Source organism: Micromonospora globbae (assembly GCF_003610785.1).
Taxonomy (GTDB): Bacteria; Actinomycetota; Actinomycetes; order Mycobacteriales; family Micromonosporaceae; genus Micromonospora; species Micromonospora globbae.
Genome location: NZ_RAQQ01000002.1, coordinates 343,450 through 447,937 on the forward strand (window position 1 = coordinate 343,450; position 104,488 = coordinate 447,937).

Here is a 104,488-nt window from a genome sequence, read left to right on the forward strand (position 1 = left end):
TCCCGGGCCGGTGCTGCCGGGCCAGCGAGCGGGCCGCGGCGTCGAGCACGGCGCACGCCTCGTCGACCCGCGTCCCGAGCACCGCGAGGTTGCGGCCGGGCGCCCGCGGCAGCCGCAGGGCCGCCGAGCGGGCCTGCACGTCGATGATCTCGCCGAGGAGCGCGACCGGCCCGCGGGCGGTGCCCTCGTCGGGCCGCAGCGCCCGGAAGTCCGGGGCGTCGGCCAGCCGGGGGATCGCGTCGCCGTCGAAGAGCCGGGCGGGCGCGGCGTCCTGCGGGCGCATCCGCCACAACCGGTGCTGCAGGCCGCTCCAGGTCTCCCAGTCGCTGGCCGACGGGATGCGGGCCACCTCGTTGCCCTCCGGCAGCCCCGACTCGGCGTTGACCACCGCGTGCCAGCGGGGCAGCGACTGTGCGGCGTCGTTGCGCTCGGCGAGGATCCGCAGCGCCTTCGGCAGGGCGATCCGCAGCGTGAACTGGGCGACCAGGGCCGGGCGCCCCCACAGCGCCTCGATGCCCCGCACGTCCTGCGAGGCCAGCACGAGGTGGATGCCCTGCGAGCGGCCCCGGCGGGCCAGGTCCTCCAGGAGGTCGGCGGCCTCGCGGGCGACCACGTCCCGGCCGGCGAGCAGCATCTGGAACTCGTCGACGACCGCCACGATGCGCGGCCACCGCCCGGTCGGGTCCACCGCCCGCAGCTCGGCGAGCTTGGTGACCTCGTGCTTCTTGGCGGCGTCGGCCCGCCGGCGCAGCTCCTCGGCGAGGAAGCGCAGCAGGGCCAGCCCGAACTCCCGGTCGGTGTTGACGTTGATCCCCACCAGGCGCATGTGCGGCAGCCAGCTCGGGTCGCGCCGGCCCTGCGCGAACCGGGCGAAGGACACGCCCTCCTTGAAGTCCAGCAGGTAGAACTCCAGCTCGGCGGGGGAGTAGCGCGCGGCGAGCGACCCGATCCACGCGAAGATCAGGTTGGTCTTGCCGGTGCCGGACGGGCCGCCGATCAGCGCGTGCGGCGGGTAGTCGCCGAGCGTCAGCAGCACCTGCCGGCCGTGCGCTCCCTCGCCGATCGGCGCGGTGAGGCCGGTGGCCGAGTCCTCCCGCCACATCCGCTCCGGCGGCGGCAGCAGGTCGGTGAACGGGGCCGGCGGCGGGCCGGCGTTGACCCGGGTCGCCACGTCCCGGCAGGTCCGCGTCACGAGCGCCGCCGGTGGCGGCGGGTCGAGCCGGACCGGCACGCCGGCGACGCGTACGCCGTCGGGGTCGGCCACCACGCGGGTGACCGTCGGGTCGTCGGGCAGCCGCACGCCCCGCGCCACGAGGTGCACGCCGCAGGCCGCGCCGGTACGGACGATCCGGTCGAGCTGGCCGCGTTCGTGCCGGGACAGCTCGTCGCCGCCGAGCAGCACCGCCACCCGCCACGGCTCGGGCCGGCGGCCCGTGTCGGCGGCCAGGTCCCGCAGCGAGCCGTGCTCACCGGCGAGGACGGTCTCGTTGATCCGGCGGACCTGCTCGACCAGGTCGTCGAGGAGCCGGCCCAGCCCGCCGGGGCCGACGAAGGTGAGCAGCCCCGCGGTGCCGAGCGGGGCGAACCCGGCCAGGCCGCCGCCGAGGTGCTCCGGGTCGTACCCGACCAGCCGGACGCCGCCCGGTTCGGCCCGCCCGAGGGAACGCAGCAGCAGCGCGGAGACCACGGCGTCGCAGCCGTCCCGGTCGCTTCCCGCCAGCTCGACGTGCCCGGCGTCGAGCAGCGGCACGAGCGCCGGCACCGGCTCGGCGCCCGCGATGGCGAGGGCGCCGACCCGCAGCGGGCCGGGAGCCTCGCCCCGCCCGGCGGGCGTGGCCTCCCACCGCGGCCACTCCTCGGAGGCCGCGCCGGGCGCCTCCCGCCGGGCGGCGTCCGTGGCCCGCCGGGCCAGTTCGGCGATGCGGGCCGCGTGCCGGTCGTCGATCTCGGCGAGCCGGCGGTCCCGCTCCGCGCCCACGCGCGCCGGCACCTCCGCCGCGGCGCGGCGGACCCGGGCGAGGCGTTCCCGTCCGGCGGTCAGGTCGGCCTGGGCGGCGAAGAGCCGGGTACGGGCCGCGCCGAGCGCGTCGGCGAGCGTGTCCCGGACGCGGCTGACCAGCTGTGTACGCCGGTCAGCCATCGCCACCCCGGCGGGAGACGCGGTGCGGCGCGCCGGTCCACGGGCCGGGGCGCGGAACGCCCGCCGGTGGGCCGCCCGTGGCCGCCCGGGCCGGATCCGGCGCTGCCGGACGCCCGGCGGTCGCCGTGGAGTCGCGGGGCCCGGTGGTGCCGGCCCGCCCCGCGCGGGCCGCCGGCGAGCCGTCCCCGGGACGGCCCGCGCCCGGCCGGTCGCCGCCGGCCCGATCCGCGCCCGCCCCGCCCGTGCCGCCGGCCGCCGGCCCGAGGTCGGGCGGCAGGTCCCGGCCGAGGCGGGCGAGGAGCACGCCGGTCAGCACGCCGCCCGCGACGGCCGAGTCGGCCGCGTGGGGCGGCTCGCCGGAACGCCGGGGCGGGGGCATCCGGCACACCCGGGTCAGCAGCGTCTCCAGCACCGGCGCCGGCAGCCCGGGCAGCAGGTCGCGCACGGGACCGCCCAGCGCCCCGCGGAGACGGTCGAGGTCCTCGGCGCGCGGCGGGTGCCGGAGCAGGTCGGTGGCGAGGTCGCGCAGCAGGGGCGGCGCGAGCGCGGCCAGCCCCAGACCGACGTCGGCGTGCGCTCGGCGCAGCTCGGTACGCAGCCGGTCCCGGTCGCCCGCGCGGACGCCGCGCACCACCCGCCGCAGCAGCTCCGTGGAGTCGCTGATCCGCTCGTCCGGCTCGTCGGCGCCCTCCGGCCCCCCGGTCAGCTCCGCCACCCGCACCGACCACCAGCGCCGCATCCGCACCTGCTCGGCCGGCTCGGCCGGTACGACGACCGGGGCTGCCTCGCGGGGCGCGTCGTGCCGGGGCTCGGGGCGGGGCGCACGGGCCGGCGGCTCACCGCCCACGCCGAGGCCGATGGCGGCGAGGTACGCCGCCAACTGCTCCTGGGCGAGCCGCAGCGCGTACCCGGCGGTCTCGGCGTGTTCGGTGGCGGCGGACAGCTCCGGCACCCCCATCGGGTTGGCCGACTCCTGCCGCACCCACCTCAGCCGCTCGCTGGCCAGGCCGAACTTCTCCAGCGCCTGGCTGACCAGGCCGAGCGGCAGCTCCTCGGCGGCGGCGCGCACCTGCGCACCGATGTCCTCGACGATGGACACGGGTACGCCTCACAGAGCCGCGACGTACAGCTGTGCCTGCTCGACGGCGACGAGGGTGGCCGCGAGGCACTCCTCCAGCTCCTGGCTGGCCTGTGTCAGCGACGCCTGGGCCGCCTCGACCGTCTCGTGCCCGCTGCCCTCCAGCGCGCCGGCCAGGGTCTGCTGCGCCTCGGCCAGCTTCTCGCCGGCGGCCTGCACGGCGCTCTGGCCGTCGCCGATCTGTTGCAGTGCAACGTCGATGGCTGCCTTGAGCTCGGCGACGCTCGCCACGGGGGTACCTCCTGGGGGCGGGGAGGCCTTCATTAGAGCCTACGCGTGCGGAGCGACGACATCCGCCCTGTCAGTGTTCCTGCCCCGGTGACCGCTTGTCACCAGGAAGCGCCGGGAGTCCGATTGGTGGGACCGTGCCGCAAACCGCCACCCGCCCCCGGCTCACCCCACCGGCGCCCCGTCCGGGCCCTGGGCGCCGTCGCGCAGCCAGCGCGGCCCGTACACCTCGGCGCCCCGCGCCGTGACGCGTTCCCGCAGCTCACGGTCGGCGGTGACGACGACCCGGCGGCGCCGCGGCGTCGCGCTCACCAGGTCGACGACGGCGTCGTCACCGGAGCCGGACGCGGCGACCACCCCGACTCCCGGCACGGCCGGCACGTCCCGCGCGCGGCCCTCCACGACGAGCACGACCTCCACGGGAGGCGGCAGGTGCGGGGGCAGTCCGGCCTCGGCCACGCCGGCCAACGAGTCACGCAGCCGGGCGGTGGCGCCGGCCCGGTCCCGCCACCACCCGTCGGGCCGCGACCCGACGACGTTGGCGGCGTCCACGATCAGCAGCGGAGGTCCCTCCATGCCCCCAGCCTGCCACCCGACCCCCCGGCCGGCCCGGCGACGCGCGCCGCCCCGCGCGTGGCGGCGTTTGTCGCGCCGACCGCCGGGTAGCCCCTGCCGACCGTGCCGCGCGCTACTGCGGAGGAAAAGCGATGATGGGACCCGGCGACTTCGGCACCGACCCCTGGGACGAGTTCCTGGCCCGGTACTTCGGCCGGGGCGAGGGTGGGCGCCGGCCGGCGCACCGGGTCGACATCACCCGGCTCATGACCGCCGACGCGCGGGAGATGCTGGCCGACGCGGCCCGCCGCGCGGCGCAGAAGCACAGCACCGACCTCGACACCGACCATCTGCTCTGGGCGGCGCTGCAACGGGAGCCGCTGCGCGACCTGGTCCGCAGGGCCGGCGCCGACCCGGACACGCTGCTCAACGCCCTCGGGGGGCGCGGCGACGGCGCGCCCCGCGGCGAGGTGCCGCCGAACCTGTCGCTCACCCCGGCGGCGAAGCGGGCGCTGCTCGACGCGCACCAGCTCTCCCGCGCGATGGGCGCCAACTACATCGGCCCCGAGCACATCCTGATGGCCCTGCCGCTGAACCCGGAGTCGCCGGCCGGGCGGATGCTGGCCGCCGGACGGATCCAACCCGAGTCGTTGCAGGCCGCCAACGCCGAGCGCGGCCCGATGACCGGGCCGCGGCCGGACCGCGGCACGCCGACCCTCGACCAGTACGGCCAGGACCTCACCGACCTGGCCCACAACGACCAGATCGACCCGGTGATCGGCCGCGCCGACGAGATCGAGCAGGCCGTGGAGATCCTCTCCCGGCGTACGAAGAACAACCCGGTGCTGATCGGTGAGGCGGGCGTGGGCAAGACCGCCATCGTCGAGGGCCTCGCCGAGCGGATCTGCGACGGGGACGTGCCGCAGACGCTGCTCGGCAAGCGGGTGGTCCAGCTCGACCTGGCCGGTCTGGTGGCCGGCACCCGCTACCGGGGCGACTTCGAGGAACGGCTGAAGAAGGTCATCGACGAGATCCGGGCGCACCGCGACGAGCTGATCATCTTCCTGGACGAGATCCACACCCTGGTCGGCGCGGGTGGCGCCGGCAGCGAGGGCGGCATGGACGCCAGCAACATGCTCAAGCCGGCGCTGGCCCGCGGCGAACTGCGGGTGATCGGTGCGACGACGCTGGACGAGTACCGCAAGAGCATCGAGAAGGACGCCGCGCTGGCCCGCCGGTTCCAGCCGGTGCTGGTGCCCGAGCCGAGCGTGGACGACACGGTGGCCATCCTGCGCGGGCTGCGCGACCGGTACGAGGCGCACCACCAGGTCCGCTTCACCGACGAGGCGCTCATCGCCGCCGCCGAGCTGTCCGACCGGTACGTCACCGACCGCTACCTGCCCGACAAGGCCATCGACCTCATCGACCAGGCCGGCGCGCGGGTCCGCCTGCGGACCCGGACACCCGCCGCGGACGTCCGCGAGCTGGAACGGCAGCTGGAGGAGGTGCGTCGGGACAAGGAGCAGGCGGTCGCGGACGAGAAGTACGAGCGGGCCTCGACCCTGCGGGACCGGATCGCCGAGCTGGAGGAGCAGGTCCGGCGGGCGCACGGCGAGGACGGCAACACCTCGCAGGTCCCCGAGGTCGGGCCGCAGGAGATCGCCGAGGTCGTGTCGCGGGCCACCGGCATCCCGGTCGCCCAGCTCACGGAGGAGGAGCGGGACCGGCTGCTGCGCCTGGAGGGGCACCTGCACGAGCGGGTGGTGGGGCAGGACGACGCCGTCGCCGCGGTGGCCGAGGCGGTCCGCCGCTCCCGTACGGGCCTGGCCGACCCGGAGCGGCCGATGGGCAGCTTCCTGTTCCTCGGCCCGACCGGCGTCGGGAAGACCGAACTGGCCCGGGCCCTCGCCGAGGCGCTCTTCGGCGAGTCCGACCGGATGGTCCGGGTGGACATGAGCGAGTTCCAGGAGCGGCACACCGTGAGCCGGCTCGTCGGCGCGCCGCCCGGCTACGTCGGCTACGAGGAGGCCGGGCAGCTCACCGAGGCGGTGCGCCGCCGCCCGTACGCGGTGATCCTGCTCGACGAGATCGAGAAGGCCCACCCGGACGTGTTCAACATCCTGCTCCAGGTGCTCGACGACGGGCGGCTCACCGACGGGCAGGGCCGGACGGTGAACTTCAAGAACACCGTACTGATCATGACGAGCAACCTCGGCTCGGAGCTGATCACTGGCACGCAGCGGGCCGTCGGGTTCGGCGCGGGGGAGCCGGGCAGCGCGCAGGAGAGCGACGAGCTGCGGGAGCGGCTGATGCGACGGCTCCAGGAGAACTTCCGGCCGGAGTTCCTCAACCGCATCGACGAGGTGATCATCTTCCGCCGGCTGGAGGCCGCGCAGCTGCGCCAGATCACCGAGCTGCTGCTCGAGGAGACCCGCCGCCGGCTGCACGCCCAGGACATCGAGGTCGACTTCACGACCGCCGGCATCGACTGGCTCGCCGAGCACGGCTACCAGCCGGAGTTCGGCGCGCGGCCGCTGCGCCGGGTGATTCAGCGCGAGGTGGACAACCAGCTGTCCCGGATGCTGCTGGAATCGGCCATCTCACCGGGGCAGAAGGTCACCGTGGACGCCCGTGACGGCGCCCTCACCTTCGACGTGGGTGCCGGCGAGCGGGGCTACACCGCCGCCAGCACGTCGCACCCCCGATGAGCCGGCGGCGGGCGCCCGAGCCGGAGGAGCCCCGGGAGGAGGGGGCAGACCGGGAGGAGGCCGCGTCCCGGGAGGACGCCGAGCACGTCGAGCGGATCCGGACGGGGCCGACGGCGAACCCGGCGCGGGTGCGGGTACCGAAGGAGGGCCTGAGCCGCAGGAAGGACGAGGGCGACCCGGAGGCGTCCGGGCCGCCACCCGGAGAGGAGGCCTGATGGTACGCGAACAGCGGCTCGATCCCGAGGTGGAGGAGCTCTGGGACGACTTCCACGCCCAGGTCAACGTCCCGTCGGAGAAGCTGCGCCAGTGGCTGCTGACCCGGGGCTCCGGCGAGGAGTCCTTCGGCGCGGACCCGGACCTCGGCCTGCCCGAGCCGGGCCGGCACATCCTCCGGGTGCTGACCAAGCGGAAGGTGGACCTCACCCCGGAGGACATCGAGGTGATGCGGGAGGCCGTCGACCGCATCCAGTCCCTCGTGGACGCCCGGCCGCCGCGCGGCAACGCCGACGACGAGTGGCGGCACTCCCTGCTGGACCTCGGCCACGACGTCCTCGTCGAACGGTGACCCGCCCGCGGGCGGGTCACCGTCCGGTCGCGGTCCGCTGTCCGGTCGCGGTCCGGTCGCGGTCCACTGTCCGGTCGCGTCGCCGTCGCGCAGCCGGCCCGCGGCGGCCTCAGGTGCCCTGGTCGGATTCGAGGCTGCCGATGACCAGGCCGGCGGCGTCCGCGGCGGCCTCCCGGTCGGCGCGCAGCCGCTCCTCCCGCGTGACGAGGTTCGCGTACTCGGTGATCTCGGCGGCGCCGGGCACCTCCGGCAGCCGGCGCAGGAACGCCTCGATGTCCGCCGCCGCGCTCGCGTGCGCGGCGGCGGCACGGCGCAGCAGGTCGCGGTCGTCGGCGGTGGTAGCGGGTTCGGTCATGAGGGCCGTGATACCCAGCGCTACGCGGTTCGCACCCCGCCGGCGCCGGCCGCCGGCCCGGCCACCGTCGAACGGCGCAGGCCGAACTCCGGATTCCGCACGAGCCAGGCCAGGTACGCCGGGTGCGGTGCCAGGGAGTCGGTGTACGCGGCCTGCGCCGTCTCGAGCACCATCTCGGCGACCCGGGCGGCGGGGGAGTCCGGGTGCCACCCGAACATCAGGCGCCAGCGCAGCGGCACCCCCGCCAGCCGCCGGGTGACGAGCCCGGGGATCGGACGGAACGTGGCCTGGCACAGCGCCACGGCCTCCCCGGCGTCGACCAGGTCCACGCAGCCACGGATGTCGGTCTCGTACAGCTTCCGGGGCGTGAAGCCGGCGCGGGCGCAGGCGGCGGCGAAGCAGTCGCCGAAGCAGCCGTCGCCCGGCGCGGCCACCCACTGCTCGTGCCGCAGGTCCACCAGGTCGATCTCCTCCCGCGCGGCGAGCGGGTGGGTCTCGGGCAGCAGCACCAGCACGGGGTCGACCGACACCTCCCGCCAGCTGAGCCCGAACTCGGCCGACGGGCTCGAGTCGCCGCACACGCCGGTCAGCACGAAGTCCAACCGTCCGCCGACGACGAGCTGGGCCAGCTCGTCCACCGACCAGGACGCGTACGTGCTGATCTGCGCCTGCGGCTGCTCGGCCGCGAGCCGGTGCACCAGCCGGCCGAGGATGGGGCTGTTCACCCCGCCGAACCGGTAGCGCCGCGGCGCGTCGGCGGCGCCGGCCAGCCGCGCCGCCTCGTCCTGCAACCCCTTCATGGCCGGCAGCAGCACCCGGGCCCGGGCGAGCACCAGCTCGCCGAGCGCGGTGGGTCGGGCGCCGCGGCGGTCCCGCTCGAACAGCGGCCCGCCCAGTGTCCGTTCGATGCGTTGGAGCTGGGCGGTGAGAGCCGGCTGGGCCAGGCCGAGGGTCGAGGCGGCCTTCGTGACGCTGCCCGTCTCGGCGATCGCGCACACCACCCGCAGGTGTCGCAGCTCCAGATTCATACCGTGACGGTATGACCCCGTTCCGGCCCGGGGAAGGGCCCGGACGGATCGGTGATGATGGATGAACGTCGCGGGCTGGGACGGCCACCGCCGGGGCCCGGGCGCGGCGTCAGGCGCGCGGCGGCTCGGGCAGGTCGGCCGGGTACGTCGGCCGGCCGGTCACGGCGTCGCGGACCTTGTCGACCACGCCCAGCGCCGGCTCGACGATCCGGTTCCACGGGGGCGTGGCCGGGGTGTCGGGGTGCGGCCTGGTGGGCGCCGCCTCCTCGGCGATCTCCAGCCGGTTGCCGAGGCGGATCAGCTCCTCCTCGGTGGCCACCTCGCGCAGCGCCGCGACCAGCGCGTCCACCTCGGCCACGTGCCGGCGGACCCGCGCGGCGACCTCGCCGGCGTCGCCGTCGGCGAGCCCCTTCAGGGCGGTCAGCAGCGAGGCGTCCGCGTCGAGCGTCCGGTCGACCCGCTCGGCCGTCCCGGGGACCGCCGCCCGCACGGCCGGCAGCAGGTACTGCTCCTCGGCCGACAGGTGCCGGGACAGCACGGCCGTCAGCACCGCCAGGTGCTCCGCGGGCACGTCCGGCTCGTCCAGCCGGTCCACGAGCTCCCGCAGCTGGCGGTGCTCCTGCGCCACCACGTCGGCGACGCTGCGTCCACCGGGCCGGTAGCCCTCGTCGGGGGCGGGCGGCAGCGGCGGCAGGGGGACGGTCATGGTGCCCTCCTCGTCTGGCGGGCGGTGCGGGGGACGTGCGGTCGCGGGCGGCGGTACCCGGGGCGGCCCGCCGCCAAACCGCGGCCCGGCGCGGCGCGGACCGTCGGGGGCGGACCGCGTTCCGGCGCCGGGGCGCGGCGCGGGCCGACTCGGGGCCCGGGGCGACCTGGGCGGGCGCCGTGGCTGGTATGAAGAAGCGATGACGAGCGACGCCACCCGACCCGCACCCACCGACGAGGTCGTCGACCTCTGCCGCGACCTGCTCCGGATCGACACCACCAACACCGGCGACAACGACACCAGCGTGGGCGAGCGCCGCGCCGCCGAGTACGTGGCGGAGAAGCTCACCGAGGTGGGGCTCGCCGCCGAGATCCACGAGTCCGCGCCCGGCCGGGCCAACGTCGTCGCCCGCATCGCCGGCACCGACCCGGGACGCCCCGCGCTGCTGGTCCACGGCCACCTCGACGTCGTGCCGGCGGACCCGGACGAGTGGTCGGTGCACCCGTTCTCCGGTGAGATCCGCGACGGCTACCTCTGGGGCCGAGGCGCCATCGACATGAAGGACTTCGACGCCATGGTCCTCGCCGTGGTGCGGCACTGGCAGCGCACCGGCGTACGCCCGGCCCGCGACATCGTGCTGGCCTACACCGCCGACGAGGAGGCGGGCAGCGACTACGGCGCGCACTTCCTGGTCGAGCGGCACCGCGACCTCTTCGACGGCTGCACCGAGGCGATCGGCGAGGTGGGCGGCTTCTCGTACTCGGTGAACGACAGCCAGCGCCTCTACCTCATCGAGACCGCCGAGAAGGGCCTCGACTGGCTGCGGCTGCACGCCAAGGGCCGGCCCGGGCACGGCTCGATGGTGCACGACGACAACGCGGTCACCGCCCTCGCCGAGGCGGTCGCCCGCGTGGGCCGGCACCGCTTCCCGGTGGTGGTCACCCCCACCGTGCGGGCGTTCCTCGAACAGGTCAGCGAGCTGCTGGGTATCGAACTCGACCCGGAGGACCCGGAGACCGCCATCGCCAAGCTCGGCCCGATCGCCAACATCATCGGCGCCACCGTCCGCAACACCGCGAACCCGACCCGGCTCGCGGCCGGCTACAAGGACAACGTGATCCCCGGCCGGGCCACCGCCACCATCGACTGCCGCAGCCTGCCCGGGCAGTCGGAGCTGCTGGAGGCGCAGCTGCGTGAGCTGGTCGGGCCGGACATCGCCATCGAGTACATCCAGCGGCAGCCGGCCCTGGAGACGACCTTCGACGGCGACCTGGTCGACGCGATGTCGGCCGCCCTGCGCGCCGAGGACCCGGGCGCCCACCCGGTGCCGTACATGCTCTCCGGCGGCACGGACGCCAAGGCGTTCTCGAAGCTCGGCATCCGCTGCTTCGGGTTCGCGCCGCTGCGGCTTCCGCCCGACCTGAACTTCTCCGCGTTGTTCCACGGCATCGACGAGCGGGTCCCGGTCGAGGGACTACAGTTCGGCGTGCGGGTTCTCGACCGGTTCCTCCGCACCTGCTAGCCCGTGTCCGGTGGCAGCCGACGCGGAACCTCCCATCGTGAAGGGACAACCTCGCATGACCGACCAGCATGGTGAGCTGGACGCCGCCCTCGAGCGGGTGATCGACGCGGCCCGCCGCCACCTGGCCGCCGTACGGGCCGCCCAGGGCCGCATCGACGACGACGCCGTCTGGCAGGCGTACGTGGAGCTGAACAACGCCTCCTACGCCTACGACGAGCAACTCCTGGACGCCTTCGGCGAGGTCACCCCGTGGGACGTCGAGTCCATCGACCCGGACGAGGCGGACGAGCGCTTCGGCGGTGGCGTGGAGGGCCTGGAGGCCACCGACCCGCACCCGCGGGTGATCTCCGTACGGCAGCGCCGGGACTACCGGGTGCCCAGCGTCTCGGCGCTGATGCGGGTGGCTGAGATCGCCCGCCGGGAGGGCACGCCGGAGGACGACGAGCCCGCGCCGGTGGAGGGTGTCGGCGAGGCGGTGCTGGAGCTGCTGCAGAGCGGCGACGGGTCGCTCGGCGCCCTGGACATCCCGGAGCTGGAACCGCTCGACGGGGTGGTGATGGTCAGCGAGGTCGGCACCCCGGTCGACCTGGAGTCGTTCGAGGACGACGACCCGGTCGGCCCGTTCCAGCCGGCCGCGGACGACCGGCTGATCGGCCGCCTCGACGAGCACCCGTTCCTCGACCTCGAGGACGAGCACGACCACGTGCACTAGGCGGCCCCGCTGCGGGGCCCGCACGCGACGGCGTGGGGCCCCGCAGCGGCCGGCAACGGTCGCCCGTTCAGTACGACAGGCCCGGCTGCGGCTGGTTGACCCGCCGACGGCGCAGCATCACCTGCCGCGTACCGTCCCGGAACAGCCGCACCCGGGCCAGCTCCCATCCGGAGAACTCCGCCTGGATCGCCAGCTGCGCCGCGGCGGTCACCCGGTCGACGTTCGGCGGCAACCGCAGCGGCGCGTATTCGTAGTCCATGGGCCCTATGCTGCCCAGCCCGGGCACCGTCCGCCACCCCCCGGGGCGTGACCGGCGCCGCTGCCCGGGCGTTTCGTGCCGCCCGGCCCTCAGCTGTCCCGCTCGGGATACCCGACGGGCACCGCCGACACGTCGTCGAGCGCCGTGGTGATCTCCTCCGGCAGCGTCATCCGCTCCACCTGGAGGGCGCCGAGCAACTGGCCCACCGTGCGGGCCCCGAGGATCGGCGCGGTCACCCCGGGCCGGTCCCGCACCCAGGCCAGCGCCACCTCCAGCGGCGAGACGCCCAGCCCGCTGGCGGCCGTCGCCACCGCCTCGACGATGCTCGAACAGCGCGGCTCCAGGTACGTGGCGACGAACCGCTCGAAGTGCGGCGAGGCGGCCCGGGAGTCGGCCGGCCGGCCGTGCCGGTACTTGCCGGTCAGCACCCCCCGGCCCAGCGGCGACCAGGGCAGCACGCCGAGGCCGAGCGCCTCGCAGGCGGGCAGCACCTCCCGCTCCACGCCCCGCTCCAGCAGCGAGTACTCGACCTGGGCGGCCACCACCGGCGCCCGCCCCGGCCAGGCCGCCTGCCAGGCCGCGGCCCGCGCGGTCTGCCAGCCGGAGAAGTTCGACACCCCGACGTAGCGCACCCGGCCGCTGGCCACCGCGTGGTCGAGCGCCGCGAGGGTCTCCTCCAGGGGGGTGTCCGGGTCGTAGCCGTGGACCTGGAACAGGTCGACGTGATCCGTGCCGAGGCGGCGCAGCGACGCGTCGAGCGTACGCAGCAGGTGCCCGCGGGAGTTGTCGCGGCGCCGGCCGTGCCCGGGCCGCAGCCCCGCCTTGGTGGCGATCAGCAGCTCGTCACGGGGGACCAGGGTGCCGAGCAGAGACCCGATCACCGACTCGGCGTCGCCGTCGCCGTAGACGTCGGCCGTGTCGATCAGGTTGCCGCCCGCGTCGAGGTAGCTCTTCAGCTGGGCGGCCGCGTCATCGGCGTCGGTGTCCCGACCCCAGGTCATGGTGCCGAGGGCGAGCCGCGAAACCGCCAGCCCGCTTCGGCCGAGCGGTCGCTGTTGCATGGGTGAACCTTATTTCGAACCCGGCGCAACCGATATCCTCGCTCCCGTCATGTCTGGCGTGTTCTGCCGGTGATCCTGCCGGCGCGACGCCCCGACACCGCCCCGACCGCCTCCCGGTGAGCCGGTGATCGAACCCGCCGCCGGCATTGCGTAACCTGGTGCGACCTGTGGTGCGGATGGGGGAGGACGATTGCGACTCGGGCTGAGCCTCGGATACCAGACGGCGTGGACCACGCCGGCCGACCACCTGGCCCTGGCCCAGGAGGCGGACCGGCTCGGCTATTCGGTGGTGTGGGCGGCGGAGGCGTACGGCTCCGACGCGCCCAGCATCCTCGCGTGGATCGCCGGGCAGACCGACCGGATCGACGTGGGCAGCGCGGTGATGCAGATCCCCGCCCGCACACCCGCCGCGACCGCGATGACCGCGGCGACCATCGACACGCTCTCCGGCGGCCGGTTCCGGCTGGGCCTGGGCGTGTCCGGGCCGCAGGTCTCGGAGGGCTGGCACGGCGTACGCTTCGGCAAGCCCCTCGCCCGGACCCGCGAGTTCGTGGAGATCGTCAAGCTGGCGGTCGGCCGCAAGGAGGTGGCGTACGACGGTGAGCACTACACGCTGCCCCTGCCCGACGGCCCCGGCAAGGCCCTGCGGCTGAGCTTCCACCCGCCGCGCGAGCACATCCCGATCTACCTCGCCGCCGTCGGCCCGAAGAACCTCGAACTCGCCGGCGAGATCGCCGACGGGTGGCTGGCCGTGTTCTACTCCCCGGAGTTCGCCGAGGAGCACCTCCGCGCGGTGCGGGCCGGCCGCGAGAAGGTCGGCAAGGACCTGACGGGCTTCGACGTGGTCCCGTCGGTGCCCGTGGTGGTCGGCGACGACGTCGCGTCCTGCGCCGAGCTGGTCCGCTGGTACGCGGCCCTCTACGTGGGCGGCATGGGCAGCCGGAAGCAGAACTTCTACAACCAACTGGCCACCCGGATGGGCTACGGCGACGCCGCGCGCGAGGTGCAGGACCTCTACCTGGCCAAGCGGCACCGCGACGCCGCGGCCGCCGTGCCGATGGAGTTCATCGACCGTACGTCGCTGCTCGGGCCGAAGGAGCGCATCGCCGAGCGGATGCGGGAGTACGCCGCCTCCGGCGTGACCACCCTGTCGGTGACGCTGTTCGGGGCCGACCGGGAGAGCGGCGTGCAGACCCTGCGTACCGTCGCCGAGGCGCTCGATCTCGCCGGAGTCGGCGAGTGACCTGGATCGAGGCCATCGTCCTGGGCGTCGTCCAGGGGCTCACGGAATTCCTGCCGGTCAGCTCGTCGGGGCACCTGCGGATCACCTCGGCGATCTTCTTCGGGCGTGACGCGGGCGCGTCGTTCACGGCGGTGACGCAGCTCGGCACCGAGGCGGCCGTGCTCATCTACTTCGCCAAGGACATCTGGCGGATCGCCCGCACCTGGATCGTCGGCCTGTGGGACCGGTCGGTGCGGTCGAGCATGGACTACCGGATGGGCTGGTACGTCATCGTCGGCTCGATCCCGATCGGGCTGTTCGGATTCGTGTTCAAGGACCAGATCCGCACCGCGGGGCGCAACCTGTGGCTGGTCTCCACCACGCTGATCGTGTTCGCCTTCGTGCTCGCGTTCGCCGAGTACTGGGGCCGGCAGACCCGCACGCTGGAGAACTTCCGGATGCGCGACGGCGTGGTCATGGGCTTCGCCCAGGCCATGGCGCTGGTGCCCGGGGTGTCCCGCTCCGGCGGCACGCTCACCGCCGGCCTGCTGCTGAACCTGACCCGGGAGGCCGCGGCCCGGTACTCGTTCCTGCTGGCCATCCCGGCCGTCGTCATGTCCGGGGTGTTCAGCCTCGGCGACGTGTTCGAACCGGCCGCGGCCGGCACGGCCGCACCGACCGTCGCCCAGATGATCGTCGCCACGATCATCGCGTTCGGCATCGGGTACGCGGCCATCGCCTGGCTGCTGCGCTACGTCGCCCACCACACCCTGTACGTGTTCGTGCTCTACCGGGTGGCGCTCGGCACGCTGGTGCTGGCGCTGCTCCTGACGGGCCAGATCAGCGCGACCTGATCCGCCCGTGACACGCCGCTGGCCGGCACCCGAACGGGTGCCGGCCAGCGTGTTTCCCCCTGTGTGTCAGGTCTGTGTGGTGGTCAGCTGTGGGGGTGTCAGCTGTTCCAGTGCTGGGCGACCAGGTCGGCGGCCTGCTGCTCCCACTGGGCGTAGGCGTCCGGGTAGGCCGACACCTGCACGGTCTGGGCGGCGTCGGTCAGGGGCATGTCCTGCCAGCCGTCGACCTGCTTGAGGCCCTTGAGGAAGGCGGTGGTGGAGTACTCGGGGTCGGTGATCTGCTCCGGCGTGCCCCAACCCGAGCTCGGGCGCTGCTGGAACAGGCCCAGCGAGTCGTGGTCGTTGCGGTCGCCGAGGTGGCCCAGGTTCTCCAGCTTGGATTCCTGAAGGCTCGTGGCGATGGAGATGACCGCCGCCCGCTCGGGCAGGCCGTTCTTCTTCGTCGCCGCGATGATCGCCTTCGCGTTCGCGGTCTGCTCGTCGTTCAGGGCGATCCGGGACTGGGCGCCCTGGGTGCCGTGCGGGATCAGCTTCGCCGTGTCCGGCTTGTCGGTCTGGACGACCGCGACGGGCTTCGCTTCATGCACCGGGGCGGCGTGGGCGGTCACGGGGCCGGCGGCCACACCGGTGGCGAACGCCAGACCAGCGACACTGAGCATGCTCTTCCGCAGAATCGTGTTCATGATGAAAGCTCCTCAGGGGGTGAAGGTCCACACCCGTTCGGGGGACCGGGGCGTGGATGTCAGGGGACGAACACACGGGGGTGCTCGAAAGGGGGGAAAGTCTCGGGGGTTCCACGGCGCGTGGTGGGCGGGGTGCCGCACCGGGCCGGGTCCGTGTCCAACGACCCGCGGCCGGGCGTCATTCCCCGGCGCCAGGCCGGGGGGGCGGCGGCGGGGCGGTGCCCTACCGGGGCCGTGGATCGGTGTGCAACGACCGGCGGCCGGCCATCATTCCCGGGACCTCACCTGTGCCGGCGGGCCACCGGGGCCGGGGGCCTGCTGCCTCGGCCGTCAGGGGTGTTCAACGACCCCGGCCCGCCCACGATTCCGGCCCCAGGGTGCCACCGGCCACACCCCAGACCACCCCATACCGGACACATCCCCAGGAGGCCACCTCCCAGGAACCGGACACCGGCCCCGGACGGGTCGAGCCGGGCCGTCCGCGGACATCGGCCTCAGTCCCAGCGGAACAGGATGGTGGCCACGACCGCCCCGACGACCGCCGACAGCGCCAGGCCGACGAGGTGCGACGCGCCGACGGGCGATCCGGCCCAGGCCGCGGACAACGCCTCGACCGTCGCGCCGAACGGCAGCCAGGAGCCGAGCCGCGCAACCGGCTCCGGCAGGACGGCGGTGCCGCCGAACATCCCGCCCACCGCCCCGAGCGCGAAGAAGCCGATCAGACCGATGGCCACGGCGGAGTTCGGCGTGGGCGCCACGGACGCCACGACCATGCCCCACCCGTACATGGCGGCGACCGCGAGCCCCACGACGGCGAGGGCCACCCCGGTGTCGACGGGCGGCAGCGCGCCGAAGGCGAGCACGGCCACCGCGTAGGCCGCGCCGATGCCGACCACGGCCTGCGCGAGGCTCACCACGAACTGCGCCACGAGGACCATCGCCGGCGAGGCCGGGGTGACCGCGAGCCGGCGCAGCACGCCGGCGCGGCGGTAGTACGCCAGGAAGCTCGGCATGTTGATGATGCCGATCGAGGCGAGGACGATCGTGAAGACCAACGGCAGGACGTGGACGTCCAACGCCGAGCGGCCGTTGACGACCATCTCCTCACCGGCGGCCGAGGCGTTCATCGCCATGATCAGGAGTGGCAGGGCGATCGGCACGACCAGCCCGGCGGTGTCCCGGACGACCATCTTCGCCTCGCACCGGATCAGGGTCGCCCAGGCCCGTGGACCCGGCCGCCGCACCGTCACCTCGGACACCCGTCCTCCTCCGGGGCGAGTTCCCTGCCGGTGAGGGCAACGAACGCCTCCTCCAGGTCCGTCGTGCCGGCCCGGGCGACCAGCCCGGCGGGCGTGTCGAGGGCGACGAGCCGGCCGCCGTCGAGGACGGCCACCCGGTCGCAGAGCCGCTCGACCTCGTCCATCGAGTGGCTCACCAGCAGCACGGTCTCCGCGCGCAGTTCCTCGACGCCCGCCCACACCCGGCGCCGGGCCCGCGGGTCCAGCCCGGTCGTGAGCTCGTCGAGGATCACCACGCGCGGCCGGCCGACCAGGGCCAGGGCGATGGACAGTCGCTGTTGCTGGCCCCCGGAGAGCTTCTCGAAGCGGGTCCGGGCGTGCCCGCCCAGCTCGACCAGGTCCAGCAGGTCGGCCGCGGGGCGCGGGTCCGGGTAGAAGGCCCGGTAGAGGTCGACGAGTTCGGCGACGGTGAGGGCGTGGTGCAGGTGCGTCTGCTGCAACTGCACACCGAGCACCTGGCGCAGGGCGCCGCGGTCCCGGCGCGGGTCGAGGCCCAGCACCCGGATCCGGCCCTCATCGGGCGTACGCAGGCCGGCGATCAGCTCGACCGTCGTCGTCTTGCCCGCCCCGTTGACGCCGAGCAGGCCCAGCACCTCGCCGGCGGCCACCTCGAAGCTCACGTCCTCGACCGCGACGACGTCGCCGTACCGCTTGTGCAGATGTTCGACCTGGATCGCGGGAACGCTCATGCCCTCGATCGTGGGCGCCGCACCCGCTCGGCCGCCTGTGCCGCAGGTCAGCGACGTCGGTCGTGACTTCCGGCACCCCTGGCCGGGGTGGCCCCGTCGCTACAGTGGACCCATGCGTCGCGTGGGGCTCGACGAGTGGGCCGGCCTCGTGATGCTCGCCGTGTGCCTGGGCGCCGCGTCGCCCGTCGTGGTCGGTCTGGTCGAGCCGGACGTTCCGCCACCGGTGTGGGTCGCGCTGCTCCTCACGACACTGGTCGCGGCCCTCGTCGCCGTCGCCGGGGCGGGGCGTCTCCTCCCGCGACGTGCCGCCTTCGGCGTCGCCGTGGCGGCCAGTTGGGGCACCGTGCTCTCCGCCCCGCAGGCCGGGCTGCTGCCGATCCTGCTGGTCGTGGTCGCCGCACTCGGGCCGGAGGTCGTCCGACTGCCGGCCAACCTCGTGGTGGTCGCGTTGAACACCGCCGTGGTGGCGGTGTCCGTGAGCCGGGTGCACGACGACGGGTTCCAGCTCGCGGCCGCCCCGGTGTTCTACGCGCTGATCCAGCTCGCGACGGTGTTCAGCCTCACGGCGATCGGGCGGGAGCGGCGCCTGCGCCACGAACTCGCCCGGGCGCACGTCGACCTGCAGGCCGCGAGCGTGCTGCTGGCCGGGTCCGCGCGTACGGCGGAACGCCTGCGCATCTCCCGCGAGCTGCACGACCTCATCGGCCACCAGCTCACCGTCCTCACGCTGGAACTGGAGGCGGCCCGCCACCGCACGGGGGAGTCCGCGCGGGAGCACGTCGAGCGGGCGAACCAGGTGGCCCGCGACGTGCTCGCGGACGTGCGCGTCACGGTCGGCGCGCTGCGCGCCGCGCCGGCCACCGACCTTGCGCAGGCGCTGCGTGACGTCGGCCGCGACGTTCCCGGCCTGGACGTCGCGGTCGAGGTGAGCGACGACGTCGAGGCCGACGAGGAGCAGACGGCCGCCCTCGTCCGGGCCGTGCAGGAGATCGTGACGAACACGCTGCGTCACGCCGCGGCGCGGGAGCTGTGGATTAGCGTGGCGCGCGACGGCGACACGATCCGGCTCACGGCGTCCGACGACGGGAAGGGCGCCGCCGAGGTGGTCCCGGGCAACGGGCTGCGCGGGATCGCGGAGCGGTTCGCGGCGCTCGGCGGTGACATCGCGTACGACGGCGCGTCCGGCTTCCGGGTCACCGCGTGGGCGCCGGTCCGATGACCCGGGTCGTGGTGGTGGACGACCAGACGCTGGTCCGTCAGGGCATCCGCCGCCTGCTCGACCTCGCGGGCATCGAGGTCGTGGGGGAGGCGGACGACGGCGCGACGGCGCTGGACGTCATCGTGGCGCACCGCCCGGACGTCGCCCTGCTCGACCTGCGCATGCCGCACCGCGACGGCATCTGGACGCTGCGGCAGCTGAGCGACCGTGCGGTGGACGTACCCGTGCTCGTGCTCACCACCTTCGACGACGACGCTCTCCTCCTCGACGCCGTACGCGCCGGCGCGCGCGGCTACCTGCTCAAGGACGTCACGCTCGAGCAACTGACCCGGGCCGTCGAGACCCTCGCCTCGGGCGGGACGCTCATCGCCGCGTCGATCACCGACCGGCTGCTGCGCGCCATCCGGTCGGCGCCCGCCCCCGTCGGCGTGGCCGGGTCCACCCCGCAGGAGCTGACCGGACGCGAATTGGAGGTGCTGCGGCTGGTGGCCGAGGGGTACACCAACCGGGAGATCGCCGGCGCCCTGTTCCTCGCCGAGGGGACCGTGAAGAACCACGTCTCGACGATCCTGCTCAAGCTCGGCGCTCGGGACCGCACCAACGCGGTGCTGCGGGCCCTGCACGAGGGCATCCTGCGCTGAGCCGGGTCGCACCCGTCCGGACGCCGGTGCCGCGGCGCGTGCCGACCCGGGGCGCGCGGCGGGCCGGGGCGGCGGGGCAGGCCCTAGGGTGGTCACCGTGGCGACCCTTCTGCTTCTGCGACACGGCCGGACCACCGCGAACGCCGACGGCGGCCTGGCCGGCCGGCAACCGGTCGAGCTGGACGAGACCGGCCGGGGGCAGGCGGCCGCCGTCGGTGAACGGCTGCGCGGGCTGCCCCTCGCCGCCGTGGTGACCAGCCCCCTCGTCCGCTGCCGGCAGACCCTCGAACTGGCGCTGCCGGACGTCGCCCCGGTCGTGGAGGAGCGGCTCATCGAGTGCGGGTACGGCACATGGGAGGGGCAGCCGCTCAAGAAGCTGGCCAAGGACCCGCTCTGGCCGGTGGTGCAGCAGCACCCGAGCGCGGCCGTCTTCCCGGAGGGGGAGGCGATGGCCGAGATGGCGGCCCGCGCCGTCGCGGCGGTGCGGTCGTGGGACGCCCGCGTCAACGCCGAGCACGGCCCCGAGGCGCTCTGGCTGGCCTGCAGCCACGGCGATGTGATCAAGGCCATCGTGGCGGACGCGCTCGGCGTACACCTGGATCTGTTCCAGCGGATCGTGGCCGACCCGGCGTCGGTGACCGTGATCCGCTACACCCCGCTGCGGCCGTTCCTCGTACGCCTGAACGACACCGGCGGCGACCTCGCGGGCCTGGTCCCGCCGCCGCGCAAGCGGCGCCGGCGGGCGCCCCGGCGGACCGACTCGGACGCGGCGGTGGGCGGCGGCGCCGGCGCGACCCGGTGACCGGCGCCCGGGGCCGGGCCACCCGGGGCGGCCGGGTGGGCTGCGCCGGGTGTGGCGCGAGGCGGCGATTCGGGTCGGTGGGGTGCGCGACGCCGTGACGGGCCGGATAGGGTCGTGGGTATGACCCACCAGGTGCACGCCTTCGAGCCGCCGGAGCGGTTCGTCGCCGGGACCGTCGGGCCTCCGGGGGAGCGGACGTTCTTCCTCCAGGCCCGCGGCGGAGGCCGGCTGGTCAGCGTCGCGCTGGAGAAGGTCCAGGTGTCCCTGCTCGCCGAGAAGCTCGAGGAACTGCTCACCGAGGCCCACCGCCGGTTCGGGGTGGAGCTGCCCGAGGCGCCCACGACGCTCGGCGACAACGACCCGCTGGACACGCCCGTCGACGAGGAGTTCCGCGTCGGCACCCTCGGCCTGGCCTTCGACGTCGACACCGCGACCGTCGTGATCGAGGCGATCGCCGCCGGCGAGGCGGAGGCCGAGGTCGAGCTGGGCGGTTCCGACGACGACGAGGACGAGGACGACGACGAGCCGGACGACGACCTCGACCGGCTGCGGGTCCGGCTGACCCCGCAGGCGACCCGCGAGTTCATCGAGCGGGCCCGCCGCGTGGTCAACGCCGGCCGCCCGCCCTGCCCGCTCTGCGGCCAGCCGCTGGACCCCGCCGGGCACCTCTGCCCGCGGCACAACGGTTACCACCGGTGACGTCGTCCGGCATCCAGCCCCGGCAGGACGGCGACGCCGCGCTCCGCTTGCTGCGCGACGGCGAGCTCACCCTCGAAGGACGGCTCGTCGACGCGTCGAACGCCACGCTGCGCGGGGTGCTGACCCTCGACGGGGTCAGCGCCCACTGCGTCTACAAGCCGGTACGCGGTGAACGGCCGCTGTGGGACTTCCCGGACGGCACCCTGGCCGGCCGGGAGGTCTCGGCCTACCTGGTCTCCCGGGCCACCGGCTGGGACCTGGTCCCCCCGACGGTCCTGCGCGACGGCCCGTTCGGCCCGGGATCGTGCCAGCTCTGGATCGACGAGCCGGCCGACGCCGAGCCGCTGGTCGGGTTCGTGCCGGCCGACGCGCTGCCGCCCCGCTGGTTCGCGATCGCCGCGGCCCGCGACGACGACGGCACCCCGTACGCCCTGGCGCACGCCGACGATCCCCGCCTGGCGCGGCTCGCGGTGCTCGACGCCGTGATCAACAACGCGGACCGCAAGGGCGGGCACGTGCTCGTCGGGCCGGACGACCGGATCTACGGCGTCGACCACGGGGTGAGCTTCCACGTCGAGGGGAAGCTGCGCACGGTGCTCTGGGGCTGGGCCGGTCGGCAGTTGCCGCCGGACGCCGTGCAGGTCCTCGACACGCTCGCCGGCCAGGTCGCCGGGCCGCTCGGCGAGGAACTGGCCGAGCACCTCACGATCAGCGAGATCGCCGAGCTGGCCGCCCGCATCGACCGGCTGCGCGACACCGGCCGGTTCCCGCTGCCGTCCGAGGACTGGCCGGCGGTCCCCTGGCCGCCGATCTGACCGGCGGGGTCCGCCCGGGGCCTTCGGGGCCGCGGCCCGGCAGCCCGCCCGGCCGCGTCCCGCCCGGCGCTGTCATGTTGATCACCCGTGGCCGTGCCCACCCGCTGTCGTACGGCTCGTTAGGCTGGCAATCATGGAAGCGTGGGCGGGACACGAGGTGCCGCGGCTGCCGGGCAGGGGCCAGCCGCTGAGGTTGTACGACTCGGCGCGACAGGGCATCCACCCGAGTGACCCGGCCGACGTGGCGCGGATGTACGTCTGCGGCATCACCCCGTACGACGCCACGCACCTCGGCCACGCCGCCACCATGATCACGTTCGACCTGGTGCAGCGCATGTGGCGGGACGCCGGCCTGACGGTGCGGTACGTGCAGAACGTCACCGACATCGACGACCCGCTGCTGGAACGCGCCGAGCGCGACGGCGAGGACTGGGTGGTCCTCGCGATGCGGGAGACGGCGCTGTTCCGGGAGGACATGGAGACGCTGCGGATCATCCCGCCGGAGCACTACGTGGGCGCCGTCGAGTCGATCCCGGACATCGCCGACAAGGTGCTGCTCCTGCTCAAGGACGGCGCCGCGTACCGGCTCGACGACGGCACCGGCGACATCTACTTCGACGTCTCCGCCGCGCCCCGCTTCGGCTACGAGTCCAACCTCAGCCGGGACGAGATGCTGGAGATCTTCCCCGAGCGCGGCGGCGACCCCGACCGGGCCGGCAAGCGCGACCCGCTCGACCCGCTGCTGTGGCGCGGCGCCCGCGAGGGCGAGCCGTCCTGGCCGGGCGGCGAGCTGGGCGCCGGGCGGCCCGGCTGGCACATCGAGTGCGCCGTCATCGCGCTCAACCTGCTCGGTGACCGGATCGACGTGCAGGGCGGCGGCAACGACCTGCTCTTCCCGCACCACGAGGCGTCCGCGGCGCACGCCGAGCGGCTCACCGGCGAGGCGCCGTTCGCCCGCCACTACGTGCACGCCGGCATGATCGGGCTGGACGGCGAGAAGATGTCCAAGTCCAAGGGCAACCTCGTGTTCGTGTCCCGGCTGCGCGCCGACAAGGTGGACCCGATGGCGGTCCGGCTGGCGCTGCTGGCCGGGCACTACCGCAGCGACCGGGCCTGGACCGGGGAGCTGCTGGCCGCCGCGCAGGAGCGGCTGGCCCGCTGGCGCCGGGCCGCCGCCGCGCCCGCCGGGCCGTCGGGGGCCGAGTTCCTCGAGGGCGTACGCGCACGGCTCGCCGACGACCTCGACAGCCCCGGCGCGCTGGCGCTGGCCGACGCGTGGGCGGAGCAGGCGCTGGCCGGCGTGGGCGACAATGCGGGCGCGCCGGCGCTGTTCGCGAAGACGGTCGACGCCCTCCTCGGCGTAGCCCTCTAGTCCCCGCCCCCCGCGCACCAAGCCCACAGGGCCCCGGCGCCGCGCGCTCCGTGCACGCCGCGCGCGCGCCGTGCGCGCCGTGCGCGCCCGCGGCCCCCACCCCCGCGATCTTGCACTTTGTGCCCGGGCGAATCGGGGCGTTAGCCGCGAATCGAGGGCCGAAAGTGCAAGATCGCTGGGGCTGGGGCTGGGGCTGGGGCTGGGGCTGGGGCTGGGGCTGGGGCTGGGGCTGGGGCTGGGGCGGTCAGCCCAGGACCACGCCCCTCCCCGCCCGCCCCGGTCAGCCCAGGACCAGGCCGGGGTCGGGGTCCGGTTCTGCGGCCGGGGCCGGGATCTTGTACTCCTCGGTGAGGGTGGTCATCGGTCCGGGCCAGGTCGCCTGGGCGACCTCGATCGGCTTGCGGGCGCCGTCGTAGGCGACGTGCAGCAGGTGCAGCACCGGTGTGTCGGGCCTGATCTGCAGGGTTTCCGCCTCCTCCCGGCTGGGCTGGCGGGCGCTGATCGTGTCGGTGGCGGTGACGTACCGGCGCCCGGTCGCCTCCTCGGCCTCCTGGTAGAGCGGCCGGCCGAACGCCTCGGCCCGTTCGAGGGACGTGCCGGCGGCGTCGGCCGGCAGGAACCAGGACGCGCCCACCTCGACGGGGGAGTCGTCGGTGCGGACGAGGTGCCGACGGCAGATCAGTTCGGTGCCGTCGGCCACGCCGAAGGCGTCGGCGACCTCGGGCGGCGCGGGGGCGCGCCCGACGGAGACGAGCTGCTGCCGGTATCGGGCGGCGAGATCGGTGTGGTAGCCGCGGAAGCCGCCGTAGCGACCGCGGGAGAGGCGGTTGAGTCGCCGCCGGGTGCCTCGGACGTACGTGCCCGAGCCGGGCTTGGTGATCAGGACGCCCTCGACGCGGAGCTGGTCGACGGCACGCTGGACGGTCTGCTTGGCCACGCCGAACATCTCCGCCATGGCCGGGATCGACGGCAGGCGCTCGCCGGGTGCCCAGTCACCGCGACGCACCCGAGCCTTGAGCTGCGCGGCGATCTGCCGGTGCGGGAACTCGGCGGCGCCCGGATTGATCTGCATGCCCTCCTCCTCGTCCACGGCTAGGTTCCTAGGATGCCGTAGGGAGGGTGTGGCGCGCGACCCCGACACGCCGACGGCAGCAGATGCCGAGCGACCGGCTCGGCGGGCATCCCCGCCGTGCGGCGCGGCGACCCGCAGAAAGAGGCTCGGCAGCGCAACATCCAGGAAGTAGTGGGCTCACCCAGCGGCAGACCCCCCACATCCAGGAAGTAGTGGCCTCAACGGGCACCGGACCCGACAACATCCAGGAAGTAGTGGCCTCAGCCCGCGGCGGAAGCCACAACATCCAGGAAGTAGTGGCCTCGCCCGGCGGGGGACCTTCACAACCAGGGCGGGGTGGCGTCGGCCGGGCACCCCGGCAACATCCCGGAAGTAGGGGCATCAACCCCGCGACGATCCGACAACATCCGGGCAGTAGTCGCCTCAAGCCGGCGGCGACCGAGGGGACTCCGGCACGACGGAGCCCGGGCAGGCGCGCGAGCACGACCAACGGACGGGGCTCGGGGCAGGCCCGGTGGAGCGGGCACGACGGGGCGCGGGACGGGCATGGGGGAGCGGGCACGGGGGGCGGGCACGACAAAGCTCAGACGGTCACGGAGGAGCCGACACGACGGTGCCCGGGCCGCGAGCGGCCCGGGCACCGTACGTCAGACGCGCGTTACCAGGAACCGGCGGTCGGGCCGGCGGAGCCGCCCCGGCGGCGCAGGTACTTCTCGAACTCCTGGGCGATCTCGTCGCCGGTCAGCGGGGTGATGCCCGCGTCGCCGACGCGTTCCTCGAGCTCGCGGACGTACTCACCGAGTTCGGCGTCCTGCTCGGCGGCGTTGCGGACCCGCTGTTCCCACTCGGCGGCCTCCTCGGCCAGGTCGGCCATGGGCACCGGCAGGTCGAGCACCTCCTCGACGCGGTGCAGCAGGGCGAGGGTGGCCTTGGGGCAGGGCGGGTTGTTGGCGTAGTGCGGCACGTGCACCCAGAACGACACGGCGTCCACCTCGGCCCGGGTGCACGCGTCGTGCAGCACGCCCACGATGCCGGTGGGGCCGTCGTAGCGGGTGGGGGTCAGCTGGTAGCGCTGGGCGGCCCGGGTGTCGGAGGCGCTGCCGCTGATCGGCAGCGGCCGCGTGTACGGCACGTCGGCCAGCAGCGCCCCGAGGAGCACCACCCGTTCGACCTCCAGGCTGTGGCAGACCTCCAGCACCTGTTCGCAGAAGGTGCGCCAGCGCATGCTCGGCTCGATGCCGCGGATGAGCACCACGTCCCGCTCGGTGCCCTCGGGGCTGGCGACCATGAACCGGGTGGTGGGCCACTCGACGCGGCGTGTCTCGCCCTCCGCCATGGTGATCGTCGGCCGGCTCACCTGGAAGTCGTAGAAGTCCTCCGGGTCCAGCTCGGTAATCGGTCGGGCCTCCCAGACCTGCTCGAGGTGCTCGACCGCGGCGGTGGAGGCGTCGGCGGCGTCGTTCCAGCCTTCGAACGCGGCGATGGCCACCGGGGAGCGCAGCACCGGCAGTCCGTCGAACTCGGTCACGCCGTCACCTCACCCTGCTCGTGACGCCGACCCGGGCGGGGCGCGGTCGGTCGTCCTCGGCGCGCCGGGCGGGGCCCGGCCGACCGCCCCTGGCGCGTGGTGGCGTCCCTGTACTCCTTCACGTCCGTCAGCCTACGTCCCGGGCCGGGATGCGGCCCGCCGGCCGCGCCGGTCGGGCCGGGCGGACGACCCGGCGGACCACCGAACACGCGGCCGGGGGACAACCGTGCGCACAACCCGGCGGGACCGGTCGAACCGGACAGCGTGATCCAGCCGACAGAATGTGGGACGGCGCGCCGGGGAGGGTCGGTGACGTCTCCGCCGCATTAGCCTGAAGCCGTGCAGACTTCGTTTCTCGACGCGCTGGCCGACCGGATCCTCGTCGCCGACGGGGCGATGGGCACGATGCTGCAGGCCGCCGAGCTGACGCTGGACGACTTCGAGGGGCACGAGGGCTGCAACGAGATCCTCAACGTCAGCCGCCCGGATGTCGTGCGGGGCGTGCACGAGGCGTACCTGGCCGCGGGCGCGGACTGCATCGAGACGAACACCTTCGGGGCGAACCTGCCGAACCTCGCCGAGTACGGCATCGCCGACCGCATCCGGGAACTCTCCGAGGCGGGGGCGCGGTTGGCCCGGGAGGCCGCGGACGCGTACGCGACCGCGGAGCGGCCGCGGTTCGTGCTCGGCTCGATGGGGCCCGGCACCAAGCTGCCCACCCTGGGTCACGCGGCGTACGCGACCCTCCGCGACGCCTACCAGGAGAACGCCGCGGGCCTCATCGCCGGCGGCGCCGACGCGCTCATCATCGAGACGTGCCAGGACCTGCTCCAGGTCAAGGCCGCGGTGGTGGGGTCCAAGCGGGCGCGGGCCGAGCTGGGGCGGGACGTGCCGATCATCTGCCAGGTCGCCGTGGAGACGACGGGCACCATGCTGCTCGGCAGCGAGATCGGCGCGGCGCTGACCGCCATCGAACCGCTCGGCGTCGACCTGATCGGCCTCAACTGCTCGACGGGCCCGGCGGAGATGGGCGAGCACCTGCGCTACCTGTCGCAGCACTCGCGGATCCCGGTCTCGGTGATGCCGAACGCGGGCCTGCCAGTGCTCACCGCCGACGGGGCGTACTTCCCGCTCAGCCCCGTGGAGCTGGCCGACGCCCTGGAGCAGTTCATCACCGACTACGGGGTGGCGCTGGTCGGCGGCTGCTGCGGCACGACGCCCGAGCACATCCGGGTCCTCGTGGAGCGGGTGGGCGGGCTCCGGCCGGTCGACCGGCGGCCGGCGCCGGAGGCGGGGGTGTCGTCGATCTACCACCACGTGCCGTTCGCGCAGGACGCCAGCGTGTTGATGGTGGGGGAGCGCACCAACGCCAACGGTTCGAAGGCGTTCCGGGAGGCGATGCTCGCCGGGGACTGGCAGGCGTGCGTCGAGATCGCCCGCGGGCAGGCCCGGGACGGCTCGCACCTGCTGGATCTCTGCGTCGACTACGTGGGCCGCGACGGCACCCAGGACATGCGGGAGCTGGCTGGCCGGTTCGCCACCGCGTCCACGCTGCCGATCATGCTGGACTCGACCGAGCCGGCGGTGATCGAGGCGGGGCTGGAGATGCTCGGCGGCCGGTGCGTGGTCAACTCGGTGAACTTCGAGGACGGCGACGGCCCGACCTCCCGCTACGCCCGGGTGATGCCGGTGGTCCGGGAGCACGGCGCGGCCGTCGTGGCGCTGCTCATCGACGAGGAGGGCCAGGCGCGTACGCGGGAGTGGAAGGTCCGCGTCGCGGAGCGGCTCATCGAGGACCTCACCGGGCGGTGGGGGATGCGCCGGTCGGACATCCTGATCGACGCGCTGACCTTCCCGATCGCCACGGGGCAGGAGGAGACCCGCCGCGACGGCGTCGAGACGATCGAGGCGATCCGGGAGATCGCCCGCCGCTGGCCGGGTGTCAACTTCACGCTCGGCATCTCCAACGTGTCGTTCGGTCTGAACCCGGCGGCCCGGCAGGTGCTCAACTCGGTCTTCCTGCACGAGTGCGTGCAGGCCGGGCTGACCTCGGCCATCGTGCACGCCAGCAAGATCCTGCCGATGTCGAAGATCCCGGAGGAGCAGCGCGAGGTCGCGCTCGACCTGATCTACGACCGGCGCCGCGAGGGGTACGACCCGGTGCAGCGCTTCATCGAGCTGTTCGAGGGGGTCGACGCGGCGTCGGCGCGGATCAGCCGGGCCGAGGAACTGGCCGCGTTGCCGCTGGGGGAGCGGCTCAAGCGGCGGATCATCGACGGCGAGCGCAACGGCCTGGAGGCCGACCTGGACGCGGCGATGGCCGAGGGCCGTACGCCCCTGTCGATCATCAACGACACGCTGCTGGACGGCATGAAGGTCGTCGGCGAGCTGTTCGGGTCCGGCCAGATGCAGCTGCCGTTCGTGCTCCAGTCGGCCGAGGTGATGAAGGCCGCGGTCGCGTACCTCGAACCGCACATGGAGAAGGCCGACGACGGCGGCAAGGGCCGGATCGTGCTGGCCACCGTCAAGGGCGACGTGCACGACATCGGCAAGAACCTCGTCGACATCATCCTGTCCAACAACGGCTACGAGGTCGTGAACATCGGCATCAAGCAGCCGATCAGCGCGATCCTCGACGCCGCCGAGGAGCACCGGGCCGACGCGATCGGCATGTCCGGGCTGCTCGTGAAGAGCACGGTCGTCATGAAGGAGAACCTGGCCGAGATGGCCAGTCGCGGGGTCGCGGAGCGCTGGCCGGTGCTGCTGGGTGGTGCGGCGCTCACCCGGGCGTACGTCGAGGACGACCTGCGGTCGATGTTCCCCGGGCAGGTGCACTACGCGCGGGACGCGTTCGAGGGCCTGTCGCTCATGGACCGGGTGATGGCCGCCAAGCGGGGCGGCACGCCGGTGGTCGACCCGGAACGGGAGGCGGCGCTCGCGGCGCGGCGTGCTCGGCGGGAGCGGCAGCGGGCCGTGGTCCACGAGTCGCTGCCGGCGCTGGACGACGCCTCGGTCCGCTCCGACGTGGCGGTGGACGTGGAGATCCCCACGCCGCCGTTCTTCGGTACGCGGGTGGTCAAGGGTGTGCCGCTCGCGGACTACGCGGCGCTGCTCGACGAGCGGGCCACGTTCCTGGGCCAGTGGGGGCTGCGCGGGGCGCGCGGCGGCCAGGGCCCGTCGTACGAGGAACTGGTGGAGACCGAGGGCCGGCCGCGGCTGCGCTACTGGCTGGACCGGCTCATCGCCGACCAGGTGCTCGAGGCGGCGGTGGTGTACGGGTACTTCCCGGCGTACTCGGAGGGCAACGACCTCGTGGTGCTCGACGAGAACGGGCACGCGGAGCGGGCCCGGTTCTCGTTCCCCCGGCAGCGGCAGGAGCGCCGGCTGTGTCTCGCCGACTTCTTCCGCCCGCGGGGGGACGAGCTGGACGTCGTGGCGTTGCAGCTGGTCACGGTGGGCCAGCCGATCAGCGAGTACACGGCGAAGCTGTTCGCCCGCAACGAGTACCGCGACTACCTGGAGGTGCACGGCCTGTCCGTGCAGCTCACCGAGGCGCTGGCCGAGTACTGGCACAAGCGGGTGCGCGCCGAGCTGACGCTGCCCGACGGGCGTACGGTCGCCGACGACGACCCCGCGGACCTGGCGGGTCTGCTGCGCACCGACTACCGGGGCTGCCGGTACGCGTTCGGCTACCCGGCCTGCCCCGACCTGGAGGACCGGGCCAAGATCGTGGAGCTGCTCGGGGCCGAGCGGATCGGTGTGCAGCTGTCGGAGGAGTTCCAGCTCATGCCGGAGCAGGCCACCGACGCGATCGTGGTGCACCACCCGGAGGCGAGCTACTTCAACGCCAAGTGACGAGGGGAGGCCCGCGACTTTCGCTCGCTCGGTCGACGGCGTCGCACCGGGCAGAGCCGCGTAGCCGGTGTCGCGGGCCTCGGCCCTCCGTCACCAGGTCGTGGGCTTGCCCTTCTGGAACAGCCACACGTCGAAGAAGGCGGTGAGGTCCCGTCCGGACTCCCGCTCGGCGAGGGCGATGAAGTCGGCCGTTCCGGCGTGGTGGTACCGGTGGCTGGCCGCCCAGCCGCGCAGGATGCGGAAGAACGTGTCGTCGCCGACCTTGCCGCGCAGCGCGTGCAGGGTCATCGCGCCCCGGTTGTACGGGATGTTGCTGAACATCTCCTCGGGGCCCGGGTCGGCGAGGACGATCTGCCAGAACGGCGACGACGCGGCGCGACCGTAGTTGCTGCCGCTGTTGAAGGTCTGGCTGACCGACGCGCCGCCGTTGTACTCGGTGTACATCCACTGGGCGTAGGTGGCGAAGCCCTCGTTGAGCCAGATGTCCGACCAGCGTTCCGGGGAGACGCTGTCGCCGTACCACTGGTGGGCCAGTTCGTGGGCCATCGTGCCGACGCTTGCCGGGCTGGAGAAGATGGGCTTGGTCTGGGTCTCCAGGGCGTAGCCCACCTCGGGTGCCCGGTCGATGATCGCCCCGGTCGAGGCGAAGGGGTACGGGCCGAACAGCGTGGAGAAGAAGTCGATCATCCTGGGGATCTGTGCCACCGCCGCGGCGGACCCGGAGACCTGCCGCGGGTCGGTCGCCACGTAGACGGGGATCCCGCCGGAGGTGGTCGACTCAGTGACCACGAAGGTGCCGATGGTGATCGTCGCCAGGTAGGTGGCCATCGGCTCGGTCGAGTCCCACACGAAGGTGGTCCAGCCGTTCCGGGTCTTCTGGGACAGGAGCTGGCCGTTGCCGACGGCGGTGAGCCCCGCCGGCACCGTCGCGGTGAACCGGAAGGTGGCCTTGTCGGTCGGGTGGTCGTTGGTGGGCAGCCACGCGGGCGTGCCCTGGGGTTCCCCGACGACGAAGGCGCCGTCGTCGGTGGGCACCCAGCCCTCGATCGACCCGTCCGGGTCGGTGACCGGGCCCGGTACGCCGGCGTACTTCACCACCACGGTGAACCTGTGTCCGGTCTTGAGCTTCGGCCGCGGCGTGACGACCAGCTCCTGGCCGTGTCGGCTGAAGCCGTGCGCATGCCCGTCGACCGTCACGGCGGAGACCTCCGGGCCGCGGAAGTCCAGGTCGAACCGGTCGAGGTCCTGCGTGGCGACCGCGGTGATGGTGGCGGTGGCATCCATGAACCGGTTGGCCGGGTCGTAGGAGAAGGTGAGGTCGTAGTGCTGGACGTCGTACCCGCCGTTGCCCTGGTCCGGGAAGTACGGGTCCCCGGCGCTCGCCGCGCCGGCCGAGTACCGGGGGGCTCCCGGGGCGCCGGGTGCCGCGCCGGCCGCGGTCGGCGCCACCGCCGACCCGGCAGCCACGAGGACGACCGTGGCCAGTGCGGCGCTGCGCAGGCGTGGGACTGTCATGTGGTTCCTCTCCATTGGACTGCCAGCGCGGTGCCGGGCAGCGTGTGTCTGCCCCATCCACGCGCACGGGGCGCCCCCGCGTCAAGGTCTGGAGGCCACCTCACCGTCGCGGCGCGTGTCGAGGGTGGCGGGATGACGCGGCCCGCGACCGGGTGGAGGGCTCCCGGCACGGCCGGGGAGCCCTCCACGTTCGCCGGTCGGGTCAGTAGACGGTCACGCCGTACGCGTTGGCCGCTTCGCGTACCGGCTGGTAGAAGGTGGTGCCACCGCTGCGGCAGTCACCGCTTCCGCCGGAGGTGATGCCCAGCGCCCGGGTGCCGTCGTAGAGGGGGCCACCGGAGTCGCCGGGCTCGGCGCAGACGTTGGTCTGGATCATGCCCCGTACGGTGCCGCCGCCCTTGCCGACGTAGCGGACCGAGACGTCCAGCGCGGTCACGGTGCCCCGGTGGGTGCCGGTTGTCGAGCCGGTGCGCGTGACGGACTCACCGACGAAGGCGTCCGCGACGGTGAAGCCGCCGGGGTGGGTGAGCGAGGTGTTGTCGTAGCGGACCAGCGCGTAGTCGTTGCCCGGGAAGCTGGAGCCGACGGTCGGGCCGACGAGCGTGGTCTGGCTGGAGTTCGTGTACCAGGTGTTGGCGACGTTTCCGCAGTGTCCGGCCGTCAGGAAGTAGTAGGTGCCGCCGCTGACCACGTTGAAGCCGAGCGAGCAGCGGTATCCACCGCCGTAGATGGCGTCGCCGGCGCCCAGGAGCGGGGCGAACACACCCTTCGCCCGCTCGACCCGGATGGCGCCGGCCTTCGCCCCGGCGCTCTTCGTGATCCTCGCGAGCTCGGCGCGGGAGACGCTGTCGTCGGCGGTCACGACGACCCGTCCGGACGCGGCGTCCACGTGCCAGGCGATGCCCTCGACGCCGGAGCGTTGGACGGCGTCGCTGACCTCGGCCAGTTGGCTCGCGCTGTAGTCCCGGGGTGACGACGCGGCGGCCGCCGACGGCGCGAAGGCGGCGGTGGCGACCAGGCCGACGCTTACGGCGACCAGCTTGGACCAGACGGTGTGGCGGCGGGTGGGAGAGGGTGTGAGGCTCACTGTCTCCTCCTTGGAGGCGAGTCGGATGGTGGCCTCGTGGGTCGGCGTCGGGGTGACGCATCGCTGCGGTTGGTCGATGTGCCCGCCTGACACACGCTCCCGTCAGTATTTGCGTCTGTCGATCGCTGCGCAAGCCGTCAGTTGCCGGTCAGCCGGTCGGCGCGGGCGTGCAGGTGGCGCTGCTGGGCGAGGTTCGTCGACCGGCCGGCCGCCTCCCGGTAGGCGTCCCGGGCGGCGTCCCGGTCGCCGACCAGCTCCAGCAGGTGCGCCCGGGCCGCGGGCAGCCGGGGGTCGCGCGCGAGCCGGCCGTCGGCGGCCAGGTCGTCGAGCAGGGCCAGGCCGGCCGGAGCGCCGCGGCTCATGGCGACCGCCACCGCGTGGTTGAGCGCCACCACCGGGTTGTCGTTCATCCCGCGCAGCACCTCGTAGAGGGCGGTGATCTGCGCCCAGTCCGTCTCCGCCGCGCTCGGCGCCTCGTCGTGCAGGGCCGCGATGGCCGCCTGCACCTGGTACGGGCCGACGGGCCCGCGGGGCAGGGCCGCGCTGACCAGCGCGACGCCCTCGGCGATCTGCGCGGCCTTCCACCGGCTCCGGTCCTGCTCGGCCATCGGCACCAGCTCGCCGTGCGGACCGACCCGGGCCGGCGCCCGCGCGTCGGTGAGCAGCATGAGGGCGAGCAGCCCGGCCACCTCGGCGTCGTCGGGCAGCAGCCGGTGCACCAGGCGGGTCAGCCGGATCGCCTCGGCCGCGAGGTCGGCGCGGAACAGGCCGGGCCCGCTCGTGCGGGCGTACCCCTCGTTGAAGATCAGGTAGAGGACGTGCAGCACGGCGGCGAGCCGCTCGCGTCGTTCCGCGCCGGTGGGCATCCGGAACGGCACGCCGCTGGCGCGGATCCGCTGCTTGCCCCGGCTGATGCGCCGGGTCATGGTCTCCTCCGGCACCAGGAACGCGCGCGCCACCTCCGCCGTGCTGAGCCCGCCCACGGCCCGCAGGGTGAGCGCGATCTGCGAGGCCGGGGAGAGCGCCGGGTGGCAGCACAGGAAGAGCAGGATGAGGCTGTCGTCGCCGTCGTCGGGCGCCTCGTCGGCGGGCGGCGCCACCCGGTCGGCGGGGCGCACCCACCGGGCCACCGTGTCCTCCCGCCGGGTCCGCGCCTGCTCCCGGCGGAGCAGGTCGGTGAGGCGGCGGGCGGCCACCGCGATCAGCCAGGCCCGGGGATCGTCGGGTACGCCGCCGCGGGGCCAGGCGGTGGCGGCGGCGATGAGCGCCTCCTGGGTGGCGTCCTCGGCGGTGTCGAAGTGGCCGTAGCGGCGGACGAGCGCGCCGAGGACCTGCGGCGCCAGGTCGCGCAGCAGGTCCTCGACGGTCGTGCCGGGCACCGGTCAGCCGGCCAGGTCCTCGACGCCGTCGAGCACCGGCCGCACGTCGACGTACTCGCCGGGGGCGTCCGGGTTCACGTACCCGGCGGCGATCTCGGTGGCCCGGTCGAAGCTGGCGCACTCCACGATGGTGTAGCCGGCGAGCACCTCCTGCGTCTCCGGGTACGGCCCGTCGGTCACCACCGGCAGTCCGTCCCTGACCTGGACGCGGCGCGCGTGCACCGGCGCGGTCAGGCCGCGGGCGTCGACGAACTCCCCGGACTCGACGAGCGCCTGGTGGACCTTCTCCATGTGCGCGTGCATGGCCGCCACCTGCTCCGGGGACATGGCCGGCTTGTCGCCCGGCCGCCCGGACAGGACGTCGTAGTCCTGTTGCGAGCCGTACAGCATGATCATGTACTTCACGTCTGCTCCTTCCGCCGGCGCGGCGCGCCGCTCACCGGGGACGTCGAGGCCGACACCCCGTTCCGGACACGCCGCCGGCGGTCCGTCACCGCGCCCGACCCCGCCACGCCCGGACCCCGGGCGGCCGGCGCGTAGCGGCGCCGCGCGGGACGTCCAGGACAGCGTCTCGCACCGGACCGCGTCCAGTCCCCGCGCCACGCCCCGGCGCGGCGAGCCCGGCGACGCGACGTGCCGGGTGGCCGGGCGGCGGCGGCCCGTCCTGACCGCGGCGGGCGGCGGGGATCCGGCCGGTGGTGAACCGGCGGGGCCCGCCGGCCGTGAGCACTGACGCATGGTCGACGCGCCGCCGGGGTATGGCTGTGCGGCAGCACGGACGCCGGGGAGGGCAATGGTGGAGGCAGGCTCGGCACGTCGTTCCCGGGTCCGGCTGGCCGGCCTCGTGGCGGCGGTGCTCGCCGCGGCCGGATGTTTCGTGGGCGGAGTCTCCGACCCGCAGGGCGGGGAGCCGGCGCCGCCGGCCCCGACGGTGGAGCCCGAGGCGACCACGACCCGCGCCGACAGCACCACGAGCATCGAGGAGTTCGCCGAGGACGTCGCCAGCGCGCAGGCCGTCGCCGAGCGCTACTGGGCCGCGCGGTTCCGGGAGTCCGGCGAGAGGTTCCAGCCGATCCGGCGGATCATCCCGTACCAGCGGGCGGGGGAGGTGTCCTGCGGCGGGCAGCCGCTGCCCCGCAACAACGCCGTCTACTGCTCCCAGGGCGACTTCATCGCCTACGACGTGACCTGGTCGGTCGCCGCGTTCCGCCAGGTCGGCGACGCGTTCGTGTTCTACCTGCTCGGCCACGAGTACGCGCACGGCGTCCAGGTGCGCCTCGGCGTCCGCTACGACTTCACGATCCAGCAGGAGCTGCAGGCCGACTGCATGGCCGGGGCGTACCTCGGCGACTCGGTGCGGGCGGGCGACCTCACCCTGGCCGAGGGCGACCTGGAGGAGTTCCGGGAGGGCCTCGCGGCCGTCGGCGACGACCCCGGCCAACCGTGGTTCGCCGAGGGCTCGCACGGCACCGCCGAGCAGCGCACCGAGTCGTTCTTCCGCGGCTACGAGAACTCCCTGTCGGCCTGCGGCCTGGGCTGAAACACGTTGGCCCAGGTCACCCGACCGGGTACCGCCGGGGTGGGCGGCGCGCGACCCTGAGAGGATCCCGGGATGCCGCACGATCCGCTCACCAGCCGTCACCCCGCCGCCGTGCTCTTCGACATGGACGGCACCCTGGTCGACAGCGAGAAGCTGTGGGACATCGCGCTGCAGGAGCTTGCCGAGTCGTACGGCGGCACCCTCTCCGACGCGGCCCGCCGGGCGATCACCGGGACCAGCATGGCCGAGTCGATGCGCATCGTCCACGACGACCTCGGCCAGCCCGAACGGGACCCGGCCGCCAGCGCCGCGTGGATCGACGCCCGGATCCTGGAGCTGTTCCGCAGCGGGCTGCGCTGGCGGCCCGGCGCGATGGCCCTGCTGCGGGCCGTCCGCGCGGCCGGCATCCCGACCGCCCTCGTGACGTCCAGCGGCCGGCCGCTGGTCGAGGTGGCGCTGGAGACGCTGGGGCGGGACAGCTTCGACGCGGTGGTCTGCGGCGACGAGGTGGCCGCGCCCAAGCCGGACCCGGAGCCGTACCTGACGGCGGCCCGGCTGCTCGGTGTGCCCATCGAGCGGTGCGTGGCGATCGAGGACTCGCGGACCGGCGTGGCGAGCGCGCTCGCGGCGGGCGCCGCCGTGCTGGCCGTGCCGGCCGAGGTGCCGCTGCCGCCGACGGACGGCGTACACCAGCTCGACAGCCTGGCCGGCGCGGACCTGGACCTGCTCGCCACGCTGCTCGAGCGGCGCGCCCCCGCCGGCCGCCGAGGCTGAGCGGCGAGGCTCCTCGCCGCGCGGAACACGGACGAGGGGCCCATCGGCCGCCACCGTTGAGCGACGCGGGCCCCTCGCCGCGCGGAACGCGGACGAGGGGCCCCGCCGGACGGTCAGTCGTGGGCGATCGCGCCCAGGACGTTGATCCGGGCGGCCCGGATCGCGGGCAGCACCGCCGCGACGACGCCGACGATCGCGGCGAGGCCGAGGAAGACGCCCATCTGCGACCAGGGCAGGATCAGGTCGGTGATGCCCTCGTCCTTGAGGGCCTCGACCACGGCCGCGCCGAGACCGGCGCCGACGACGACGCCGAGCAGCGCCCCGAACACCGAGATCACCACGGCCTCCACGGTGATCATCCGCATGGTCTGGGCCCGGCGCAGGCCGATGGCCCGCAGCAGCCCCAGCTCGCGGGTGCGTTCCAGCACCGACAGGGCGAGGGTGTTCACGATGCCGAGGACGGCGATCACGATGGCCAGCGCCAGCAGGATCTGGATCATCGTGAGCAGCCCGTCGAGCTGGCTGGCCTGCTGCTCGATGAACGCGTCCCGGTCCGCCACCGACACCTCGGGCGAGTCCGCGAGCAGCGCCTCGACCTGCGGCTGCACGTCCGCCACACGGGTGCCCGGGGCGAGCTGGATGAAGCCCTGGATCGGCTGCGGGATCGCGAAGTCGCGGGCCGCCTGCGGCGGCAGCACGACCGGGTTGGTGAGCTGGCTCGCCGTGTAGATGCCGCTGACCGTGTAGGTGCGGGCGTCGCCCCGGGCCAGCTGCACCGGCACCGTCGAGCCGACCGACAGCCCGCGGTTCTTCGCGACGTCCGAACTGACGAGCATCTCGTCCGGCGCGAGCCGGTCGATGTCACCCGCCGTGGGGGTCGCCCCGAAGATCTGCCGCAGCGCGCCGACCTCGCTGCTCGCGGCCACCCACGTCCGCTCGCCGCCGACCACGGCCATGTCGCCGTACTCGCCGTCGACCAGCCGGACACCGGGGATCGCGGCGACCTTCTCCAGCACCGCCGGGTCGAACGTCGGCGGCCGGGGGCCGCTCTGCACCCCGGAGATCACCAGCTCGGCCTTGATGCTGTCCTGGGCGAGGCCGCTGATGCTGCTCTTGGCCGAGTCCAGGATCACCGTCACGCCGGTGACCAGGGCGATGCCGACCATGAGCGCGGCCGCCGTGATGGCGGTGCGGCGCGGGTTGCGCCCCGAGTTGAGCCGGCCCAGCTTGCCCGGCACCGACCAGGCGAAGATCGTGCCGAGCAGGTTCACCACGGGCCGGCTGATGAGCGGCGTCAGCAGCGCGACGCCGATGAAGGCGAACAGCACCCCGCCGAGGATCGTCACCAGCGTGTTGTCGCCGGCGTTGCCGCCGAGCCCCAGGAAGAGCAGCACGGCGCCGACGGCCGTGACCAGCCCACCGGCCACCGTGATCTTCGTGAGCGGCCGGTCCGGGGTGGCCACGTCCTGCATGGCGGCGATCGGCGGGATCCGCGAGGCCCGCAACGCCGGCAGCAGCGCCGCCACCACGGTGATCACGATGCCGACGGCGAACGCGCTGATCACGGCGCTCGCAGGCACGCCCAGCCCGGCCAGGGTGAGCCCGCCGGCCAGGTTCCCGAACGCCCACGCCAGCAGCGCGCCGATGCCGATGCCGGCGGCCAGGCCGAGCACCGAGGCGATCAGACCCACGGCGACGGCCTCCAGCACCACCGAGCTGACGATCTGCCGCCGGCCCGCGCCGATGGCCCGCATGAGCGCCAGCTCCCGGGTCCGCTGCGCCACGATGATCGAGAACGTGTTGAGGATCAGGAACGTGCCCACCAGCAGCGCCACCGCCGCGAAGCCGAGCAGGATCCGGTTGAAGAAGGACAGCGCCTCCTTGAAGCCGGCCGCCGCCTCGTCGGAGAGCTGCTTGCCGGTCTTCACCTCGTACGCGTCGCCCACGGCCGTGGCCACCGCGTCACGCAGCGACTCGGCCGACACGCCGTCCGCGGCCTTCACCGACACGCTGTTGACGGTGCCCGCCTCGCCGAGCATCAGCCGCTGCGCCACCGGCGTGGTGAACATGATCTCGTTGGCCCCGCCGATGGAGTCCCGGCCGCCGCTGTAACCGAAGATCCCGACGATCGTGAACTCCTGCTTCGGGCCCAGGGGGGTGAGCACACCCACCCGGTCGCCGACGGCCACCTTTCCTGCCGTCGCGAGCCCCTTGTTGATCACGATCTCGCCGTCGGCGTTCGGGCCGCGACCCTCGCGCAGCCGGATCAGGTCCGACTCGCCGGTCCAGTTCTCACCCAACTGGGGCGGCCCGAACGAGGCCACCGCCTTGCCGTTGCTGCCGATCAGCCGCGCCCCGTCGGCGGCGATCACACCCGTGGCCTCGGCCACCCCCGGCACCGCGCGGACCTTCTCGACCGTCGCCGCCGGGAACGGCGGCGGCGTCTGCTCGCCCTCCATCTCCGACAGGGCGATCTTCGGCTTGGCCGCGACGTTGACGTCGATGCCCTCGTACGCGTCGGCGAAGATCGCGTCGAAGGTGCGGCCGAGGGTGTCGGTCAGCACGAACGCGCCGGAGACGAACATCACGCCCAGCACGACCGCCAGGCCGGACAGCACGAGCCGCAGCTTGCGCGCCAGCAGGCTCTTGAGCGTCGCCCGCAGCATCAGCCGTTCACCTCGGTCGGGGCGTCCAGCTTCTTCATCGTGTCCAGCACGGTCTCGGCGGTCGGCTCGATCAGCTCGGAGACGATCTGCCCGTCGGCGAGGAAGACCACCCGGTCGGCGTACGCGGCGGCCGTCGGGTCGTGGGTGACCATGACGATCGTCTGGCCGTGCTCCCGCACCGAGTTGCGCAGGAAGTTCAGCACCTCCGCGCCGGCGCGCGAGTCCAGGTTGCCCGTCGGCTCGTCCGCGAAGATCACCTCGGGGCGGGAGACCAGCGCGCGGGCGCACGCCACCCGCTGCTGCTGCCCGCCGGAGAGCTGCGCCGGGCGGTGGTCGAGCCGGTCCCGCAGACCGACCGTGTCGATCACGGTGTCGTACCAGGCCGGGTCCGGCTTGCGCCCCGCGATCGACAGGGGCAGCAGGATGTTCTCCTTCGCGCTGAGCGTGGGCAGCAGGTTGAACTGCTGGAAGATGAAGCCCACCTTGTCCCGGCGCAGCTTCGTCAGCCCCGCGTCGCCGAGGCCGGTGACCGTGGTGTCGCCGATCGACACCGTCCCCCGGGTCACCGTGTCCAGGCCCGCCAGGCAGTGCATGAGCGTCGACTTGCCGGACCCGGACGGGCCCATGATCGCGGTGAAGCGCCCCCGCTCGAACTCCGCGCTGACCCCCCGCAGCGCGATGACCTGCGCCTCACCGCTGCCGTACACCTTCCACACGTCGCTCGCCCGGGCCGCGGCCTGCGCCTGCCGGCCTACCGTCGCGGTCACGTCGTCTCCCTCTTGTCGTCAGGTTGGTCCGCGCCGCCCCCGCTGGTTTCGACGCGGCAGTCCCATCGTCCGTGCTGGCCACCCCGGATCCGTCCGCCTACGGGCGGAGCCGGCGCGGATTTCCGCGCTGCGGGTGCCCCCCATCCCGGCTCAGGGTTGACCCTGACCGGGCGTGCCGTCGCCGCGTCCTCGTCGCCGCCGGCAACGGCACCCGGCCGACGCTAGGAGCTCACGCCGCGTGAGAGTCAACCGCGCCGGACCGTCTGCGGTCACGGTAGGTGACGGCGGCAACCGGGCCGTCGCACCACGGAGGGATCTTCGGGTACGCCCATCGACGTAGCCGGCCGGCCCGCCCTACCCCCGAGGGCGGACCAGACCCGTCTCGTACGCGAGCACGACGGCCTGCACCCGGTCCCGCAGTCCCAGTTTCGTGAGCACGTGCCCGACGTGGGTCTTGATCGTGGTCTCGCTCACCGACAGCTCGGCGGCGATCTCGGCGTTGGACAGCCCGCGCGCCACCTGCACGAGCACCTCCCGCTCACGGTCGGTCAGCGCCGCCAGGGAACGCGGCGGCGCCGCCGACGGGTCCGGCAGCACGTCGGCGAAGCGGTCCAGCAGCCGCTTGAGGATCCGCGGCGCCACGACCGCCTCACCGGCGGCCACGGTGCGGATGGCCGTGACGAGGTCCTCGGCCGGCACGTCCTTGGCCAGGAAGCCGCTCGCCCCGGCGCGCAGCGCCCCCACCACGTACTCGTCCAGGTCGAACGTGGTGAGGATCAGCACGCGCACCGGCAGCCGGGCGTCGACGATGGCCCGCGTGGCGGCCACCCCGTCCATCCGCGGCATCCGGATGTCCATGAGCACCACGTCGGGCAGCAGCCGGCGCGCCAGGTCCACCGCCTCCACGCCGTCCCCGGCCTCGGCGACGACGTCCAGGTCGTCCTCGGTGCCCAGCACCATCCGGAACCCGGTGCGCAGCAGCGGCTGGTCGTCGGCGAGCAGGACGCGTACCGGCCGTGCCGTCCCGTCGGTCATCGTGCCCCCTGTCCCGCCCCGCCGCGCCGGCTCACGCCGCGACCTGGCCCTCTCGCTCCACCGGAATTCTCGCGTACACCCGGAAACCGCCGCCCGGGCGGGCGCCGGCCCGCAGCACCCCACCGTAGAGGCCGACCCGCTCCCGCATGCCCACCAGGCCGTGCCCCACCCGGGAGGTGTCGGGCGCCGGACCGCGCCCGGTGTCGGTCACCTCCACCTCGACGGCCGCCTCGCCGTAGGCGATGCGCACCTCGGCCGTCGCCGCGCCGGCGTGCTTGAGCACGTTGGTGAGCGCCTCCTGCACGATCCGGTAGACCGCCAGCGCCACCCCGTCCTCGACCACCCGCGGGCCGCCCTCCACCCGGACGGTCACGGGCAGGCCGGCCTCGCGGACCTGCTCGGCCAGGGCCTCGATGCCGGCCAGGCCGGGCTGCGGGGCGAGGTCGGCGGCCGGCTCCGCCTCGGTGCGCAGCACGTCCAGCAGCCGGCGCAGCTCCCGCAGCGTGGCGCGGCCCGTCTCCTCGATCGTGCCGATCACCTCGTCGGCGGCGTCCGGATCCCGGCGCAGCACCCGCCGCGCACCGGTGGCCAGCACCCCCATGACGCTCACGTGGTGCGCCACCACGTCGTGCAGCTCCCGGGCGATGCGCCGGCGCTCGTCGGCGACCGCCTGCGCCGCCAGCGCCCGCTGCTGCTCCTCGGCCACCCGGGCCCGCTCCCGCAGCGCGAGCGTCGCCGCCCGCCGGGCGTGCACCACCCGCCCCACCGCGTACGACAGCAGCCCGACTAGCAGGTTGTTCAGCACCAGCAGGACCGGCCCCACGTCCTGCGCGCTGCTCGGCGGGGCCACGACGGTGACCACCACCACCGGCACCCACAGCACGGCCGCGGCCAGCGCCGCCGAGCGGGCCGGTCGCCGCGCCGCCAGGGTGTACGTGAGTATGGCGAACGCCAGACCCTGCGCGCCGGGACCGCCGCCGGTGAGCGCCGGCAGCGCCAGCGTCGGCAGCGCCGCGGCGACCGCCGCCCGGGGCGCGACCCGGCGCAGCGCGACGGGGAACGCGCACAGCACGCTCCAGAGCAGCGCGAGCGGCAGCGGATGCGGCGTGCTCCGCGGCGCCGCGATCACGGCGAACAGCGCGTCCAGCGCCACCAGGGCGGCGGCGAGGAGGGCGTCGACGGCCAGCGGGTGCCGGCGCAGCACCACCCACGGGCGCTCGGTCATACCGCGACGCTAGCCGCCGCCCGGCCGCGATGATCGTCGCCGAAGGTGAGCCTGCCCTCCTCCCCAGGGATGAGGGTCACTCGTCCGCGCCGGGGGGCGCCGGCCGCGACCGGGCGTCGCGCAGCGGGTCGGCGTCGGCCGCCCCCAGCGGGAACGGCGGCGGCGTGCCGCCGAAGCTCGGGCACCGCGCCTGGTGGCTGCACCAGTCGCACAGCCTGCTCGGTCGGGGCCGGAAGTCCTGCTGGGCGGTGGCCTGCTCGATCGCCCGCCACAGCGCCACCACCGTTCGTTCGAAGCGGACCAGTTCCTCGGCGTCGGGCGTGTAGTCGCAGACCTCCGCGTCGCGCAGGTAGAGCAGGCGCAGCACCCGGGGCACGACCCCCCGGGTGCGCCAGAGCACCAGCGCGTAGAACTTCAGCTGGAACAGGGCGCGCGCCTCGAACGCCTCCCGCGGCGCCCCGCCGGTCTTGTAGTCGACCACGCGCAGCGCCCCGTCCGGCGCCACGTCGAGCCGGTCGAGGTAGCCGCGGATCAGCAGCTCGTCGTCGACCACCGCGGAGATGAGGCTCTCCCGCTCGGCCGGCTCCAGCCGGCGCGGGTCCTCCACCGCGAAGTAGCCCTCCAGCAGCGCCGCGGCGGACCGGAGGAACTCGCCCACGGCCGCCGGGTCCGCGTCGGCACCGAACAGCTCCGCCAGCTCCGGCTGCTCGGTGACGAGCCGGTCCCACTGGGGGGCCACCAGGTCGGCCGCCGCCGCCGGGGTGCGACCCCCGGCCGGCAGGTCGAACAGACGCTCCAGCACCGCGTGCACCAGCGTGCCCCGGGCCTGCTCGACGGTGGGCCGCTCGGGCAGCCGGTCGATGCTGCGGAAGCGGTAGAGCAGGGGGCAGGTCTTGAAATCCGCCGCCCGCGACGGCGACAGCGACGCCCGCACTGTCGGCGGCACCTCCGCCGCGGCCGTGGGCTGTCGCGTCGTCACCGGTTCCGCCGTCATGCCCGGAAGGTTAGGGCACCGGTCTGACACCGCCCGCGCCCCCGCCGCCCGCGCGGCGCCGCGGGCGCAGTCCGTAGCATCGACCCGATGGAGCAGACCTCCCGGCCGCGGCGCCGGCCCCGCCCCGGCCCCGGCGTGAGCGTGGGGCGGGTGTTCGGGGTGCCGCTGTACCTCAACGGCTCGATGCTCCTGCTCGCCCTGCTGGTCACCGTCCTGTACGCCGAGTTCGCCCGCCACCAGCTCGCGCTGTCGCAGCTCGCCGGGTACGTGATCGGGGTCGGGTTCGTGGTGTCGCTGCTCGGCTCGGTGCTCCTGCACGAACTCGGGCACGCGCTCACCGCCCGCCGGTACGGCATCGGCGTGCGGGGGATCACCCTCGAACTGCTCGGCGGGTACACCGAGATGGACCGCGACGCCCCGTCACCCCGCGTCGACCTGCTCGTGTCCCTCGCCGGGCCGGCGGTGTCCGCGGTGCTCGGCGCGCTCTCCGTCGCGGCCACCCTCGCCCTGCCCGACCGGACCGTCGCCAACCAGCTCGCCTTCCAGCTCGCCGTGAGCAACGTGATCGTCGCGGTCTTCAACATCCTGCCCGGGCTGCCGCTGGACGGCGGGCGGGCCCTGCGTGCCGCCGTCTGGGCGCTGACCCGCGACCGGCACCGCGGCACCGAGGTGGCCGGCTGGGTCGGGCGCGTCGTCGCCGCGGGCACCGCCCTGCTCGTCGCCGCGCTCACCCTCACCCGCCACCTGGCGCCGCTCGCGCTGCCGCTCATGCTGCTCGTCGCGTTCACCCTGTGGCGCGGCGCCGGCCAGTCGATCCGCTACGCCCGGATCAGCCGCCGGTTCCCGCTCATCGACCTGACCCGCCTCGCCCGGCCCGTCTGGCCCGTGCCCACCGGCACCCCCCTCGCCGAGGCGCAGCGCCGCCACGCCGAGGGCGGCCCGCCCGGTGCCGCGCTGCTGGTCACCGACAACGCCGGCCGCCCCGTCGGCCTGGTCGACCCGGCCGCCGCCGCCGCGGTGCCCCCCGAGCGCCGCCCCTGGCTCGCCGTGGACGCCGTCACCCGCTCGCTGTCCGCCCTGCCCGCCCTCCCGGTCGGGCTGGACGGGGAACGCGTGATGGAGGCCGTGCAGACCCACCCGGGCGCGCAGTACGTCGTGACGGCAGGCGAAGATGTCGTCGGCGTTCTGCACATCGCGGATCTCGCCCAGCTCCTCGAACCCGACCGGAAGATGAACACGTGAGCGCAACTCCCTCCGCCGTGCCGGCCGACTCGGGCGCCCCCGTCCGCCCGGAGCTGCCGCCGGCGCGCCGAGGCCCCTTCACACCCGGCGACCGGGTGCAGCTGACCGACCCGAAGGGGCGGATGCACACCATCACCCTGGAGCCCGGCAAGGCGTTCCACACCCACCGCGGCATCCTGGAGCACGACGCGCTCATCGGCCTGCCCGACGGCAGCGTCGTCACCACCAGCGGCGGCGGCACCGCGTTCCTCGCCCTGCGGCCCCTGCTCGCCGACTACGTGCTGTCCATGCCCCGCGGCGCCCAGGTCATCTACCCGAAGGACTCCGCGCAGATCGTCGCGATGGGCGACATCTTCCCCGGCGCGAAGGTCCTGGAGGCCGGCGCGGGCTCCGGCGCGCTCAGCTGCTCCCTGCTGCGCGCCGTCGGCACCGAGGGCGAACTGCACTCCTACGAGGTCCGCGAGGACTTCGCCCAGATCGCCCGCCGCAACGTCGAGGCCTTCTTCAACGGCCCGCACCCCGCCTGGCACCTGCACGTCGGCGACGTGGCCGGCTGCACCGAGACCGGCTTCGACCGGATCATCCTCGACATGCTCACTCCGTGGGAGATGCTCGACATGGTCGAACGGGCGCTGCTGCCCGGCGGGGTGCTCATCGGCTACGTGGCCACCACCCCGCAGCTCTCCGAGCTCGTCGAGGCGCTGCGCGAGCGGGGCGGCTGGACCGAGCCGCGCGCCTGGGAGTCCCTGGTGCGCGACTGGCACGCCGAGGGGCTCGCCGTCCGCCCCGACCACCGGATGGTCGCGCACACCGCCTTCCTGGTCTCCGCCCGCAAGCTCGCCCCGGGCGTCACCGCGCCGCCGCGGCGCCGCAAGCCCAGCAAGGGCGCCGAGGCGTACGTCCAGCGCCGGCAGGTGCTGCGCGAGGCCGAGGCGGCCCGCCAGGCCGCCGCGGCGGCGGACGGCGTACGGGCCGAGGCCGCGGAGGAGACGGACCGGCCGTGACCGGCACGGGTGACGTGGCATGAGCGGACGGGGCGTCCGCGGACGAGGGTGTCGACCGGTGGGAGGCGGCGGCATGAGCGAGCGCAGCGAGCGAGTCATCGGGCACTGTGCGGTGGAGTCTCATGGTGGCGCCGACCGGAGGGAGGCGGCGGCATGAGCGAGCGCAGCGAGCGAGTCATCGGGCACTGTGCGGTGGGGTCTCATGGTGGCGCCGACCGGTGGGAGGCGGCGGCATGAGCAGCCCGGGTTACGGCGGTGGGGACCTGCCCGCGGTGTTCCCGGACTGGTCGCCCTACCAGGACCTGGAGTCGGCGGCGCGGGCCTACCTGCGCGACCCCGACATCGCCCTGGAGGCGCTCGGCGGCGTGCTGCGCGGGGCGTCCGTGCTGGGCTTCACGCTGGAACGCTTCGTCAACGAGGTCAACGGGGTGTGGCAGGAGGTCGTCGTCTGCGACGGCAGCCGGCTCATCCTCTGGCACGGCGAGGACGTGCCGCCGGGGGAGGGGCCGCCCGGGTCGATGACCTCTTCCCTGCGGGTGGTGCCGGTCTCCACGGTCACCGAGGTGGGCTGCCGGCGCCGGCTCACCCGCTCCGAGAGCGGCGCCATCCGGGTCGACAGCATCGACGTCTACCTGCTGCTCAGCTCGCTCGACGAGGCGTCCGCGCCGGAGGAGATGGTCGGCGCGCCGCGGCACGACGCGCTGCGCTTCGGCAAGACCCTCGACGACGGCGGGGCCGGGCAGATCGCCCGGTTGGAGGAGTTCGCCCGGCTCGTCGCCTCGGTGGTCGGCCGTCCGCTCCTGTAGCGCGCAGTCCCCGGGCGGCGTCCCTCCCTCTACCAGGCGCTCCCTCCCCGGCGCGGTGCCCGCTCCGCGGAGCGCTCAGTCGCCGGCGTCGGGGCCGGCCACCTCCAGGCCGTCGCCCGCGCGCACCACGTGGATGCACTCGCCGGGGCACTCCCGCGCCGAGTCGATCACCTCGAGACGCAGGTGCTCCGGCACGTCCACCCGGCTGCCGGGAGCCTGCCGCAGCTCGCCGTCGGCGCCCTTCACGTACGCCAGGCCGTCGACGTCGAACTCGAACACCTCCGGGGCGTACTGCACACAGAGACCGTCACCCGTGCAGAGATCCTGGTCCACCCAGACCTGGAGGTGGTCCGTCGCGACCTCCGCCACCGGCGCACCCCCCATGTTCTCCCGTCCCACGCCCCGACGGTACCGGAACGGCCGCACCGGCCCGGTCGGCCCACCCTTCGCGATCAAGGTTCGGTGACAGGGGCGTTGCGCGGGACCGAATCGCGCTCATAGCGGCTAGTGTTAGGGCAGAACGTTCAAGCCCCCCGGGGAGGTGGGACGTGGCACGCAGTGACGACGCGGACTCGCGCGCCGCACGGTGGGAGAAGGAGGCCCACGATCTCTCCACGCAGGTCGCGTTCCTGCAAGAGGAACTCGCTCTGGTGCGGCGCAAGTTGACCGAAGGCCCCCGACACGTCCGGCAGCTCGAGGAGCGGCTGGCGGCCACCCAGGCACAGTTGGCGCGGCTGACCGAGAACAACGAGCGGCTCGTGAGCACCCTCAAGGAGGCTCGCGCGCAGATCGTGACGCTCAAGGAGGAGATCGACCGCCTCGCCCAGCCACCGAGTGGCTACGGCGTCTTCCTCGCCCGGCACGACGACGGCACCGTCGACGTCTTCACCGGCGGCCGCAAGCTGCGCGTCGCGGTGTCGCCGTCACTCGACGTCGCCGAGCTTCGGCGCGGGCAGGAGGTCCTGCTCAACGACGCGCTCAACATCGTCGACGCGTTCGGCTACGAGCGGGTCGGCGAGGTGGTGATGCTCAAGGAGGTGCTGGAGAGCCCCGGCGGGACGCCCGGCGACCGGGCGCTGGTGGTCTCCCACTCCGACGAGGAGCGGGTGGTGCACCTCGCCGACACCCTGGTCGGCGCCCCGCTGCGCGCGGGCGACTCGCTCATGATCGAGCCCCGCTCGGCGTACGCCTACGAGCGGATCCCGAAGAGCGAGGTGGAGGAGCTGGTCCTGGAGGAGGTGCCCGACGTCGACTACACCGACATCGGCGGCCTCCAGGCGCAGATCGAGCAGATCCGCGACGCCGTGGAACTGCCCTTCCTGCACGCCGACCTGTTCCGCGAGCACCACCTCCGCCCGCCGAAGGGCATACTGCTCTACGGGCCGCCCGGCTGCGGCAAGACGCTCATCGCCAAGGCGGTGGCCAACTCGCTGGCCAAGAAGATCGCCGAGCGGCGGGGCGAGGAGAAGCACACCAGCTACTTCCTCAACATCAAGGGCCCCGAGCTGCTCAACAAGTACGTCGGCGAGACCGAGCGGCACATCCGGCTGATCTTCCAGCGGGCACGGGAGAAGGCCGGCGAGGGCACGCCGGTGATCGTGTTCTTCGACGAGATGGACTCCGTCTTCCGCACCCGCGGCTCCGGCGTCTCCTCCGATGTGGAGAACACCATCGTCCCGCAGCTGCTCAGCGAGATCGACGGCGTGGAGGGGCTGGAGAACGTCATCGTCATCGGCGCCTCCAACCGCGAGGACATGATCGACCCGGCGATCCTGCGCCCCGGCCGGCTCGACGTGAAGATCAAGATCGAGCGGCCGGACGCCGAGGCGGCCAAGGACATCTTCTCCAAGTACATCCTTCCCGACCTGCCGCTGCACCCGGACGACCTGGCCGAGCACGGCGGCGACCCGCAGGCCACCGTGGCGGCGATGATCGACGCGGTCGTGCTGCGCATGTACTCGGAGACCGAGGAGAACCGCTTCCTCGAGGTCACCTACGCCAACGGTGACAAGGAGGTCCTCTACTTCAAGGACTTCAACTCCGGCGCGATGATCCAGAACATCGTCGACCGGGGCAAGAAGATGGCCATCAAGGAGTTCCTCACCTCCGGCCGCAAGGGGCTGCGCCTGCAGCACCTGCTCGACGCCTGCGTCGACGAGTTCCGGGAGAACGAGGACCTGCCCAACACCACCAACCCGGACGACTGGGCCCGCATCTCCGGCAAGAAGGGCGAGCGGATCGTCTACATCCGCACGCTCGTCTCCGGCGGCAAGGGGGCCGAGGCCGGCCGGTCCATCGAGACGGCCAGCAACACCGGCCAGTACCTCTGACCGGCACCGTGCGGTGACGGGGGCCCGGGGTGGGCGCCACCCCGGGCCCCCGTCGTACGCCGCACCCACCACCCGCCGCGGACCGCGCGCCCACGTCGCCCGGCCGGCGGCGGCGACCGCCGCGCCCGCGCGGCGGACCCTCCACACCCCGTGCGGACGGCGCGGCCCCCGCCACGCCCCCGCCCGCCGCACGGACGACTACGCTCGACGGGACGGGGGACCGGACGGGCGAGCGGAGCGAGCAGGTCGATGAGCGTACGACGGATCATGGGCACCGAGGTCGAGTACGGCATCTCCGTGCCCGGTCAGGCCGGTGCCAACCCGATGGTCACCTCCTCCCAGGTGGTGAACGCCTACGGGGCCCGCCCGGAACTCAACCGCGGCGGCCGGGCCCGGTGGGACTACGAGGAGGAGTCGCCGCTGCGCGACGCCCGCGGCTTCACCTACTCCGGCGCCGCGTACGACCCGGCCGAGGCGCTGGCCGACGAGGACCTGGGGCTCGCCAACGTCATACTCACCAACGGCGCCCGGCTCTACGTCGACCACGCGCACCCCGAGTACTCGACGCCCGAGGTGACCAACCCGCTGGACCTGGTGCGCTGGGACAAGGCCGGCGAACGGGTGATGGCCGAGGCGTCCCGCCGGGCCGCCACCATCCCCGGCACCCAGCCGATCCACCTCTACAAGAACAACACCGACAACAAGGGCGCCAGCTACGGCGCCCACGAGAACTACCTCATGCGGCGGCAGACCCCGTTCGCCGACATCGTGGCGTACCTGACGCCGTTCTTCGTCACCCGGCAGATCGTCTGCGGCGCCGGCCGGGTCGGCATCGGCCAGGACGGCGGCCAGAACGGCTTCCAGATCTCCCAGCGGGCCGACTTCTTCGAGGTCGAGGTCGGCCTCGAGACGACCCTCAAGCGTCCGATCATCAACACCCGCGACGAGCCGCACGCCGACGCGGACAAGTACCGGCGCCTGCACGTCATCATCGGCGACGCGAACCTGTCGGAGATCTCCACCTACCTGAAGGTGGGGACCACCGCGCTCATCCTCACCATGATCGAGGAGAAGGCGCTCGGGCCCGACCTCGGCATCGCCGACCCGGTCAACGAGCTGCGCGCGGTCAGCCACGACCCCTCCCTGACCCACCTCATGCGGATGCGCGACGGGCGCCGGCTCACCGCCCTCGACGTGCAGTGGGCGTACTACGAGCGGGTGCGGTCCTTCGTGGACGAGCGCTACGGCAGCGACGCCGACGAGCAGACCGTGGACGTGCTCGACCGGTGGGAGAGCGTGCTGGACCGCCTCGGCCGCGACGTGATGCTCTGCGCCGACGAGCTGGACTGGGTGGCGAAGCTGCGGCTGCTCGAGGGCTACCGGGAGCGGGAGAAGCTCGGCTGGGGCTCGCACAAGCTCCAACTCGTCGACCTGCAGTACGCCGACGTACGCCCCGAGAAGGGCCTCTACCACCGGCTGGTGTCGCGCGGCGCCATGAAGACGTTGCTCAGCGACGAGGAGACCCGCACGGCGATGACGGAGCCGCCCGAGGACACCCGGGCGTACTTCCGCGGCCGGTGCCTCGCCCAGTACGCGTCCGAGGTCGTCGCGGCGAGTTGGGACTCGGTCATCTTCGACGTGGGACGCGAGTCGCTCGTGCGGGTGCCGATGATGGAGCCCGAGCGGGGCACCCGCAAGCACGTCGGGGCGCTCTTCGACCGGTGCGCCAGCGCGAAGGATCTGCTGGAGACGCTCACCGGCGGCTGACCCGTCCCGCATCCACGGGCCCGTCGCGCGACCACAACGGCGCGCGGCGGGCCTTTCGTCGCCCCCGCGAGGTAAGTTTCTCGGAAGAGATCGTTGGAGGAGGCACAGATGGCCACTCGTGACAGCGGCGGTCAGTCGCAGACGGGCAAGTCCCGCCAGAGCGAGGAGATCGAGGACGTCACCACCGAGGCGAACCCGGAGGTCGCCGAGCGGCACGCCGAGATCACCGAGGACGTCGACGACCTGCTCGACGAGATCGACTCGGTCCTCGAAGAGAACGCAGAGGAGTTCGTGAGGGGATACGTGCAAAAGGGAGGTCAGTGATTATACCCGGTCAAAGCGGACATGTCGCTTTGACCGGATGATCAAGGCGGCCCGCCGCCGTTGCCGCGACTGTGGGGAATGGAAGCGGCGCGGCGAGGTCTGTGCGAGCAGCACGCGCCCTGCCACGACCGACGGACGAGGGAGACCAGGCAGCGGCGGTACGGCGGCGATCGCGAGTACCACCCGCGGCGGCCGTACGGCATCGGGCGGAAGGAGTTCGACGAGCTCCTCGCCGAGCAGGGCGGCGTGTGCGCGGTCTGCGGCGTCCCCGATCCGGAACATCTGGACCACGATCATCGCACCGGATGGGTGCGCGGGATACTCTGCTTCAACTGCAACGGTGGTCCTGGCCGGTTCCGTGACAGTCCCGAACGGCTGGCCAGGGCGATCACGTATCTGAGAGGAACCACGTGGCAGCGGGTTTTGATCCATCCGGGCGTCTACCAGATGTGTTCACCAACGCGGGGACGTCCTCCTTCACCTCGTTCCTGAGCAAGGTGGCACCCGAGATGCTGCCCGGCCGACGGCCCCTGCCTCCGGGCATGGCGGCCGACATGGCCCCCCACGCCACCACGATCGTGGCGATCTCCGCCGAGGGCGGCGTGGTCATGGCGGGCGACCGCCGGGCCACGATGGGCAACCTGATCGCGCAGCGGGACATCGAGAAGGTGCACCCGGCCGACGCGTACTCGCTGGTCGGCATCGCGGGCACCGCCGGCATCGGCATCGAGCTGATGCGACTGTTCCAGGTGGAGCTGGAGCACTACGAGAAGATCGAGGGCGCGATGCTCTCGCTCGACGGCAAGGCCAACCGGCTCGCCTCGATGATCCGCGGCAACCTCGGCGCCGCGATGCAGGGCCTCGCGGTGATCCCGCTGTTCGCGGGCTTCGACCTGGCCGCGACGGACCCGGCGAGGGCCGGGCGCATCTTCAGCTTCGACGTGACGGGCGGCCCGTACGAGGAGACCGGCTACGACGCCATCGGCTCCGGTTCGCTCTTCGCGAAGTCGGCGCTCAAGAAGCGGTTCCGGCCCGGGCTGTCGATCGACGACGCGGTCCGGCTGGCCGTGGAGGCGCTCTACGACGCCGCCGACGACGACACGGCGACCGGCGGTCCCGACCTGACCCGTCGCATCTACCCGGTGGTGATGACCGCGACCGCGGAGGGCACCCACCGGCTCACCGACGCCGAGACGGCGGCGATCGCGGAGGCCGTGGTCTCCGCCCGGATGGAGAACCCGGGCGGCTGAGCCCGTCCGCACCGTCAGCAGTCGTCCGCACAGCGCTAAGGAGAACCAGCCGCCGTGGCCATGCAGTTCTACGCCTCGCCCGAGCAGATCATGCGCGACCGTTCCGAGCTGGCCCGCAAGGGCATCGCCCGGGGGCGCAGCGCCGTGGTCCTGAGCTACGAGGGCGGGGTGCTCTTCGTCGCCGAGAACCTCTCCAGCGCCCTGCACAAGGTCAGTGAGATCTACGACCGGATCGGGTTCGCCGCCGTCGGCCGGTACAACGAGTTCGAGAACCTGCGCCGCGCCGGCGTGCGGATGGCCGACCTGAACGGCCTGTCGTACGACCGGCGGGACGTCACGGGGCGGGCCCTCGCGAACGCGTTCGCGCAGACCCTGGGCGCCATCTTCACCGAGCAGTCGAAGCCGTTCGAGGTGGAGATCTGCGTGGCGGAGGTGGGTGCCACGCCCGACGACGACGAGCTCTACCGGCTGACCTACGACGGCTCGGTCAACGACGAGCCGGGCCGGATGGCGATGGGTGGGCAGGCCGAGGCGATCACCGGGGTGCTCAAGTCGGAGCACCGGCCGGACATGTCGCTCGGTGAGGCGGTGCAGGTGGCCGTGCGGGCGCTGGGCAGCGTCGGCGGCGAGGGCGGCGCGGCCCGCACGATAGCGGCGAACCAGCTGGAGGTGGCGGTCCTCGACCGGCGCCGGATCGGGCGGACGTTCCGGCGGATCACCGGGGCGGCGTTGACGTCGCTGCTGGACGGCGGCGCGGGTACGGGGGAGGAGCCGGCCGGCGGTCCGCAGACGCCGACCGTGCCGACGGAGGAGGCGCACAAGCCGACCACGTCGGCCGCCTCGGCCGACCTGGAGCGCCGCGACTCCGACGAGGCCGGTTCCTGACGGGTCCGGCCGGCGGGCGAGCGAGCCGGGCCGCCTGAGCGGGGAGTTTCTCCTCCCGCCGGGCGGTCCGGTTTTCTGCGTCGGCGGGTGTCGGTGATCGTCTCGTCCAACTGGGACGGCCGCGTACGCCGGGTCGATGGACCGCCGGTGACCAGGATCTTCACGGGTGGCGACGTGCCCGGCGGGGCGGCGGCGCCGGGCCGGCGGGCACGGTCGGGCCGCGCCGTCGTGGGTCCGCGGACATGAGCGCTGCCCAATCGGGCTTCCGGGCGGCTAATGTCACACCATGGAGCGGCGAATCTTCGGCCTCGAGACCGAGTACGGCGTCACCTGTACCTACCGCGGGCAGCGGCGGCTCTCTCCCGACGAGGTCGCCCGCTACCTCTTCCGCCGTGTGGTGTCCTGGGGCCGGTCCAGCAACGTGTTCCTGCGCAACGGTGCCCGGCTCTACCTGGACGTCGGGTCCCACCCCGAGTACGCCACGCCCGAGTGCGACTCGGTGGTCGACCTGGTGGCCCACGACCGGGCCGGCGAGCGGATCCTCGAAGGGCTGCTCGTCGACGCCGAGAAGCGGCTGCACGACGAGGGCATCGCGGGTGAGATCTACCTGTTCAAGAACAACACCGACTCGGCCGGGAACTCGTACGGCTGCCACGAGAACTACCTGGTGTCGCGGCACGGGGAGTTCGGCCGGTTGGCGGACGTGCTGATCCCGTTCCTGGTCACCCGGCAGTTGATCTGCGGGGCGGGCAAGGTGCTGCAGACGCCGCGCGGGGCGGTGTACTGCCTGTCCCAGCGGGCCGAGCACATCTGGGAGGGCGTCTCCTCGGCGACCACCCGGAGCCGGCCGATCATCAACACCCGCGACGAGCCGCACGCGGACGCCGAGCGGTACCGCCGGCTGCACGTGATCGTCGGTGACTCCAACATGAACGAGGTCACGACGCTGCTCAAGGTCGGCACGGCCGACATCGTGCTGCGGATGATCGAGTCGGGGGTGGTGATGCGGGACCTGTCGCTGGAGAACCCGATCCGGGCGATCCGCGAGGTGTCGCACGACATCACCGGCCGGCGCAAGGTGCGGCTCGCGTCCGGCAAGGAGATCAGCGCGCTGGAGATCCAGCAGGAGTACCTGGCCAAGGCGACCGAGTTCGTGGAGCGGCGGGGCGGCGACCAGACGGCCAAGCGGGTGGTCGAGCTGTGGGGCCGGGTGCTGCGGGCCGTGGAGACGGGTGACCTGGAGCCGGTGGCCCGGGAGATCGACTGGGTGACGAAGCTGCGGCTCATCGAGCGGTACCAGCGCAAGCACGACCTGCCGCTGTCGCATCCGCGGGTGGCGCAGATGGACCTGGCGTACCACGACCTGCGCCGGGGCCGCGGCCTGTACGCGTTGCTGGAGCGGCGCGGCGAGGTGGACCGGGTGGCCACCGACCCGGAGATCTTCGAGGCGAAGGAGACGCCGCCGCAGACGACCCGTGCGCGGCTGCGGGGCGAGTTCATCCGGCACGCCCAGGAGAAGCGGCGGGACTTCACCGTCGACTGGGTGCACCTGAAGCTCAACGACCAGGCGCAGCGGACCGTGCTGTGCAAGGACCCGTTCCGGGCGTACGACGAGCGGGTCGAGCGGCTGATCGCCAGCATGTGACCGGTGGGCGGTCGGCTCGGCGGTGGCGCGCGCCGTCGAGCCGACCGGCCCGGTAGGCTGGCCGGGCCATGACGACATCCTCGAGTCCCGAGCCTCCCGAGGGCGGCAAGCAGCGCCTGAACTGGGTCGAGCGCCGCCGGGAGAAGATCCGTGCCGAGATCGAGCGCAACCGGCGCGGCGAGTACACGGTGCCGACCTGGGTGCTGGCGCTCGCGTTGGTGCTGATCGTGGGCGGCTGGCTCGCCCTGATCTTCCTAGTCTGACCGCCCCCGCGCGCCCCGCCCCGCGCGCCCCGCCCCCGTCTCCCCGGCGATCTTGCACTTTCGGCCCCTGTTTCGCGGCCTTCGCCCCAAATGCCGGGGCCGAAAGTGCAAGATCGCGGAGAGGGGCGGGGAGCGGCGGGGAGGGAGGGGGAGGGGTGGGCGTGACCCGGGTGGGCCAGGGGTTGGCCCGGGCGGGTCGCCCCGGCGGGTAACCGGCCGGCGTCGCCGCCGCGCGGTCAGCGCCACGTACGACCCCGCGCCGGCGGCCACCGGGACGCCACGACGCGGGAGGCGACGCATGGCCGATGAGACGACGACGGTGCCCCAGCCGCAGTGGGACGGCAGGGGTTGGCTCGACACGGGTCCACGGGACGTGCTGCGGGACCAGCAGAACCCGGATCTGCTGACCCCGCCGCCGACGGACGCGGGCACGCTGCCGAACCTGCGGTTCTCGTTCTCCGACGCGCACACCCGCATCGAGCGGGGCGGGTGGACCCGTGAGGTCACCCAGCGGGAGCTGCCGATCGCCACCGAGCTGGCCGGTGTCGACATGGCGCTGGAGCCGGGCGCGTACCGGGAGCTGCACTGGCACAAGCAGTCCGAGTGGGCGTACGTGCTGCGGGGCAGCTGCCGGATCAGCGCCGTCGACCAGGAGGGGCGCACGTTCCTGGACGACGTGCGGGCGGGGGACCTGTGGTTCTTCCCGCAGGGGGTGCCGCACCACATCCAGGCCCTCGACGAGGGGGTGGAGTTCCTGCTGGTGTTCGACGACGGGGCGTTCTCGGAGAACGGCACGTTCCTCATCAGCGACTTCTTCGCGCACACGCCCCGCGAGGTGCTGGCGAAGAACTTCGGTTGGACGCCGGAGCAGTTGGAGCGCCTGCCGGAGCGGGAGAAGTACATCTTCGCGGGGCAGGTGCCGCCGCCGCTGGAGCAGGACCGGGTGATCAGCCCGACCGGTGACGTGCCGCGGACGTTCAGCCACCGGATGCTGGCGCAGGAGCCGCAGCGTTTCCCCGGCGGCCGGGTCCGGGTCGCGGACGTGTCGAACTTCGCCGCGTCGACGACGATCTGCGCGGCGCTCGTGGAGATCGACCCCGGGGGTCTGCGGGAACTGCACTGGCATCCGACGGACGACGAGTGGCAGTACTACATCTCGGGGCAGGGCCGGATGGGGGTCTTCGCGAGCAGCGGGCTGGCGCGGACGTTCGACTTCCGGGCCGGCGACGTGGGGTACGTGCCGTTCGCGTACGGCCACTACATCGAGAACCTCGGCTCCGAGCCGCTGGTGTTCCTGGAGATGTTCCGCAAGCCGCGCTTCGAGGACATCTCGCTGGCCCAGTGGATGGCGCTCACGCCGGCGCAGGTGGTGGCGGACACGCTCAACCTGCCCCGGGAGATGGTCGAGGCGTTGCCGAAGGTGAAACGGTCGGTCGTGGGCTGAGTCAGGCGAGCAGCGCGGCCGCGTGGCGGCCCGCGGCCGCGGCGGCGAGGAAGTACGCGTGGTCGGCGTCGAGGCCGCGCCCCATGGTGGACAGCGGCACGGTGCTGGCCCGCAGCGCGGCGTCGAGCCCGTCGGTGCGTACCCGCACGATCCGGTGGCGCGCGGCCAGCGGCGCCAGCGCCGCGTCCACCTCGGCGGCGAGCGCCGGGTCGAGGTCGTCGGGCACCACCAGGTCGGCGGGGGCGAGGGCCACCCGGCCGTACGCGGTGAGGCTGTGGTGGGAGACGCCGCGGTGCCGGGGGCGGGGGTCGGCGGCGGAGATGCGCAGCGAGCCGACGGGGCGGCCGCCGAGCGTGGCCACGGCGTTGACGGCCTCGCCGACGGCGACCCCGGAGAAGCCCCAGCGGGTGCCGGTGCCCAGGTTCCCCGGGCCCTGGGCGACGACGGCCACGTCGGCGTGGAGCACGTGGCGGGCGGCGAGCAGCCCGCTGTGCAGGGTGCCCGCCTCCAGGTCGCCGCCGAACGCCTGTCCCACGCTGACGGTGCCCGCCAGCTCGTCACGCAGCCCGGCGAGGGTGCGGGAGAACCAGGCGGGCAGGGCGCCGCCGTCGGTGAGCACGTACGCCACGCGGGCGTGCGGCGCGTCGGCCCGGACGCCGGCGAGGATCGCCGGCAGGGCCGAGTGCAGGTCGGCGGTGACCACCGGCAGGCCGGCGAGGTCCTCGGCGGCCTCCAGCACGGCCCGGTGGGGCGAGGCCTCCTCGTCGACCCCGAGCAGGATCGGTTGCAGCGGGGTGTAGCGGGCCTTCACGAGGTGCCCCGCGTCGCGGGTGTCGGCGGCCTGCGGCGGGTCCGGCGGCAGCCGGTCGGGCAGGGCCACCACGAGGGCGTACCCGCCGGTGCCGAGGCCCATGAGCAGCGCGCCGGCGTTGAGCAGCACCCGGTCGCCCGGCTGCGGCTCGCCGACGAGGTGCGGGTAGGCGAGCGCCCGCATGGTCGTGCCGTCGGGCAGGGCCACGTCCAGTTCCACCGCGCCGGCCCACCGCCGCCGCAGCGCCGACACCGTCCCGGACCGCCATCGCACCATGACGGGCACGCTAGCGGCGCGGCCCGCCGGGGCCGGGCGCGGGGGGTCGCCCCGCGGGTCGCCGCCCGCGGTCAGCGCAGCCCGGGAGGTCGCCCGCCCGCGGTCAGCGCAGCCCGGGAGGGTTGCCGGCCCGCGGTCGGCGCGGCCCGGAACCCCGCCATGCTCCAGTCAGCGCAGCCCGGGGTCCATCGGGCCGTCCTGCAGGGGCGGCTCCGGTCCGCGCTCGCCGCGGCCGGGAAGCGACCCGGTCGGGTCGAGGAACAGGTAGCGGATCTCCGGGTAGCGTTCCCGCAGCCGCCGCTCCGCCTCGTCGGCGGTGGCCTCGATGGCCGCGCCGGTGGCCTCGTCCCGGAAGTCGACCTTGGCGGCGACCAGCATGTCCATCGGGCCGAGCTGCATGGTGAGCAGGGTGTCGATCCGCTGCACCTCCGGCAGGCCGGCCAGGGCGTGTTCGATCTCGCGCCGCAGCCGTTCCGGGACGGCGCGGCCGACCAGCAGCGACAGGTTGCTGTAGGCGAGGGTGGCGGCGACGGTCAGGAGCAGCAGACCGATGAGGACGGACGCGATGCCGTCCCACAGTTCGTCCCCGGTGAGTTCGGACAGGCCGACGCCGGCCCCGGCCAGGAGCAGGCCGATGAGGGCGGCGCTGTCCTCCAGGAACACCGCCTTGAGGGTGGTGTCGGCCGTGAGCCGCAGGTAGCGGCGCGGTGTGGTCCGCCAGCGCCGGGACTCGCGGCGCACCTGGCGTACGGCCCGGGTCAACGAGACCGACTCGATGGCGAACGAGACGGCGAGCACCACGTACGAGACGAGGAAGTTCCCGCTGTGCTCGTGCACGAGGATCGTGGTGACGCCGTGCGTGATCGCGAAGCCGGCGCCCGCCACGAAGGTGAACAGGGCGGCGAAGAACGCCCAGACGTAGCTCTCCTTGCCGTAGCCGAACGGGTGCCGGGCGTCGGCCGGGCGGGCGCCGCGGCGCAGGGCCATGAACAGCAGCACCTCGGTGGTGGTGTCGGCCACCGAGTGCGCGGCCTCGGACAGCATGGCGGCCGACCCGGAGATCAGGCCCGCGACCAGCTTCGCCCCGGCGATGGCGAGGTTGGCGGCGCCCGCGACGACGACGGTGCCGACGCTCTCGCTCTTGACCTCCGGCTGGGCCATGGGGCCACCCTATGGCCAGCGGCGGGCGGTCCGCGCGGCGAGCGGGGGACCGCCCCGCACCCGGTTGGAGATCGGCCGCCGTGGCGGCGGCCTTCGCGTCCACCACACGCCGACCGTGCGGGTGCACGGTTCCGCCGTGGCGGCTGCTAGCGTCTATGCGTGTCCCGTACCCGTACCGAACGCCTGGTCAACCTGGTGATCTGCCTGCTCTCCACGCGGCGCTTCCTGACCGCCGCGCAGATCGCCGCGACCGTGCCCGGCTACGAGCATGATCCGAACGACGCGCGTGACCACGAGGCGTTCCAGCGCAAGTTCGAGCGGGACAAGGCCGAGCTGCGCGAGCTGGGCGTCCCGCTGGAGACCGGCACGACCAGCGTCTTCGACAGCGAGCCCGGCTACCGGATCGCCCGCCGGGAGTACGCGCTGCCCGACATCCCCCTCGAACCGGACGAGGCCGCCGCCGTGGGCATCGCCGCGCGGTTGTGGCAGCACGCCGGGCTGGCCGCCGCGGCCTCGTCGGGGCTCGCGAAGCTGCGTGCCGCCGGGGTGGACGTCGACCCGCAGGCCACGCTCGGTCTCGAGCCGATGGTGACCGTCGACCCGGCGTTCGCGCCGCTGACCGCCGCCGCCCGCGACCGCCGGGAGGTGGCCTTCGACTACCGGGTGCCCGACCGGGACGCTCCGACGCACCGCCGTCTCCAGCCGTGGGGCGTCGTGTGCTGGCGCGGCCGGTGGTACGTGGTGGGGCACGACCTGGACCGGGAGGCGACCCGCTGCTTCCGGCTCTCCCGCGTGGTGGGCCCGGTACGGGTCACCGGCGAGCCGGGCGGCTACGAGCCGCCGGCGGGGGTCGACCTCATCAGCCACGTCGCCCGCTGGTCGGGGCCGGTGGAGCGGACGGGGCGGGCCACCGTGCTGGCCGCGCCGGGCCGGGCCGCCGGGCTGCGCCGCTGGGCGGTGGAGGTCGCCGCCGGGCCCGACGGAGACCGGCTGGCGCTGCCGTACGCGGACCCGGACTCGCTCGCCGCGCACCTGGTCGGCTACGGGCCGGACGTGCGGGTGCTCGACCCGCCGGAGGTGCGTGAGGCGGTCATCCAGCGGCTCAAGGAGTTCGCCGCGCGGCACGACGACCTGGCGGCCGCGGGAGGCCCCCGATGACGCGCCCCGCCGCCCGCGGCGGCTCCCGCACCTCCGCCGACCGGCTGGCCCGGCTGCTCAACCTCGTGCCCTACCTGCTGGCCCGGCCCGGCATCGAGCTCGCCGAGGCCGCGCGGGACCTGGGCGTGACCGAGCGGCAGCTGCGCGAGGACCTGGAGCTGCTCTGGGTGTGCGGGCTGCCCGGCTACGGCCCCGGTGACCTCATCGACATGGCGTTCGACGGCGACCGGGTGACGATCACGTACGACGCCGGCATCGACCGGCCGCTGCGGCTCACGCCGGACGAGGCGCTCGCGCTCGTGGTGGCGCTGCGGATGCTCGCCGAGACGCCGGGGGTCACCAACCGGGAGGCCGTGGAGCGCGCCCTCGCCAAGATCGAGAACGCGGCCGACCTGGTGGGCGCGCCGGTGGAGGTGCGGCTGCCGGCGGACACCCGGCGGGTGGAGGAGCTGCGGGCGGCCGTGGAGGGCGGCCGGGCGCTGCGGATCACGTACTACACGGCGGCGCGCGACGAGACGACCGAACGCACCATCGACCCGCTGCGGATGCTGATGGTCGGCGGCCGGGCGTACGTGGAGGCGTGGTGCCGCCGGGCCGAGGCGGTCCGGCTGTTCCGGGCCGACCGGATCGACGCGGTCACCGAGCTGGACGAGCCGGCCGTCGTGCCGCCGCAGGCCCGCCCCCACGACCTCAGCGAGGGGGTGTTCCGTCCCTCGCCCGACCTGCCGCTCATCACGCTGCGGATCGGCCGCGGCGAGCGCTGGATCACCGAGTACTACCCGTGCGAGCGGGTGGAGGCCGGTGACGGCGACGAGTGGCTGGTCTCCCTGCGGGTCACCGACCTGGCCTGGGCGCGCCGCTTCGTGCTCGGGCTGGGCCCGGACGTGGCCGTGGTCGCCCCCGCCGAGCTGGCCGAGCAGGTCCGGGCGGCGGCGACCGCCGCGCTGGACGCGTACGCCCGACCGGCGCCCACGGCCCGGCGCGACCCGGAACCCGCGGCCGCCGACCCGGCGGTCGCCGCCGGCCCCCGGTAGGCTGACCGCCGTGCTGTGGTGGATCGTGCTCGCGGTGGTGCTCGCCACCCTCGTCGTGCTGGCCGTGGCCGTCCGGGGCGTGCTGAGCCGGCTGCCCGGCCTGCGCCGCGCGGCGGTGGCGTTGCAGCGCCGGCAGGCGGAGGCGCAGGAGCTGGCCGGTGCGGCCACGGCGCTGCAGGAGCGGGCCGAGGCGCTCCAGGACCAGCTGGCCACCGCCCAGCGGCGCATCGAGCTGATCAAGGCGAAGCGAGGCGGGTGACCGGGACCGGTCGCACGGTCCACTCGGGGGTGACGCCCCGACCCGATGATCTTCGCGTGGCGGCGCGGTTCTGCCCCGTTTCGCGCGGAAACGATCGGTGACTGCCTGTTGACGGGACATCCCGGGTTGGTCAAGACTTCACCGGCCGGGACGAACCACCGTCGCCCCGGTGGGTGGCATCGAGCCGATACGCACGTACGATGGGCTCCGACACACCCCTTGCTGTCTCACAGAGCGACTGGAGCTTCCCATGGGTGCCCTCAAGCCGTGGCACATCGCCGTACTCGTGGTCGTGCTGATCCTCCTCTTCGGCGCGAAGCGGCTCCCCGACGCGGCCCGCTCGCTGGGCCGCTCGCTGCGGATCATCAAGGCCGAGACCAAGAGCCTGCACGACGACGACCGCGACCTGGCCGAGAAGGCCGACGCCCAGGCGGGCTACCAGCCGCTGCCGCCGAACGCCGCGCAGCAGCACCCGCAGGCCGCGCCGTACCAGGCCCCGCCGCAGCAGCCGGTCGCCGACCCGGTGCAGCGCGTCCGCGACAACTGATCGAGGGGCCCGAGACCCGTGGCCTTCGCGCTGCGCAAGCGCGGCCCCAGCAACTTCCAGCGGGCCGCCGACGGCTCGATGACGCTCATCGAGCACATCCGGGAGTTGCGCACCCGCCTGTTCCGCGCCTCGCTGGGAATCCTGGTCGGCTTCGGTGTCGGGGTCGCGGTGGCCGGTCGGGTGCTGCACGTGCTGCAGATGCCGTACTGCGACCTGCCGAAGGCGCGGCTGGCCAACGGCGACTGCAACTTCGTCCAGCTCGGCCCGGCCGACCTGTTCCTCCTCCAGCTCAAGGTGGCGCTCTGGGTCGGCCTGATCATCGCGGCACCGATCTGGCTCTACCAACTGTGGGCGTTCATCGCGCCCGGTCTGCACCGGCACGAGCGGCGCTACGCGTACATATTCACCGGGCTGGCGGCGCCGCTGTTCGCGGCGGGCGCGGTGCTGGCCTTCTTCGTCACCTCCAAGGGCCTGGAGTTCCTGCTCAACGTCTCCGGCGGCGGGGACGTCACCACGACACTGGACATCACCCGCTACATCTCCTTCGTCACGAACCTGATCCTGCTGTTCGGGGTGGCGTTCGAGTTCCCGCTGATCGTGCTCATGCTCAACTTCGTGGGGCTGGCCAGCGGGAAGCGACTGCTGGGGTGGTGGCGGATCGCGGTGTTCGTGTTCTTCGCGTTCTCCGCGGTCGTCACGCCGACGCCGGACCCGTTCGGGATGACCGCCCTCGCCGTCTGCCTCTGCGCGCTCTACTTCGCGGCGGTGGGCGTCGCGTTCCTCAACGACAGGCGGCGCGGGCGGGGCAAGGAGATGTACGCGGGGATCGCCGACGACGAGGTGTCGCCGCTGGACCTCGACGCCGAACCGGTCGAGGCCGGGCAGCGGGTCGACGCGTCCGGCCCGATCGAGCCACCGGAGCCGGTCGCGGCTCCCGCGCCGATCGAGCGCCGTTACGACGACATGACCTGACCCTGGGTCACCACACCGGCACCGGCGGACACGCCGGCGCGACACGTGCGAACAGCGGAGGCCGCCCGGATGGGGCGGCCTCCGCCGTACCGGTAGGTTGCTCGCCGTGACCGCGGACGATCACCCCACCGTCGACCCCGACGGGCCCGTCGCCGTGCTGGCCAACCCGAGCGCCGGCCGGGGCCGCCACCGCGGCCTGCTCGCGCCGCTGCTGTCCCGGCTGGCCGGCGCGGGCCGGGAGGTGCGGCTACTGGAGGCGCGCAGCGCCGAGCAGGCCGAGGCGGTCTGCCACGCGGCGGTCGCCGGCGGCGTGGCCGCCCTCGTGGCGGTCGGCGGGGACGGCACCGTGCACCGCGCGGTGCAGGCGGTGGCCGGCACGTCGATCCCGTTCGCGCCGGTGCCGGCGGGCACCGGCAACGACTTCGCCACCGACACCGGATACCCGCCGGATCCCCTCGCGGCCGCCGAGGTGATCGCCGGGGCGCTGCGCGCCGGTCGCACCGGCCCCGTGGACCTCGCCCGCCTCACCGGCCCGACCGGTCCGCCACGCTGGTACGGGGCGGTGCTCGCGGCGGGCTTCGACGCCATCGTCAACGAGCGGGCCAACCGGATGCGCTGGCCGCGCGGGCCCCGCCGGTACGACCTGGCGATCCTCGTCGAGCTGGCGCGGCTGCGCCCCCGCCGCTACAAGCTGCGCCTCGACGGCGAGGCGCACGAACTGGACGCCGTGCTGGTGGCCGTGGGCAACTGCCCGAGCTACGGCGGCGGGATGCGGATCTGCCCCGACGCGGACCCGGCGGACGGCCTGCTCGACGTGGTGGTGGGCGGCCGGTTCGACCGGCGCACCCTGGTCCGGGTGAAGCCGAGCATCTACCAGGGCACCCACGTGCGGCACCCGCTGGTGACCAGTTACCGGGTCCGCACCGTCGAGCTGGCTGCCGAGGGCATCACCACGTACGCCGACGGGGAGCGGGCGCTGGACCTGCCCGTGACCGTCACGGCCGTGCCCGGCGCCCTGCGGCTGCTGCGCTGATCCGCGCCGCCGCCCGGGCCCAGGCCACCGTGCGTGGCCGGCGGCCGGGCGGCGTGCCCGGCGAACCGGCCCGCCCGGGGCGGCGGGACCAGGGCGCCGGGATCAGGGCTCAGGACGGCAGGGCGAGGTCGAGCACCGCGCCCAGGCCGTTGGGGCGGCCGGCGTCGGCGCAGGGGAGCACCAGCACCGCGCAGCCCGCGGCGGCGGCCCCGGCGTCGGCCGGCGTGTCGCCCACCATCAGCGTCTCCTCCGGGTCGACGCCGAGCATGCCGCAGGCGCGCAGGAAGATGCCCGGGTCGGGCTTGCAGCGCCCCACCTCGTACGACAGGACGAACGCGTCGACCAGGCCGGTGAGCTGCCACGCGTCGAACAGCGGGCGCAGGTCGAAGCCGATGTTGCTCACCACGGCGACGCGGACGCCCGCATCGCGCAGCGCGGCCAGCGTGGGCGCCGTGTCCGGGTAGGGAACCCAGCCGTCGGGGATGAGCACACGCTCGTAGAGCGCCTCGGCGAAGCCCTCGATGCCGGCGTCGACCGTCTCGGCCAACCCCGTGTAGGCCCCCCGGTGGGCGTGCGGGTAGAGGTCGCGCGCCGACCACAGCTCGGCCAGCCGGGGCGGCACGCGGGCCGGCAGCGGCCCGCCGGCGCGGCCGGCGGTGAGCAGCCGGTCGGCGAGGGCGGTGGCCCGGGCGCGGTCGAGGGTGACGCCGCAGGCCGCGGCGGCCTTCAGCACCCACTCGCGGGGCTCCTCCACCTGGGCGAGCGTGCCGTGGAAGTCGAAGAGCACCGCCTTGACCGGGCGGCGGGACGGCTCATGGCGGGCGGACGCGTCGGCGCCGCCCGGCGCGGGGGTCTGGGGCGGTTCGGGTTGCTCCGGCACGTGGTGCACCCTACCGACCGCCCCTGACGGCCCGTCCGGTCGGCCTTGCCGGGTGCCGCGCCCCGGCACGCATTAATCTTGGTGCCATGTCGAGCCCCGCCGAGCGGTACGCCGCGGCGCGCCGCCGGGCCGCGCAGGCCTCCATGTTCCCGGCGTTGGAAGAGTTCGCTCTCGACCTGGGATTCGACCTCGACGACTTCCAGCGCGAGGCGTGTCAGGCGTTGGAGCGGGGCAGCGGCGTGCTCGTCTGCGCCCCCACCGGCGCCGGAAAGACGGTGGTCGGCGAGTTCGCCGTCCACCTGGCGCTGCGCGGCGGAGCCCCGCGCGGTGGCGCGGAGGGCACGCCCGGCGGCGCGGAGAGCACGGTGGGCGGTGCGGAGGGCACGCCCGCGGGCGCGACCCGGCGCAAGTGCTTCTACACCACGCCCATCAAGGCGCTGTCGAACCAGAAGTACCACGACCTGGTCGACCGCTACGGCGCCGAGCAGGTCGGCCTGCTCACCGGCGACAACGCGATCAACGGCGACGCGCCGGTGGTGGTCATGACCACCGAGGTGCTGCGCAACATGCTCTACGCCGGCTCCAGCACCCTGGAAGGGCTCGCGTACGTGGTGATGGACGAGGTGCACTACCTCGCCGACCGGTTCCGCGGCGGCGTGTGGGAAGAGGTGATCATCCACCTGCCGGCCTCGGTGACCCTGGTCTCGCTGTCGGCCACCGTGTCCAACGCCGAGGAGTTCGCCGACTGGCTGGTCACCGTGCGCGGTGAGACCGCCGTGGTGGTCAGCGAGCACCGGCCGGTGCCGCTGTGGCAGCACATGCTCGTCGGCAAGCGGATGTTCGACCTGTTCCACGACGCCGACGCCGCCCGTAAGCACGACGTGCACCCGGAGCTGCTGCGCTACACGCGGGACACCATGCGCCGCCTCGAACTGGGCGAGGGGCGCAGCGCGGGACCGGGCGGCGGGCGGCGCGGGCCGCGCTGGCGCGGGCCCATGCGCCCGGACATCGTCGACCGGCTGGACCGGGAGGGGCTGCTTCCCGCGATCCTGTTCATCTTCAGTCGCGCCGGCTGCGACGCGGCCGTGCAGCAGTGCCTCGCCGCCGGGCTGCGGCTCACCAACCCCGAGGAGCGGGCGGAGATCCGCCGGGTGGTCGAGTCGCGGGTCACGGCGATCCCCGGCGAGGACCTCTCCGTGCTCGGCTACTGGGAGTGGCTGGACGGGCTGGAGCGCGGCCTGGCCGCCCACCACGCCGGGATGCTGCCCGCGTTCAAGGAGGTCGTCGAGGAGCTGTTCGTCCGGGGCCTGGTGAAGGCGGTCTTCGCCACCGAGACGCTCGCCCTGGGCATCAACATGCCGGCCCGCTGCGTGGTGCTGGAGCGGCTGGTCAAGTACAACGGCGAGGCCCACGTCGAGCTGACCCCCGGCGAGTACACGCAGCTCACCGGCCGGGCCGGCCGTCGGGGCATCGACGTCGAGGGGCACGCCGTGGTGGTGTGGTCGCCCGAGACCGACCCGCGGCACGTGGCCGGCCTCGCGTCGACCCGCACGTACCCGCTGCGGTCCAGCTTCCGGCCCTCGTACAACATGGCCGTCAACCTGGTCGGCAGCGTCGGCGCGGAACCCGCCCGGGCCCTGCTCGAGTCGTCGTTCGCCCAGTTCCAGGCGGACCGGTCGGTGGTCGGGCTGGCCCGCCAGGTGCAGCGCAACACCGAGACCATCGAGGCGTACGGGGCGGAGGCCGCCTGCCACCACGGCGACTTCGACGAGTACTTCGCGCTGCGGGTGGCGATCGCCGACCGGGAACGGGCGCTCGCCCGCCAGGGGCAGAGCCAGCGCAAGGCGGCCGCCGTGGCCTCACTGGAACGGCTGCGCGTCGGCGACGTCATCCGGGTGCCCTCGGGCCGCCGCGCCGGGCTCGCGGTCGTGCTCGACCCGGCCGCCGGCGGGTTCGGCGAGCCCCGCCCGCTGGTCCTCACCCAGGACCGCTGGGCGGGACGGGTGGGCCCGAGCGACTTCACGAGCCCCGCCGAGGTGCTGGCCCGCATCCGGGTGCCCAAGCACTTCAACCACCGTTCGCCGGCCGCCCGGCGGGACCTGGCGGCCGCGGTGAGCGGCACCGGGCTGGACCGGCACGGCGGCCGCCGGGGCGGGCGGTCCCGGCAGCCGGTCGGCGAGGACCACCGGCTCAGCCAGCTCCGTTCCGAGCTGCGCCGGCATCCCTGCCACGCCTGCCCGGACCGGGAGGAGCACGCCCGGTGGGCCGAGCGGCGTCGCCGGCTGGAGCGGGACACCGAGGAGCTGCGGCAGCGGGTGGCCGGGCGGACCGGTTCGCTGGCCCGTACGTTCGACCGGATCGTCGCGCTGCTCACCGCCCGCGGCTACCTGACGCCCGACGGCGCGGTCACCGACGCCGGCCGCATGCTCGGCCGGATCTGGACCGAGGCGGACCTGCTGGTCGCCGAGTGCCTGCGCCGGGGCGTCTGGGACGGCCTGTCCCCGGCCGAGCTGGCCGCCGCCGTGTCGGTGGTGGTCTTCGAGGCGCGCCGGGACGTCGACGAGCGGGCGTCGCTGCCGCGCGGCCCGGTCGCCGACGCGGTCGACGAGACGCTGAAGCTGTGGAGCGACATCGAGGCGGACGAGTCGTCCCGGGGCCTCGCGGTGACGCGGGAGCCGGATCTGGGCTTCGCGTGGCCGATCTACCGGTGGGCGCGGGGTGAGGCCCTCGCGAAGGTGCTCGCCAGCGGCCACGAGATCGACGGGGAGATGCCGGCCGGCGACTTCGTGCGCTGGGCGCGGCAGGTCGTGGACCTGCTCGGGCAGCTCGCCGACTCGTCGGGGGCGTCGGCCGACCTGCGGTCCACCGCCCGGCAGGCCATCGCCGCGGTCAACCGCGGTGTGCTGGCCTACCACGCGGCGGCCTGACGCGCCGGCCGAGCCCGGCACGCCCTGCCAGGGCGACGTCGCGGGCGGCGTCAGCCGCGGTCGGCCAGCGCGTCGACGAGGCGTCGCGTGGAGCCGGCGAGGTTCCACCGGCGGGCCAGCTCCAGCAGGCCGTCCGGGTCGACCGGGGCGCTCGGCAGCGCGGTGGGCAGCTCCGGGAGCGGCACGTCGAGGGCCACCCGGACCACCTTCGGGGCGACGGCCAGGTAGTCCCGGGCGGCGGCCAGCTTGGCGCGCAGCCCCGGCGCGAAGCCCGACCGGGGATCGTCGAGCGCCGCGAGGATGCCGGCGAGGTCGCCGTAGCGCGTGATGAGGCGCGCCGCCGTCTTCTCGCCGACGCCCGGCACGCCGGGCAGCCCGTCGCTGGGGTCGCCCCGCAGGGCCGCGAAGTCGGCGTAGCGGGCGGCGGGCACCCCGTAACGGCCCTGGACGGCCGCGTCGTCGCAGTCCTCCAGCTTGGCCACCCCGCGGCCCACGTAGAGCAGCCGCACCGGTCGCGCGTCGTCGACGAGCTGGAACAGGTCCCGGTCGCCGGACACGACCTCCACCGGGGCCGGCTGGGTCACCGAGAGGGTGCCCAGCACGTCGTCGGCCTCGTAGCCGGCGGCGCCGACGGTGGTGATGCCGACCGCGGCGAGCACGTCGAGGATCACCGGCACCTGCGGGGTGAGCGTGTCGGGCACCACCTCGCCGCCCTCGGGCGCGAGCCGGTGGGCCTTGTACGACGGCAGCAGCGCCACCCGCCACTCGGGCCGCCAGTCGTGGTCGAGAGCGCACACCATCCGGTCGGGCCGGCGCGTGCGGATCAGGGTGGCGAGCATGTCGAGGAAACCGCGCACCGCGTTGACCGGGGTGCCGTCCTCGGCCCGGGCGGCGGACTCGGGGACGCCGAAGTAGGCCCGGAAGTAGAGGCTCGGGGAGTCGATCAGCAGGATCGGGGGTCGGTGTGCCACGCCGGACAGCCTGGCACAGCCCACCGACGAACGACAGCACCGCGTCGGGTCGGCGGCCCGGGGCGTTCGCTCAGCGCCGGTCCTCCCGGCGGTACGCGGTCTGCCGCCGGGCGGCGGCCTGGACCAGGTAGCTGGTGAGCAGGAGCACGGCGGCGACGACCACCTCGACCCAGGCGGCCACCCCGTCGGCCGCGGTCAGCCCGACGACCAGCAGGATCAGGCCCACGAGGGCGAGCACGCCGGCCCAGAGGTTGCGTCGCCGGCGTACCACGTGGGGGTTCCGGGCGTTCCCTGCCACCGTCGGTCCCTCCGGTCCCGGCGCCCGTACGGCGCCCGTCCCCAGGCTATCGACCGGCGGGTCGGGGCAGGCGCGGAACGGGGATGCGCGGCGGGCGGTCCGGGGACGAACCGGGAGACGGTGCCGGCGGGGGAGGAGACGCGGCCCGCCGGAGCCGTCAGCGGCCGGCCACCGGCTGCGGGACCGGCGCGGCCTCGGCGTCGCGGTCGTGGTCGGTGAGGTCGCGCAGCCGGCGGACCGGGGAGAGCAGCAGCGCCAGCGGCGCGCACACCAGGGAGGCGGCGAAGAGCAGCAGCGTGGCCCGCGCCCCGATGGGCCCGGCGAGCGCGCCGGCGACGAGGCCGCCCACCGGGATCGCGCCCCAGGAGACGAACCGGACCGTGGCCATCACCCGGGAGAGCAGGTCGGGTGGGCTGGCGATCTGCCGGTACGTCCGGGTGGTCACGCTGAGCACCACCGTGCCGCAGGAGAAGACGACGTTGCCCGCGGCGAACGCCGCGTACGCCGGCCAGCCGGTGCCCAGGGGAACGAGGAACGCCCCGACGACGGTGACGAGAGCGGCGACGACGAGCGCGCGGGCCGTGCCGAGCCGGGCGGTGATCCGGTTGGTGAGCGCGGCCCCGACGAGCGCGCCGACGCCCTCGACGGCGAGCAGCACGCCGACGAGGCCGGCCGGGGCGTGCAGCTCGCGGACGAGGTAGAGGGGGTAGAGCGCGAGCTGGGCGCCGCAGACGAAGTTGATGGCGGTCGCCGCCCACATCCCGGGTCCCATGACGGGGTGGTGCGCCACGAAGCGCCAGCCCTGGCGGATCAGCGCGCCCATGGGCGGCCAGCGGTCCGGCGCGTCGACGCGGCGGGCGGGAAGGGTGCGCAGCAGTGCCGCGGAGACCAGGTAGCTGATCGCGTCGACCAGCAGGGTCGGCACGGCGCCGAGCACCTGCACGGCGAGGCCGCCGAGCGAGGGGCCGCTGAGCTGGGACGCGGCGTGGGTGGCGGAGGTGAGGCTGTTGCGCGACTGGAGCTGGTCCCGCTCGACGATGCTCGGCAGGAACGTCGAGTTGGCGACGTCGAAGAGCACGTTGGCGAAGCTGACGACGAGCGCGGTGACGACCAGGTGGGCGACGGTGAGCTGCCCCCACCACCAGGCCAGCGGGATCGACGCGACGGCGGCGGCGCGCGCCAGGTCGGCGCCCACCTGCGTGCCGCGCAGCGGCAGGCGTTGCGTGATGACCCCGGCCGGCAGCCCGATGACGATCCACGCCACGTAGCTGGCCGCGGCGATCAGGCCCATCTCGAAGGGGGACGCGTCGAGCACGGTCAGCGCGGTCAGCGGCAGGGCCACGGCGCCGACCGCCGACCCGACCAGGCTGGTCGTGCCGGCCGTCCACCAGCGCCAGAACGTTCCGGCTCCCGCACCGACGCCCATGCCGTCGCCCCCCCGTTCCGCGAGCCAGTCAGTTCCAATCTGAAACGGACTATAGTCGAGGCGGCACGACCCGTGGAGGTGGGAGGTGCGGCGAACCGATCTCGCCGACGCGGACTGCGGCATCGCGCAGGCGCTCGGCGTCCTGGGCGACTGGTGGACGTTCCTCATCGTGCGCGATGTCGCCGGCGGGACGACCCGATTCGACGCGCTGCAGCGGGCGCTCGGCGTCAGCCGGCGGGCGCTCACCGAACGGCTGGCCGCGCTCGTCGGGCACGGGGTCCTGGAACGGCGTCCGTACTCCCAGCACCCGCCCCGCTACGACTACGTGCTCACCCGCAAGGGCGAGGGACTGCTGCCGGCCCTCGTCGCGTTGCAGGACTGGGGCACCCGGCACGTCATGGGCGACGGCGAACTCACCGCGACGGCGCAGGCCGGGTCCGCCGAGGCCCGCCGGGCGCACGACCTGGTGGGACGGCGGCTGCCCGCGCTCACGCTGCCCGGGCCGGACGGGCGGCACGTCGCGCCGGCCGCCCAAGGCGAGTGGACCGTCCTGTACGTCTTCCCCGGGGCGTACGCGCCGGGCGCCGGGGACTACCCGCCCGGGTGGGCGGAGATCCCCGGCGCCCGGGGGTGCACGCTGGAGTCGGCGACGTACGCCGAGCGGTACGCGCACTTCCGGGCCGCCGGGGCGCAGGTGCGCGGGATCAGCACCCAGCGCCCCGACCAGCTCGCCGACTTCGCCGCGTACGCCCGGCTGCCGTTCCCGCTCCTGTCCGACCAGGACGGACGGCTCGCCGCGGGGCTGCTGCTGCCGACGTTCCGGGCCGGCGGGGTCGCGCGCCTCAAGCGGCTGACGCTGCTCGTCGACCCGGCCACGGTGGTCCGTGCCGTCCAGTTCCCGGTGACCGACCCGGCCGGCTCGGTGGACGAGATGCTCGACCTGGTCCAACGGGCCACCGCCGGCCGGTGAGGGGCCCCCTCGCGGGCGGGGCCCCACACCGTGCGCCTCACGGCAGGCGCCACACCTGGTTCGCGCCGCCGAAGCAGTCCCAGATCTGCAGCCGGGTGCCGTCGGCCGAGCTGTTGTCGGTGGCGTCCAGGCACTTGTTCGACTGCGGGTTGCGCAGCGTGCCGTTGGACTGGGCCTGCCACACCTGGGCGCCGGTGCCGTTGCAGTCCCAGAGCTGGACCTTCGTGCCGTTGGCGGTGCCGCCGCCGGCCACGTCGGCGCACTTGCCCAGCGCCCGCAGGGTGCCGTCGCCGCCGACCGTCCAGCGCTGCGCGGCGGTGCCGTTGCAGCTCCAGAGCTGGATGGCGGTGCCGTTGGCGGTGCCGGCCGCGGCCACGTCCACGCACTTTCCGGCGATGCCGGTGATCGGGCCGGTGCGCCCCGTGGGCGGGGTGCCGCCCATGACGGTGTCGTAGATGGCGCCGACCAGCGACGTCGAGTCGTTGCGGTCCTGGGACAGCTCCCAGTTCATCATCCCGCCGGCGTTGGCCATGGCCCACTGGGTCTTCCGCTTCACCGTCGGTACGCCGTTGTAGCACTGCTGGACCCCGCCGACGGTCGTGCAGTCCCGGTTGGCGTTGGCCGGGTCCATGCCCACGAGGGCGGAGTACGTGTAGTAGCCGGGGCGGCTGTAGAAGGGCACCCCGAGCACCGCCTTGGCGGCCGGCAGGCCGCGCGACTTCCAGCCGTTCACGCTGGCGATCGACCAGTCGTAGTTGGCGTGCGGGCTGCCGCCGTCGTACGCCATGATGTTCAGCCAGTCGACCTGCCCGAAGACCGACGTCGGCACGCCCTGGACGTAGTAGCCCTCGGAGACGACGGCGGCGGTGAGGAGCTTGCCGCGGCTGTGCAGGGCGCTGCTGAGCTGCTGCATCAGCAGGCCGTAGTTGGTCGCGGAGGCGCCCGGGTCGGGGTACTCCCAGTCCATGTCGACGCCGTCGAGGTGGTACTGGTCGACGAAGGTGACCACGCTGTTGACGAAGGTGGTGCGGGTGCTGGCGTTGGCGGCCAGCGCCTCGAAGGCCGAGTCGTCGCCGTTGTTCCACCCCCCGATGGCGATCGACACCTTGACGTTGTTCGCGTGGCCGAGCGACACCAGCTGGGAGAGCTTGCCGGGGTTCTCCACGGGGCGGAGGGTGCCGTTGCTGTTGGGCAGCACGAAGGCGTAGTTGACGTGGGTGAGCTTGCCGTACTGGACGGCGGTGACGTCGCCGCTCCAGGAGGGCAGGTAGCCGACGCTCTTGAAGTTGTTCGGCAGCACCGCGGCCTCGGCGGTCGCGGGGGAGAGGGCGAGGGTGGCGCCGGCGGTGGCCAGCGCCAGCAGGCCGGCCGCGAGGGCGGAGCGGCGGGGTGGTGAGGACATCGAGGGCCTTCCCGTGGAGGGTCGCGGTGCGCCGCGGCCGGGGCGGTCGGAGCCGCCGGGCCGGGCGTACGGGTGCGGACAGGGGTTCCTCGAGGCAGCCAAATCTTAAAGAGTGTTAACTATCAGAGTCAACGATGTTGCTCGATGGATCGGAGAGCGCTTCCCGACGCGCCGGCTGCTAGGTCAGCGCCCAAACGACCGTTAAGCTGACGGGCGTGGGAACCGATGCCCTCTATCCGCCGGAGCGGTTGGCCGCCGCGCGCCGGGCCACCGCCGCCGCGGGCCTTTCCGCGCTGCTGCTCACGCCCGGCTCCGACCTGCGCTACCTGACCGGCTACGACGCGCGCGTGAGCGAGCGGCTGACGTGCCTCGTGCTGCCCGTGGAGGGCGAGCCGACGCTCATCGTGCCGACGCTGGAACGGCCCGCCGCGGAGGCGTCCCCCGCGCCCGACACCGGCGTGCGCATCGTCGACCACGCCGACGGCACCGACCCGTACCCGCTGGTCACCGCCGCCCTCGGCGGGCCCGTGGCCGCCGTCGGGCTGGCCGACCGGATGTGGGCCGAGCAGGTCCTCGCCCTGCGCGCGGCCCTGCCCGGCGCCCGGCAGCGGCTCGCCGGCGACGTGCTGCGGGAGCTGCGCGTGCGCAAGTCCCCGGCCGAGGTGGCGGCGCTGGCCGAGGCCGGCGCGGCGATCGACGCCGTGCACCGGCGGATGGGGGAGTGGCTGCGCCCGGGCCGCACCGAGGCCGAGGTGGCCGCCGACATCGCGGCCGCGATCCGGGCCGCCGGCCACGTGAGCGTCGACTTCGTCATCGTCGCGGCCGGGCCCAACGGGGCGAGCCCCCACCACAGCACCTCCGACCGCCCCATCGGCGCCGGCGAGCCGGTCGTCGTCGACATCGGCGGCACCATGCCGTCGGGCTACCGCTCGGACTGCACCCGCACGTACGTGACCGGCGGGCCGGCCCCGGCCGAGTTCAGCGACTACTACGACGTGCTGTGGGAGGCGCAGCGCGCGGCCGTGGCGGCCGTACGCCCGGGGGTGAGCGCCGAGGCGGTCGACGCCGTCGCCCGGGACATCATCACGGTCGCCGGCTACGGTCCCGCCTTCCTGCACCGCACGGGGCACGGTATCGGGCTGGACGGGCACGAGGAGCCCTACGTCGTGGCCGGCAACGCCCGGCCGCTGGAGGCCGGGATGGCCTTCTCCATCGAACCCGGCATCTACCTCGCGGGGCGGCACGGCGCCCGGATCGAGGACATCGTCGTCTGCACGACGGACGGCGGGCAACGGCTCAACACCACCCCCACGGAGCTCATCGCGCTATGACTGTCGATCGGATCCTGCCCACCGACGAGGCCCGCGACCTGCTGGACCTCGCCACCGAGCTCGCCGACCGGGAACTCGCGCCGAAGGTCACCGCCTACGAGGAGCGCGCCGAGTTCCCCCGCGAGGTGCTGCGCACCCTGGGCCGCGCCGGGCTGCTCGGCCTGCCCTACCCCGAGCAGTACGGCGGCGCGGCCCAGCCGTACGAGGTGTACCTGCAGGTGCTGGAGATCCTCGCCAGCCGCTGGCTCGCGGTCGCCGAGGCGGTCAGCGTGCACACCCTCTCCTGCTACCCCCTCGCCCAGTTCGGCACGGACGAGCAGCGCAAGCTCCTGCCCGACATGATCGGCGGGGAACTGCTCGGCGCGTACTGCCTCACGGAGCCGCAGGGCGGCTCGGACGCCGCGGCGTTGACCACGAGGGCGGCGCGCGACGGCGACGGGTACGTGCTCACCGGCACCAAGGCGTGGATCACCCACGCCCGGGTGGCCGACTTCTACACCGTCTTCTGCCGCACCGGCGGGCCCGGCCCGAAGGGGATCTCCTGCCTGCTCGCCGACCGGGCGACGCCGGGCATCGTGCCCCAGGCCGCCGAGCGCACCATGGGGCTGCGGTCCTCGCCGGTCGCGCAGATCGCGTTCGACGGCGCCCGGGTGCCGGCGGAGCGGCTCATCGGCGCCGAGGGGACGGGCTTCACCATCGCCATGTCGGCGCTGGACTCCGGACGGCTGGGCATCGCGGCCTGCGCGGTGGGCCTCGCCCAGGCGGCGCTGGACTACGCGGTCGACTACGCCCGGCAGCGGCGGCAGTTCGGCCGGGCGATCATCGACTTCCAGGGCCTCGGCTTCATCCTGGCCGACCACGCCACCCAGATCTCCGCGGCGCGGGCGCTGACGCTCGCGGCCGCCCGCCTGCGCGACGCCGGCCGGCCGTACGCCACCGAGGCGGCCAAGGCGAAGCTGTTCGCCACCGACGTGGCGATGCGGGTGACCACCGACGCGGTCCAGGTGCTGGGGGGCGCCGGCTACGTGGCGGACCACCCGGTCGAGCGGTACATGCGCGAGGCGAAGGTGCTCCAGATCGTCGAGGGCACCAACCAGATCCAGCGCGTGGTGATCTCCCGGGCGCTCGCGAAGGGCTGACTGACCGACGGTGGCGAGGCCGGTGCGGTCGGTCGATCGCGGCCCCGCCGGCCCGCCCCGGCCGCCCTGCCTCGTCGCCGTGGCGCGTTTTTCCCGGTAGGTTGCACGCCGTGGAGGAGACCGACCGTGCCATCGTCGCCGCGCTGACCGCTGACGGGCGGCTGTCGTACACCGATCTGGCCGAGAAGGTGGGCCTGTCGGTCTCGGCGGTGCACCAGCGGGTGCGCCGGCTGGAGCAGCGGGGCGTCATCAAGGGGTACGCGGCGCGGGTCTCGTTCGAGGCGCTGGACCTGCCGCTGACCGCGTTCGTGGCGATCCGGCCGTTCGACCCGTCCCAGCCCGACGACGCGCCCGAGCGGCTGGCCCACCTGCCGGAGATCGACTCGTGCTACTCGGTGGCGGGGGAGGACTTCTACCTCCTGCTGGTGCGCGTGGCCGGCCCGGCGGACCTGGAGCGGGTGCTCCAGGAGATCCGCACGGCGGCGAACGTCACGACCCGCACGACGGTCGTGCTCTCCACCCCGTACGAGAACCGGCCGCCGAAGATCAGTGCCGAGCAGCCGAATCGGGCGCGGTCCCGGGCGCCGGAGGAGCGGGCTGGTTCCAGCGCAGGATGACGCGCCGCCCGTGCTCGTGGCCGAGCACGCTCACGGTGGCGGTGTCCAGCCGCAGCAGCCCGCCCGCCGACGGGGGCAGGCCGATCCACCGCGCGCCGAGCACCCGCAGGCTGTGCGCGTGGCCGACCAGCGCGACGGTGCCCCGGTCGAGCAGGGGGGTCACCCGCGCGAGCACCCGGTCGAGGCGCTCACCGACCTGACCCGGGGACTCCCCGCCGGGGCAGCCGTCGGTCCAGATGTTCCAGTGCGGGTCGTGCTCGTGGATGTCGACGGTGGTGCGGCCCTCGTACTTGCCGTAGTTCCACTCGGCGAGGTCCTCGTCGACGGCGTCGACGGTGAGCCCGGCGAGCTGGGCGGTGCGCAGCGCCCGGATCCGGGGGCTGGCCAGCACGGTGACGAAGCGCCGGCCGGCCAGGAAGGCGGCCAGCGTGCGGGCCTGCCGCTCGCCGTCGGGGGTGAGCTCCAGGTCGGTGTACGACGTGTGCCGGCGACTGGCGCTCCAGGTCGTCTCGCCGTGCCGGATCAGCAGGATCTCACCCATGCGCCCAGTTAACCATCGTGGTCGTGAGCGTCGGGCGGTGGTGCCGAGGGGCGGTCACCCGGCCAGGGACTGGGTGCCGAGGACGGTCAGCAGGGCGAGCCGTTCGGCGTCCTCGGTGCCCGGCGCCGCGGTGTAGACCATGATCCGCAGGTCGCTGCCGGCGACGGTGAGCACGTCGCAGTCGAGTGTCAGCGTGCCGACGTGCGGATGGTCGATGGTCTTGCGGGCGGACTCGTGCCGGCCCACGACACCCGAGTCCCACAGCTCGGCGAAGCGGTCGCTGCGCGCCCGCAGCTCGGTGACGAGCCGTCGCAGGCGCGGGTCGTCGGGGTAGCGTGCGACGGCGGAGCGCAGGTCGCCGACCAGCGCGGTCTGGAGGCCCAGGCGCTCCTCGGGGGTGAGTCGGGTGCGGGAGTCGGAGCCGAGGAACTGCCGCCACACGCCGTTGTTCTCCTCGGCCCGCCGCGCGGAGGGGTCACCCATGAGCGCCGCGTACGGCGGGTTGGCCACGAGCAGCGTCCACGACGCGTCGTAGACCGCGACGGGGGTGCCGGCCAGCCGGTCGAGCAGCCGCTGGACGCTCGCGGTGATCTCGGTGGGCATGGTGTGCGGGCCGGGTGGCGCCAGCCCGGCCAGCCGGTGGAGGTGGGCGCGCTCGGCTCCGGAGAGCCGCAGCGCCCGGGCCAGGGCCGCGACGACCTGCGCCGAGGGATGGGACGCGCGGCCCTGTTCGAGGCGGGTGAGGTAGTCGACGGAGATGCCCGCCAGCAGGGCCAGCTCCTCCCGGCGCAGGCCGGCGGCGCGCCGTGGTCCGCCAGCCGGCAGTCCGGCGGCCTCGGGGGGCACCCGGTCGCGCCAGCGGCGCACCGTCCGCCCGAACTCCGTGGTCGTCACGCCTCCAGTCTGCCGCGACGGCGGCGGCCCGGGGTGGCCCTGACGGTCCCAGGAAGACCGGGCGCCTGGCTGGTCGCCCGGCGCGGGCGCAGCGTGGGGGCATGACGACGACACTGATCACCGGAGCGAACAAGGGACTCGGGTTCGAGACCGCCCGGCGGCTGGTGGCCGCGGGGCACACCGTCTGGGTCGGCAGCCGGGACGCGGAACGTGGCCGCCGGGCCGCCGAGCGGCTCGGCGCCCGGTTCGTCCTGCTGGACGTCACCGACGACGCCTCGGTGGCGGCGGCGGTGCGGGCGGTCGAGGCCGAGGGCGGGTTGGACGTGCTGGTCAACAACGCCGGTATCGAGGGGCGCACGGCGGACAACGGGATCGTCGGCGCGGGGGAGGTGACCGCCGAGCACATGCGGACGCTGTTCGAGACGAACGTGTTCGGGCTGGTCCGGGTCACCCACGCCTTCCTGCCGCTGTTGCGGCGCTCGGCCGCGCCCGTCGTGGTGAACGTGAGCAGCGGCCTGGCGTCCCTCACCGCGCTCACCGACCCGACGACGCCGGCGTACGGCTATCCCGGTGTCGCGTACCCGGCGTCGAAGGCGGCGGTCAACGCGGTCACCGTGCAGTACGCGAAGGCCTTCCCGCGGATGCGGATCAACGCGGTGGAGCCCGGTTTCACCAGGACGGACCTCAACGGGCGGACCGGCACGCAGACCGTCGAGGAGGGCGCCGAGATCATCGTCCGGATGGCCCAGGTGGCTCCGGACGGCCCCACCGGCACGTACGTGGCCGCGTCCGGGCCGCTGCCCTGGTGACGTTACCTATCTTCCTAGGACGCCATACGCGGTGGGCGGCCACGCACACATGCGCGGAGGCACCCACGGGGGTTTGCGGACGAGCACGCCGGGCAGGCGACGGAACGGATCGGCGGCACACCGAGGAGGCGAGATGAGCTTCACCGACCGGGCGAAGGAGCGCATCCAGGAGTTGGCCGGCGCCGTGAAGGAGCGGATCGGCGACGCCACCGACAACGAGCGGCTGCGGGCCGAGGGCGCGAGCCAGCAGAGCACGGCGCGGGCTCAGCGTACGGAGGCCGGGCGGGACGTCCGCGACGCGTTCGACAGGTGAGGCGCGTACGCGGGCATGCGAAGGGGCCCGTCACCCCGCGAGGGTGACGGGCCCCTTCGTGGCGCGGTCAGTCGTCGCGGTGGGCCGCCCACCAGGCCTGCCCGGACTCGGGCAGGGTGTCGATCGGGTCGTAGTAGGCGTAGCGCTTGTTGAGCGCTTCGAGGTCGGCGGACTCGATCGAGGTGCGGTAGTTCTTGGTCCAGTAGGAGATGCCGCGCTCGCGGTCGTACTCGGTGAGCATGTGCACCCAGCGCTTGCCGACGAAGGGCACGTCGCAGACGATCCGCGGGGTCGCGTACCCGGGCAGGTAGCCCATGATGTCGTGCTGGAGCTGCTGGGCGTGCCAGACCGGGACGCGCCAGTGCTCGGCGTTGGGGATCATGTCGCACATGTAGAAGTAGTACGGCAGGATGCCGGCCTCGCCCTGGAGCGCGAAGCAGAGGTCGAGCAGGTCCTTCGATGTGGCGTTGACGCCGCGCATGAGGACGCCCTGGTTGCGGACGTCGCGGACGCCGACGTCGAGCGCGGTCTGGGCGGCGCGGGCGACCAGCGGGGTGAGCGACTGGGCGTGGTTGACGTGCGTGTGGATCGCGAGGTTGACGCCGCGGCGGGCGGCCGTGCGGGCGACGCGTTCGAGGCCCTCGACGACGTCGGGCTGGAGCCAGTGCTGCGGCAGGCCCATGAGCGCCTTGGTGGCGAGCCGGATGTCGCGGATGGTCTCGATCTCGAGCAGCCGCATGAGGTAGCTCTCGAGGTTCTTCCAGGGCACGTTGGCGACGTCTCCGCCGGAGACGACGACGTCGCGGACCCCGGGGTGGGCCTTGAGGTAGGTGATGTGGGCGTCGTAGCGGTCGACCGGTTTGAGGGTGAGCTTGAGCTTGTCGACGGTGGGGGTGGAGTTGCCGACGAGGTCCATGCGGGTGCAGTGGCCGCAGTACTGCGGGCAGGTGGAGAGCAGCTCGGCGAGGACCTTGGTGGGGTAGCGGTGGGTGAGGCCCTCGGCGACCCACATGTCGTGCTCGTGCAGTGAGTCGCGGGTGGCGTACGGGTGGGAGGGCCAGTCGGTGCGCCGGTCGGAGGCGACGGGGATCATGTAGCGCCGGACGGGGTCGGCGTAGAAGGCGTCGGTGGTGACGGGCGCGAACGGCACCATGGTGTTGAGCATCTGCGGCGGCACGAGCATCGACATGGTGGCGTGCGTGGCCTGGTCGGCGGCGAGGTCGTCGTAGAAGGTGTCGTCGACGAGGTCGCCGAGGACGGCGCGCAGCTGCTTGATGTTCTTGACGCAGTTGACCCGCTGCCACTGGGCGGATTCCCACTGCTCGCGGGTGACGTGGCGCCAGCCGGGGAAGCGGGTCCAGTCGGGTTCGACGAGTGGGGCCCGCCGGTACTCGTAGGGCTGTCCGGTGGTGGGGACCGCTGCCGGGGTGGGGCGGGCAGTGGGGATGGTCTCCACCGGTTGTGTCTGGGTCACGGCCCCTCCTCAGTGTGGTGCGGGTGATCAGCGGCCCGAAGGCTACTGGAAAATATCCGGTGAAGAAATTAGTCTGCCGGAAGTTTTCCCGCGATGCGAGTCCTGGCCGGGGCTTCGGGCGGTTGTACAGGGGAGGTCGGCGTGACGTCGCTGGTGGGTCTGCACCGTGTCCTGGAACCGGCGGGCGTGCTGCCGCAGGCCGCCTGGCGGCTCGACGCGCGCCCCGAGATCGCGGCGAACGAGGTGCGGATCCGGGTGGAGCGGCTGAATCTGGACGCGGCGAGCTTCCGGCAGCTGTGGGAGAAGCACGGCGGTGACGGGGACGCGGTCCGCGCCGAGGTGCTGGAGATCATCGCCACGCGGGGCAAGATGCAGAACCCGGTGACGGGCTCGGGCGGGATGCTCATCGGCACGGTGGAGGAGGCCGGCCCGCGGTCGCCGTTGGGCCTGCGGCCGGGGCAGCGGGTGGCGACGCTGGTGTCGTTGACGCTGACGCCGCTGGTGGTCACCGACGGGCTGGCGCGGTGGGACGGACGGAGCGAGCAGGTGCCGTGCGAGGGGCACGCGATCCTGTTCGCCCGGTCGATCGCCGCCGTGCTGCCCGAGGACGAGGATCCGCAGCTGTCGCTCGCGGTGCTGGACGTGTGCGGGGCGCCGGCGTTGACGGCCCGGGTCGTGTCGCGGTACGTGGCCGACCGGGCGCGCGAGGGGGACGCCCGGCCGGTGACGGTGGCGGTGATCGGCGGTGCGGGCAAGAGCGGCTCGTTGTCGCTGGCGGCGGCGCGGCGGGCGGGTGCCGCGCGTACGGTCGGGGTGGTGCCGGTGGCGGCGGAGCGGGACGCGCTGACGGCGGCGGGCCTGGCCGACGCGGTGGCGTTGGCCGACGCCCGGGACCCGGTGGCGGTGTCGACGGCGGTGACGACGGCGCTGGGGGTGCCGGCGGACGTGACGGTGGTGTGCGTGGACGTGCCCGGGTGTGAGCACGGGGCGATCCTGGCCACGGCCGACGGCGGCACGGTGGTCTTCTTCTCGATGGCGACGAGTTTCGCGGGTGCGGCGCTGGGCGCGGAGGGTCTGGCGGCGGACGTGACGATGCTGGTGGGCAACGGGTACGTGCCGGGTCACGCGGAGCTGGCGTTGGGGTTGCTGCGGGCCGAGCCGGGGGTCCGCCGGCTCTTCGAGTCGCGGTTGGCGGCAGACTGACGCCATGACGAACCCCTCGACGTTGTACCGCGGCGGAGTGCTGCACTGCCCCGCCGATCCGCAGGCGACCGCGTTGCTGGTGTCCGGTGGGCGGATCACCTGGTTGGGGGTGGACGCGGACGCGCCCGCCGCCGACCGGGTGGTGGATCTGGACGGGGCGCTGGTGACGCCGGCGTTCGTGGACGCGCACGTGCACGCGACGGACACCGGGTTGGCGTTGTCGGGGCTGGACCTGTCGGGGGTGCGGTCGGCGGGGGAGCTGCTGGACGCGGTGGCGGCGTTCGCGGCCGGGTTGCCGGCGGACGCCGTGGTGCTCGGGCACGGGTGGGACGAGTCGACGTGGGCGGTGCGGGAGCTGCCGGACGCGGAGGCGTTGGACCGGGCCGGCGGCGGGCGGCGGGTGTACCTGTCGCAGGCGTCGATCCATTCGGCGCTGGTGTCGCGGGCGTTGCTGGCGGCGGTGCCGGAGGTGGTGTCGGCGGCGGGGTACGACGCGTCGGGTTGGGTGCGTCGGGACGCGCACCACGTGGTGCGGGCGGCGGCGTTCGGGTCGGTGACGCGGGCGCAGCGGGTGGCGGCGCAGCGGGTGGCGTTGACGCACGCGGCGTCGCTGGGCATCGCGGCGGTGCACGAGTGCGGTGGGCCGGACATCTCCGACGAGGAGGACTTCACGGGTCTGCTGGCCGTCTCGGGTGCGGGTGTGCCGGAGGTGTACGGGTACTGGGGTGAGCTGGGCGGGGCCGCGCGGGCGCGGGAGCTGGGCGCGGTGGGCGCCGGTGGTGACCTGTTCGCCGACGGGGCGTTGGGGTCGCGGACGGCGCACCTGTCGCAGCCGTACCGGGACGGTGACGGTTGCGGGCACGGGTACCTGACGGCGGAGCAGGTGCGCGACCACCTGGTGGACTGCGCGGCGCACGGGCTGCAGGGCGGGTTCCACGCGATCGGTGACGCGGCGATCGGCACGGTGCTCGACGGGTTCGCGGCGGCGGCGCGGGAGCTGGGTGTGGAGCGGGTGCGGGCGGCCCGGCACCGGGTGGAGCACGCGGAGATCATGGACAAGCGGCTGATCGCCGGGTTCGTGGAGTACGGGGTGGTGGCGAGCATGCAGCCGGCGTTCGACCGGCTGTGGGGTGGCGCCGGGCGGATGTACGAGGCGCGGCTGGGGTTGGAGCGGTCGTTGGCGTCGAATCCGATGGGCGCGATGCACGGGGTGGGTGTGGCGTTGGCGTTCGGGTCGGATTCGCCGGTGACGCCGCTGGACCCGTGGGGTTCGGTGCGGGCGGCGGTGTCGCACCACAACCCGGTGCAGCGGATGAGCGTGCGGGCGGCGTTCGCGGCGCACACCCGGGGTGGGTGGCGGGCGGTGCACCTGGACAACGAGGGGGTGCTGGCGTTGGGGGCGCCGGCGACGTTCGCGGTGTGGGAGACGCCGGCGGGTGTGGACCGGGGTCTGCCGGTGTTGGTGGCGGAGGACCCGGAGGCGCGGGGGCCGGAGGATCCGACGCCGCTGCCGGTGTGCCGGCGCACGGTGTTGCGCGGGGACGTGATCTACGAGGAAGGCCGTTCGTGACAGGAAAGCTTGACCTGGATCCGGCGCTGGTGGCGCGGGCGCGGGAGTTGGCGCGGCGCGCCGGGCAGCCGGTGGTGGATCTGGCCCGCAGCCACACGACGGTGTCGGTGGAGCGGGCGGTGCTGCGGCTGGCGGGGGTGACCGGGGCCGACCCGGATGGGATCCCGTGGGTGAACCGGCTGGTGGACGCGGTGGTGGCGGACGTCGGTCTGGGGCACGGGGTGGCGGCGGCGGTGTTCGACGCCCTGGCGCGGGAGCAGATCACCGATGTGACGTTGCTGGCGCAGAAGGCGGCGGCGGGGTCGGTGCGGTTCCGGCAGCCGGTGGGGAAGGAGGCCACGGCGGCGCGGCGGGCGGCGCGGCGGGCGGTGGCGGCGGGGATCCGGCGCATCGACCGGCGGCGGGCCGAGCGGGAGCGGCTCATCAAGCGGTACGGGGATCCGGCGCAGCGGCCGTGGATCTACCTGATCGTGGCGACGGGTGACATCTACGAGGACATCCCGCAGGCGCAGGCGGCGGCGCGGGCCGGCGCGGACGTGATCGCGGTGATCCGGTCGACGGGGCAGTCGTTGCTGGACTATGTGCCGGAGGGGGCGACCCGGGAGGGGTTCGCGGGCACGTACGCGACGCAGGAGAACTTCCGGTTGATGCGGGAGGCGTTGGACGCCTCGTCGCGGGAGTTGGGCCGGTACGTGCGGTTGACGAACTACGCGTCGGGGCTGTGCATGCCGGAGATGGCGACCCTGGCCGGCCTGGAGCGGCTGGACATGATGTTGAACGACTCGATGTACGGGATCCTGTTCCGTGACATCAACCCGATCCGTACGTTCGTGGACCAGCGGTTCTCGCGGCAGGTGCACGCGCGGGCGGGGATCATCATCAACACGGGGGAGGACAACTACCTCACCACCGCGGACGCGGTGGAGGAGGCGCACACGGTGACGGTGTCGCAGCTGCTCAACGAGTTCTTCGCGCACGAGGCGGGGTTGGCGGACTGGCAGTTGGGGCTGGGGCACGCGTTCGAGATCAACCCGGATGTGCCGGAGTCGTTGCGGTTGGAGTTGGCGCACGCGTTGCTGGCGCGGGAGTTGTTCCCGGACGCGCCGTTGAAGTGGATGCCGCCGACGAAGCACATGACCGGGGACGTGTTCCGGGGGAACCTGCTGGACGGGTTCTTCAACCTGGTGGGCACGATGACGGGGCAGGGCATCCTGCTGGTGGGGATGATGACCGAGGCGGTGGTGACGCCGTGGTTGTCGGACCGGGACATCGCGCTGCAGAACGTGCGGTACGTGCTGGGCGCCGCGGGTGGGTTGCACGAGGACTTCGTGCCGGCGCCGGGCGGGTTCATCCAGCAGCGGGCGCACCGGGTGCTGGCGGAGGCGGTGCGGCTGTTGGAGCGGATCGGTGAGCAGTCGCTGTTGACGGCGATCGCCGAGGGGGCGTTCGGGATCATGAAGCGGCCGCCGGACCGGGGCAAGGGTCTGGACGGGGTGGCCCGGCACGAGGACGACTACTGGAACCCGGCCACGGAGATCCTGGAAGGGGCGCGGGCGTGACCGGGGCGGTGGAGAAGAAGATCGTCCGGCCGTACGGGGACACGACCGGCGACGGGATGGTGCAGCTGTCGTTCACGTTGCCGGTGCCGCACGACAAGCGGGCCGAGGGCGCGGCGATCCAGTTGGCCGGGAAGATGGGCATCGACCCGGCGATGCTGGTGCACGCGAAGCAGATCGGCGACGGGTACACGTTCTTCGTGGTGTACGGGCGGGTGAACCACCTGGTGGACGTGTCGGCGGTGCAGGTGGTGGAGCGTGACTACCCGCTGCTGTCGGCCAAGGAGGTCAACGCCCTGGTCAAGCAGAAGCTGCGGCGGAAGCTGTCGGTGGTGGGGGCGTGCATCGGCACGGACGCGCACACGGTGGGCATCGACGCGATCCTGAACGTGAAGGGCATCGCGGGGGAGAAGGGCCTGGAGTACTACCGGGAGTTGAAGGTCACCAACCTGGGTGCGCAGGTGAGCGTGCCGGAGCTGGTGGAGGCGGCCCGGGTGGAGAAGGCCGACGCGGTGCTGGTGTCGCAGGTGGTGACGCAGCGGGACGCGCACCTGCACAACACGCGGGAGATGTCGGCGGCGTTCCGGGAGGCGATGCCGGCGGGGAAGCGTCCGCTGCTGATCGTGGGTGGGCCGCGGTTCGACGAGACGATGGCCGAGGAGTTGGGGGTGGACCGCATCTTCGGGCGGGGCACCACCCCTGGTGAGGTGGCCAGTTACCTGGTGCACGCGTTGATCACGAACAGGAGGGCGAGGGCATGACCGCGGCGAGGCCCGGGTTGACGGTGACGCATCGGCGGTATGTGCCGTACGCGCACGCGCACTACGGGGGGAACCTGGTCGACGGGGCGTACGCCCTGGGGTTGTTCGGTGACGTGGCCACGGAGGTGTGCATCCGGGCCGACGGCGACGAGGGGTTGTTCGCGTCCTATTCGGACGTGCAGTTCCGGGCGCCGATCCGGGCGGGTGACGTGGTGGAGGTGTCGGCGACGGTGACCCGGGTGGGCACCCGCAGCCGCACGTTGGAGTTCGAGGCGCGGGTGGTGTGCCGGGGGCGGCCGGACCGGTCGGAGTCGGCCGCGGAGGTGCTCGACCCGCCGGTGGTGGCGGTCACGGCGACCGGCACCGTGGTCGTTCCCGCGCCGGCGTGACGGTCGCGGTCTGCGCCGACGTCGGGTCGACGTACACGAAGGTGGCGGTGGTCGACCTCGACGGCGGTGAGCTGGTCGCGGCGGCCGCGGCGCCGACGACGGTGGCCACGGACGTGCTGCACGGCCTGGACGCGGCGGTGGCGGCGGCGACCGCGGGGCTCAGGGTGCGGGACGCGCCGTGGTACGTGTGCTCGTCGGCCGGTGGTGGGCTGCGGCTGGCGGTGGTCGGCTACGAGCAGTTGGTGACCGCGCAGGCGGGCCGCCGGGTGGGGCTGTCGGCGGGGGCGAACGTGGTGCACGTGGCCGCGGGGCGGCTGGGCGCGGCGGACCTGTCGGCGTTGCGGGCGGCCCGCCCGGACGTGGTGCTGCTGGTGGGTGGCACCGACGGCGGGGACGCGGACACGTTGACGCACAACGCGACCCGGTTGGCGCGGGCGCGGTGGCGGGTGCCGGTGGTCCTCGCGGGCAACGTGGACGTGCGGGACGAGCTGGCCGGGTTGCTGGCGGCGGCGCGGGTGCCGGTGACGGTGGCCGACAACGTGCTGCCCCGTATCGGTGTGCTGGCGCCGGGGTCGGCGCGGGCGGCGATCCGGGAGGTGTTCCTGCGGCACGTCATCGGCGGGAAGCGGTTGTCGCGGGGGAGCCGGTTCGCGCGGCTGGTGCGGGCGGCGACGCCGGACGCGGTGCTGACCGGTGTGGAGGTGCTCGCCGACCGGGTCGGCGGTGACCTGGCGGTGGTGGACGTGGGTGGGGCGACCACCGACGTGTACTCGGTGCTCGTCCCCGACGAGCGGGCCGGCGGGCCGGGCCGGGAGGTGGCCGGGACGCTGTGGCGGGCCCGCACCGTGGAGGGGGACCTGGGCATGCGGTGGAGCGCGCCGGGTGTGGTGCGGGCGGCGGCGGAGGAGCGGCTGCTCGCGCCGGGGGAGCAGGAGGACCTGGCGCGGGCCGCGGCGGTGCGGGCGGCCGATCCGGGGTTCCTGCCCGCCGGGGAGGCGGAGCGGGCGGTGGACCGGCGGATCGCGCAGTTGGCGGCGACCGTGGCGGTGCGCCGCCACGCCCGTGGTGGGGCGACCGGTGAGCGGGGCGGCCGGGACCTGCGGGACGTGCGGCTGCTGGTCGGGTCCGGTGGGGTGCTGCGGCACGCCCCGGCGGGGCACGCGGCGCAGGTGCTCGCGGCGGTGCTGGCCGACCACGCCGGCGGGTGGGCGCTGCCGCGGGCGGCGCGGGCGGTGGTCGACGTGGAGTACGTGTTGGCGGCCGGTGGGCTGCTCGCGGCGGAGCATCCGCAGGTGGCGGGGGCGTTGCTGGGCCGGTACCTGGCGGTGGACGGAGGACGGTCGGGCGCGACACGCCGAGGCGCGACACGCGACAGGCCGGGGGCGGGTTGACAGGGCCCGGGGGGCAGCACGTACCGTCTTTGAGTCCTACTACGGGAAGCGGCTGTTGTTCGCTTCGTCCCTTCGTCCGCTGGCCGAGCGGCACGGTATCGGTGTCGCGGCGGCCAGGTCCAGCGGGCGGGGGTCGGCGGGGCGGCGCGAACCGGCCGCGGTTACCGGTGTACGGGCAGGGTGAGGCGCACGGCCAGTAGACAACGGCCCGGCGGGGGCAGCCAGTCCGCGTCTGGTCGGTCCGAAGGTCGGCGTGCCGCATCCTCGCCCCACCGGCCGGGAAGGGCCTGGGAGCATCGGGGCGCGGCGCGAGCCGCGCCCCGATTTTCGTTGCCCGGGAGCGCGTCGTGCCCGGGCGGTTCGCTGCGCGACCGCTGCCCGCCTGGCCGTGGCGGTGGCGTGCCCCGACCGGGCACGCCGCGCGGCCCCGGGGTGGTCAGTCGTGGCGGGAGCGGGCGCGGACGTGCAGGCGTTCCCCCTGCGGGCCGAAGAGGCTGATGAGTTCCGTGGTGCCGGGGCCGGGGTTCTGCAGGCCGTGCGGCACGCGCGTGTCGAACTCGGCGACCTCACCGGGCGTGAGGGTCAGGTCGTGGTCGCCGAGGAACAGCCGCAGCCGGCCGGACAGCACGTAGAGCCACTCGTAACCCTCGTGGGTCTTCAGACCGGGATCGCCGCTGGGGGCGCCGGGCGGGATGATCTGCTTGAAGGCCTGCAGCCCGCCCGGTCGGCGGGTCAGCGGCAGGAACGTCATGCCGTGCCGCACGATGGGCCGGGCCCGCACCCGCGGGTCGCCGACCTGGGGGGCGCCGACCAGTTCGTCCAGGGGCACCTGGTGGGCGCGGGCCAGCGGCAGCAGCAGCTCCAGGGTGGGGCGGCGGCCGCCGGACTCCAGCCGGGACAGGGTGCTCACGGAGATGCCGGTAGCGTCGGCGAGCTGGCTCAGGGTGGTGCCGCGCTGTTTGCGCAGCGCCCGCAGCCGCGGGCCCACCGCGGCCAGCACCGCCTCCTCGTCGTTTGCCATAACAGCAACAATACTTGTCGTCTCCGCCGGGTCGGGTGCACCGTGGGCGGCGACGGACACGACCAGGAGGTGGCAGGTGGACGACAGGTACGACGTGGTGGTGGTCGGGGGCGGCGCGGCCGGGCTGTCCGGTGCGCTCGCGCTGGCCCGGGCCCGCCGCTCCGTGCTGGTGGTGGACGCCGGCGAACCCCGCAACGCGCCGGCCGGGCACGTGCACAACTATCTGGCCCGGGAGGGCACCCCGCCGGGCGAGCTGCTGGCCGCCGGGCGGGCGGAGGTCACCGGGTACGGGGGGCGGATCGTCGACGGCCGCGTCGAGACCGCCGTCCGCGACGGCGACGGGTTCGCCGTCACCCTCGACGACGGCTGCACCGTGCGGGCGCGGCGGCTGCTGGTGACCACCGGGCTGGTCGACGAGCTGCCCGACGTGCCCGGCCTGGCCGACCGGTGGGGACGCGACGTGCTGCACTGCCCGTACTGCCACGGCTGGGAGGCGCGGGACCGGCGGATCGGGGTGCTCGCCACCTCGCCGTTCGGGGTGCACCAGGCGCAGCTGTGGCGGCAGTGGAGCCCGCACGTGCTCCTGCTGCTGCACGGCGCGCCGCAGCCGAGCGCCGAGGAGGTCGAGCAGCTCGCGGCCCGGGAGATCCCCGTCGTGGACGGCCCGGTCGCCGAGCTGGTGGTCGACGGTGACGCGCTCACCGGCGTGCGCCTGGCCGACGGCGAGGTGGTGGAGCTGGACACGGTGGTGGTGGCGCCGCGGTTCACCGCCCGCGCCGGCCTGCTCGCCGGGCTGGGCCTGACCCCGGTGCCCGTCGAGATGGGCGGGCACGTGTTCGGCAGCCAGATCCCCGCCGACCAGAGCGGCGCCACCGAGGTGCCCGGCGTGTGGGTGGCCGGCAACGTCGCCGACGTCCGCGCCCAGGTGATCGGTTCGGCGGCCGCCGGCCTGAACGCCGCCGCGGCGATCAACGCCGACCTGGTGACCGAGGACACCCGGGCGGCGGTGGAGGAACGCCGGCAGGGGCTGGCGACCATGTTCACCGAGGAGGCGTGGGAGGAGCGGTACACGTCGCGGCCGAACGTGTGGAGCGGCAGGCCCAACCCGCAGCTCGTCGCCGAGGCCAGCGGGCTCGCCCCGGGCCGGGCCCTGGACGTGGGCAGCGGGGAGGGGGCCGACGCGGTCTGGCTCGCGCAGCGGGGCTGGCGGGTCACCGGCGCCGACATCTCCGGCACCGCGCTGAAGCGGGCCGCCGCGCACGCCGACGCCGCCGGCGCCGACGTGGCCGCCCGCATCGAGTGGGTCCACGCCGACCTGCGCGAGCAGCCGCCCGCCGAGTCCGCGTACGACCTGGTGAGCGCCCAGTTCATGCACCTGCCGGCCGACGAGCGGCGGGCGCTGTTCGCGCGGCTGGCCGCCGCCGTGGCGCCCGGCGGCACGCTGCTGATCGTGGGGCACCACCCGCGGGACCTGCGCACCACGGCCCACCGGCTGCACATGCCGGAGATGATGTACACGGCCGAGGAGATCGCGGCGGAACTCGATCCGGCCGTCTGGGAGGTGCGGGCGGAGACGAGGTCGCGGGCCGCCGTCGACCCGGACGGCCGGGACGTCACGGTGCACGACGCCGTGCTGGTGGGCCGCCGCCGCTCCTGACCGGCGGGGGTGTCCGGCGGCGCCGGGGCGGGGCCGGACACGGGGCCGGAGGTCCACCCGGCGGCACGACCGCACGGGGGAGCGCCGGCCGCCCCGGCCCCGGGTGCCGGGGAGGGCGGCCGGGCAGCCCGGGCGGGTAGCCTTCACGTCCGTGATCGTGGTGAGGCACCGGTGACCGCCGTCGAGCGGGACGAGACGCGCGCCGAGGCGGCCCCGCCGCCCCCGGCCACCCCGCCGCGCCCGCTGCCGCTCGCCGTGGCGGTGCCGGCGGCGGTGCTGGCCGGGCTGGCGCTGCTGGTGGCGTTCCCCCCGTACGGGGTGTGGCCGCTCGCGCCGGTCGGTGTGGCGCTGCTGGCCGCGGCCGCGCACCGGCGGCGGCTGCGCGCCGGCGCCGGGCTGGGCTTCCTGACCGGGGTGGCGTTCTTCGCCCCGCTGCTGGCCTGGACGAACCTGCACACCGGCTACCTGCCGTGGGTGCTGCTGTCGCTGCTGCAGGCCGCCTACCTGGCGCTGCTCGGCGCCGCCACCGCCTGGGTGTCGCCGCTGGCCGACCGGGCCCGGTGGTGCTGGGCGCCGCTGACCGGTGTGCTGTGGGTGGGGCAGGAGGCGCTGCGCGACCGCACCCCGTTCGGCGGGTTCCCGTGGGGGCGGCTCGCGTTCAGCCAGGGCGACGCGCCGCTGCTGCGGCTGGCCGCGTTCGGCGGCGCCCCTCTGGTGACGTTCGCCGTGGCCGTGGCCGGTGGGCTGCTGCTGGCCGCCGGGTGGCGGCGGTGGGACGCCGCCGGGCTGCGCAGCGCCCGGTGGTGGCGGCCGGTGGCCGGGCTGACGGTCGGGGCGGTGCTGGTGTGCGCGGCGGGACTCCTGGTGCCGGTGGGACCGGCCGGCGGCGGCGCCACGGTCACCGTGGCGATCGTGCAGGGCAACGTGCCCCGGCTGGGCCTGGACTTCAACGCCCAGCGGCAGGCGGTGCTCGACAACCACGCCGACGCCACCCTCGAACTGGCCGCCCGCGTGGCCGACGGGACGCAGCCCCGACCCGACCTGGTGGTGTGGCCGGAGAACGCCAGCGACATCGACCCGCTGCGCAACCGGGCCGCCGGGGCGCGGATCGCGCAGGCCGCCGACACGATCGGCGCGCCGATCCTCGTCGGCGCCGTGCTGCTCGGGCCCGGCGACGGGCAGGTCCGCAACGCCGGGATCCTGTGGCGGCCCGGCGCCGGCCCCGACCTGGACCAGCTGTACGTCAAACGGCACCCCGTGCCGTTCGCCGAGTACGTGCCGCTGCGCGACATCGCCCGCATGGTCAGCAAGCAGGTCGACCGGGTGCGGGCGGACTTCGTGCCCGGCAGTGCCCCGGGCGTGGTGCGCGCCGGCCCGGTGGTGCTCGGCGACGTGATCTGCTTCGAGGTGGCGTACGACGAGGTGGTCCGCGACACCGTCACCGGCGGCGCGCAGCTGCTCGTCGTGCAGACCAACAACGCCACGTTCAACGTGGCCGAGGCCCGCCAGCAACTGGCCATGGTGCGGCTGCGGGCGGTCGAGCACGGCCGGCCGGCGTTGATGGCCTCCACGGTCGGGGTGTCCGGGTTCGTGGCCCCGGACGGGCGGGTAAGCGACGCCACCGGGTTCAACACCCGCGAGGTGGTGGTGCGGCAGCTGCGCCTGGCCGACGGGCGCACCGTGGCCACCCGTGTCGGGCTGTGGCCCGAGGTGGTGCTGGCCGGCCTGGCGGTGGCCGCCCTGGCCGGCGCGGCGGTGCTACGCCGGAGGCAGCGCGTCGGGTCCGCGTAGACGACCAGCCGGTACGCCGGCGGGAGCGGAGGGGACCGTGCACGAGGAGGCGACCGGCGTCGACGGCGTCGGGCGGGTGCTGGTGGTGATCCCCACCTACAACGAGGCCGCCAACGTCAGCGACATTGTGGCGCGGGTACGCCGCGCCGCCCCGGCGGTGGACGTCCTCGTCGCCGACGACAACAGCCCCGACGGCACCGGGGCCATCGCCGACGCGATGGCCGGGACCGACCCCCGCGTGCACGTGCTGCACCGGGAGGGCAAGCAGGGCCTCGGCGCCGCGTACCTGGCCGGGTTCGCGTGGGCGCGGGAACGCGGCTACGACGCGGTGGTGGAGATGGACGCCGACGGCTCCCACGCCCCGGAGGACCTGCCGGCGCTGCTGGCCGCCGCCCGCGACGCCGACGTGGTCATCGGGTCGCGGTGGACCCGTGGGGCGCGGGTGGTGAACTGGCCGTTGCGGCGGCACGCCCTGTCCCGCTGCGGCAACCTGTACGCGCGGCTGGCGCTGGGCGTGCCGGTCACCGACGCCACCGGCGGTTACCGCGTCTACCGGCGCGGCGCGCTCGAGGCGATGGACCTCGCGACGGTGTGCTCGCAGGGCTACTCGTTCCAGGTGGAGCTGTCCCGGCTCGCGCACCGCGCCGGGATGCGCATCGTCGAGGTGCCGATCACCTTCGCCGAGCGGGAACGCGGCGACAGCAAGATGAGCCCCCTCATCGTGGCGGAGGCCCTGTGGCGGATCACCACCTGGGCCGTGCAGGACCGGCGGCAGGCCGTGCGGCGCGGCCTGCACGGCACCCCCACCGGGCAGGTGCGGTGGCCGTGAGCCCCACCGTGTCATGCTTGACGCGGGGCCACGCCGGCGCCACCGGCGCCACGACGACCGATGAGGTGAGATGCGCCGAGGACTGAGGTTCGTACCGCTGGCCATGCTGGCCGCGCTCGTGCTGGAGCTGGCCGTTTTCGTCCTGGTGGGGCGGGCCGTCGGGTTCGGCGTCGCGTTGCTGCTGGTGCTGGCCGCGTCGCTGCTGGGGATGGTGCTGCTGCGGCGCGAGGGGATGCGCGCCTGGCGGGGCTTCCGGACGGCCGCGCAGGCCGGCCAGCCGCCGGGACGGCAGGTGACCGACGGGCTCGTGGGGCTGCTGGGTGCCCTGTTGCTGGCGGTGCCGGGGCTGGTCAGCGGCCTGGTCGGGCTTCTGCTGCTGGTGCCGCCCGTGCGGGCCGTGGCCCGCGTCGGCGTGCAACGGGCCACGGAGCGGCGGGTGTCGTCGATGGTTGCCGGTGACCTGTTCGGGCCGCGCCGGGTACGGGTGCGCCGCGGCGCGCCACGGCCGGCGCCGCAGCCGGACACGGAGCCGCCCGTCGTGGTCGACGGGGGCCGGGCCATCGAGGGTGAGATCGTCGAGCGGTGACACCGGACACGACGGCGCCCCCGGGAGGAACCTCCCGGGGGCGCCGTCGTGTCGTGCCTCGTCAGGCCCGGCCGCGGCGGGCCCGGACCTCCTGGAGCCGCTCGGCGAGGATGTCCTCCAGCTCGGCGATCGAGCGGCGCTCCAGCAGCATGTCCCAGTGAGTGCGCGGCGGCTTCGCCTTCTTCTGCTCGGGCTCACTGCCGTCGACCAGCCGGGCGACGCTGCCGTCGAACTTGCACTCCCAGGTCGTGGGGACCTCGGCGTCGACGGCGAACGGCACCTCGAACTGGTGGCCCTTGGCGCAGAGGTACTCGCGGGTCTGCCGTGGCGCGAGCTCCGTGTTGCGGTCGGACTCGTAGCTGACCGCGCCCAGGCGGCTTCCGCGCAGCATACGCTCGCCCATGATCGACTTCCCCTCGTTCGTGGTGCTGGTCTTATCGTGTAACGGCCGGTGCCCGCCAGGCCATTCCCGCCCGAGGGCGCGTGACGCCCACGGCCGGGCCCGACCAAGGGTAGCCGGCCGTCACAGGGGCCCGACGGGCTCGTGCCCGGCCGGGTCGCGACGGTGGAGTGGCATCGACTGTCACCGGCGATGTTAACCGCCCCGGCCGGGGGCAGGTTGCGGCCGCCGAGTGGTCCGGTCGCCGGCCCCGGTCAGGCCGCCGGGGTGGGCGGCAGCGGCAACGGCAGTCCGGGCAGGCCGTCGATGCTCGTCGCCACGTGCTCCTTGCCGGCGAAGTAGGCGCTCAGCGACGCGTCGTCCTCCCGCGCGAACCGCCGGCCGTGCAGGTCGCGGTCAGCCTCGTAGGTCATGAACGGCACCGCGTACCCGCAGGTGTCGCGGATCAGGTCGGCGCGCACCACGATGATCGCCCGCAGGCCGTGCACGCTCGGGTCGATGTCGGGGAAGTGGCCGATCAGCTCCCGCCAGCGGGGATCGTCGCGGAACACCGGCTCGCCGCGGCCGTGCACCCGCACGATGTTCGGCGGCCCCTGGAACGCGCACCACATGAGCGTGATGCGGCCGTTCTCCCGCAGGTGGGCGATCGTCTCGGCGTTGCTGCCGGCGAAGTCGAGGTACGCCACGGTGCGCTCGTCGAGCACCGCCCACGACCCGCGCAGGCCCTTCGGGGAGAGGTTGATGGTGCCGTCACCGGCCAGCGGCGCGGTGGCGGTGAAGAACATCGGCTGCTCTTCGATGAAGGACCGCAGCCGGCCCTCGATGCGCTCGTGTGTCTTGCCCACCCGGCCATCCTCCCGCGCCGAGGTCACCGGCGCCGCCCGCCGGGGCGCCGTCCCAGCACGCGGATCACCCCGGCCCGGGCGGCACCCTCCGGCGGTTCAGCCGGCCGTGGGGCTCGCGTCCGGAGTGGACGGGGGCGGCACACCGAGGCGGGCCAGCGCCGCGGCCAGGTCGCCGACCTGACCGGCGAGCTGGGCCACCCGCTGCTGGGCGGCGTCCCGGTCGGACTCGGCGGCGCGCAGCCGTGCGGTCAACTCGGTGAGCCGGCCCTCGGCGGTGGCCGCCGACCGGCGGGCGGCGACCAGTTCGGCGGCCGCCGCGTCGCGCTGCGCGGCGGCGGCCGTCAGCTCGCTGCGCAGGTGACCGGCCTCGGCGACCGCCTCCAGCAGGGCCGCCTCGGCCTGCCGGGCGGCCGCCTCCGCGCGGGCGCGGGCCCGGTCGGCCTCCTCGCGGCCGCGGACGGCGTCGGCGGCGGCGGCCCGCGTCCGGGCCGTCTCGGTGCGGGCCTGGTCGATCTGGCGGCGGACGTCCTCCACCTCGGCCCGCCACCGCTCGGCGCGCTCCGCGACCGCGGCGGCCTCGCGGGCCGCCCGCTCGGCGTCGGCGCGGGCGGTGTCACGCTCGGCGGTGAGGTCGGCGACGCGGCGCCGCTCGGCGTCGCGCTCCGCGCGTACGGTGCGCAGTTCCTGCCGGGCGGCATCCCGGTCCCGTTCGGCCTGTACGCGCAGCGCCTCCGCGGCGGTGGCCGCCCGGCGCGCCTCGTCGCGGGCCTCGTCGGCCTCCCCGGCCCGCCGCGCGTCCCGCTCGGCCTGCTCGGCGGCGCGCGCGGCGTCGGCGCGGGCCGCGTCGGCGGCCTCGCGGGCGGTCCGGGCCTCGTCGCGGGCCCGCGCGGCGGCCGCCTCGGCGTCCTCGGCGTCCCGGCGGGCCTCGTCGCGTTCGGCCTGCGCCGCGGCGACCTCGGCGGCCGCGTCCGCGCGCGCCTGGGCGAGCTGCCGCTCCACCCCGACCGGGGACAGTTCGGCGTGCAACGCCTCGGTCAGGGTCTCCACGACCTGTTCGAGCCGGTCCACGGCCTCCCACGTGCGGGCCACCTGCCCGGGCAGACCCGGCGCGTTGCGGTGCCGCATGCGGCTGTTGCGGGAGGCCCGCTGGCAGGCGCCGTCGTTGTCGCGGCAGTAGCGGAACGGCCGGCCCGCGCCGGCGCGCTGCGGCACCGGCCGTCCACAGTGGGCACAGGGCCGGGTGTCGGCGGCGGTGGGCTGGGCGTCCATCGAGGCGGAGTCTAGGCGGCGCCGCCGCGGCGGCCACCGTCGCCCTTCGACCGCTCGGGCGGCGACGCGGGCGCGGCGTCGAGCGCGTAGGACCGGTCGATCAGGTCCGTCATCGCCTGCTGGAAGTCGCGGCGTCGCTGCTCGCTCCAGCCCTCCGTGAGCCGGTCGAAGACCTGTTCCTGCCAGTCGTGGGGGTCGGGCCGGTCAGGGGGTGGCGACGGCCGCCCGGGACCGGTCGGCGGCGATACGGACCGCGAGGGCGCCCAGCACGGTGCCCATCACCCAGCGCTGCGCCCGCAGCCACAGCGGCCGGCCGGAGAAGAACCCGACGAGCGTGCCCGCCGTGAGCACGATCAGGGCGTTGACCGTCACCGCCACGGCGATCTGGGTCAGGCCGAGCACCAGGCTCTGCGCCGCCACGTGCCCCCGCTGCGGGTCGACGAACTGCGGCAGCACCGACACGTAGAGGATCGCGATCTTCGGGTTCAGCAGGTTGGTGACCAGGCCCATCGTGAACAGCCGCCGCGGCCGCTCCAGCGGCAACGGCGCGGGCGTGAACGGCGAGGAACCACCCGGGCGCAGCGTCCGCCAGGCCAACCACAGCAGGTACGCCGCACCGGCCAGCTTCACCGCCGTGTACAGCGCCGGCACCAGCACGAAGATGGTCGCCAGGCCGGCGACCGCGGCCACCAGGTAGACCCCGAACCCGGCGGCGACCCCCAGCAGCGAGACCAGCCCCGCGCGCCGGCCCTGCGTCACCGAGCGGGACACCAGGTAGACCATGTTGGGCCCGGGCGTCAGCACGATGCCCAACGCCACCAGCGCCATCCCCACCAGCGCACCCGTACCGACCATCAGCGTACCCCCGGTTGTTGATCAACTAGGTCGACGCTACCGGGGGCGGCAGCGGTAACCGAGGTCCAGTCCGCGGGCCGTGGACTGCGGGACGCCCGCGGGCCGGGAATGCGGCGCGACGTGCGGGGCGCTGTGCGTACCGGCGGGCCGCCGCCGGGCGGCGCGTTACGGTGAGACCGGGGAGGTGACCGATGAGCAGGTGGGAAGCCGGCGTGGAGGCGCAGATCCGCGCCGCCCAGGAACGCGGCGAGTTCGACAACCTGCCGGGCGCCGGCAAGCCGATCCCCGGCCGGAACATGCCGTACGACGAGTCGTGGTGGATCAAGAGCTTCCTGCAACGGGAGAAGCTCCCCACCGACCTGCTGCTCCCGACGCCCCTGCAACTGCGGCGCAAGATCGAGCGGGTGCCCGAGGAGGTGCGCGACCTGCCCAACGAGGAGGCCGTACGCGCCTACTGCGCCCTGCTCAACCAGGAGATCGTCGCCTTCCTGCGCGCGCCCACCGGCCCGAAGGTCGTCGTACGCCCGGTCGACGCCGACGCGGTGGTCGACCGCTGGCGCGACGAGCGCCGCGCCGCCACCCCGCCGCCGGCGCCCGACGCGACACCGCCGGCCGCCGACCGTACGCCCGGACGGTTCCGGTGGCCGTGGCGCCGCCGTCGCGCGGCCTGACCCGCGATCCCGCGACGCCGATCCCGTTCGACCGATCGCGACGGGCACCGGCACGTACGGCCGGCCGAGCCCGCCGGCTGACCGCGCGCAATGCCGTGGCGCGGTCCCGGAGCCGGTTGTTACGGTGGGGACCGCACCTGATCAAGACCAGGGAGACCAGACATGGTGGGTGACGACGACATCTCCGGGTGATACCGGACATGCCCGGCGTTCCGGCCGGCGGCGCGCGACGCCGCTTCCCGGCCGCGCCGCCGCGCACCCGTAGACCCTGTCGTCCGCCGGGCGCCGCCGCAGCGCGCCCACCACCTTTCCCGAGGTCTGTCCCATGTCCAGCGCGTCCATCGTCTGCTCCCACCTCTCCTTCTCCTGGCCGGACGACACCCCGGTCTTCACCGACCTGTCGTTCACCGTCGGCGAGGGCCGCACCGGCCTCGTCGCGCCCAACGGCGCGGGCAAGAGCACCCTGCTCAAGCTGATCGCCGGCGAGTACCGCCCCACGGCCGGCAGCGTCACCGTCGACGGGGTCGTCGGCTACCTGCCGCAGACCCTGCCGCTGGCCGCCGACCTGACCGTGGCGGAGGTGCTGGGCGTCGCCCCGCTGATCGCGGCGCTGCACGCCATCGAGTCCGGCGACACCAGCGAGGAGCACTTCGCCACCATCGGCGCCGACTGGGACATCGAGGAACGCACCCGCGCCGAGTTGGACCGGCTCGGCCTCGCCGACGTGGCGCTCACCCGGCGCCTGCACACCCTCAGCGGCGGGCAGGTCGTGTCCCTCGGCCTGGCCGCCCAACTGCTCAAGCGCCCCGACGTGCTGCTGCTCGACGAGCCCACCAACAACCTCGACGCCGACGCCCGCCACCGCCTGTACGAGGTGCTCGACGGCTGGCACGGCTGCCTGCTGCTGGTCAGCCACGACCGGGCGCTGCTGGACCGCATGGACCGCATCGCCGAACTGGACCGCGGCGAGCTGCGCCTGTACGGGGGCAACTTCACCGCGTACACCGAGGCGGTGCGGGCCGCCCAGGAGGTCGCCGAGAAGAACGTCCGCAACGCCGAGCAGGAGCTCAAGCGGGAGAAGCGGGAGATGCAGCAGGCCCGCGAGCGGGCCGCCCGCCGCGCCAGCACCGCCGCCCGCAACCTCAAGAGCGCCGGCCTGCCGAAGATCGTCGCCGGAGGGCTGAAGCGCAGCGCCCAGGAGTCCGCCGGCCGGTCCAACGAGACGCACGCCGCGCGGGTCGACGAGGCCCGGGCGCGGCTCGACGAGGCCAGCCGCGCGCTGCGCGAGGACCAGAAGATCGCCATCGAGCTGCCGGACACGGCCGTGCCGGCCGGGCGTACGGTCTTCGAGGGCGAACGGATGCAGGTCCGCCTGGGTGACCGGGCGGTCTTCGCCGGCGACGGCGTCGACCTGACCGTCCGCGGCCCGGAGCGCATCGCGCTCGCCGGCCGCAACGGCGCCGGCAAGTCCACCCTGCTGCGACTGATGAACGGCGACCTGACGCCGCAGGGCGGGCGGATCCGGCGGGCCGACGGGCGGGTCGCGTACCTGTCGCAGCGCCTCGACCTGCTCGACCTCGACCGCACCGTGGCGGAGAACCTGGCCGCGTACGCGCCGTCGCTCACCGCGGAGCAGCGGATGCACCTGCTCGCCCGGTTCCTGTTCCGCGGCACCCGCGCGCACCTGCCCGTCGGGGTCCTCTCCGGCGGCGAACGGCTGCGCGCCACCCTCGCCTGCGTCCTGAACGCCTCCCCGGCGCCGCAGCTGCTGCTGCTCGACGAGCCGACCAACAACCTCGACCTGGTCAGCGTGGCCCAGCTGGAGAGCGCGCTGGCCGCGTACCGGGGCGCGTTCGTGGTGGTCAGCCACGACGAGCGGTTCCTGCGGGAGATCGGCGTGAACCGGTGGCTGCGCCTCGACGACGGCCGGCTGACGGAGACCGGCCCGCCCGCGGAGTGACCCGCGCCGCGGCCGGAACTGGCAGGATGGGCGGCATGGCTGACGTACGCTCCGCGGTGCAGCGACTCTACGAGGAGCTGCTGACCGCCTGGAACGACCGCGACGCACGCCGGTACGCCGCGTTGTTCACCGAGGACGGTTGCCTGGTCGGCTTCGACGGCAGCCAGGTCGACGGGTCCGAGGTGGAGGGTCACCTGACGCCCAATCTTCGCCGACCATCCGACCGCGTCCTACGTCTGGCGGGTGCAGGAGGTGCGGTCCCTGGGCGCCGACGCCGCGCTGTTGCGGGCCCGGGTGGGGATGGTGCCACCGGGTCAGGCGGACGTGAACCCGGCGGTGAACGCCGTGCAGTCGCTCGTCGCGGTGCGGCGGGACGGGGTGTGGCGCGTCGCGCTGTTCCACAACACCCCGGCCCAGTACCACGGCCGCCCCGACCTCGCCGACGCCCACACCGCGCAGATGCGCGAGGCCCTGGGCGCGAGCGCCGCGCGGGGCTGACGCGTCCTCGACCGGCGGCACCTCGGTCGACGGCGGCATGCCCGGGAGGTGCGGCGGGGTCGACCAGCGCAGGCGTACGCCGCCGGGCCGTCGCGGGGTGCGTGTGCGTCAGCGTCGCGGCCCGGACGCGCCGCGGAGGAAGGCGTCGATCCGGTCGGCGACCAGCTCCGGCGAGTGCACCGGCAGGTCGTGGCCGGCGCGCGGGACGATCTCGACACGTGCCGCCGGCATGACCCGGCGGACGCGCTCGGCGACCGACGCGGCGTCGTACATCTGGCTGCGCTCGCCGAGGATGAGCAGCGTTGGCGTGGCGATCGACGCCAGCTCGTCGTCGGTGAGCGGGACGGCGACCGGTAGGCGTCGCCGGAACGCCAGCGACGCCCGGATCAGCCCCATGAGCGCGTCCTCGCGCAGCGTGGCGTTGGCGAGCAGGCCGGCGAGGCGCCGACGGACCGGCCGGGGTGTCAGGCTGGCCAGCCCGCCGGCGGTCACCCAGAGCAGGAACCGGCCGGTGACCGCGCCGAAGCCCGCCGGGTCGAGCAGCGTGAGGCTGGCGGCGCGGCCGGGGAAGTGCAGCTCGTGCCGCAGCGCGAGCCAACCGCCGTAGGAGAGGCCGACGAGGTGCGCCCGCTCCGCGTCGAGCGCGGTGAGCGCCTCGGCGAGGCATGCGGCGGCGTCGCGGTCGGTGCCGATCGGTGCGGTCTGCCGGGCGGCGCCGGGCTCGCCGACCAGGTCGAGCGCGACGACCGGGTGCGCGGCGGCCAGGCGCGGGATGTACCGGGCCCAGCCGAGGGCGTTGCCGCCCGCTCCGGGCAGCAGCACGACCGGGGTGCCGTGCGCGGCGCCGAAGCGGTAGGCGACGACCTCGCCGTAGCGGGTGGTCACGGTGCGGGGCCGCGGGGCCGTCGGCCACAGGCGTGGGAGGGCCCGCTGGTAGGCGGTGTGGAATCGTGTCCGGGTGCGGTCGCTGGTGAAGTCGCTGATCCGGTCCGGCGCTTTCATGGTACGACCGTACCATCAAGAGGTTCCCGGATCCATGGACGGTGTCCAATGCCCAAGCGGGTCGACCACGACCAGCGACGCCGCCACATCGCCGGCGCGCTGCTGCGCATCGCCGAGCAGCGCGGCCTGCAGCACGCCAGCATGCGTGAGGTCGCCGCGGAGGCCGAGGTGTCCGTGCGGCTCGTGCAGTACTACTTCCACACCAAGGACGAGCTGCTGCTGGCGGCGCTCGGATACCTCGGCGAGGAACTCGGGGCCCGCGTGGCCCGCCGGCTCGAGAACCTGGGCAGCCCGCCCCCGCCGCGGGACGTCATCCACGCGACCCTCACCGCGGTGCTGCCGACCGACGCCGAGAGCGTCCGGCTCACCCGCACCTACGCCGCCTTCTACAGCCTCGTGCTGGCCGAACCGCAGTTGACGCGGCACGGAGCCCCGCAACCGGACCTGCTCGAACGCTTCCTCGCCAACCAGCTCCGCGCCGCCCAGCAGACCGGGGTCGCCCACGCCGACCTGGACCCGGACCTCACCGCGTCAGGTCTGCTCGCCCTCACCAACGGCCTCGGGTCGAGCGTGCTCGGCGGACAGCGCGACGCCGAAGCCGCGCTGCGCGTCCTCACCTACCATCTCGACCGGCTGTTCGTGGCCGAGCCGCCCGCGGCGTCCTGACCCGGGAATGCCGTTGCCGCTGGCCGGTTGCGGCAATAGGGTCGGACGCGTGACTGCCGGGTCGGCCATTGGCCACGAGCGAGTGAGGCACCCGGCCGCGGAGTGAGCACGCGGCGGCCTCGCGGCCCGCCCGTCCCCGCTGCCACGCGATCCGCGGCCTCTTCTCGGCCGCACCCGCCTTCCACCTCGCGTACGCGCACGCCGCGGCGTCGCGCGCGTTCCCTGCTGCTCACACGAAAGCGATGCATTGCCGAACGACGTCAACCAACAGATCATCGACGAGTTCCGCGCCAACGGCGGGCGGGTCGGCGGGCCCTTCGAGGGCGCGCGGCTGATCCTGCTCACCACCACCGGGGCGCGCACCGGAAGGTCGCACACCACCCCGCTGGGCTACCTGCCCGACGACGGCGGCCGGATCCTCGTCATCGCCTCGGCCGGCGGCGCGCCCCGGCACCCGGACTGGTTCCACAACCTCCTCGCCGACCCGACCGCCACCGTCGAGGACGGCACCTTCACCTACCGGGCCCGCGCCACCGTCCTCAGCGGACCGGAACGGGACGAGGTGTTCGCCCGCGCCGTCGAGGACGACCCGGGCTGGGCCGCGTACCAGGCGAAGACCGAGCGCGTCATCCCCGTCGTCGCGCTGGAGCGGACCAGCGGCGGACCACCCGACGCGCCGTCCCTCGGCGCGGCGCTCGTCCGGATCCACGACGGGTTCCGTCGGGAACTGGCACTGATCCGCCGCGAGGTCGCCACGACGGGACCCCGACTGGGCGCCCAGCTGCGGGTCAACTGCCTGGCCGTCTGCCAGGGACTGCACCTGCACCACACGTACGAGGACACCGGCATGTTCGTGGGACTCGCCGCGCGGCACCCGCGACTCGGGCCGACCCTCGAACGGCTCCGCGCCGAACACGCCCGCGTGGCGGACCTCGTCGACCAGCTGAGGGCGGCCGTCGGCGACCGGGCCGCCGACCCGGCCGACGTACGCCGGCGCGTCGACCAGCTCACCGACGAGTTGGAGCGGCACCTCGCGTACGAGGAGGAACAGCTCGTGCCGGTCCTCGACGCGATGGGCTGACGCGTACGTCCGACGCCGCGCCGATGGTCACGGCGCATCAGCCGACGTCTACCTGATTATCCCACGAGCACTGTCGCGAACTACGAGGGGTAGTGGCGTCCGGCGCGATCCGTGGTCGCTACGGTGCCCCGCATGCGTGTTGGCGGCGGGAGGTCCGTGCCATCCGGGCGCCCGCGACGACGGACGCGGCGGTGCGGCGGGCTCGCCGCACCGCCCGCGCCGCCAACCCGAGCGGGGGGAGGATCTGATGAACGACGACGTGATCATCGTCGGGGGCGGTCCCGTCGGGCTGATGCTGGCCGCCGAACTGACGCTCGCCGGCGTACGCCCGGTCGTGCTCGAACAGTCGCCCGAGCCCGGCACCGAACACAAGGCCAACGCCCTGATCGGCCAGGTCGTCCGCTTCCTCGACCACCGGGGGCTGTACCAGACCCTCGGCGGCCCCGGCGACCGACCGCAGCCCACTCCCGCGTTCCTGTTCGGCGCGCTGCCCCTGAAACTGTCCGACCTGGCCGACAACCCGTTGTACGGCCTGCGGATCCGCCAGGCCGACCTCGAACGGCACCTGGAGCGGCGCGCCCTCGACCTCGGCGTGGACCTGCGTCGCGGACACCGGCTACGGGAACTACGCCAGGCCGACGACCATGTGAGCGTGCAGGTGGAGGGCCCCGACGGCGACTACGAGATGCGTGCCAGCCATCTCGTCGGCTGCGACGGCGCCCGCGGCGGCGTACGCAAGCAGGTCGGTGTTCCGTTCGCCGGGTTCACCGATCCGAGCGTGATCTCCCGCGCCGCGCACGTGGCCGTGCCACCCTCGTCGATCAGCACGTCCACCGCCGAGCTCGTCCTGCCCAGCGGTGACCGGATCGGACTGTACGCCTGGCACCGCACCGAACGAGGCGCCTACGCGGTGGTGCCGTACGCGCCCGGCGTGGTGATGGTGTCGGTGATCGAGTGGGACGGACCCCCGATCGCCGACGGGACCCCGGTCAGCATCGACGAGCTGCGCGCCAGCCTGAGCAGGGTTCTCGGACAGGACCTGCCGATCGCCGCACCGACGACCCCGGGACCGCACCTGCTCCGCCGCCGGTACGCCGCGAACGCCCGGGTCGCGACCGCGTACCGGAGCGATCGGGTGTTCCTCGCCGGAGACGCCGCGCACGTGCATCCCGCGGTCGGTGCGCCCGGACTCAACCTCGGTCTGCAGGACGCGGCCAACCTCGGCTGGAAACTCGCTGCGCAGGTGCACGGCTGGGCCCCACCCGGACTGCTCGACAGCTACCACGCCGAACGCCACCCGGCCGCCGAACGGGTCACCACGCACAGCCAGGCACAGCTCGCGCTGATGTCCCCCGGACCCGCGATCACCGCACTGCGTCAGGTCGTCGCCGAGCTGCTCGAAACCCCCGACGCCACCGCGCAGATCACCGACATGCTGGCCGGCGCGGACGTCCGCTACCGGATGCACCACGGCACACCGCACGCCCTGACCGGCCGCTTCGCCCCGGACCTCGACCTGCGTGTCGGATCCCGCGCCACCCGCCTCGCCGACCTCATGCACTCCGGACGGCCGCTGCTGGTGGACCTCACCGGTTCCGGTCACCTCGCCGACCTGACCGACGCATGGCGCGACCGCGTCGACCTCGTCACCGCCGAGGCGCCGACGCCGCCACCCGCCGATGCCCTTCTCGTCCGCCCGGACGGCTACGTCGCGTGGGCCCTCGGCCCGGACGGCACCGACGAGCTCCTCGACGCGCTGACCACCTGGTTCGGCGCGCCCGGGCCCCGCGACGCGCATGGGTGAGCGCGCCTCGCGGCGGCCCGCCGCCGGCTCCCCGCCCCGCGCCCGCGCCCGCGTCCGCGACCTCGGCGTCGTCGTCGGCGACCTGCCCACCGGGCCGCACAACGCCGTCACCGACGTTCCCGGCGTGCTCGTGGGGCACACGACCGTCGACGACGGCGCCGAGCTGCACACCGGCGTCACGGCGGTGGTCCCGAGCCAGTTGGGCCCGCAACGGTGGACGCTGCCGGCCGCCGTGTACCGCGGCAACGGCTACGGGAAGCTGGTCGGCTCGACCCAGGTGGACGAACTCGGCGTCCTGGAGTCGCCGGTCGTCCTCACCGCCACCCTGTCGGTGTTCCGCGCCGCGGACGCGGTGCTCACGTACCTGATGGGCCGCCGGCCGGACGCGGTGTCGCTCAACCCCCTCGTCGGGGAGACCAACGACGGTCACCTGTCGGACATCCGCCGCCGGCCCGTCACGGAGCAGCACGTGCTCGACGCGATCACCGGAGCGGCGGGCGGCCCGGTCGCGGAGGGCTGCGTCGGCGCGGGCACGGGCACCACCGCCCTCGGCTACAAGGGAGGGATCGGCACCTCGTCCCGGACCGTGCGCGCCGGCGGCGAGCCGGTGACCGTCGGCGCCCTCACCCAGTCCAACTTCGGCGGGGTGCTGACCGTACGGGGGGTGCCGCTGCCGGCCGACGAGCTGATCCCGGAGCGCGACCGCACCGAACCGGCCGGCAACTCGTGCATGATCGTCGTCGCCACGGACGCGCCGCTGGACGCCCGGCAGCTCGGCCGCGTCGCCCGCCGCGCCGTCTTCGCCATGGGACGCGTCGGCGCGTCGTACAGCCACGGCAGTGGCGACTACGCGATCGCGTTCAGCACCGCCCCGCCGACCCGGCCGGCGATCCCGGACTCGGCCCTCGACCCGATCTTCGCGGCCGTCCTCGACGCGGTCGAGGAGGCGCTGCTCAACTCGCTCTTCACCGCCACGACCACCAGGGGAGTGGGCGGTCGCACCAGCCACGCCGTACCGCTCGACGCCGCCGTGCGGCGTCTGGCCGCCGCCGGCCGGTTGGCCCCGCCGGCCTGAGCGGGCCCCCGCTCTTCCCGCTGCCGCGCTCCGGCCCTGGCGACACCGGGCCCGCCGCTCTGACCGCTGCCGACGCCGCGCCTGCTGCGGCTGGGGGCGGTCGTCGGTCTGACGACTCCTGATCGGGGCGTTGTTAACGAACATGCGACCCGGGATCAAAAAGTTGATCTAGGAAGGTGGGCGGTACCCATCGCCGATGTTGGTGGCGTGTGGTGCCACGGCTGCGGAGGACTGCGGGTGCGGGGTGGCGATGCCGCGGAGCTGGTCGCCGAGGTCAATGGTCGAGGTGTCACACGCTGAAGCCCGCTCCTGGGGGAAAGGAGCGGGCTTCAGCGTGGTGCAGAGAGATCAACGAACGTGGTGTTTGCTGTACCGCGACAGTGTTGCGCCGCTGGTGCACCGCGGTCAGCCGATCGCGGTGTTCACTGACGTCGGCTGAGACGTCTTACCAGCACCAGGGACCGGGCTTCTCCCAGGGGAGACAGGCGGAGGTGGCGTCGGTTGTTGCGGCGTGAGCGGGCGCCTGGGGCAGGATTGTCGCAGCTGCTGCGAGCAGAAGCGCCACCAGGAGGTCGCGTCCGCGCTGGTGGTGTAGGAGACGGCCATCGCGGGATCCGGTTTGATGTTATGCGGCGATCGGGGTGGGGTCGGTCTGGTCGGTGTCGTGTTGGCTGGTGTCGATCGTGACCATGCGGGC

General features: G+C 74.3%; 98 protein-coding genes and 1 pseudogene (1 of these 99 cut by a window edge). 59 read left to right on the top strand and 40 right to left on the bottom strand.

The features are described 5' to 3' along the window. From D7I43_RS03925 to D7I43_RS03940, 4 genes are all read right to left on the bottom strand, one after another. Positions 1-2,140, bottom strand: partial view of an FtsK/SpoIIIE domain-containing protein gene (locus D7I43_RS03925; RefSeq protein WP_120327093.1) — the 5' portion only. 518 nt of this gene lie to the left of the window's left edge; only the first 2,140 of its 2,658 coding nucleotides appear in the window; the start codon lies at positions 2,138-2,140; its stop codon lies off the left edge, out of view. Continuing rightward, complete coding sequence (locus D7I43_RS03930) at positions 2,133-3,239, bottom strand: hypothetical protein (protein WP_120326972.1); 1,107 nt, start codon at positions 3,237-3,239, stop codon at positions 2,133-2,135. Before D7I43_RS03930 ends, D7I43_RS03925 begins: the two co-directional genes overlap by 8 nt. Before the next feature lie 9 nt (positions 3,240-3,248). Next, positions 3,249-3,509: a hypothetical protein gene (locus D7I43_RS03935; protein ID WP_088993708.1), complete on the bottom strand. Its 261-nt coding sequence runs from the start codon at positions 3,507-3,509 to the stop codon at positions 3,249-3,251. A gap of 162 nt (positions 3,510-3,671) precedes the next feature. After that, a complete protein-coding gene (locus D7I43_RS03940; RefSeq protein WP_120326973.1) occupies positions 3,672-4,082 on the bottom strand; it encodes a PIN domain-containing protein in 411 nt (136 codons plus the stop codon). A 131-nt stretch (positions 4,083-4,213) separates the two neighbouring features. Here D7I43_RS03940 and D7I43_RS03945 point away from each other — a divergent pair, with 131 nt between their 5' ends. The 3 genes from D7I43_RS03945 to D7I43_RS03955 are packed head-to-tail and all read left to right on the top strand — an operon-like array spanning position 4,214 to position 7,334. Then, on the top strand, positions 4,214-6,769 hold the full coding sequence (locus D7I43_RS03945; RefSeq protein WP_120326974.1) for an ATP-dependent Clp protease ATP-binding subunit: 2,556 nt from the start codon (positions 4,214-4,216) through the stop codon (positions 6,767-6,769). Further along, positions 6,766-6,984, top strand: coding sequence for a hypothetical protein (locus tag D7I43_RS03950; protein ID WP_120326975.1), 219 nt, complete (start codon positions 6,766-6,768; stop codon positions 6,982-6,984). The genes D7I43_RS03945 and D7I43_RS03950 overlap by 4 nt, the downstream gene beginning before the upstream one ends. After that, positions 6,984-7,334: a DUF3140 domain-containing protein gene (locus D7I43_RS03955; RefSeq protein WP_120326976.1), complete on the top strand. Its 351-nt coding sequence runs from the start codon at positions 6,984-6,986 to the stop codon at positions 7,332-7,334. Before D7I43_RS03950 ends, D7I43_RS03955 begins: the two co-directional genes overlap by 1 nt. A gap of 109 nt (positions 7,335-7,443) precedes the next feature. Here the strand turns inward: D7I43_RS03955 and D7I43_RS03960 are convergent, their stop codons facing one another. The 3 genes from D7I43_RS03960 to D7I43_RS03970 all read right to left on the bottom strand — a co-directional run bounded on the left by D7I43_RS03960 (position 7,444) and on the right by D7I43_RS03970 (position 9,423). Further along, on the bottom strand, positions 7,444-7,689 hold the full coding sequence (locus D7I43_RS03960; protein WP_120326977.1) for a hypothetical protein: 246 nt from the start codon (positions 7,687-7,689) through the stop codon (positions 7,444-7,446). 20 nt (positions 7,690-7,709) lie between these two features. Further along, complete coding sequence (locus D7I43_RS03965) at positions 7,710-8,717, bottom strand: LysR family transcriptional regulator (RefSeq protein WP_120326978.1); 1,008 nt, start codon at positions 8,715-8,717, stop codon at positions 7,710-7,712. Positions 8,718-8,826: 109 nt separating this feature from the next. After that, positions 8,827-9,423, bottom strand: a complete 597-nt coding sequence (locus tag D7I43_RS03970; RefSeq protein WP_120326979.1) for a hemerythrin domain-containing protein — start codon at positions 9,421-9,423, stop codon at positions 8,827-8,829. A gap of 199 nt (positions 9,424-9,622) precedes the next feature. On the opposite strand from D7I43_RS03970, the gene D7I43_RS03975 reads away from it, so the two are divergent. Together D7I43_RS03975 and D7I43_RS03980 are read left to right on the top strand one after the other, a co-directional pair. Then, positions 9,623-10,945, top strand: a complete 1,323-nt coding sequence (locus tag D7I43_RS03975) for a M20/M25/M40 family metallo-hydrolase (RefSeq protein WP_120326980.1) — start codon at positions 9,623-9,625, stop codon at positions 10,943-10,945. Positions 10,946-11,000: 55 nt separating this feature from the next. Then, a complete protein-coding gene (locus tag D7I43_RS03980) occupies positions 11,001-11,657 on the top strand; it encodes a hypothetical protein (RefSeq protein ID WP_120326981.1) in 657 nt (218 codons plus the stop codon). Positions 11,658-11,724: 67 nt separating this feature from the next. On the opposite strand, the gene D7I43_RS03985 is transcribed toward D7I43_RS03980, so the two are convergent. After that, the gene (locus tag D7I43_RS03985; protein WP_120326982.1) at positions 11,725-11,916 is read right to left on the bottom strand and encodes a DUF5703 family protein; all 192 of its coding nucleotides are present in this window, start codon (positions 11,914-11,916) and stop codon (positions 11,725-11,727) included. Positions 11,917-12,005: 89 nt separating this feature from the next. Beyond that, positions 12,006-12,977 carry an aldo/keto reductase gene (locus tag D7I43_RS03990; RefSeq protein ID WP_120326983.1) on the bottom strand — a complete coding sequence of 324 codons (972 nt, stop codon included), beginning with the start codon at positions 12,975-12,977 and terminating at the stop codon, positions 12,006-12,008. Positions 12,978-13,167: 190 nt separating this feature from the next. Here D7I43_RS03990 and D7I43_RS03995 point away from each other — a divergent pair, with 190 nt between their 5' ends. Further along, the gene (locus tag D7I43_RS03995; RefSeq protein ID WP_120326984.1) at positions 13,168-14,220 is read left to right on the top strand and encodes an LLM class F420-dependent oxidoreductase; all 1,053 of its coding nucleotides are present in this window, start codon (positions 13,168-13,170) and stop codon (positions 14,218-14,220) included. After that, positions 14,217-15,053, top strand: coding sequence for an undecaprenyl-diphosphate phosphatase (locus D7I43_RS04000; protein ID WP_120326985.1), 837 nt, complete (start codon positions 14,217-14,219; stop codon positions 15,051-15,053). Before D7I43_RS03995 ends, D7I43_RS04000 begins: the two co-directional genes overlap by 4 nt. A gap of 98 nt (positions 15,054-15,151) precedes the next feature. On the opposite strand, the gene D7I43_RS04005 is transcribed toward D7I43_RS04000, so the two are convergent. The 3 genes from D7I43_RS04005 to D7I43_RS04015 form a co-directional block, all read right to left on the bottom strand. Continuing rightward, positions 15,152-15,736 (bottom strand): hypothetical protein, encoded by a 585-nt coding sequence (locus D7I43_RS04005; RefSeq protein WP_120326986.1) that lies wholly within the window; start codon positions 15,734-15,736, stop codon positions 15,152-15,154. Positions 15,737-16,230: 494 nt separating this feature from the next. Further along, the gene (locus D7I43_RS04010) at positions 16,231-16,995 is read right to left on the bottom strand and encodes an ABC transporter permease (RefSeq protein WP_240032787.1); all 765 of its coding nucleotides are present in this window, start codon (positions 16,993-16,995) and stop codon (positions 16,231-16,233) included. Next, positions 16,983-17,723, bottom strand: coding sequence for an ABC transporter ATP-binding protein (locus tag D7I43_RS04015; protein ID WP_120326987.1), 741 nt, complete (start codon positions 17,721-17,723; stop codon positions 16,983-16,985). Before D7I43_RS04015 ends, D7I43_RS04010 begins: the two co-directional genes overlap by 13 nt. 112 nt (positions 17,724-17,835) lie before the next feature. Between D7I43_RS04015 and D7I43_RS04020 the strand changes: the two genes are divergently transcribed. The 6 genes from D7I43_RS04020 (at position 17,836) to mshC (ending at position 23,271) form a co-directional block, all read left to right on the top strand. Beyond that, positions 17,836-18,942: a sensor histidine kinase gene (locus D7I43_RS04020; protein ID WP_204985153.1), complete on the top strand. Its 1,107-nt coding sequence runs from the start codon at positions 17,836-17,838 to the stop codon at positions 18,940-18,942. Beyond that, positions 18,924-19,583, top strand: a complete 660-nt coding sequence (locus tag D7I43_RS04025; RefSeq protein WP_240032788.1) for a response regulator — start codon at positions 18,924-18,926, stop codon at positions 19,581-19,583. Before D7I43_RS04020 ends, D7I43_RS04025 begins: the two co-directional genes overlap by 19 nt. A gap of 88 nt (positions 19,584-19,671) precedes the next feature. Further along, a complete protein-coding gene (locus tag D7I43_RS04030; RefSeq protein WP_120326988.1) occupies positions 19,672-20,385 on the top strand; it encodes an MSMEG_4193 family putative phosphomutase in 714 nt (237 codons plus the stop codon). A gap of 120 nt (positions 20,386-20,505) precedes the next feature. After that, positions 20,506-21,084, top strand: coding sequence for a DUF3090 domain-containing protein (locus D7I43_RS04035; protein ID WP_120326989.1), 579 nt, complete (start codon positions 20,506-20,508; stop codon positions 21,082-21,084). Further along, positions 21,081-21,899, top strand: a complete 819-nt coding sequence (locus D7I43_RS04040) for an SCO1664 family protein (protein WP_120326990.1) — start codon at positions 21,081-21,083, stop codon at positions 21,897-21,899. Before D7I43_RS04035 ends, D7I43_RS04040 begins: the two co-directional genes overlap by 4 nt. 133 nt (positions 21,900-22,032) lie before the next feature. Further along, the gene (mshC, locus tag D7I43_RS04045; protein WP_120326991.1) at positions 22,033-23,271 is read left to right on the top strand and encodes a cysteine--1-D-myo-inosityl 2-amino-2-deoxy-alpha-D-glucopyranoside ligase; all 1,239 of its coding nucleotides are present in this window, start codon (positions 22,033-22,035) and stop codon (positions 23,269-23,271) included. 280 nt (positions 23,272-23,551) lie between these two features. Here mshC and D7I43_RS04050 read toward each other — a convergent pair whose 3' ends face one another. Next, positions 23,552-24,343 carry a GntR family transcriptional regulator gene (locus D7I43_RS04050; RefSeq protein WP_120327097.1) on the bottom strand — a complete coding sequence of 264 codons (792 nt, stop codon included), beginning with the start codon at positions 24,341-24,343 and terminating at the stop codon, positions 23,552-23,554. A gap of 658 nt (positions 24,344-25,001) precedes the next feature. Then, the gene (locus D7I43_RS04055) at positions 25,002-25,871 is read right to left on the bottom strand and encodes a PAC2 family protein (RefSeq protein ID WP_120326992.1); all 870 of its coding nucleotides are present in this window, start codon (positions 25,869-25,871) and stop codon (positions 25,002-25,004) included. A gap of 339 nt (positions 25,872-26,210) precedes the next feature. Between D7I43_RS04055 and metH the strand changes: the two genes are divergently transcribed. Continuing rightward, positions 26,211-29,726 (top strand): methionine synthase, encoded by a 3,516-nt coding sequence (gene metH / locus D7I43_RS04060; protein WP_120326993.1) that lies wholly within the window; start codon positions 26,211-26,213, stop codon positions 29,724-29,726. Positions 29,727-29,816: 90 nt separating this feature from the next. Here metH and D7I43_RS04065 read toward each other — a convergent pair whose 3' ends face one another. The 4 genes from D7I43_RS04065 to D7I43_RS04080 all read right to left on the bottom strand — a co-directional run bounded on the left by D7I43_RS04065 (position 29,817) and on the right by D7I43_RS04080 (position 34,103). Then, positions 29,817-31,241, bottom strand: a complete 1,425-nt coding sequence (locus D7I43_RS04065) for a M1 family metallopeptidase (protein WP_120326994.1) — start codon at positions 31,239-31,241, stop codon at positions 29,817-29,819. 202 nt (positions 31,242-31,443) lie between these two features. Further along, on the bottom strand, positions 31,444-32,328 hold the full coding sequence (locus tag D7I43_RS34035) for a S1 family peptidase (RefSeq protein ID WP_120326995.1): 885 nt from the start codon (positions 32,326-32,328) through the stop codon (positions 31,444-31,446). A gap of 137 nt (positions 32,329-32,465) precedes the next feature. Continuing rightward, positions 32,466-33,707: an RNA polymerase sigma factor gene (locus tag D7I43_RS04075; protein WP_120326996.1), complete on the bottom strand. Its 1,242-nt coding sequence runs from the start codon at positions 33,705-33,707 to the stop codon at positions 32,466-32,468. 3 nt (positions 33,708-33,710) lie between these two features. Next, positions 33,711-34,103 carry a YciI family protein gene (locus D7I43_RS04080; protein ID WP_240032793.1) on the bottom strand — a complete coding sequence of 131 codons (393 nt, stop codon included), beginning with the start codon at positions 34,101-34,103 and terminating at the stop codon, positions 33,711-33,713. 397 nt (positions 34,104-34,500) lie between these two features. Between D7I43_RS04080 and D7I43_RS04085 the strand changes: the two genes are divergently transcribed. Together D7I43_RS04085 and D7I43_RS04090 are read left to right on the top strand one after the other, a co-directional pair. Next, positions 34,501-35,247, top strand: coding sequence for a neutral zinc metallopeptidase (locus D7I43_RS04085; protein WP_192902054.1), 747 nt, complete (start codon positions 34,501-34,503; stop codon positions 35,245-35,247). Between the two features lie 111 nt (positions 35,248-35,358). Continuing rightward, positions 35,359-36,021, top strand: a complete 663-nt coding sequence (locus D7I43_RS04090) for an HAD family hydrolase (protein ID WP_120327099.1) — start codon at positions 35,359-35,361, stop codon at positions 36,019-36,021. 113 nt (positions 36,022-36,134) lie between these two features. On the opposite strand, the gene D7I43_RS04095 is transcribed toward D7I43_RS04090, so the two are convergent. From D7I43_RS04095 to D7I43_RS04115, 5 genes are all read right to left on the bottom strand, one after another. Next, positions 36,135-38,687: an ABC transporter permease gene (locus tag D7I43_RS04095; RefSeq protein WP_120326998.1), complete on the bottom strand. Its 2,553-nt coding sequence runs from the start codon at positions 38,685-38,687 to the stop codon at positions 36,135-36,137. Beyond that, positions 38,687-39,454: an ABC transporter ATP-binding protein gene (locus tag D7I43_RS04100; protein ID WP_120326999.1), complete on the bottom strand. Its 768-nt coding sequence runs from the start codon at positions 39,452-39,454 to the stop codon at positions 38,687-38,689. Before D7I43_RS04100 ends, D7I43_RS04095 begins: the two co-directional genes overlap by 1 nt. A gap of 354 nt (positions 39,455-39,808) precedes the next feature. Beyond that, positions 39,809-40,489, bottom strand: coding sequence for a response regulator (locus tag D7I43_RS04105; protein ID WP_120327000.1), 681 nt, complete (start codon positions 40,487-40,489; stop codon positions 39,809-39,811). A gap of 31 nt (positions 40,490-40,520) precedes the next feature. Next, positions 40,521-41,714, bottom strand: a complete 1,194-nt coding sequence (locus D7I43_RS04110; RefSeq protein WP_120327001.1) for a sensor histidine kinase — start codon at positions 41,712-41,714, stop codon at positions 40,521-40,523. Positions 41,715-41,790: 76 nt separating this feature from the next. Further along, positions 41,791-42,708 (bottom strand): RecB family exonuclease, encoded by a 918-nt coding sequence (locus tag D7I43_RS04115; RefSeq protein ID WP_120327002.1) that lies wholly within the window; start codon positions 42,706-42,708, stop codon positions 41,791-41,793. 183 nt (positions 42,709-42,891) lie between these two features. Here D7I43_RS04115 and D7I43_RS04120 point away from each other — a divergent pair, with 183 nt between their 5' ends. The 3 genes from D7I43_RS04120 (at position 42,892) to D7I43_RS04130 (ending at position 45,760) form a co-directional block, all read left to right on the top strand. Further along, positions 42,892-43,950, top strand: coding sequence for a site-2 protease family protein (locus tag D7I43_RS04120; RefSeq protein ID WP_240032794.1), 1,059 nt, complete (start codon positions 42,892-42,894; stop codon positions 43,948-43,950). Further along, complete coding sequence (locus D7I43_RS04125; protein WP_406104209.1) at positions 43,947-44,954, top strand: tRNA (adenine-N1)-methyltransferase; 1,008 nt, start codon at positions 43,947-43,949, stop codon at positions 44,952-44,954. Before D7I43_RS04120 ends, D7I43_RS04125 begins: the two co-directional genes overlap by 4 nt. Positions 44,955-45,187: 233 nt before the next feature. Then, complete coding sequence (locus D7I43_RS04130; RefSeq protein ID WP_120327005.1) at positions 45,188-45,760, top strand: hypothetical protein; 573 nt, start codon at positions 45,188-45,190, stop codon at positions 45,758-45,760. A gap of 75 nt (positions 45,761-45,835) precedes the next feature. Here D7I43_RS04130 and D7I43_RS04135 read toward each other — a convergent pair whose 3' ends face one another. Continuing rightward, complete coding sequence (locus D7I43_RS04135) at positions 45,836-46,129, bottom strand: ferredoxin (protein ID WP_120327100.1); 294 nt, start codon at positions 46,127-46,129, stop codon at positions 45,836-45,838. A gap of 179 nt (positions 46,130-46,308) precedes the next feature. Here D7I43_RS04135 and arc point away from each other — a divergent pair, with 179 nt between their 5' ends. The 9 genes from arc (at position 46,309) to D7I43_RS04180 (ending at position 55,668) form a co-directional block, all read left to right on the top strand. Next, positions 46,309-48,090: a proteasome ATPase gene (gene arc, locus D7I43_RS04140; protein ID WP_120327006.1), complete on the top strand. Its 1,782-nt coding sequence runs from the start codon at positions 46,309-46,311 to the stop codon at positions 48,088-48,090. 249 nt (positions 48,091-48,339) lie between these two features. Beyond that, entirely contained in the window at positions 48,340-49,857 is a 1,518-nt protein-coding gene (gene dop, locus D7I43_RS04145; RefSeq protein ID WP_120327007.1) for a depupylase/deamidase Dop, read from the top strand. 108 nt (positions 49,858-49,965) lie between these two features. Then, positions 49,966-50,181, top strand: a complete 216-nt coding sequence (locus D7I43_RS04150) for a ubiquitin-like protein Pup (RefSeq protein WP_120327008.1) — start codon at positions 49,966-49,968, stop codon at positions 50,179-50,181. 78 nt (positions 50,182-50,259) lie between these two features. Then, on the top strand, positions 50,260-50,673 hold the full coding sequence (locus tag D7I43_RS04155; protein WP_120327009.1) for an endonuclease VII domain-containing protein: 414 nt from the start codon (positions 50,260-50,262) through the stop codon (positions 50,671-50,673). Next, positions 50,592-51,431: a proteasome subunit beta gene (gene prcB, locus D7I43_RS04160; RefSeq protein ID WP_192902055.1), complete on the top strand. Its 840-nt coding sequence runs from the start codon at positions 50,592-50,594 to the stop codon at positions 51,429-51,431. Before D7I43_RS04155 ends, prcB begins: the two co-directional genes overlap by 82 nt. A gap of 54 nt (positions 51,432-51,485) precedes the next feature. Then, a complete protein-coding gene (gene prcA, locus D7I43_RS04165) occupies positions 51,486-52,316 on the top strand; it encodes a proteasome subunit alpha (protein ID WP_120327011.1) in 831 nt (276 codons plus the stop codon). A gap of 286 nt (positions 52,317-52,602) precedes the next feature. Further along, positions 52,603-53,961 (top strand): Pup--protein ligase, encoded by a 1,359-nt coding sequence (gene pafA, locus D7I43_RS04170; RefSeq protein ID WP_120327012.1) that lies wholly within the window; start codon positions 52,603-52,605, stop codon positions 53,959-53,961. A 68-nt stretch (positions 53,962-54,029) separates the two neighbouring features. Then, on the top strand, positions 54,030-54,224 hold the full coding sequence (locus D7I43_RS04175) for a hypothetical protein (RefSeq protein WP_120327013.1): 195 nt from the start codon (positions 54,030-54,032) through the stop codon (positions 54,222-54,224). 298 nt (positions 54,225-54,522) lie between these two features. Then, positions 54,523-55,668, top strand: coding sequence for an oxalate decarboxylase family bicupin (locus tag D7I43_RS04180; RefSeq protein ID WP_120327014.1), 1,146 nt, complete (start codon positions 54,523-54,525; stop codon positions 55,666-55,668). Between the two features lies 1 nt (position 55,669). Here the strand turns inward: D7I43_RS04180 and D7I43_RS04185 are convergent, their stop codons facing one another. Continuing rightward, positions 55,670-56,755, bottom strand: a complete 1,086-nt coding sequence (locus D7I43_RS04185; RefSeq protein ID WP_120327015.1) for a DUF3866 family protein — start codon at positions 56,753-56,755, stop codon at positions 55,670-55,672. Between the two features lie 168 nt (positions 56,756-56,923). Beyond that, on the bottom strand, positions 56,924-57,916 hold the full coding sequence (locus D7I43_RS04195; RefSeq protein WP_120327016.1) for a cation diffusion facilitator family transporter: 993 nt from the start codon (positions 57,914-57,916) through the stop codon (positions 56,924-56,926). A gap of 159 nt (positions 57,917-58,075) precedes the next feature. Between D7I43_RS04195 and D7I43_RS04200 the strand changes: the two genes are divergently transcribed. The 6 genes from D7I43_RS04200 to D7I43_RS04225 all read left to right on the top strand — a co-directional run bounded on the left by D7I43_RS04200 (position 58,076) and on the right by D7I43_RS04225 (position 62,919). Then, positions 58,076-59,074, top strand: a complete 999-nt coding sequence (locus tag D7I43_RS04200) for a helix-turn-helix transcriptional regulator (protein WP_120327017.1) — start codon at positions 58,076-58,078, stop codon at positions 59,072-59,074. Then, positions 59,071-60,108, top strand: coding sequence for a helix-turn-helix transcriptional regulator (locus D7I43_RS04205; RefSeq protein WP_120327018.1), 1,038 nt, complete (start codon positions 59,071-59,073; stop codon positions 60,106-60,108). The genes D7I43_RS04200 and D7I43_RS04205 overlap by 4 nt, the downstream gene beginning before the upstream one ends. A 10-nt stretch (positions 60,109-60,118) precedes the next feature. Further along, positions 60,119-60,367: a hypothetical protein gene (locus D7I43_RS04210; protein WP_120327019.1), complete on the top strand. Its 249-nt coding sequence runs from the start codon at positions 60,119-60,121 to the stop codon at positions 60,365-60,367. A 250-nt stretch (positions 60,368-60,617) separates the two neighbouring features. Further along, positions 60,618-60,914 carry a Sec-independent protein translocase subunit TatA gene (gene tatA / locus D7I43_RS04215; protein ID WP_120327020.1) on the top strand — a complete coding sequence of 99 codons (297 nt, stop codon included), beginning with the start codon at positions 60,618-60,620 and terminating at the stop codon, positions 60,912-60,914. A gap of 18 nt (positions 60,915-60,932) precedes the next feature. Next, complete coding sequence (gene tatC / locus D7I43_RS04220) at positions 60,933-61,886, top strand: twin-arginine translocase subunit TatC (RefSeq protein WP_120327021.1); 954 nt, start codon at positions 60,933-60,935, stop codon at positions 61,884-61,886. 97 nt (positions 61,887-61,983) lie between these two features. Continuing rightward, a complete protein-coding gene (locus D7I43_RS04225; RefSeq protein WP_120327022.1) occupies positions 61,984-62,919 on the top strand; it encodes a diacylglycerol kinase family protein in 936 nt (311 codons plus the stop codon). 109 nt (positions 62,920-63,028) lie between these two features. Here the strand turns inward: D7I43_RS04225 and D7I43_RS04230 are convergent, their stop codons facing one another. After that, positions 63,029-63,799 carry an HAD family hydrolase gene (locus D7I43_RS04230; RefSeq protein ID WP_120327101.1) on the bottom strand — a complete coding sequence of 257 codons (771 nt, stop codon included), beginning with the start codon at positions 63,797-63,799 and terminating at the stop codon, positions 63,029-63,031. Positions 63,800-63,885: 86 nt separating this feature from the next. Here D7I43_RS04230 and D7I43_RS04235 point away from each other — a divergent pair, with 86 nt between their 5' ends. Beyond that, positions 63,886-66,726, top strand: coding sequence for a DEAD/DEAH box helicase (locus D7I43_RS04235; protein ID WP_120327023.1), 2,841 nt, complete (start codon positions 63,886-63,888; stop codon positions 66,724-66,726). 50 nt (positions 66,727-66,776) lie between these two features. On the opposite strand, the gene D7I43_RS04240 is transcribed toward D7I43_RS04235, so the two are convergent. The 3 genes from D7I43_RS04240 to D7I43_RS04250 all read right to left on the bottom strand — a co-directional run bounded on the left by D7I43_RS04240 (position 66,777) and on the right by D7I43_RS04250 (position 69,421). After that, the gene (locus D7I43_RS04240; protein WP_120327024.1) at positions 66,777-67,697 is read right to left on the bottom strand and encodes a 5'-3' exonuclease; all 921 of its coding nucleotides are present in this window, start codon (positions 67,695-67,697) and stop codon (positions 66,777-66,779) included. A 70-nt stretch (positions 67,698-67,767) separates the two neighbouring features. Then, entirely contained in the window at positions 67,768-67,995 is a 228-nt protein-coding gene (locus D7I43_RS04245) for a hypothetical protein (RefSeq protein ID WP_120327025.1), read from the bottom strand. A gap of 157 nt (positions 67,996-68,152) precedes the next feature. Continuing rightward, on the bottom strand, positions 68,153-69,421 hold the full coding sequence (locus tag D7I43_RS04250) for an MFS transporter (protein WP_120327026.1): 1,269 nt from the start codon (positions 69,419-69,421) through the stop codon (positions 68,153-68,155). A gap of 85 nt (positions 69,422-69,506) precedes the next feature. Here D7I43_RS04250 and D7I43_RS04255 point away from each other — a divergent pair, with 85 nt between their 5' ends. Next, entirely contained in the window at positions 69,507-70,391 is an 885-nt protein-coding gene (locus D7I43_RS04255) for a winged helix-turn-helix transcriptional regulator (protein ID WP_120327027.1), read from the top strand. 37 nt (positions 70,392-70,428) lie between these two features. On the opposite strand, the gene D7I43_RS04260 is transcribed toward D7I43_RS04255, so the two are convergent. Continuing rightward, the gene (locus tag D7I43_RS04260) at positions 70,429-71,793 is read right to left on the bottom strand and encodes a glycosyl hydrolase family 18 protein (protein WP_120327028.1); all 1,365 of its coding nucleotides are present in this window, start codon (positions 71,791-71,793) and stop codon (positions 70,429-70,431) included. Between the two features lie 215 nt (positions 71,794-72,008). On the opposite strand from D7I43_RS04260, the gene D7I43_RS04265 reads away from it, so the two are divergent. The 3 genes from D7I43_RS04265 (at position 72,009) to D7I43_RS04275 (ending at position 74,880) form a co-directional block, all read left to right on the top strand. Then, positions 72,009-73,124 carry a M24 family metallopeptidase gene (locus tag D7I43_RS04265; RefSeq protein ID WP_120327029.1) on the top strand — a complete coding sequence of 372 codons (1,116 nt, stop codon included), beginning with the start codon at positions 72,009-72,011 and terminating at the stop codon, positions 73,122-73,124. Continuing rightward, positions 73,121-74,263 carry an acyl-CoA dehydrogenase family protein gene (locus tag D7I43_RS04270; RefSeq protein WP_120327030.1) on the top strand — a complete coding sequence of 381 codons (1,143 nt, stop codon included), beginning with the start codon at positions 73,121-73,123 and terminating at the stop codon, positions 74,261-74,263. The genes D7I43_RS04265 and D7I43_RS04270 overlap by 4 nt, the downstream gene beginning before the upstream one ends. Before the next feature lie 110 nt (positions 74,264-74,373). Further along, positions 74,374-74,880 (top strand): Lrp/AsnC family transcriptional regulator, encoded by a 507-nt coding sequence (locus tag D7I43_RS04275; RefSeq protein WP_120327031.1) that lies wholly within the window; start codon positions 74,374-74,376, stop codon positions 74,878-74,880. Here the strand turns inward: D7I43_RS04275 and D7I43_RS04280 are convergent. Beyond that, positions 74,810-75,421 (bottom strand): histidine phosphatase family protein, encoded by a 612-nt coding sequence (locus D7I43_RS04280; RefSeq protein WP_120327032.1) that lies wholly within the window; start codon positions 75,419-75,421, stop codon positions 74,810-74,812. The genes D7I43_RS04275 and D7I43_RS04280 overlap by 71 nt on opposite strands. A 54-nt stretch (positions 75,422-75,475) precedes the next feature. Further along, complete coding sequence (locus tag D7I43_RS04285) at positions 75,476-76,315, bottom strand: helix-turn-helix transcriptional regulator (RefSeq protein WP_120327033.1); 840 nt, start codon at positions 76,313-76,315, stop codon at positions 75,476-75,478. Between the two features lie 101 nt (positions 76,316-76,416). Between D7I43_RS04285 and D7I43_RS04290 the strand changes: the two genes are divergently transcribed. Both D7I43_RS04290 and D7I43_RS04295 read left to right on the top strand, forming a co-directional pair. After that, a complete protein-coding gene (locus tag D7I43_RS04290) occupies positions 76,417-77,124 on the top strand; it encodes an SDR family NAD(P)-dependent oxidoreductase (protein WP_120327034.1) in 708 nt (235 codons plus the stop codon). Positions 77,125-77,257: 133 nt separating this feature from the next. Next, the gene (locus D7I43_RS04295; protein WP_120327035.1) at positions 77,258-77,437 is read left to right on the top strand and encodes a CsbD family protein; all 180 of its coding nucleotides are present in this window, start codon (positions 77,258-77,260) and stop codon (positions 77,435-77,437) included. Between the two features lie 67 nt (positions 77,438-77,504). Here D7I43_RS04295 and D7I43_RS04300 read toward each other — a convergent pair whose 3' ends face one another. Beyond that, positions 77,505-78,911, bottom strand: a complete 1,407-nt coding sequence (locus D7I43_RS04300; protein WP_120327036.1) for a KamA family radical SAM protein — start codon at positions 78,909-78,911, stop codon at positions 77,505-77,507. 93 nt (positions 78,912-79,004) lie between these two features. Between D7I43_RS04300 and kdd the strand changes: the two genes are divergently transcribed. Genes kdd through D7I43_RS04330 form a run of 6 tightly spaced genes read left to right on the top strand, consistent with a single transcriptional unit; the run spans position 79,005 to position 85,781 of the window. Beyond that, complete coding sequence (gene kdd / locus D7I43_RS04305) at positions 79,005-80,114, top strand: L-erythro-3,5-diaminohexanoate dehydrogenase (protein WP_192902056.1); 1,110 nt, start codon at positions 79,005-79,007, stop codon at positions 80,112-80,114. A gap of 4 nt (positions 80,115-80,118) precedes the next feature. Further along, positions 80,119-81,684: an amidohydrolase gene (locus D7I43_RS04310; RefSeq protein WP_120327038.1), complete on the top strand. Its 1,566-nt coding sequence runs from the start codon at positions 80,119-80,121 to the stop codon at positions 81,682-81,684. After that, positions 81,681-83,243, top strand: coding sequence for a lysine 5,6-aminomutase subunit alpha (gene kamD / locus D7I43_RS04315; RefSeq protein WP_120327039.1), 1,563 nt, complete (start codon positions 81,681-81,683; stop codon positions 83,241-83,243). The genes D7I43_RS04310 and kamD overlap by 4 nt, the downstream gene beginning before the upstream one ends. Then, the gene (kamE, locus tag D7I43_RS04320) at positions 83,240-84,001 is read left to right on the top strand and encodes a lysine 5,6-aminomutase subunit beta (protein ID WP_120327040.1); all 762 of its coding nucleotides are present in this window, start codon (positions 83,240-83,242) and stop codon (positions 83,999-84,001) included. Before kamD ends, kamE begins: the two co-directional genes overlap by 4 nt. Continuing rightward, positions 83,998-84,390 (top strand): 3-aminobutyryl-CoA ammonia lyase, encoded by a 393-nt coding sequence (gene kal, locus D7I43_RS04325; protein WP_120327041.1) that lies wholly within the window; start codon positions 83,998-84,000, stop codon positions 84,388-84,390. Before kamE ends, kal begins: the two co-directional genes overlap by 4 nt. Beyond that, complete coding sequence (locus tag D7I43_RS04330) at positions 84,387-85,781, top strand: glutamate mutase L (RefSeq protein WP_120327042.1); 1,395 nt, start codon at positions 84,387-84,389, stop codon at positions 85,779-85,781. Before kal ends, D7I43_RS04330 begins: the two co-directional genes overlap by 4 nt. 436 nt (positions 85,782-86,217) lie before the next feature. On the opposite strand, the gene D7I43_RS04335 is transcribed toward D7I43_RS04330, so the two are convergent. Continuing rightward, positions 86,218-86,802, bottom strand: a complete 585-nt coding sequence (locus tag D7I43_RS04335) for a helix-turn-helix domain-containing protein (protein ID WP_120327043.1) — start codon at positions 86,800-86,802, stop codon at positions 86,218-86,220. A 76-nt stretch (positions 86,803-86,878) separates the two neighbouring features. Here D7I43_RS04335 and D7I43_RS04340 point away from each other — a divergent pair, with 76 nt between their 5' ends. From D7I43_RS04340 to D7I43_RS04355, 4 genes are all read left to right on the top strand, one after another. Further along, entirely contained in the window at positions 86,879-88,459 is a 1,581-nt protein-coding gene (locus D7I43_RS04340; RefSeq protein WP_120327044.1) for a methyltransferase domain-containing protein, read from the top strand. A 171-nt stretch (positions 88,460-88,630) separates the two neighbouring features. Next, positions 88,631-90,250, top strand: coding sequence for an apolipoprotein N-acyltransferase (gene lnt / locus D7I43_RS04345; protein WP_120327045.1), 1,620 nt, complete (start codon positions 88,631-88,633; stop codon positions 90,248-90,250). Positions 90,251-90,287: 37 nt separating this feature from the next. Continuing rightward, positions 90,288-91,079: a polyprenol monophosphomannose synthase gene (locus tag D7I43_RS04350; protein ID WP_120327046.1), complete on the top strand. Its 792-nt coding sequence runs from the start codon at positions 90,288-90,290 to the stop codon at positions 91,077-91,079. Positions 91,080-91,149: 70 nt separating this feature from the next. Next, on the top strand, positions 91,150-91,665 hold the full coding sequence (locus D7I43_RS04355) for an FxsA family protein (RefSeq protein WP_120327047.1): 516 nt from the start codon (positions 91,150-91,152) through the stop codon (positions 91,663-91,665). 61 nt (positions 91,666-91,726) lie between these two features. On the opposite strand, the gene D7I43_RS04360 is transcribed toward D7I43_RS04355, so the two are convergent. The 4 genes from D7I43_RS04360 to D7I43_RS04380 form a co-directional block, all read right to left on the bottom strand. Beyond that, the gene (locus tag D7I43_RS04360; RefSeq protein ID WP_091349210.1) at positions 91,727-92,068 is read right to left on the bottom strand and encodes an RNA polymerase-binding protein RbpA; all 342 of its coding nucleotides are present in this window, start codon (positions 92,066-92,068) and stop codon (positions 91,727-91,729) included. Positions 92,069-92,319: 251 nt separating this feature from the next. After that, positions 92,320-92,910, bottom strand: coding sequence for a pyridoxamine 5'-phosphate oxidase family protein (locus tag D7I43_RS04365; protein WP_120327048.1), 591 nt, complete (start codon positions 92,908-92,910; stop codon positions 92,320-92,322). Positions 92,911-93,006: 96 nt separating this feature from the next. Beyond that, on the bottom strand, positions 93,007-94,179 hold the full coding sequence (locus D7I43_RS04370; RefSeq protein WP_120327049.1) for a hypothetical protein: 1,173 nt from the start codon (positions 94,177-94,179) through the stop codon (positions 93,007-93,009). Positions 94,180-94,383: 204 nt separating this feature from the next. Continuing rightward, positions 94,384-95,034, bottom strand: coding sequence for a LysE family translocator (locus tag D7I43_RS04380; RefSeq protein WP_120327050.1), 651 nt, complete (start codon positions 95,032-95,034; stop codon positions 94,384-94,386). Positions 95,035-95,225: 191 nt separating this feature from the next. Between D7I43_RS04380 and D7I43_RS04385 the strand changes: the two genes are divergently transcribed. From D7I43_RS04385 to D7I43_RS34040, 4 genes and pseudogenes are all read left to right on the top strand, one after another. Then, positions 95,226-95,705: a DnaJ family domain-containing protein gene (locus tag D7I43_RS04385; RefSeq protein ID WP_120327051.1), complete on the top strand. Its 480-nt coding sequence runs from the start codon at positions 95,226-95,228 to the stop codon at positions 95,703-95,705. 325 nt (positions 95,706-96,030) lie between these two features. Continuing rightward, on the top strand, positions 96,031-97,665 hold the full coding sequence (gene abc-f / locus D7I43_RS04390; protein ID WP_120327052.1) for a ribosomal protection-like ABC-F family protein: 1,635 nt from the start codon (positions 96,031-96,033) through the stop codon (positions 97,663-97,665). Positions 97,666-97,700: 35 nt separating this feature from the next. Further along, a pseudogene (locus tag D7I43_RS34315) lies at positions 97,701-97,832 on the top strand (SgcJ/EcaC family oxidoreductase); the annotation flags it as partial. Between the two features lie 37 nt (positions 97,833-97,869). Next, positions 97,870-98,163, top strand: a complete 294-nt coding sequence (locus tag D7I43_RS34040) for an SgcJ/EcaC family oxidoreductase (protein WP_275670809.1) — start codon at positions 97,870-97,872, stop codon at positions 98,161-98,163. A 108-nt stretch (positions 98,164-98,271) separates the two neighbouring features. On the opposite strand, the gene D7I43_RS04400 is transcribed toward D7I43_RS34040, so the two are convergent. Then, positions 98,272-99,165 carry an alpha/beta fold hydrolase gene (locus tag D7I43_RS04400; protein ID WP_120327053.1) on the bottom strand — a complete coding sequence of 298 codons (894 nt, stop codon included), beginning with the start codon at positions 99,163-99,165 and terminating at the stop codon, positions 98,272-98,274. A gap of 48 nt (positions 99,166-99,213) precedes the next feature. Between D7I43_RS04400 and D7I43_RS04405 the strand changes: the two genes are divergently transcribed. The 4 genes from D7I43_RS04405 to D7I43_RS04420 all read left to right on the top strand — a co-directional run bounded on the left by D7I43_RS04405 (position 99,214) and on the right by D7I43_RS04420 (position 103,791). Next, positions 99,214-99,831, top strand: coding sequence for a TetR/AcrR family transcriptional regulator (locus D7I43_RS04405; protein WP_120327054.1), 618 nt, complete (start codon positions 99,214-99,216; stop codon positions 99,829-99,831). Positions 99,832-100,078: 247 nt separating this feature from the next. After that, complete coding sequence (locus D7I43_RS04410) at positions 100,079-100,912, top strand: nitroreductase/quinone reductase family protein (protein ID WP_120327055.1); 834 nt, start codon at positions 100,079-100,081, stop codon at positions 100,910-100,912. 247 nt (positions 100,913-101,159) lie between these two features. Next, on the top strand, positions 101,160-102,716 hold the full coding sequence (locus tag D7I43_RS04415; protein ID WP_120327056.1) for an FAD-dependent oxidoreductase: 1,557 nt from the start codon (positions 101,160-101,162) through the stop codon (positions 102,714-102,716). Then, complete coding sequence (locus D7I43_RS04420) at positions 102,709-103,791, top strand: P1 family peptidase (RefSeq protein WP_120327057.1); 1,083 nt, start codon at positions 102,709-102,711, stop codon at positions 103,789-103,791. Before D7I43_RS04415 ends, D7I43_RS04420 begins: the two co-directional genes overlap by 8 nt. Positions 103,792-104,488: the final 697 nt, after the last annotated feature.

Excerpts from the sequence above, each read along its gene's own strand:
- D7I43_RS03940 (WP_120326973.1), bottom strand. The coding sequence starts at position 4,082 with ATGGAGGGACCTCCGCTGCTGATCGTGGACGCCGCCAACGTCGTCGGG.
- D7I43_RS03945 (WP_120326974.1), top strand. The coding sequence starts at position 4,214 with ATGATGGGACCCGGCGACTTCGGCACCGACCCCTGGGACGAGTTCCTG.
- D7I43_RS03950 (WP_120326975.1), top strand. The coding sequence starts at position 6,766 with ATGAGCCGGCGGCGGGCGCCCGAGCCGGAGGAGCCCCGGGAGGAGGGG.
- D7I43_RS03955 (WP_120326976.1), top strand. The coding sequence starts at position 6,984 with ATGGTACGCGAACAGCGGCTCGATCCCGAGGTGGAGGAGCTCTGGGAC.
- D7I43_RS03960 (WP_120326977.1), bottom strand. The coding sequence starts at position 7,689 with ATGACCGAACCCGCTACCACCGCCGACGACCGCGACCTGCTGCGCCGT.
- D7I43_RS03965 (WP_120326978.1), bottom strand. The coding sequence starts at position 8,717 with ATGAATCTGGAGCTGCGACACCTGCGGGTGGTGTGCGCGATCGCCGAG.
- D7I43_RS03970 (WP_120326979.1), bottom strand. The coding sequence starts at position 9,423 with ATGACCGTCCCCCTGCCGCCGCTGCCGCCCGCCCCCGACGAGGGCTAC.
- D7I43_RS03975 (WP_120326980.1), top strand. The coding sequence starts at position 9,623 with ATGACGAGCGACGCCACCCGACCCGCACCCACCGACGAGGTCGTCGAC.
- D7I43_RS03980 (WP_120326981.1), top strand. The coding sequence starts at position 11,001 with ATGACCGACCAGCATGGTGAGCTGGACGCCGCCCTCGAGCGGGTGATC.
- D7I43_RS03985 (WP_120326982.1), bottom strand. The coding sequence starts at position 11,916 with ATGGACTACGAATACGCGCCGCTGCGGTTGCCGCCGAACGTCGACCGG.
- D7I43_RS03990 (WP_120326983.1), bottom strand. The coding sequence starts at position 12,977 with ATGCAACAGCGACCGCTCGGCCGAAGCGGGCTGGCGGTTTCGCGGCTC.
- D7I43_RS04005 (WP_120326986.1), bottom strand. The coding sequence starts at position 15,736 with ATGAACACGATTCTGCGGAAGAGCATGCTCAGTGTCGCTGGTCTGGCG.
- D7I43_RS04015 (WP_120326987.1), bottom strand. The coding sequence starts at position 17,723 with ATGAGCGTTCCCGCGATCCAGGTCGAACATCTGCACAAGCGGTACGGC.
- D7I43_RS04020 (WP_204985153.1), top strand. The coding sequence starts at position 17,836 with ATGCGTCGCGTGGGGCTCGACGAGTGGGCCGGCCTCGTGATGCTCGCC.
- D7I43_RS04035 (WP_120326989.1), top strand. The coding sequence starts at position 20,506 with ATGACCCACCAGGTGCACGCCTTCGAGCCGCCGGAGCGGTTCGTCGCC.
- mshC (WP_120326991.1), top strand. The coding sequence starts at position 22,033 with ATGGAAGCGTGGGCGGGACACGAGGTGCCGCGGCTGCCGGGCAGGGGC.
- D7I43_RS04050 (WP_120327097.1), bottom strand. The coding sequence starts at position 24,343 with ATGCAGATCAATCCGGGCGCCGCCGAGTTCCCGCACCGGCAGATCGCC.
- D7I43_RS04065 (WP_120326994.1), bottom strand. The coding sequence starts at position 31,241 with ATGACAGTCCCACGCCTGCGCAGCGCCGCACTGGCCACGGTCGTCCTC.
- D7I43_RS04080 (WP_240032793.1), bottom strand. The coding sequence starts at position 34,103 with ATGATCATGCTGTACGGCTCGCAACAGGACTACGACGTCCTGTCCGGG.
- D7I43_RS04085 (WP_192902054.1), top strand. The coding sequence starts at position 34,501 with ATGGTGGAGGCAGGCTCGGCACGTCGTTCCCGGGTCCGGCTGGCCGGC.
- D7I43_RS04095 (WP_120326998.1), bottom strand. The coding sequence starts at position 38,687 with ATGCTGCGGGCGACGCTCAAGAGCCTGCTGGCGCGCAAGCTGCGGCTC.
- D7I43_RS04105 (WP_120327000.1), bottom strand. The coding sequence starts at position 40,489 with ATGACCGACGGGACGGCACGGCCGGTACGCGTCCTGCTCGCCGACGAC.
- D7I43_RS04110 (WP_120327001.1), bottom strand. The coding sequence starts at position 41,714 with ATGACCGAGCGCCCGTGGGTGGTGCTGCGCCGGCACCCGCTGGCCGTC.
- D7I43_RS04115 (WP_120327002.1), bottom strand. The coding sequence starts at position 42,708 with ATGACGGCGGAACCGGTGACGACGCGACAGCCCACGGCCGCGGCGGAG.
- D7I43_RS04120 (WP_240032794.1), top strand. The coding sequence starts at position 42,892 with ATGCTCCTGCTCGCCCTGCTGGTCACCGTCCTGTACGCCGAGTTCGCC.
- D7I43_RS04130 (WP_120327005.1), top strand. The coding sequence starts at position 45,188 with ATGAGCAGCCCGGGTTACGGCGGTGGGGACCTGCCCGCGGTGTTCCCG.
- dop (WP_120327007.1), top strand. The coding sequence starts at position 48,340 with ATGAGCGTACGACGGATCATGGGCACCGAGGTCGAGTACGGCATCTCC.
- D7I43_RS04150 (WP_120327008.1), top strand. The coding sequence starts at position 49,966 with ATGGCCACTCGTGACAGCGGCGGTCAGTCGCAGACGGGCAAGTCCCGC.
- D7I43_RS04155 (WP_120327009.1), top strand. The coding sequence starts at position 50,260 with ATGGAAGCGGCGCGGCGAGGTCTGTGCGAGCAGCACGCGCCCTGCCAC.
- pafA (WP_120327012.1), top strand. The coding sequence starts at position 52,603 with ATGGAGCGGCGAATCTTCGGCCTCGAGACCGAGTACGGCGTCACCTGT.
- D7I43_RS04175 (WP_120327013.1), top strand. The coding sequence starts at position 54,030 with ATGACGACATCCTCGAGTCCCGAGCCTCCCGAGGGCGGCAAGCAGCGC.
- D7I43_RS04180 (WP_120327014.1), top strand. The coding sequence starts at position 54,523 with ATGGCCGATGAGACGACGACGGTGCCCCAGCCGCAGTGGGACGGCAGG.
- D7I43_RS04185 (WP_120327015.1), bottom strand. The coding sequence starts at position 56,755 with ATGGTGCGATGGCGGTCCGGGACGGTGTCGGCGCTGCGGCGGCGGTGG.
- D7I43_RS04195 (WP_120327016.1), bottom strand. The coding sequence starts at position 57,916 with ATGGCCCAGCCGGAGGTCAAGAGCGAGAGCGTCGGCACCGTCGTCGTC.
- D7I43_RS04205 (WP_120327018.1), top strand. The coding sequence starts at position 59,071 with ATGACGCGCCCCGCCGCCCGCGGCGGCTCCCGCACCTCCGCCGACCGG.
- tatA (WP_120327020.1), top strand. The coding sequence starts at position 60,618 with ATGGGTGCCCTCAAGCCGTGGCACATCGCCGTACTCGTGGTCGTGCTG.
- D7I43_RS04235 (WP_120327023.1), top strand. The coding sequence starts at position 63,886 with ATGTCGAGCCCCGCCGAGCGGTACGCCGCGGCGCGCCGCCGGGCCGCG.
- D7I43_RS04250 (WP_120327026.1), bottom strand. The coding sequence starts at position 69,421 with ATGGGCGTCGGTGCGGGAGCCGGAACGTTCTGGCGCTGGTGGACGGCC.
- D7I43_RS04260 (WP_120327028.1), bottom strand. The coding sequence starts at position 71,793 with ATGTCCTCACCACCCCGCCGCTCCGCCCTCGCGGCCGGCCTGCTGGCG.
- D7I43_RS04270 (WP_120327030.1), top strand. The coding sequence starts at position 73,121 with ATGACTGTCGATCGGATCCTGCCCACCGACGAGGCCCGCGACCTGCTG.
- D7I43_RS04280 (WP_120327032.1), bottom strand. The coding sequence starts at position 75,421 with ATGGGTGAGATCCTGCTGATCCGGCACGGCGAGACGACCTGGAGCGCC.
- D7I43_RS04290 (WP_120327034.1), top strand. The coding sequence starts at position 76,417 with ATGACGACGACACTGATCACCGGAGCGAACAAGGGACTCGGGTTCGAG.
- D7I43_RS04295 (WP_120327035.1), top strand. The coding sequence starts at position 77,258 with ATGAGCTTCACCGACCGGGCGAAGGAGCGCATCCAGGAGTTGGCCGGC.
- kdd (WP_192902056.1), top strand. The coding sequence starts at position 79,005 with ATGCGAGTCCTGGCCGGGGCTTCGGGCGGTTGTACAGGGGAGGTCGGC.
- D7I43_RS04310 (WP_120327038.1), top strand. The coding sequence starts at position 80,119 with ATGACGAACCCCTCGACGTTGTACCGCGGCGGAGTGCTGCACTGCCCC.
- kal (WP_120327041.1), top strand. The coding sequence starts at position 83,998 with ATGACCGCGGCGAGGCCCGGGTTGACGGTGACGCATCGGCGGTATGTG.
- D7I43_RS04335 (WP_120327043.1), bottom strand. The coding sequence starts at position 86,802 with ATGGCAAACGACGAGGAGGCGGTGCTGGCCGCGGTGGGCCCGCGGCTG.
- D7I43_RS04355 (WP_120327047.1), top strand. The coding sequence starts at position 91,150 with ATGCGCCGAGGACTGAGGTTCGTACCGCTGGCCATGCTGGCCGCGCTC.
- D7I43_RS04360 (WP_091349210.1), bottom strand. The coding sequence starts at position 92,068 with ATGGGCGAGCGTATGCTGCGCGGAAGCCGCCTGGGCGCGGTCAGCTAC.
- D7I43_RS04370 (WP_120327049.1), bottom strand. The coding sequence starts at position 94,179 with ATGGACGCCCAGCCCACCGCCGCCGACACCCGGCCCTGTGCCCACTGT.
- D7I43_RS04380 (WP_120327050.1), bottom strand. The coding sequence starts at position 95,034 with ATGGTCGGTACGGGTGCGCTGGTGGGGATGGCGCTGGTGGCGTTGGGC.
- D7I43_RS04385 (WP_120327051.1), top strand. The coding sequence starts at position 95,226 with ATGAGCAGGTGGGAAGCCGGCGTGGAGGCGCAGATCCGCGCCGCCCAG.
- abc-f (WP_120327052.1), top strand. The coding sequence starts at position 96,031 with ATGTCCAGCGCGTCCATCGTCTGCTCCCACCTCTCCTTCTCCTGGCCG.
- D7I43_RS04400 (WP_120327053.1), bottom strand. The coding sequence starts at position 99,165 with ATGAAAGCGCCGGACCGGATCAGCGACTTCACCAGCGACCGCACCCGG.
- D7I43_RS04405 (WP_120327054.1), top strand. The coding sequence starts at position 99,214 with ATGCCCAAGCGGGTCGACCACGACCAGCGACGCCGCCACATCGCCGGC.
- D7I43_RS04415 (WP_120327056.1), top strand. The coding sequence starts at position 101,160 with ATGAACGACGACGTGATCATCGTCGGGGGCGGTCCCGTCGGGCTGATG.
- D7I43_RS04420 (WP_120327057.1), top strand. The coding sequence starts at position 102,709 with ATGGGTGAGCGCGCCTCGCGGCGGCCCGCCGCCGGCTCCCCGCCCCGC.